The sequence below is a fragment of the Oligoflexus sp. genome (genome assembly GCF_035638955.1).
Classification (GTDB): domain Bacteria; phylum Bdellovibrionota_B; class Oligoflexia; order Oligoflexales; family Oligoflexaceae; genus Oligoflexus.
Map to the genome: position 1 here is coordinate 1 of NZ_DASQYZ010000098.1, position 99845 is coordinate 99845.

Sequence of the window (99845 nt, forward strand, 5' to 3'; positions counted from 1 at the left end):
CCCTTGTTTTACGCGGTGTAAGACGCCTAAAACTGCGACACTGTAGAATCTTCAAAAGACACCGGGCCTGACACAGCTTGAGAAGTGTCCTGGTGCCGGCACAACGCTAGTATGTTTGCATGATGCCTGGGAAAAGGGACAGCGTTCCGACAAAGGACACCCTTCGTTGGGCCGCAGTTTCGAAGCCTCCTGGAAGTCCGGAATAAGTTTCAAAGTCGGCTCGCGGTAAAGTTTAGGTAAGGATTGCAGAAGATACTGCGTATAGGGATGCCGGGGCCGATTCAGGACCTCTTCGGCTGGACCGCATTCCATCCACTGGCCTGCGTACATGACAGCCACACGATCCGCCAGGGTCCGAACCGTGGTGATATCGTGGGATATGAAGAGAACCGCAAATCCGAGCTCCTGGCGCAGGTTTTGGATCAACTGGAGCACTCGGGCCTGGGTCATGCGATCCAATGCCGTCACAGGCTCATCACAGACCAGGACTTTGGGCTTCAGGATAAGCGCCCGCAACAGGCAGATTCTCTGTTTTTGGCCGCCCGACAGCTGATGAGGAAAGCGTTCCAAAATGGAAGCCGGCAGCTGCATTTTCGGTAGCCAGGTCTGCAATTCCTGAAGCGCGGCGTGCCTGTCGAGACCACATACTGTCCGTAAAACTTCCAGCAGAGCGGCACCCACGCGAAGGCGCGGATGCAGAGCGGCACTGGAATCCTGGAACATCATCTGAATCCAGCGCGCCCGCTGCCTTCGACTCATCGCTTCAGGTTTTTGTCCTTCATAGACAACGGTCCCGGAATCAGGCTTAAGCAGTCCGGTGAGCAGACGAGCTAACGTTGATTTGCCACAGCCTGATTCACCGAGCACGCCCAGAACCTCACCGGCATGGAGCTGTAAGGAGAGACCCTTGACAGCAGGATGCCTGGCAAAACTTTTGGAAAGATCTTGAGCTTCAAGAAGCAGCATGCGATTCCTCAGTTGGAGACAGCATGGCAAGCCACGCCATGCTCACCAGTTTTGACAAACGGCGGCATTGTCTGCTGACATAGAGGGCGAACCTGAGGGCAAGAAGCCGCATAAGGACAACCTTGAAATTCTGTTGCTTCATGATAAGGAGGGACCACAACATGCGGTTTATGCCCCGCTCGTGGCAGGGCCCCCATCATCGCCTGTGTGTAAGGATGCAAGGGACGCTGCATAAGAAGAGCGACCGGAGCCAGTTCCATTAACTGCCCCTTATAAAGAACGGCGATCCGTTCACACAGTTCCGCGACCAAAGCCAGATCATGCGAAATAAAGAGAAGACCCATGCGATGGTCTTGCTGCAGGGATCGCACCTGGGACACCCATCGAGCCTGCAAAGTTACATCCAGCGAGGTGGTCGGCTCATCCGCTATCAGCAGATCGGGCTCCAGGAGCAAGGCCATGGCTAACAGCAAACGCTGGCGCATGCCTCCCGATAATTCATGAGGATAGGCATGCAGAACCGATTCCGTGTCGGGCAGGCCTGCTCGTTCCAAACAGAGCCTTATACGCGGTGGTGAGACACGCTGGTGATGGAAGCGAAACACTTCCTCCATTTGAACCCGCACGCGCTTCACTGGATTCAATGCTGCCAGGGCATCCTGAACAATCACAGCCATGCGTGAACCACGCAGGTCATTCATGGCGCGCGGACGCAGGGCCTTGAGATCCTGACCTTGGAATCGCACGTCGCCACTGCGGAGGACCACGTCCGGTTCGGGCAGAAGATTCATGGCCGCCAAAGCTGTTAGACTTTTTCCACTGCCGGATTCCCCAACCAATCCCAGGCTTTGGCCACGCTCCAGGCGCAGAGTCAGGTTCTGAACCAAGGGTTCAAACCCACCGGGCCGCGAACGGGCAATGTGCAGGTGGTTCAGCTCCAAAAGTGGAACATCCGGCATGTGACTTGACCTCCAGGACTCGGTCCATTATAGCTGATTCGCGGAGGGATTGTATGAACCACTTTCTGGCCTTGGGACGACAGCCGGTCCTGGAGATTCTGTATCAGGATAAAGCGCTGCTGGCGGTCAATAAACCTGCCGGTCAGTTGTTTCACGGTTATACGAAAGGTCTGCCGGCGCCGCTGGTCGATCAAATCAAGAGTGAGATCCAGCCTTATGTGGGCGTCGTGCATCGCCTCGATCGACCCGTTTCAGGTGTGGCGCTGTTTGCCCGCAACTCAAAAGTCGCGGGACGTTTGGGAGAACAATTTCAACAGCGCAGTCTGGATAAGATTTATCTCACGCTGGTGGAAGGGGAACCGGACGCCGATCACGCTGTGCTCGAAGATATCCTGGAAGCTCCGCCCTCCACCGATCGACCATCCAAAGGTCCTCAGGCCTGTCTTCTCTCGTATGTTAAATTGAAAACCCATGAGGGATGGAGCCTGCTTGCCATTAAATTGGGCACCGGACGGCGACATCAGATCCGCATGCAGCTGAGCCGTCGCGGATGGCCTATTGTGGGAGACAGGGACTATGGAGCGCAGCGTATGCTGGCTGGCACGGAAGCGTTGGATGCACGGTTTTCTCCGCTGGCCTTACATGCGGCACGTTTGAAATTGCAGCATCCCATGACGCAGGCGGAACTCATCATTCAAGCTCCCCTGCCCTGGTATTGGCCTCGGGAATTATTCCTGGAAGCTCCGGACATACCCGATAGCCCAGCGTGATTCCTCTTCATCATAGAGCACGTAATCATCGAGACCAGGCTGCAGCAGAATCCCACCATAACTGTACGATGTGGTCACCGTATCCTCGGGTGTGATCGACCAGCTCATGGATACAGACAGCGAGTAAGCCTGATCCGGTTGCACGTTGATCGGGGGATCGCCGGGACCTTCATAGGTAATCGTGTGGTATTTGATTTCTGAATAATTGGCCCCATAGGACAGCGTCCAATCCGGTAAAAAGGTCCAGTTTCCACTATGCCCGAGCCCGCCGCTATATTCGGGCAGTGGCTGCCCACCCGATCCATCCTGGGGCTTGGTTGAATCATAACGGCTCCAGGTATAACGAATAAAGGCGCTGAAGGCGAAATTGAACGTTTCGGTGAAGGGATAAGCGGCCGTCCAACGGGCTTCCGGCTTGCTATACACTTCATTGAGCTGTGAACTTTCCGAAATCGGCAGCGTTGCCATCAGGCGCAACGTCCAGCCCACTTTCGGAATCAGGCTGCGTGGATACACGTTGAAGGAAAGCACCGTATCGGAAATTTCAAATTCCCGAGTCTGGCTATCCACGTAGAGATTTTTTTCCAATCCCTGTGACGCCGAGAGCGAGTACATTTTCGTTAAGGGATACGTAAACGACCCCCCGAACGACATCACGGGATCCCCTTGCACAAAGGGAATCGCGAGGTCACTCGACACGGAGGCGTTCCAGGCCCAAGCCCTGTCATTGGTTATGGTAAGTAATATCAGAAGCCCAAGCTTCCGATATTTTTTCCCAGCGATCAGCGACACTCAGGTAACCTGCCTTCCGTAAGAAGCGAATAGTTACGATAGCTATTCAATATGCCGTTCAGATCCGCAGGATTTGATAAATAGAGACCGGCCGAATAAGGGTTCTTGATCAGGCCAGCCACATAGAAGTCGCCGTTGAACCGCATCACCACAACCTGTGGCTCATCCACAAAGTATGCATCGGCACTGGCATTGTAGGTCGGCGTCAGCAGAGCCAGCCGCACGTCCGTCCCTGGCGCTGCGCCGAGGGGATTCGTGCTCAGATCGACGTTAAACGCCGCCGCGAAAGTCGAGCGCTTGAAGCAGGCCACGCGGGTCAGCTCAATCGCGCCACGGTTACCTGTGAAATCGAAATTGCTGGCCGCGTTCATGGCAAAATAAGCCCGGCTCATATCGCTGAAACCAAGATACATCTGCCCGGAATTCACGAACGAGTCCGACAGCATCGTTTCAATGAAGCCGCCAATCAAAAGTTCATCCCGCAGTGGCAGAAATGAAACGGGAACGCCCGCGTTGTTGGGATCCAGCGGGAATGCATCGTTACCCATAAAGAAGCGAGCGGCAAAGATCTTATCCGCACCGATCCCAAGGCGCATCAGCGAACCTGAGAAGTTGTCATACTGATCGCGGAAGCTTCGATCGAGATCACCCTGTTTGATCACTGCGTTATAGAAAGCTGCAGCCAATTTCACCGACTGCCTCAAATCGAGCTGAATGGCATCCGTAAAGGCCTGAGGCAATAAAGGGTTCAGGTTTTCAATGCCGGCAAGGTTGGTGGCCACCTGAGGCAACGTGAAGGTCAGCTGATAAAGATTCACAAAGCGTTTGACGTCGAGCATCATCGTGAATACGGAACCATAGTAAGACGACGTGTTCCAGTAAGCCCTACCATACCGGAAGTTCCGTAGGTAATAGGCTTCATCATAATTATTGATCATACTCACAAGAACTTCAGACGGTGAAGTTCCAATATCAAACTGGTTACACAAAGGGTTTTGGAAAACATGTTCATCCGAACAATAAAGATGTGGGACTGCACCAGCATCCTTCGGCAGGTCTTTCAAACCATTGGAATAGGCATAAACCAGCGCCGCCTTATCATAGGCTTCCCAGTCCTGGACCAGACCCAGCTCATCCTTCAGATTGAGATAGTCCATGACGGACGAGGTCACCAGCGTTTTGGCGTCCGTCGCGGTACTGCGTTCAATTCCGGCATCTACGGTGCCATAGAAGTTGTGACGAAGGCTCAGGTTATGGCCGAACTCGTGAATCGCAACCCGATACAGAATGTCGTTAATGGCTTTTTCCGTGTCCACAAGTTTCAGGACCGGACCTAGACCGGCAAACATTTCATCATTCATGTTCCATACGGTCGAGAAGGCCTGGGCGCGCGGTCCCGTCATCCGAAGTTCCTGCGCCTTCATCTTCGCCGTAATAGCCTGCTCAGTCTTGGTTACCATGTTTTCCAGATCCGGATAACTCTGGAGGCGGAAGCTCTGCAGTTTTTCCAGATTCTTGCGGGCACCGAGGATGTCCTGGCTGGTGCCATGACTCGCAAACGGGCTGCCTGGATTTCCATAGGTAAACTCAGGCAGGAGGAAACGGTAGAGCGTCGCGTAACGCGTATCGCTCAGATAAGCGGACGACGACGTCCAGTTTACGGATTCCTGGCCCAGAGATTTTTTCATTTCGCGGTAAAGGGGTGAAACAGCGGGCCGCGAGGCCTCATGCTCCTCATAGTCCTTCAGGCGCTGAATATAATACTTCATATCGCTGATCCATACCACGCTCGTCGAGGAGATAATTTCACCTGTCAAAGGATGAGCACTGGAAGGACCATAGCCGAACGGGGCCTGAAAGTCAGCCTCTTCGACGAAGTGAACGAAGCTGTAGCGAATGTCACCCAATTTCTGGGTGCCGTCACTTTCTTTAATTTCAAAGCGAAGCTTTAGCTTGTTCTTTTCAAAGAGTTCATTGGTACGGGCAATCACACCGATCTTGGGATCACTATAAATCCACTTGTATTTCTCTGGGAAGGATTGGGTGAAATAAATTGTATGGGTCTTGCTGTCGTCCCAGCGGTTCATGACAAACGTGTTTTTGGGACGACCCAAATCATCCATACCCTGCACGACGGTCTGAAAGTAACCGTATTTCTTCATGAGGGGATCGTTTTCACCGGTGTAGACATAGGGCTTGTAAGTACTATCCTTCTCCTGCATGAACGAATATTTATAGTACATCGTATGCGTGAAATCAGTACGGAAATACTGAGGATAGGTGATACACATGGGGTTCACCTGATAATCCACGGCGACCACAAAATTGATGGCACCCACTTCGATTTCCTGCGAATCGTCAACCAGACGCGAGGTACGCTTGGACCAGCAGGTATCGTCTATTTCAAAGGGGAAGCTGCCCGATTCGGCAATTGTGGCACTTTCCCAATTGATCTTGAAAAAACGCTTTTCATCAAACGGAATCAAATCGTTTTCAGTTTCCACGTTGCTGACGCGACCACCGCTGACTTTCTGCGTATAGTCACTGTGCTGGATTGTCCACTGATTGATCACGCGATCCGTCGCGTTCGGACCTTTGAAAGGATCGGTTAAATTTAAGTACTGCAGGTAATCCTTGGTGAACTTGAAATAGCCCAAGGTGGTCTCGGACTGCATGCCGACGAAACCAAAGGCGCTGTTCGAGCCGTTGTTTACGACCGTGACTTTTCCGAGCCAGGGTTTGCCCGTTTCAAAGTCGACCTTGGCCCAACGATTGCCTTCGGTGTCCACTTTGCGTTCCACCGGACGTTTCCGGGCGCATGACGAATAAACAGATGATGCTGCCGCCAGACAAAGCAGCAGATGATTGAGCCTTAGCATTGCCCCTCCCTTGAATACTTTCATGGTGCATCAACCAGGTACTGGATCCAGGTCTTGGCATCGTTATTAACGAACAGCAGAGCGTTCCTGCCGAACTGCATTTGAATGAAACCACCATCCACAACAGTAAGTACACATGTCGGGGTAGCCTGGGCCAGGCAATCATAATTAGGATCAGCGACCGTATGCAGACCTCGGTAAATCAACTTGATCAGGTCTGCGTTAGTTGCAGCATAAGAATTGAAAGAATCATTGATTTTTCGGTTGCCGATGGTAGCGCCAAAATTAAGCGCACCCTGATAAGTGCCTACCGCCTCCATACTCAGAGGGGTATTGCCACCGCCCCACAACACCCCTACACTCGTCTGATCATAGAACAGATAGCCAAGGTCATTCGAAGCTGTAGGAGGACCGTACTTGGCCTCGAAATTCGCCCGCTTCGTGAAAAAGGTCATTCCTGCAATCGATATTCCATAGACTATAGGGTCAGTCGCTCTAGGGTAAAACACTTGAGCCTGTGAGAAATACATGAAAGAGAGCGGCAATCCTTCGGATTTTGCCAACCTAATCCCACCCCGCTTGAAATCCAGGATATAGGCGTCAGCGGATTCCCTATACTGGCAGGTAAGGGCTTTTTCGCAATCATAGTTGGAGGGTTGATTCTCGAATGTGGCGCCAACGTTCAGCATAAAAGTCTTCACTTCAGCGGCATTAGAGATGACATTGGCCATCTTCTGCCCAATTGTGACTGTTCCGTAGGGAGCAGGCAGACTGATGGTACCAGCATACCCTTCTTCAATACCCACCAGGAAAGGCACTGGATCTGCGCCGTCATCCCAGACGATGAGAATATGCTCGGCAAACCGTTCGACCCCGCCCAAATCCTGAGCAAAAACAAGGGTATTATAAGCTTCGCTTTTCTTGGTAAACATGTTTATGTTTGCCACGCTTTTGCCAAACACGATCGGCTGAATGATATTAGCATTGCGGCGTTTTTCAGCGACTTCTGGATCAAGGGACTGGCCTTTTCCCTCAACCTCACCACCTGCAGGCCGAGTGGGCCTCACTGTGATGACGGGCACAGCATCGTCGCTCAGCACAGCGGGGCTGTATTCGCCCGTGTGCTTATTCTCCGCTTTGCGCGAACACGACGATATTATCGGAACGAGGGCGATAGACAACCCCAGCATAACCGCGCGCCGAATCATAAGGCCTCCTTTTCAGGCCGTATCGGCAAATACGCCAATATCCTTGAGTTTTTTTCTATTAAAGGACACGTGCCCGGATAACCGGATGTCTTTAAACAAAAATACCCCCGGCCTGAGCCGAGGGTATCCTGTCGATATCTCAAACTTATGACTTAGATTTCCGTCTCGGTCAGACTATATTTACATGATATGAATCCTGACGACCCGTTTGCTGTTCCCCCACGTGCATTGACCTGCATGCAGAACTTTCGGCCACCATCAGAGTACGCGCCGGAGCAAGCCGTTTCACCAAGCTGAAACGATGTTTTCTTTTCGAAATCCGGCCCAGCAAGGAAGACTTTGTTCTCGCCGCTCACCGAAACGCAGGTTGGCCCCCTCGAGCAGGACTTCCTTCCATTGATGATATCAGTCGGAGCTGTGTGGCAGCTTTCTGCGATAGTGACTGGCGATCGCCTAAGGGCAGCCAGGGTCTTGCTGATCAAGCGATACTCCAGAGAATTCGCAACAGCCTGATCGACACTTCCCTGCTTCAGAAAGTAATTGATGCCGCCAAGGACCTTTGCTCCGAACGCAGGCGTAACCAGGGCCTTCTCGGTTGCTGACAGAGCGTCAACCTGGGTGCGGAACGCGCTGTTGAGCCTATAGAAATTTTTCATCAACAGAACATCATCAGGACTATATGCAGTTGCTTCACTCACTGGCGCCAGTGTATTCGTCGCACAAGCCTCAATACAGGTAAGATTCTTGTCAAATGCCGCATTTCTCCTACAAATATCGGGTGTAATCCTGTTAAGCCTGGCTTGAAGTTCCGCGTTGAGAGCTGGCTCAGGATAAAACCACACTGGCTGCAGGGCAGCATCGACTCCCGTCGGGATACAAACCGAATTTGCGACTCTTCCATACATCATGATCGATGCAGGATCGAATTTGTGAGAAATCAATGCATCATTATTGACAAATTGGTCTTCGTCCCAAGGATAGACATGATCGAGCTTGATAGCAGTCGGATCCTGCAAAGCTGATTTCTGCTCATGGGCTGCGCCAAGGACATGGTACAGCTCATGCCGTAATTCTCCCAGGACTGGTAAACAACCCACATCTGGAGCGCGATTCAAGAGAAGCAATTTCGCACCCTTCCCTAAGCCAAAACTGGCACAGGTGAAATAGCCTAACTTGGCAATTTTCTGCGCGTCGGTTGCTCCGGTCATATCATCTTTGGTCACATGCCTTATGGGAATTGTATTATCAAGAGAGCCCGGATCCAGAGGAACGAAAGTATTTTCAATGAAGACAATTCCAGTGCGATCAAAAATCTCCTTCATCATGTTTTTAAGGATGTTTGTCTCACTTGTATCAAGACCAGACAGCGTATACGGTACAACTCCCCTACTCCAGCGCAGCCCGTCCTTTACTGTGACGAGATTGTAGCCGCTCTCAGTTCCGGTTCCGTTTCCGTTCTTCAAAGCCATGGACTTGTTCTTGGCCAACTCATAGGCTCGATTGCCAAAAATCGGATCGCCCATAATATGGGTGTCTGCCATATCAATATAGTCGTTGTAATTCAACGCCGGCGGGGGATTATTGGGAACATAGGGCAGTCCAATGGTGTTGATAGCCCTATGGACGACGCCATCGATAGTCACGTCAGCCCAGACGTTGCGGCACGAATAGCATTCTTTCACATCATTGTAGGAGAGCACCGGCCCTGTGGTGTTCCTGAACCCGATGAATGTGCTCGTGAACCAGTTCCAGCTGACCGCTGTGATGACTTTATTAGGCAGATTCAGAACCCTGGCTCGAACCCCTTTCGATTCGGCATCATGCTCAAGAACCACATAAGGCTCGGTGATCTGCGGGAGGACCACAGGCTGCACGCCTTCAGTGATGAGATTGTCGACGCCTATCTTAAAAGTGGTCGTCGTGCCAACTGAAGTTGCGATGACAATGCTGGTCGTCTTCGAAATATCAAAGCCATTAGCAGCTAGTTCGTTCAGGTTCAATTCAACCGGAATGGCTTTGGTCGTTAGCGCAAAGGACTTGCGGATGGATTCTTTGCCCGTAAAATAATCCACCAAGGAAACCATAGCGGTCACGTTGGAGGACGACCACATTTCAAAGCGAAGATAAGAATAGGCGGACAGATTGGTTTGTGTGTTCGAACCAAAGCTGTAGGCTGCGGCGCCCCAATAGTTCCTATTGTTGATGGTGTATTCAATGAATTTGTTGGTCCCAGCCAGACCTTCCTTGACAGTGGACGCTGCTGTGTCCCATCCAATCCCCTCGACAAAAGGATAGGTAGTGCCGTCGTACCAAACCTTGCGCGGGGAGTTTTGGGCGACAACATCGATGGTCATATCCCGCGTGACTGTCGAGATTCCATCGGTAGCTGAGAATCTGACTGAGTAGATTCCAACGTCTTTGGAGGCAGGTGTCCATCTTAACGTTCGCGTGGGCGCATCAAAGATTGCACCCACTGGCAAGCCTGCGGCTGTGATGGCCAGGTTTGAGAAATCTTCATCAGAGGCGAAGATGTTCCCTACAGTTTCTCGCCCAGGCTGAGCATAGATCTTGGACGGCGCCCAGACGAATGGCTGGTCGTTGACTGATGCGATGTTAACGGTGACCACGACCCGGTACAGTCTTGTCAGATCTGCAGGATCCGTATACTCAAACTGAAACGTGTCTTTTCCAAAGAAATTGCGGGTGGGGAAATAAGCATAATCGTTTGTTGAGCCATATTCCCAGCCCAACCCGCGGAACAGCAACGCACCATGCTCGGGTTTCTTTCGCATTGTCATGGAACTTGCGAGATTTGGCGTGCCACCTATCGTAAGCGGAGTTATCCGCCAAGGCAGAGGCGAAATTGCGGACGAGTCTTCAGAAATATTAAAGGTCACTTCCCGAATCTGCAAAGTTTGAACGAGAGCCATTGACGTGGCTCCAGACCAAAAAAAACCGACAAAAAATACGAATAGCCCTGCCATTACGCGGAAGTTTGCAATCATTCCATTTCCCTTGGTGAATTTTGAAACGTATCGGAGAAGAGCAGTACCTTCTTGACGTTAGGCGATCGAGAATGACCGATCCAAGCGCTTTGTAGGCAGAAGACTGGGCAATGCTTAAAGAAATCGTAGTTTAAGTTTTCTTTACGACCCTTTAATTTGCCCTATTTCTACTCAGTCGATACAGAGGTTTTAACCTCGGGAAGGATCAATCCGGAAAACGTCCTGCAGCCTTTTCTGCCATCAAACCGTCACGCACGTGCGTGGCCTGCGAGGTCGCGATGTCACTGAAGGTCTGGGCGGCAAGCTCTGGAAAACCGTTATGCCGTACGGCAAGGCGGATAATCGTGATAAGCGTGCTGCCGCCGTCCTCGTTACCGATGGTGATGGTGGTCGTGTTGTAGTATTTGAAATCAGGGTTGTCGGCATCGAGCAAATGTTCGGCACCGATGCCAATATCAGGATTGCCGCCTTCAACCTGGTAGCTGTTGAGGGCCGTCTTGCGGTCATTGGAAAAAGCTGTTTGCGCTGGCGTCTGCACGTTGGAGTGATAGGCGAGATGCCATTTTCCAAACTGAAGGTCACCCCCCAGGGTGGACGTCAGATCGTCCGTCACGGAACCTTCGAGCTGCACGTAGGGGAACACACTGGTCGCGACCATATAAGATGGAATGCTGGCGCTCCGCACCCATTTGGGAGCGATCGGGACACGATAGACGGTGACGGAAGTGCCACGTGTAAAACCATCAGCGTCATGCTCCAGTTCGAGTTGAATGGAACGTGGGGACTCGCCGATTCTGCCAGCATAACGATCGATCTGGTCAAACGTGCTGCTGGGTTTTTTGTTATCACAGAGAACTTTCAACTCCTCCGAAAAATCCGCCTTCAGTGGCAGTTTATAGACATGCAGACAAAAGATCGATTGAAGGTCACGGCGAATGGCCGTCGGCTCGGTTGTGATGTCACCAATATCCTGCCAGGTCTGAATCGGGGCCGATGCAAAGGACCGAGGCCCCTCATCCTGGACTACAGAATCTCTGCGTTTCGTACAAGCCGTGCCAGCCAGTAGGCACGCTGCAAGGGCGAAAGTGTATTGCATGGGTTGACTCCTTATTCCTTGAGGCCGTTGTACATGCCATCCGCTGCGTTCTGGGCGATCTCCTGAATGGATTTGGTCGCCGTCGCCGGGAACCCTTGGTTGCTCAAGACAAAATGCAAAAGGGTGATCACGACCGTTCCGCCTTTGCCATCGTTGTAACCCGATCCATCATTGAATGACACATTGAGCATGACCGATCGGCTATAGTTCGGATTGTCGTTCGCTGGAAGATGCTCGACGCCAAAGCCCATCTCCTCGTTGCCGGACTGCACCTGGTAAAGGTTATATTGGGTCTGCCGTTGGCTGGTCAGCCTTAAACCCTGGGTCCCTTTGATGACAAGATCATAATTCATATCCGCCGACCATAAATGCAGCCCCGAATCCAAGGGATCCTCCAGGCGTCGGGCGGCGTTGGCTTTCAGATCGATCACGTCACTGGAATAATTTTGCGCCACATAATCATAGATTGGCCTCGCTTTGACCTCAAAAGGCCGGATGGGGACATGAAAGCTCCAGGCGATAAAGAACTCAGAGCGGTCGCCGTCAGGATCGTGCTGAGCCTGCAGAAGTTTGAGCTGATAGCCGCCCGGGGTCTGACTCAGGGCGTCGCCCCGAAAATCAAGAAATTCTTTGGTGGGCTTGCCGTCAGCGCAAAAGAAACGAAGCTCTTCAGTCACATCAGAACGCAGCTTTATCTTTTCCACGTTTTCGCAGTAGAGTTTCGGATAGTCGATGACCGCAGGGGTATCGACAGCCGGTTTTTCACCTTCCGCCTCGGCTGCCGACTCTTCAGTGTCAGTCTTACTGTCGGATGATTTTTTACAGTGGCTGACAACGAGTGCCAGCATAACAACGAGCAAGCGCGATATGTTCATGTTCGTTCGCCTCGTGCGCCTGGTTAACATCATGGAGCCGCTTTGCTGACTAAATACTGCTGCAACATTTTAGCAACAGAGCCGTTCAAAGCTGTCAAGGTAACGTTCAGACGGGCTGGATCAATCCGATTCTTGATCACAAGGTTGGTGACAAAGACCATATAGGATTGGCCATGCTCGGCCTTGATTCCGACCGTCAGTCCCTGTGCCTTGTGATAGAATTCATTGGCGTCAGCATCCAAAAGATGTTCCGTCGAGACGGCAATATCACGGTTGTTCTCGATCAGCAGATAGGTGTTGAATTCCGTGCGGCGGGTATCATGGATACTCGCCCCGTTAGCCAGCTTCAGATCATAGTTCAGAACAATCTGTTCCACACTGGCTTTACCTGGAAAGGATTGACGGGATTCGACTTTGATCACGAGCTCCGAGTTACTGTCCTTGATACCCGCCGCAAAAATATCATGGGGCTTCAGATCAGCAAACAGAGAAGGATTTTCCAGAGGGGCTTTGATAGCGAACATCAAAGCCAGCTCTGTGACAAAGTTATCGGCGGTCGACAATTTCAAAACCTTAACCAGCGGCGTCCCCGTTCCCACATAGGCCTGAGTGATGGCTTCCTTGAATGCCGGAGTTGTGGCCGACCCGTTACAAATAAGTTTGAACTCTTCACTGAAGTCGGCTTTCTTTGCCGCAGCAGCTACCTTGGGACCTTCTTCGCAAAGGACCTGCTCGATGTTGCGATCGTCGATATTGACCGCGATCACAGGCGCGGTATCCGGAGTGGTCGCTGCCGCGGGTTTGCTATCGATGGCTGGGCCTTCAAACTTCCCGCCTTTGGGTGTGCAGGCTGCACTGATGATCAGACTGATGGCCCACAAGAAATGTCCTACCTTGCTTGACATATGCTGTTCCTCTTCCTTCAGGTTACTTGCTTTGGACGGTATAAAGAGCTTTTAAATCAGCGATGATAAAGGCTGAAAAAGCTTCCACAACACGCTCATGTTGCTCGCGGCTATTCATGACAAAATTCAGGACCGTGATGCTGATCGAACCATTAGGATTCGCTGGATCCCGCATAACCCCACGCAGGACCACGGCTTTCTTGAACTGTTCTGAAGGGGCGCGGAGCGTCCGGACAGCGGCAAAGAAATCAAAATTATTGGGATGCATGCGATAAAGCTTCAGGTCGTGCGTGGAGATATCGTCGAATTCCACCGCTGCGTTGACGATCGTGCGTTGCTCAACACTGAAAGCCGTGTCCGCGTCGCCCAGGTTCGGGACGGGAGCTGCAAACTTCGGGCGGATCGTCAGCGGATCCACCGAATAAGCTGCCGGCACATGCTTTTCTTCGCCGAGCAGCGTCGGGACCGGCGGCTTCGGAATTTTCATGGCATAAGCCACTGTAATCTGGGTCGTCTGCGTGGCTGGAGTTTCCTGAATCAGGACGTTCTGGATCACAGGCTCGCCCACGCCTGCAAAGGCATTGCTGAGCAAGGTTGTGAGGAGCGGCGATGGAATCTGGTTGGGACAAATGAGATTCGCCTCATCCAGAAAGCTCTGTTTGGTGATCGTCATGACGTTTTTAAAGCCAAGACAAAAATTTTCCGGTGTCAAGGCCATCACATTCTTTGGTGGGAGGATGCCATGCACACTCCCCGCCTGGGCTTGCACCGTGACCGGTAAAGCCAATAAAAGCATCCGAACCCAACGCGTTCTCATGTCTTACCCCTGCATAAAAGATGACAGTTTGATTCAGCAACAGCCATGCCGCCGTTGGCCTTAGTGATTTCGTCGTGTTGGGCCAGGACCCATTGGTCAGTCGAAACCGGGAAGCCTGTTTATGCACTGGATTTAAAAGAGAGATTTGACATGTGACATAGGGGAATCGGGAGATCGGCGAAGATGGATTTGGGGGCTGCGAAGCCTGGTCCAGGAAACGACGTGAGACCCTGAGGTCGAGCCTAAGCTCCATTTTCAACCAGGGATGGATGGACCAGGATCAAGGCCGTCGTTTCTGGAACCAGGCTATCTTCGAATTTTGAGACTCACTGTCCCGGAAGTGAAACCGGGCCCAAGCGTTCAGTTCACAGTCGTGTGAAACACACCATCGGCAGTCACGGCTATACCGAAGTCGGCTGTGGGAAAGAAAATCTGATTGGCAGCAAGCTTGTCCTTGCGCACAAAAGTATGGCCGCCATCGTTGGTGAAATAAACCCACTCCCCGGATTTGATCCAGCCACGATTCTTATCGAAAAACTGCATCTCATTGAATCGGCCCGCACCACCCCTGATGCCGTCCATGGACACTGTTTCCCAGCTAAGACCGCCGTTGCGTGTGCGCTGGATACCATCGCCACCGGAAGCAAAAAGCGTCAAGCGATCTGCTGCCACTATCCACAGTGCGCCCTTGTCGGGCACGTCTTTGACGAGTTGGAAGTTCACGCCGCCATCAATAGTTTTCCATAGAGCCCGAGTCGAATTCGTGGTCCAACCGATCACGTAGCCCTCGTTGAGCGAGACTCGGGTAAAGTCGCTGATATTCACCATGTTGGGAAATTCTGCTGATTTTAGCCAGGTTTTGCCGCCATCGGCCGTACGGTAAAGTTCCTTCTGTCCGAGAACCCAACCATTCTTTGCATCCTGGAAGCGGATCTTCCGATAGAATTCACTCTGATCGAGAAATTGCTCAGTCCAGGTTTTGCCGCCATCCACCGTGCTGACGATACCACCTACTCCTGTGGCCCAACCCTGTTTTTCATTCAAGAACCACATAAATTCCATGACGTTGCGGTTTCCGTACTGGCATTCCCAGGTTTTGCCGCCGTCTGTCGTTCCATAGATGGCATGAGTCGGTGGCTCGTCGCCCGGACAGGATTCGCCCTTGTCGGCAAGCCCGTATGTCTGTCCAACTTTCCAGCCGTGAGTTTTGCTCACAAAAGTGGCCTCTTCGTCAGGCAAGGCGATATCGGCCACCTTCTTCCAATTTCTTGCTACGCGTGCACACTGACCATCGCTCTGCAGAATTTGATCCGCCGCGCAGGTCGACAAAGCAAGTTTGCGAGTGCTCTCCATGGACGTGCCCTTCGCAGCGGTCACGGTCACTTCACAGGATTCGCCTTCGAAGGTTTGCGGAACCATACCCGACATGGTGAGAGCGCCTGAAACGGGTGTGGATGAAAGCCATTGGCACGAGCCACTGTAGGTATCAAGCAAAGGCGCATCGCTGCCATCAAGCCCATAGGCTTCATAGACCAAGGTCTGCAGCATTGAGCCCGGCTCCACCCGCAAGGTTCCGCTCGGTCCAGACTGCCAGGCAACTTTGCCATCAACAGGCGCCCCTTTCATGCAACTGATATCCTGCGCGTCGTCGACGTTAAAGGGCATGTTAGGCCCCACCAGTCTGGAGTCCAGAGGCAATGCTTTCTTGATGTCGAAACCCATCGCAGCTGTCAGAGCGTAACAGCCGACCATATAAAGTTTGGTGCTGCCTGTGGTGGCTGAGAAAAAATATTTTGTCTCGCCACCGATTTCAACTTGATAGAAGGTTTTTCCACCAGGTTGACAGGTGAGCTTCGGTTGATCTGCGATGTTCAGATCCTGAATTTCCTTGCTGTCCAGCGGCGATGCCGGGAAGAAATTGAGAAAATCCATGGGATAGCCACTGGCCTGGACCAGTTTGAGGAGTCCTCCAGGGTTGCCTTCGCAGCTCAGTTCATAGCCTTTACCGTTGCTGACCAGGACATAGCGAAGCGTACCGGCGTCCAGGACTTTTTGGATGCGGACGTTGTTATCGTTCGGTTTGGCGTTTTGCTGGAGTTTGCTGATGCTATCCGTCCCGCTGCAACCGGCGAGGGTGAGGAGGAGGAAAGCGTTAAATAAATGACTTCGGCGATTCATGTTTTTCCCTTTTCGAGAGTTGGTGCAGGTTGGATACTGGAGGAAATTTTGGGATTGGTCAGCAGATTCTGAGGGACATGAGGAGACATGAGGTGGGACGGAGAAGGCAGGAGCCGAAGCTCCTGCCTGGAATTAGCTAGACATTGGATTTGAAGAGGATTTTCCTTGCTGATTCCAGACTCAATTGGTCTCGACGTATTTTAAGTTCTCGAACCAGGAAAGTTAGGCCAAATATCCACATCCCGTCGTTCTCCTTAAGTGCCTTTAATGCAACTGTCTCCAAAGTGGGGATCAGTTCATTCGACGGCACCGTAGAAAGAAGTTCTGTAATATCAGAAAAACCAGGCCAATTCACATCCATATACCACTCCAGAATCCGTGGGAGCACTGGCAATATCCGTGGGTATCCCGTGCTCTTAAGTATCTGTGCTTCGTTCTTCCAACAGGACTTGTCTCCAGCAAGACATAAGAGACTCAGGTCCCATTGATCCAGATTCAACAGTATCGCTTTTCTGGCTTCTTCTTGCAGAGGCTTTGGTCTTTCCCATGAGAGGTCCGCGATGATCGCCGCAAATTTGGGGTCCACCTCACTCACCTCCCCCGTTTGTATAGTGTTGAGTCACCAATCTAATCCTCGCGGTGAACTGATGAGGACGAGCTTCAATGCTATTGCTGAAATAAGATTGGGACCATTTTTTCATTTCAGACATGGTTGCCCCTTGGGGTCTCACGCTCACATGATGATCGCCATCAAAGGTGGCCGAAAAGCCCGCTGCCTCAAGATCGACGTCCGTCGTTTCATGATACTGAGTGCCATACGCCGGCGGCGTTGTCGTAAAGGAAAGTGCCGGATTGTCTTTACCTTTGTAATCGACAGGTCTCAGCGTCAAGGCCTTGTTCTCATTTTTCCCCCAGCGGTAAACTGTTCTGGGCTCTCTTTGCTGCTTATGCTCTGCAGCTTTAGCTGAAACACTTTGAATCGGGCCGGCTTTGCCGCTTGCTTTTGTGGCCCATGAGGATGAAGTTGAAGTTGAAGTGCTGGTCTTGCCACTCAACGCGTTCGTCATATCAGCTGTGCTTTTCGCCGACAAACCATTCGGATCGATAAAATTCACCGGATTGTTCAAGGCATAAATCGACAGATTGCATTCCAAAGCTCGCGCGACACAGAGTTCGGGGTCTGCGAGATACTTGGGATCCGGGCTGATGAACCGCCCGAGCCGTGGGTCGTAGTAGCGGAAGCCCATGTAGATGAGCTCATCTTCAGCATCGGTATAGTGCCCGGTATAGCGATACGGAACCTTCAACTGACGCGTGGCTACACCATCACGAGCAGGTTTCACTTCGCTTCCATATGGGCTGTAGGCCGTTTCCTCAACCAATTCACCCGTCTGATTCACCACTGCTTGTGTGGAGCCCTGATGGTCGGTCAGGTAATAAAGCCTTTGTCCCGATGTTTCATCCAGGCTGGAAATGCGTGTGGCACCGAGGAAAGTATGCGACTCGCGCCCAATCGGTGTTTCTGTCAGCGACTTCGTTGGGAACAGGTAGTCCTTGCTCGAGCCATCACTTTTGGTAACCACGGACTTGTAGGATCGAGTCCCCATATGGTCGTAACCGAAATAGAGCCTATAGTCCGAAGTCTCAACCAGAATCAGCTGACCCAGGCCATCGAACTCAAGACGCGATAGGCCCGGACCTTTCTTCAGCTGCTTGAAACCATCGTATTCATAAACCGGTAGCTCAACATGTTCGACGCTGGAGCGATCGAGATCCCACATGTGCAGGTCGCGCACCTCTTCGAATGAGCCGCTGATTTCGTAGTCATAGGCTCGCTTGCCAGCTGCGGTTTCCGCCGAAATAAGCTCATTTCGACCGTTGTAGGAGTAACTGGCCTTGCGATTGTGAGCGCCCTTGTCCGCCCGCAGATCCGTGATTTCCAGGATCTGGTTGTTGCCATCGTGAACCAGTTCGATATTCTGCAAGGATTTTGTATCGGTGGCACTGATCAGCGACGTTTCATAGTGATCCGGCAGCAGCGTTTTCGGATCATAGGCATAGCGGTTCTGCAATTTACCTTGCGTCAGTCCAAGGTAATCAAATCCTTCCAGCTGAGCTTTTTCGTTGAAGCGAATATTGCCGACAATGGTTTGAGCCTGGGCCTGACCCTTTGCCTGAACCGTAAGCGCCTCCAGCTGAGCGGCAGGATCATACTCAAATTCCGTTACGATACCGGACGGATTTCTATGCTGGAATGGAGTGCCATCGACATAATAGGCCGTGTCTTCGATATAAGTTTTGTCGCCCAACTTGATTTCCCGTGAGACCACCTTGCCTTGGACGTCGTAGCGGAATCGTTCGGCTCGATCAAAGAGCTTGTTGCCGGTATCGAAGGTCGTTGTTTCGACCAAAAGACCGAGCAGTCCGCCCGCCTGATTCTTGAAATGAACGGACCAGTTATCACCTGCCGGATCTTTATCATAGGTATTGGCAATTCGAACTTCGCCATCAACCGTCTGTTGGGTCATTCGACCTTGATAATCATAGGTCCAGCGTACGAGATGCTGTTTCGAACCATCCGACGCAAGTCTTAGAAGGGCCGTTTGCTGACCTCGTTCATCATAAAGAGAATAAAGCTTACCAATACCAGGCACATCCTGGCTTTCGAGCTGACCAATGGAATTGTATGTCGCCAGGCGCTCCTGGGCGTCACCACTGCGCTTGATCCCACTGAGTTGCCCCAGATCATCACGACGGAAGAAAACCTCCCGATCGGAACCTTCCGCATAGCTGGTGATCTGAGCAAACACGCCCATCGAGTTTTCCACGGCATACTCGACGCTGCGAATTTCTTTGCCACGCTGCTGGAACAGGATCTCAGTTTCCGTACCCCAGGGGTGATAAGTTGTAGTCAGGGTTTTACCTTGGGGTGTGACGACGCTTTTCACACGGCCCAAATAATCGTATGACCGCGTTTCACGGTTCTCATGCGACGATTCCAGAACCCGGAGTTCGGTATTCATGTACTGAGCAACCGTGCGACCTTCGACTTCGGGCAAAGTGAACGGAGTCCAGATGGCGATCGGTCTTCCCTTCCTATCGTAATCCTGTAGCAACTTCACCCGAATCGCCGCGCGCTTATCGATCTGGACATCCTGAAGTTGTGCCAGGATCTGGCCGTCGGCGCGATAGATCGCGAGCTCGGACAGGCCACCGCTATTGGAGTCCTTCACTTTCCTCACTTCATGCAGGACCATCAAAGGATTCTTGCCCAGCGCTTCGCGGTAACTATAGGTATCCAGGGACCCGTCGCTCTCGATGGACTTGATCCGACCGAGATCATCATAGGTATGAACTTTCACGAGGCCGCGAGGATTCGTCTCCGTATGCAGTAAACCGTCTTTGTAGGTATAAGCAGTTTCCAGATCACTGCCGGCATCACTGGCCTTCGGCACGACCTGTCGCTCGATATAATTGCCACTCGCATCATAATGGGTATTCTGAACGACGCCTAAACCATCGGCAACCTGGGTCACACTCCCATATTTGTCGTATTCGATGCTGGAGAGCCGTTTACGCTTCTGAATCCGCTCAGCTTCGAGCGCCCCAAAATCTCCAGTATGGCGGCTGTAGACCCATTCGGTCTTCTCCTTCAAGAGGCCGGCGGCATTGTAAAGGTAATTCTCGTCGGTGAGTATCGCTTTATTCCTGATCACCTTGCGGCTATCGGGAAGATCCAGGATACCTTTCTCAACTAAATCATCGCGTGACGTGTTATAGGTGACGCGCGTTTCCGTTTTGTATTCGGGCAAATCACCGCCTTTGGCATCGGCGATGCCGCCTTCAATCGAAACCGAAACAGCTGGAAAATTGTAGGTGTCAAATTCACCATACTCAGTCGAGTTTTCCTGGCGAACACCGCCGGGTACGCTGAGCTCTTCGTCAAAATGCGAAGTCGCTTCCCTGACGAGCCTAAGAAAGAAAAGCTGGCCTTCACGCGGAATGCTCTTCCAGATCCACTGCGAAGACCGGACGATGGGACCGTCCGGCAGGGATTGGTCGGCAGCATAGTTGATAAGAGAATGAATACGAGGATCGTCGCCTTTGAAGCCGCGGGTATCTTCGCCTTGCTTTTCAAAGAAAACATTGTTCGAAGTCCTCTTCAACACTTCCAGCGAGGGCTTACCCGCCAAACGCCGCCCGGCTTCTTCAGCTGCGGACGTATGGTAGCTGGTGAGCGTATACGAAGACGAGCCGCCGAAGGTCTCGCCATAGAGCAGGACACCGACCTGCTTGAAACCCAAAAATTCGCGATCCTCGGCCGAAAACTGCGGCTGATGATAGAAAAACTCCTGAACTTCCGTTTGCTTGCTGTCCTTGCCTGGAACCTGAATCGAACGAATCAGCTGCTTGAGCACGTAGACGGGAAAATGCAAAGGACTGACCGGCTGCTGTAGGCGACTGTCCCGAAGCCGCTCGGCGCTGGCAGTTGTATAGCGCATATCAAAGCGCAGACCGTTGTCATGCTCGACAGCCGTAAGAAGGTTGGAGCGAATCAGGTGGAAGGGTTGTTCCTCGGTGTCATCGACTCCCGACGTCACTTCCCGGTTGAAATCGATGGCCTGGACGCGCTGATCACCGGAGGCACCGTTGTTGAAGATCAGGATTTCGTCCTGCCCGTCACCATCGATATCCGCCGTACGGCTGCGAACTTTGGCGCCGCTGCCGATCTGAATTTCCTGGGTGAGTTTAATCTTCGCGGCGACTGGGGTAATCACGAGGCCGCCCTGACCAAACCAGACCATGAGTTCGAAACTTGATTTGCCAATCGTGGCAACATCGACCAGACCATCACCGTTGGCATCCACCAGCCAGAACTTGTCTTTGTAGTCACCGACGTCCAGACCGGAAAGTTTGATCCAGGCTCCACCGGCGCCACAGGTGCTGTCCACCTCATCGGTACCGAAGAGCACATCCGAGGATTTCACCTGATTGAGCCGACCCATATTCAGATAAACACAGAGACCAGGTTGATTGTCCAGAATCGAGGGTTTGAGATAAGTAATGTCCGATAAACCATCACTGTTGAAATCAGCTATGCGGAAGTTGCTATCGGAAAGACCTACATTCTGCTCGGGGAATGGAAAACGCAGGGTAGCGGCAACGAAGGACAGTTCCCAGCGATTGTTCACGATCCTGCTGCGGTTCACATAGACCTTCCAGACGGTCCGGCCGGAAACCTTGGTCGTGGTCAGGACATCGCTCTTGCCATCGCCGTTCAAATCGACGAACTGGGCATTGCCGCCATCAAAGACGTCGGCATACAGGCTATCATCGGCAGTCGTCTTGAAGGAACCGGAGTAGGTGAAACCCCCCGCTGCCTGGCCGAGGAAGACCACGCCGCGCTTGTTTTCCCACTGCAAGAGGTCAACATAGGTGTCACCGTTCAGGTCAGCAAAGTGAAATGCTTTTGAACTCAGATTGGGCTCGACGGTTCGACCATCGGGGAGTTTGATCAGCCAGTCCTGGGCTTCACCGAAACTCTCGCGGCCACCTTTGCCCAGAAAATATTCCGATTGGCCATTGCTCTTGACGTGGATCGCATCCACCATTCCATCGTGATTGATATCAGCGAGCTCGTAACCATCGGCGGTGAAGTCGACCTTGGAGATCAGACTGGCCAAGGAAGACACGGTGCGACGCTTGGGTCGATGAGCCGGGTCCCAGGCCGAATAGCTGAATTTCAAGCGCGAATGATGCGGCGCCGCAGGGTTGTATTTTTCCTGCTTGCCGTAGCGGTAGATCAACTGCAGCTCATCCTGGACCGACAAACTCTCGCTTGCGGCGGCAGCTTTCAGTTCTTCCTTCGCCGTGTCGATGCAATCTTCGTGCGTTCTGATCGCGCGCTTTCCTGTACTGGCATTGCGATCGCTCAAATAGACAAAGCACCATTGCTCGCGCGGTCGGCCGTCGAATGCGGCCACCATCTTGGTGTAGATCCGCGAGTTCTTTTGCGGGAAAGCGAGGTTGTAGTGCTGGAGGGTATTGTTGGTCGCCATCAACTCAAAACTATAGTGGCTTTTGCCTCCAGCGAAATACACATCGCTGAGATAGGAGCGTCCATCGACGTTTTTATAAGCGTAGTGGATGGCTTCGCCGGTCTTCGACACTTCGAAGACCAGGGGAAATTTGGTGACCGTGGTGATCTGATTGATTTCAAAACCTTCGGCAATCTTCAGATCACTGGAATAGAGCTGCCGCGTGCCGTTCGGATAAAGAACTTCGAACCCGCTTGCCATCCCGGCTTCGCCATCATTCGGCAAGCCGACGCCGGCGATCGGGTAGGCGAAGGGGATCTCATAGGACTTCTTATGATAGGTCACGATCAGGTCCTGCTCGTGGGCGCGGACCTTGAAATTGATTTTATTCGAGCCGCTGCTGATAAACACCAGCTTCTCGCCTTCAAACAGCAGGGGATTTTTAGGATTGTCATTATCCAGAAGACCGTTGAAGGGCAGGCCCACCTCTGTGGAAACCACAATGCTCGGGACCTGGATCGACCAGCCGATGCCGAACCCCTGACCCTGATTCCGGCCTTGCTGATCGTAGCTGATGCTCAAGGACGGCGCGTGACCAGCGCGACCCGGCAAACTGGGCAAGGGCACCGAAAACTGGTTCACCCCCTTGTTACCCGAGGTCCCTACTTGAGACGTCTCACCGGAAAAACTCGTGGAGATCCCAGGCGATTTGATAAGGCCCGCCCTGGACCCTGATTTGTCCTGGGCTTGCCCCAGGCTCCCACCCAGCAGCCCTAAGACTGCCAGACTATTAAAGAATTGCCGAAAGGATGAATTCATAAAAAGCTATACCTCTCCATGTGCGGGCTGGGCTCAAATCAAACATTGTTTCAGGGTCACATCTAGCAAGCCCGGCGAGAAAGGGACAGGTCGCACGGGGGACATGGAGGGACATGTCCCCACATGTCTCCCTCAGGTGCTTTGCTTCCGCGCTCACTTCCTCTACACATACCTCAACACAGCGAAGGAGGGACTCGTGTGCACGCAACCATAAAGTTTTGGCTTGGAATCTCTGTACTTTTTCTGCTGGGCTGCCCCAGACTGCTGGCTTTCGAAAATTATTGCAGCGATACGGATCTGAAATCCTGCAGTGATCTGAAACAGGATCGTTGCTTACAAAAGTATTATGCCTGCGGTCAGTACAATTTGATCATCCAGCACTTCGCGACGGAAGACGACGCCGTCACCGGTTCGCCTTTGTATTTCAAAGGCGTTTCCTATTACGGCCTCTATACCCGGAACCGCTCCCCCGCTCTGAAATGCCGCTTTGCCAATGCAGCCAAGCGTGAACTTTTCAGCTACATCGATGAAAACCAAAATGGCAAACTTTCGCAGACCTTTGAGGTCGATCGCCTCTACCAGGCGACGAAAATCTACAACGAACTCAAGAAACTCTCCACCTGCCTCGAACAAACATGGACCGAAAAAGAGCTCCGACTCTTCGCTCGCTCCTATACGGAAGAACGTCTGAAATCGCTCTTTCTGCCAGGCTCCGATAACGGCGCCCTTACCAGCGCTATCAAGGATCTGCGCTCGGCTCTCTATATAACTCTGAGCAGCTTCATCGCCGCCGGCGCCAAAGCAGAAGCTGATCTTGGAATCAGGGAAGTCAGCATGACTTTCTCCAGGAACCGCATCGAGGAAGTCGCCACAACTCTGCAGGAATTCTTCGGTTCCGTGCAAAAGGTGAAATCCGCGGATGGCACAACCCTGTATGTGTTTAGTCCAACTATCGCGGCTCCAGCCTATCTCAGGGCGCTGAGCAACAACGAAAGGTGGGCGGAGAAGCTCCTCAAGCTTGAAAACAGTATGAAAAGCGTGATGAATACCGTGACCCCCGAAATCTACGAAGAAAGACGGCAGGACGCGGTTGGTGCCGCTAAAGAGCAGATGATCGCCTCCAGTCACGTCCTGAACTTCAATACCGATCTCAAAGCCCATGAAAAAATGGGGGCAGTGATCAGTCGCATGAAGCAAAGCCCAGGCACTGGGAATTTTGAACTCACATTCAATGAAATAAAAAGGGATTGGCAGGATTCGCCGCAAGGCCGACTGAAATGCGGTTTCAGTGATCAAACCCAAGCCCCCTGGTTCTGCCCCAAAAAGGCAAGCACCTTCAGCGCAATGCCACCAGAAAGGACATTCTAATGCTCTCCTTCCGTCGCGCCAAACTCCTCGCGTTCTCCTGGGTTCTGGCCACTGCAGCGCAGGCCGAGACCGAGGAACTGCGCTATACCTTCAAGGATCTGCAGATCTTTTGGACCAATACCTTGGCCAACCAGGAACAGGAAGCCTGGCGGGCTTACAACGAAATTCTCGTTCCTCCTTCGGCTTCTGGCGGTGCTGGCGCCGAAGACGATCCCTTCAACGAAACGATATTCGCGGAAGAGACTGCAACAGGCAAGCAGCAATCTTTCCCTGTGGAGCCTCTGCCATCGGCCTATGCCGGCCTCTTCGTGAGTCGCGAGATCGCGCTCCACATGTTCCTGCAAAAAGCCCTGCAATCGCAGTTTTTCAAGGTCACCAGGCCCGGTGAAAACGCCCTTGCCGAAATAGGCAGGATTGCAGTTGAGAAAAACACGCTGCAAAACTACAAGCATCAGGCTGAAAGTGAACTCTACCTCCTCAACGTCCTGCGTTACAGGGAGGCGTCATCCCTGGCTCAAAAATGCCGGCGCCTGAACGAGGCCAATCGCTACTATTCCTTTGCCGCCCAGGACGCCCTGTATCTTAAATCCGTGGGATCGCTCAATGCAGGAGATATTCTGGGTTCGATCTACAATCGCTATTTCAACGAATTCACCAAGGCTTCGGTCTGCAATGTCAAACCGCTTTCCACCGTCGCCAGCCAGCGCAGCCGGATTGAAAAGAAGCTCAACGACAGTATACTGTCCGCCTTGGCAGAAACGGACAAGGATCTCATTCAACCCATCGCCAAAGTGCAGGCCGAAACCTTTGGCGAGCTCGAAAAAGATTTGAAAGCCATCGATCCCAAAACCAAAGAAATATTCGAGTTTCATAGCCTTGTCAAAGGCAGCCAGGCCGCTATTGAAATCGTAGCTGATGATGGTTTTAAACTCGAAAGTCTATTCACTAGCGCGAACACCCTCGATTTTGACAAACTCAAGGCTGCACCCACGCCTGGCGTGAATCCAGAAGCCGTACAGAAGGTCAACGACGCCCAGAAGGTTCTCCTCGATGATTTGAAAACTTTCTTTCAAAATCTCAGCCTCCTGCCCGCTGACGTATCCATGACCAGTGAACTATCGGCCTGCACCCCGCTCCTGGGACTATACAACCGGATCTTCCCGGATACGACCTGGGACCTTGATGAGCAGAAGAATCACGTCACCCCGCTTTTGAACAAATTGAAGCTGTGTATGGAGAGCATCGACGCCAGGATCACCACCTTGGACGCCGATGATGATTCCAACCAGTACTTTAAAGCCTTTACCGGCCATCTTACGTCCCTGAACAAAATCGTCATTAGCGTAGGGAGCTGATCCATGAAACCCCGAAATCAACTGCGGCTTGGGATGGCCCTCCTCAGCGCCGCGGCGCTCTGGATACTTCCCGCGAGCAGCGCCAAAGCCCAGACCTGCAATGAACAGAGCCTCGTGACCACGGTCACCCCAAGGGTCACGAAATTTATTCAGGATCTTAAGATCGCCAAATCACGTGGCGATGCCGAGACCATGCTGAAATCTTTCCACGAGAACTACGAACTCTTCCTGAAACCGCTCCTGGAACAGTGTCCGAAGCCTATGCGGGTCAAGATATGTTCCTATGAGTGCCAGAAGCAAATCGCCGAGTACTATTACTTCCAGGCTGCCGATGTCCCTTACTACCTGAACACGACACGCCCGGATCTGCAGGCACCGGAACGTCTGCTCGAATTCGCCACCCAGGGCATCGATTTCATTAAGAATAATCGGGCAGCCAGTAAGGACGAGGCTCCCGGGGATTTCCGGGACTACCTTCTGAAAGGTGGTTTCCTCAATCTTCTTCTAACGCGCCTCTACATGACGGCCGGCGATATCCTTTATCAACAGACTTCGGAGCCCAGGCTGCAAAGGTTGCAGTACCTGACAGCCGAGGCCACGGGGAGGGAGCTGGAAAAAGATTATCTGAAAGACGCCCAAGCCTTCTACAACAAGGCCAACTGGGAACTCCAATCCGCAGCCCTGGAGATTCCTCAGAGTGATGCTTTCTTCAGCTCTCTGGCCGTGGATTCGCTGAGTCTGCAAAACGAATTGGGTCAACGCCTCAACTCCATCAAGAAAGGCTACCTCTTCCTTGATATCGACCCCGAAGAGTTTACCCAGGTACCCTTTGCCGAATTGCGCCTCAAGCTCGATGACGTCATGGGCCGCCTCCTGATGGCCGAGCAGAATATAGAAAGCCTCCGCAGCCGCTGGGTTGATGCCAAAGCGGGCAACGATGTCGAGAAGATCAATGAAGACCTTCGCAAGCGGGACGTCTCGGTAGCCCAAAGTGCCTACCGGATTGCGCAGCTGGAAGGCTTGGCCTCGAAGATGTCTGACGAGATATCGAGCAAACTCAATTCGGTGGAAGCCAGCAAGGATAGCCTCGCCTACGAACAAAACAAATTCGAATTCCAGTTTCAGCTCAAGCTGAAGATGGAAGAACTGGACAATCGCGCGGTTGTGATCGAAAAGCAGAATGAAATCGAGATGCTTCAGATTGATCAAACTAAAACTGAAAGAAAACTCAACGACTTGCGCTGGTTCATGGACTGGCAGATAGCGGTCACCAACCTCAAAATCCAGGTCAGCCAGCTGGAATCCGAAATCGCCAATCTCGACAGTCAGATCAAAGTCAACGATAACAGGAAAAACCAAGCCGAAAATCGCAAAGGCATCAATGATCTGAGCATCAACTCCTCGCATAAAACCAAGGAGGATTCCCTTAATCAGGAAACGGCCCTGCGCCGTGAGAAGGTCGAGATCGCTGAGCAGCAGCTGATCGGGCTCGAATCGCAAATCTGTTCCACGCATGTCCGTCTGAGCTTTCTGGGCATGACGCCACCCGCCTATCGATTCAAGAAATACGATTGCCAGATTCCGCAATTTACCATCAGCGAAACCCAGTACAACGAGCAGATGTGCGGGGCCAAGGGCCTGCGCGAACAGATGAGCACGCAGGAAATAAAAACCGTCGCCAATGCGCTTTGCCAAATCGGTATCGATACCATTCCCGCGGAATTTCAGAAGGATCCGGAAGTTGCGAGCATGATTGTAGGCTGTCCTGGCAAACTCAATGGACAAACATCGAAGGATTTCGCCAATGCCATCCTGACGAAAGAATTGAATCTGGCGAATGCGGAAATCCATGCCGCCACCGAAGCCCGAAACCGGATGATTGCGACGATCAAGGAAATCCAAAAAATCATCAATATCTCCAATGGCACCCGGGGTGGCTTGGAATTGGCCCTGAGTGGATTGGAAGCTGCCGCTGTCGGCTTGACGATGATACCGGAAACCACCGTTTGCATCTGCGGACTCGGTTCGGGAACCAGCACGCGATTCCCTGCCCCCAAGGAAGGGGCTTTGATCGCCGTCGATGCCTTGCGTGGAAAACTGGATCGCTTCGTCAACTGGGCCCAGTTCCAGGCTGAAAACCAAAAAGAGATCCTGAACCTGAACAACCAACTGAAAGAATATGAAAACAGCCTCGAAACCGTTCGATTCTCCACCGAGGTTCGCAAGTATCACAGCCTCCAGGCTATCGCCGAAATCACCGGGCAGAGCCTGAACACGCGCAATCAGGTGCTGGAAAGAATGCTGCAAAAAGGGATGACCGTCCTCGATTGCAGAAAGCAGGTTGAATCCACCAAAGAAAACGTCGCGAGCGTCACAGCTGAGCATAGCCGTCTGGTGGCGGAAGTGGCTGCTCTCGGTTATCGCAACGAAAATCTGGATCTGTCGATCGCCTCAGAACTGTTGAAGCGCCAGAGGGAGGACAATACGATCGGGATCCTGGAACTCGAGAACAAGAACCTGCAATTGGATATCGCCTCCATCGAAACGGAAACCGAGACACTCAGAAAGGTCAAGACTCATGCCAACTCCCGCAAAACTCTGCTGACCAACCTGCAATCTGATGTCAACGACATGGAAAAAAAGGGCATGGAGCTGTCGACGGCTGTCACCGAACTCGAGAACATGCGCAAGGATAAGGTCGTCGCCCTGTCCAACACTGAGATTGATCAGGTTAAGAAAGTCATTCAAAACAATCAAAGCTTTACCCAAAACATGGTTCAATTCGCCGACCGGGCTTATAAGCTGGAAGTCTTGGACCTGGATCTGCGCAATGAACTTCTGGCCTTCAAATCGAAGATTGCCGGTGACGTGGCTTCTGAGCGCGGCAAAATCATCGATTCCTTGAATGCCCAGGAAAAAGTCCTCAGCAGCGGAGCCCGCGAAAAGGTCTTCCTCGCCAGCGAAGAGAATATGGCTGAATTCGAGAAGGGCGTACCGGCTTTCGTGCAAGAAAAGCGCGATCGCCTGAAAGAGGCCAACCGTCTCCTGATACTTCTGCGCAACCAGGTGAATAACCTCGCCGCCCTCAAAGGTGAAAACCCACTTTCCCTGAGTCACACTGATCCCGTGATCACGGTCAAGAACCATACCGATGCCGTGAAGATCAAAAGCCTTCTGGAATTGCCCCTCTGGGACAACAAACAGCAGATCATTACCAAGACCGCCCGCATCACCGTGCCCTTCGACAGCGCCTTCGCCCGGCAATTGGCGAGCCAGCAGCGGGCCAGCTTCGAAATTTCGCCTTTCTCTCGCGGGCAAATGGATGGTCTGGGCTACTATTCGATGTGGTCGACGGACTTCGACGGGGATGCTCATGGTCTGTCGCAGAACCTGTTGCTTATCGACATGAACATGGTGGTGAAGGTCTCGAACTGCCCGGATGCGGAATCCAAGCGCTTTGTCATCAAGCACAGCGGCCAGGGCGTGGTTTTCAAAGAAGCCTCGGAAACCGATGCGACCATGCTGCCTCAGCTGGTGATCAGCGCTTCTCGCAAATACGCTCCCTCGTACTATACGCCATCCGACCTCACAGTCGATAACATCCGCGCGTTCTGGACGAAGACCTTCTTCATTAATAATTTCCTGAAAGGCGATCCCCCGCCGAACTTCAGCGGCATGGGTTCGATCCCGCCCCTGCTGGGCCTACCCTTGATCGGTCAGTACGAGATCACTCTCGACAATCCAAACGAGGGCTGTTCGTACCAAAATGCTGGATTCACCCTGTACTTCACGTATGCCGTGCAGCACCGCGATTAATGCTATGAAAAGGAATGCCCCCATGATCCTTCGAAATCATCTGAAAATGCCGACGAGGCTTTTCCTGCTCCTCTTTCTAGGTATCAAGCCGGCGCTGGGAGCGGTTCAGCCTGGAGAATTGCTGCTCGACGCCAGCTTTGTGACAAAGTCGGGAAGCTCCTGCACGCCCACTGATCCCGATCTTGACGAACGGGACAAGGTCCTGCGCGAACTCTCCTGCGAATATCACAATATGAGTGATGCCTTCCCGGGAACCACCGAGAACCTGGCGAAGCTCGATCACTGGACCGAGACTGCACGCCGTCTGCAGCAGACCGGCGTTCAGCCCTCCGCCCAGTCCTTGCTGGAGCTCATGGAAGGCCTCTGGCAATGCCAGAAGGCAGGTTCTCTGAGCAGTCAGGTTAAAACCTCACCGGAAATTCGGGATACTTTCTGCGATGCCAGGGAACAAAGCCTGGTTTCCCTTTCCAATATCAACTGGCAACAGGCGCGCTTTCGTTATGCCGATGATCTTGATCATGACAGCAGCCATTTCATTGACAAGGTCGCTGGCTGCTATGAAGGGACCGGACCGCTGAATGCGCAATGGAATAGCATCTGCCAGGTGCTAACCCCTGTCGCCGACGGCCTGGTCGACACGTATACCGTCCAGGAATTCGGAATCGCAAAAAACAAATACTTCGGCACCGAAGGTCCCATCCTCCGCATGTTCCTCGAGAAAAAAGCGATAGCGGACAAGATCGTGGAACGTCTTTCCCCAAGGCTCCCCGCTCTCCAAAGGCAATCCGATGCGATCACAACAGACCTGAATAGTCTCAGAGACCCCTTCTATCGGTTTGTGAAAAATCCTGACAGCCCAACCTCGTCTCTGGATGATATGGTCAGCAACTATAAGAACACCTATACGCGCACAGCGGCTCTGGTCAAACGCTATCAGACCTGGATCAAAGGACAACTCGTGGAAGTGAAAGCCGACGGCACGACGATCGACCACTCCCTCGACCTGGTCGGACTTCCTCCACGACTTTCTTATGAGGTGCGACTTGAAAATGCTGCTATCGATTTTAACAAGCCTACGGATGGACCCGTTTCTCTCAATCAAGTGAAATCCATCCTGCTCAATTTGAAACAAAAGCAGCAAAACCGAAACACTTCGGCGAAGAAACTTTGCGCCGTCTATTACTGCTCTCTGGCAGCCGGCCTCGGGACTCAAACCCCCTATCGCAAGGCCTGCCAAACGCCTCATCTGACGACAGCTGCGCCCAATCCTTTGTGCAGCAATGTTGGCAAGCCGCTCGAACTGAAGAATGCGGACGGCTCCATCCGGGCCACCATGACTCCGGATGCCTACTGCAAGGATGTGGGTTTCACAGCAGACAATTATCGAAAAATCGGCTTAAAAAGCTCGGATGCAGCGGCTTGCCTAAAAGACGCGGGAGTATGATCCATGAAACTGATAATGAAAAGAAGCATCACCGGCCTGTTCCTTACTTTACTCGCCCTGGGTTGTGACAGTTCCTCGCCACAATTCAGTGCCGTGAAGGAAATCAAAGTTCCTTCAGCGAAAGACGGCACTGATTTCATCGATCTGGTCGGCAGGTTCACTCACGAAACGAAAACCGTCTATCTCCTGCGCATCGGCCACCAGCTGCGTGAAGTCGAGCACTGTGATGGGGTCAACGATCTTTGGGAATGGATCGACCGTCAGCCCCATCCTCTCGATGAGGTCTCGACCCAGAATTATCTGATCGATCATCCCGAACTCGAGGCAAGACCAGCACTCAGCTGCAACGGGCTCGACAAGTCCAAACAAGGCGAACTCAGCGCCGAAATCAACGAAGATCTCTATCGCGATCAACAAGGCTACTATTTCAGTACCGGCAAATCCGGCGAATTCTTCAAGTTGCCGATCAGTCAGGCCGGTTGCGCCTTCACCTTCGTCACCAAACTCTTCAATTTCGAAGAGCGGTTACGATTCGCGCAGTGGGGAGCACCGGAAACCAGTGGTTTCGTCGAGCTCACCTGCCAGGATACCAGCAGTCCTTATCAGATCCTGCTCTATCCACCGGCGATAGCCACCGAGGACAACACCGAGGAAGAAATAGCCGACGACACCGCCGAGTCGGATGGCTACCCTGGCTTCCAAAACCTCATCGTGCTTACCTATAAAGGCTTGAATGCGAAAGGACAAAGCGAGAAGACCTACCTGCCTATCCACCGATGGAATGGACTGCCTTTGCAGCGTGCAAAAGCAAAGGAAATCGTCGAAGCGCTGAAAAGCAAATTCCCAGTGAGTGAAGTCGAGCAGGTAGGCGGAAACGCTCTGTTTCCGACTCTGGAGAATCTGCCCTTCTTTGATGTCTGCCTCGAAAATTGTGCGCCCGATCGCAAGCCAAAGCATGAGATTCTGCGGAATACCAATGCCCTCGAATTCGTCGCGGCTGCTCCCAATAAAGTTGTCCTGACTACAGATGGCCGAGGCGAGCGTCGTCAGGTCTGGTCACCTGCGGCCGACATCAAATCAATATTTGATGATTGCGCCGGTGATCTTTATCCCTTTTTTGGCCTGGCAACCAGCGAAGACCCTCTCTTTGACAGTCTGAGAAAACAGCTCCTCAAGTCAACACCGGCCTCAACCCAGCCCGTGTTCCGTTGTCCGGCTCGGACTGAGGTGAAGACTTGTAAGGCCGTACTCGACAAGGCGCTGTATACCGTGGCGGGACCCAATGGATTCAATGAGCTCCTCAAATCCAAGGCGAACTGCAGCAAAGGCCAGAATCTGGAAGTCCTGCTGGATAGCAATGTCGTCATCCAGGGTCGTGAATCCATCCGCCTCTCGCTCTTCGACGGCAAACTCAAGTCCATTCGATTCCGTCCGCTGGTGGATAAGGATCATCGCACCCTCACCTTTCAGTACTTCTGTGATCAGGCCGATGCCTGCCCCGCTTCTCTGGCGAACAATGAACTGCCGGTTTTCACGGTCGCCAAAGGCCTCGATGTCACTTTCGAGCGCCTGAACCTGAAGGCCACATCCAACACCACCAAACCTGAATGGATGATGGGCATACCCAAACTCAATGCGTTCCATGTGACAGGCGATGCCCAGCTCCGCTTGAGCGATGTCGCTCTCGTTCATCCTGGTGACAGTAACTCGCTGGCCTGGAATCGCGGGGTTATCCTAAGACCCAGTTTGGGCATCGACGGCAATCCTGCTGTCGAAGCACCGGGCCGGTTGCATTGCCTCAAGTGTGGCATGAAGGTCAAAGACATAGGAATCGATGGCCTGAGAGCCCAGGTGATCATCATGCCATCGGCTGAACTGAAGCCTGAGCTCGCGACCATACAGGCTGGTTCCAACGCCCTCTATCTCACCGGACGATCGGAAGCCCTGGTTCAACAAGCCGTCCTGATGGGACCGAATGTCGTGACCTTGGGCTCCGAATCGAAAGCGTTCGTGCACAAGGCTGAACTCAAGCTCAAGCGGGAAAATCCTGCCAATCCGAGCTATGCTTTCCGTTTTCTCGGCAATGGCCGCAGTGCGACTCTGGGATTGGAGATCTGGGACAGCAAAGTAAGCGGCCTGCCGGGCGAGCAGCTGGGCCCTTTTCAATTCGCCAGGTTTGAATCGAATCCGAAGTTCTGGATGATCGATCTCAACCGCATGGCTTTTTCCAGGATATCCCCAGATGATCTGGCGCCTGAAGAGCTGGTGTCGGACGCCGACGTCTGGCAATTCCTCAAGTGCGAAGGAGCGGGCATCCTGAACTACAAAGCCCAGAATCGCTGCTCCGTCGTACGTTGAAGTCCCCCCATGTCCCGCAGGCGAACTCGCCATATCAAGGGGCTTTCGCCTAAGATGGCCCTGGGATCGTCCCAAAAAGGTTGAGAACGATGGATCATAATCAGACGCAGAATAGGAGTCACACGATGAAGAAAATAATCGGAGCCTTGGGCCTTACCATGCTCCTGCTGGGCTGCGATAGCGCCCCTGAAACCTCCGAAACGATGGTGGCCCAGCCGAAGGATGAAGAACACTCCAGGCTTGTTCTGCTCAGAGACGAATCCGGTCAGACCAAGGATTTGATATTCGTCAATCGGGAGCGGGGCTTCCGCCTGAAATGCGGTGACGCCGGTAAAATTACGACGCGCGTCGAAAACATGGCCAGGCAATTGGGATTTGCCGGATTGCAAGTTGCCGATACGATTTTTCTGGGCTCCTCGGAAGCGGACAAACTCAATATAATCCTGGAATTGGATTGCGATAGAACCGATCTGAAGCTCTGGAAAATTCTGCGGAAAAATCCCGACACCCAGCTGTTGACCGAGTATTTTTACCTGGATTTCAATACGGGTGATAACACCTTCTATCAGATCGGCTGCCAAGGCTTGCTGGAGGCTCTTGGACTACGTCCCGAGCAGGCCATAATCTTCCCTGAAGGCGGTCTGAACCTGAACAAGACCAACGACGCCACCGATATCAGCTGTAATACTGGCGAATCGGTAAAGGTGGCAAGGGAGCCCTTCGTTGAAGATTGCATGAACTCCCAGCCAGCCACGACGGGTCCCCTGTTCGCCAAACTGGCAAAAACGCAGCCGCCGAGCTTCGAAAAGACCGACATAAGCTGCCGTCAGCTATGGAGCAAGCTGGAACTGAAGACTGCCCTGGATCTTTCCTTCCAGGAAAATGAAGTCAAACTGCAAGACATTCAACCGCTGCGCCATTTGAAGAGTCTCCTGCGTGTCTCTTTCAAAGATCAGGCGATTCGTGACTTCAGCCCTCTTGCTGACTTGACTCAACTCGTACGGCTCGATCTGAGTGGCAACCCCATTACGCATATCAATTTTCTGAGCAAACTGGGTCAGCTCAACTCTTTGACTATTAACCAAGCGGCTATCGATAGTCTGGCTGTACTGCATGATAAAACCTTTCTGCAAACTCTGGATATCAAAGGTACTCAAATCCAGGATCTTTCACCTCTTGAACAACTGCCTCATATTTCGGGATTCACCTATGATGCTGCCATGATCGATCCGCTAACGTGCCCGCAAGAGGCGCTCAGCGCTCCCGTCAAGGATCTGTGCCGGTCCATCTATAAGCAGCCGGGGATCACGCTCGACACCACTTCAGACCTGCGTCAACGTCTCAGCGAAATGAGTCAATTCAAAAGCTTGAATTTTAAGCTTGAACCTGCCGCAGGAACACCCGTCACTGGTGAATTCCTGGAAATAGATGACACCTGTGATATCTTCTCCTTGGCCCAGAACGGCCGTCTGTCCATGCTGTCCACCCCGGTCCCTCTCCCCGAGAATCTCTGTACCGTAACAGTCCAGTTCCGTACCAGCCGCGGCCTCTATTCCAACATCTTGATCGTAAGAGCTTTGAGCATTCCCAAGCTGAGCTTTTTTCCAACCGACGCAGAAAAGAAAATCAATCTACCCAACAATTATTTTCCCGCCAGCGCTATCGTCAAATTGGTGGTGGATGAACATTCTTGCTCTGGGGTTCTGCTGGATCCTCGTCATGCAGCGTTTCCGCTGTCCTGCCTTTTCAACAGCAAGGGCGAACTTCGCGGCGGTGACATTGAAGTTCCGCTTTCGAGCAGTCGGATACGCACCCGCTGGACTCAAATGGTCAATAACGGCGCTAACGGCGTGGCCGTCGTCCGCTTTGCCAATCCCTTGCTGGTTGACTCCTTGCGCGGTCTGGAGCCAAAGGTAGTCGCGGACGAGGATCTGCTGGAGATGACAAATCTCTTCTCCTTCGGCACCTATAACAGCAGCGAATTCAAATTCGCCGAGAACAGACCTTCGATCCAGAGGGGCTGCTCCATTTATAAGACGCCAGGAATCGGCCTGACCCATGATTGTGCCGCCTCGATACCCAATGCCAATGGCGGCCCTGTTTTTGCCGAATGGGGGGGACGGACGCACTTCGTCGGCCTGGATTTGGGTTCGGACAAAACCGGTGACGCCAATTATCAGAGACTGGCAAGTGCTGAGGAGATTATCCAACTCTACAACGATTTGAAGAAACAGGGATCTCCCGCCGGCAGCCACTACAATATTTGCAATAAGACTCCGAACGCTATCTGGCTGAGCCTTGGTGAAAAGCGGGAGAACCGCTGGGAAACACGATCCTATTACCTCATGCAGCCTGACTCTTGTCGTAGGGAGATTCTCAGTGCCGATAGTGGCGAGGTCGCCATCCACGGTTGGCATTATGAGTCCAACAGCTACTACGGTGAAGGTTACGCTCTTTGCACTTCCCTTGGTTCGTACCCGGATGCCGAGGGCATGATCTGTCCAGATAAAAAACGCCGACCTTACAGTTCTCTAAAGGTGCAGAAGGATCAGTATAATACTTTTGTCTTCAGTGGTGCAGGCCGCCCCGCCTGGACCAGCCCGCCGCTGGTCTACGGCCGCTCCTATGCCTTGCAGAATGCTTACTCGAATTGGTCGGGCGGATATCTCGCACGGAACGTGGGCATGGTTTGGACTTCGAAGGATGTGGGAACCCGTTGGAAATTGGTGTCTTTAGCAGGCAAACAGGCCGGTGAAGAAGTGAAAGCCAACGATCCCGTCGCCCTGGTCGACCCGGACCTCGACTCTATGGTGATAGGACGGTCCGGGGAGTTCATAGGTTGGGATGAAGTCAATTACATGGGAAAGTTCGATCAACGCCTTTATGAATGGAAAATCGTTCCGACCGACGCGACCGACAGCACGCTGAGAGATGGTCGGAGCCTTCACTTCAAAAATATGCTCAACGCGGCTGCACCGCATTACCTGGATACCCGCGCACACTGCAGTACCCACCTTTGCGTGTTCACCAGCACGTCTCCCGACCGGGATTCCGGCAGCGGAACCTGGAGATTGGTGGAATGAAAGTCCAATGATCGGTGAAACGCCCGTCCGCGGCATAGACTCTGCAAGAGAGGAATGAGAATCAACTTTGATTCGTCCAACCCCTGAGTATGATCGAGGTTGGACCTCTCAGCACCCTGATCCACCAAAAGAAGATCTCCAAAAAAACACCTAACAAAACAGGCGATCCCAGGCAGAAGGCCCGTTTCCCGGCCGCCGATGCCTCCCTGCTACATTTTATCAAGCAGTATTCTCATGCAGAAACAGCAAGTTATGGATCAGGGGACTTCCACCTCTTCCTGGCCTGACACTTTTTTGAAGAGCCCCCATCTGAGCTAACTGACGAAGATCGTATGCTCGCCCCCGATGGCCTTCGGTTTGCAATAGCTTTCCTATGCAAGCATTCAAGTGACGCAACAGGGAGGCCCGAACATGGCTAGCAAGTGGTCTTTGGATTTATTGAATAAGGCCTGCACGGCGGTTGAGGAGGAAAAATCCCGTGCTATGACCGCTCATGATCCAAAACTCGTCCTGGAGGAGTTTCTGCAAAAAGTTATGGATGAACCTCGTGACGAGGATCCCGTCCATGATGCTTACCGGGTTTACTACGGTATCGCCTGCATTGCGATGCTGGCCGATTCACCTGCTTCATCGCATGCTCTGGTCCCTAAACTGGAACGCATCATCAAAGGTCTTTTGCTCCGCAACAAGGTCAAGCCCCGCAAGAGTCAGCTGGGTCATGTCTATCGTCAGGTCGCAGAAATTCTGGGCTACTATTATTGCCAGAAAGGTGACCTCGATACAGCCATCTGGGAAGTTTCCATCGGTCATACGCTGGCGCAAGGCAGCAGCCAGAAGCCAGGCGAAATCAGTCAGTTCACTTACGCGCATCTGGCTTTGAACAATGGTTCAGCCATGCTTTCCTGTTCGCTCTTTCGCCAGATGAAGGAAGGTACCAACAGCAAATTTTGGTATCAGGTCGCTCTGGTGGGTGAAATCAAGTCCCTCCGGTTGGCCAGCCAGAGGGCGCCTATCCCGGCCTTGCTTGAGGAACTCAATGCTCAGCCGATTCATCCACGCGTGAAAGAACATGTGGAATGGGAAAATTTCATAAATGAAGTGCCGCCTGATCCGGATGCCTGGATTCGAGTCCAGGACGAGGACACCATGCGTCCTTCCCTGGCTGTGCGGCTTGCGCTTTGGCTTTATGCCCAGGCGAATCCTACCGCCCATCTCGATACGATTAAAAAACTGCGCAAGCATCGCAGCTTTTTCAAAAAGCTGGTGCTTGATCAAAAAACCAAAATAGCAATCCGCGCCTGGGAAGTGATCGACTCGCTGTATGATATTTCGATTCCATTTGAAGTGCGTCTGCGTCACGCCAGCAGCGTGATGGAAATGATTGGCAACATGTATATCGACGCGCGCTGCATGACACTGGTCGCCTTGCATCGCTGGGTGATGCGCAACAGCCAAAATCATCTGAGTGTTATGGTCGAAGAGGAGTATCGATCCATAAGTCTGCGCCTGAGCCAGGGCATGCATTCGGATGTGTTGAATCTGTTGGAAAACCCCTCCAAGGGACGCCGCATGATGCAGGATATGTTTCCCGTGGCCTATACGGTCGACGCCCCGACGCCTTCAGTATCCCGGTCGGTCGGACTTCAGGCGGAACTCGCGCTGACGGATGAAGCGATCGAGCGTGTTCCGCAGATAAGTCTGAGCTGGGGAGCCTGATCCTTAGTAACTCACGCCCAAGGGACGGTTGCTTTCCAGGAGTAACCGCGTCTGCCTCAGGGCCGGGTCCTTGCTATTCTGTGGCACAAGCTGCAGACTGTTCAGATTCTTAAAGGCATAGATCACGAAACTGCCAGGCCGAACGTCGAGATATTTCACCCGCGACTGATAAAGATCAAAAATGGCCAGCTTCACGGGCTTGGTCGAACCACCTTGATTGATCGCGGTGATTTTCAAGATCTGCTTCCGATCCGTAGCGGACACCTGAACTTTGATGTTCAAAGGCACAATCGTGGAAGCCGGATGCGGCAGGACCACGGATGCGCCCTTGGGCAGCTGCATGATATCAAAATGTTCAGCCTGCTCAGGCGTCACAGGTCCCGCATCATCACCGCTTACAAGATTGTCGTCCTGGGCCCAAACCATGGACGCCCCACCCAGGCTGAAAAGAACGATCAGCTGTTTCATCACCCCATCCATGTATGAATTGCTCTCTCTCCATTTTAAAGGCAGTTGCCGCCCCTGTAAAACTGGCAAACCCTGCCCGGAACGCTTTAGCCCGTTATTCCCGTGGCTTGAGACGGGAAATCAAAATCACTTTGGCATTTCTACCCAAAGGCTGGTGCTTCAGGCCAGCCAAGGGTTTGGCCAAGCCATGAACAACACTGCGCTCTTTTCTCAGGGTCCACAGAGTCCTAAAAGAATTTTGGCGAAGGCCGAAGCCTTGGTTGAGACTTCACAACAGTGGACATGAATGAACGTGTTAATCACAGTAAAAAAGCTTGAAATAGCCGATTTTTCTGGCCTTGGTCAGACGATGAAGCTGTTGAATATTGCCGATGGGCTTCGGGGTTTCCTCTCGATGACTCATCCAGAATTTTCCCCGGTTGGGCTGCGATTTTCGCAACCTATCACTTTTTTGCAGTCGGTGATCCCACCAGCTGCATACGTTCGGCTGAACCCTAGCACGTTTAGAGAACTTTCTGTGCAACGGCCAGCATTCCGTTCGTCAAAACCGGAGTCCCATCGGCAATTCCGTCCTCCTGCAATTGGCGTCTGAGGCAGCTATAATTTTAGCAAAGCCTCTTTATTATATTGGGTCGAGCTGAACATGAACCTCGAGAAGATTCTTAAAGTTGCTGTCCGCGGTGGAGCCAGCGATATCATCCTGAAGCCCGGGGTGATGCCTCGTTTCCGCTTTCAGGGTGAAATATTGAATCTTGCCGATGGAGAAATCATCACACCCCAGATGATGATGGCCTGGATCGGGACCCTGGTTCCGCAGCATATGAAGCACCGCCTGCAGCAACTCGAAGACCTCGACTTTGCGTATGCCAGCCCTTTGGGCAATCGCTTCCGTGTCAACCTTTTCCGCCAAAAACAAAGCTACGCGATGATCCTCCGGGTCATCAATAATCATATTCGGACCATGGAAGAACTGCAGCTACCCCAGGTCATGCATACCTTTGCCGAAGAACGCCGCGGTCTGGTCCTGGTGACCGGCGCCACGGGGAGCGGTAAATCCACGACCCTGGCTTCCATCATTGAAAAAATCAATACCGCGCGGGCCTCGCATATCCTGACCATCGAGGACCCGATCGAATTTGTCTTTACCGAAAAGCGCTCGACCATCAATCAAAGGGAAATCGGCGTGGACGCCGAAAGCTTCGCCTCGGCGCTACGCAGTGCCCTGCGGCAGAATCCTGATGTGATCCTGGTGGGCGAGTTACGCGATAAGGAAACGACGGAAACCGCACTGATGGCGGCCGAAACCGGTCACCTGGTTCTTTCCACGCTCCATACCATGGACGCTACCGAAAGCATCACGAGGCTCCTTTCCTATTTTCCACCGCATCAGCATCCATCTTTGAAAATAATGCTTTCACAGACCCTGAAAGCCATCGTGTCCCAGCGCCTTGTCCCCCGCAAGGATAACAAGGGCATGGTCCCGGCCATTGAAATCCTGATCGCCAATGAGCTGGTCAAGGAAAACATCCAAAAAGGCGAGGATTTTAACCTCCTGAAGGATGCCATCCGCAACAGCCGCAATACCTACGGAATGCAAAGCTTCGACCATTCCCTCCTTACGCTGTTCAAGACCGGCGTGATCACCCAGGAAGAAGCTTTGGAGCATGCCTCCAATCGCAAGGACTTGGAACTGGCCCTGCAAGGTTTCGAAAGTTGATTCCTGCTCCCATCTCTTCTATCCTAAATAAATAAATTTGAGGATCACACATGGCGAGATCATATCTCCTGGCCGCACTTTGTCTTTTTTGGAACAGTGGCTGCGCGGTGCTCTATAAAGTCCAGCTGAGCGATATGGAAAGCTCCGCGCGAGGTCGCCCCGTCAGCATCAAGGTCAGCGAAAACACTGTGGACTTTGGTGAAGTGGCCTCGATTGCCAAGGGTCTCGGCCGTTCCGCAGGCTCACGCGGCATGCAGAATGTGGGGAAAGCAGCGGAAGCCTATCAAACCCTGTTCCAGTTCGGACCTCGCACCGGCGCCCCGGTTTATAACGAATTCTATGCCCGGGAAATCCCCGAGCGCTTGGCCGCGGAATGCAAAAATGGATACCTGACCAACGTCATGTCGATTCGTGAATCGCGCGAATATCCCGTGGTCAAAGGCCAGATTGTTCGCATTGATGCCCTCTGTATGCAACCCCAGGGAAAGTGAGATCACATGAAACGCCTGCTCCTCCTCTGTGCCTTGATCAGCTTGAGCTTAAGCGGCTGCACCTATACGATGGCCGTATCCCAGACCAATATTCCGGCCCAGCGCAGCAAGGTTGTGGAGGCCAGTGTTTCCAAATTCATGATCCTGGGTCTTAACTTTGATAATGACTACGCTTTACAGCTGAGCACACAATTGAAAGAACGCTGCCCCCAGGGTGATGTCCGTGGGGTCACCACGCACGACACGGTCACGCTGTATTTTTTAGCCTTCTTTTGGTCGCGCGACATCAAAGCTCAGGGTTATTGCCAGCCGCATCGAGCGACAGCGTCCCTGGAACCCGAATGGGGCGACGTTGCCTCGTCACAGGAGTGAAAATTGATGAAGTTCCTTATTCCCGCTCTGCTTGGCTCGACCCTTTTCCAGGGCTGCATGTCAGTGTCTTCGATTTCAATCAGTCAGATCCCAGCGGCAGCGGCCCGCAAACACAAGGTCATCAGCTCGGCTTCGAACCTTGTCCTGATAGCCATTCCTTTCGGAAATTCCTTTGTCGATCGGGCTCGCGAGGATTTGGAGCGTCAATGTCCGGATGGGTCGATTGAAGGCATTCAAAGCAAGCACCAGAATACGGACTATTTCCTGGGTCTGGCTGTCACCCAGGAAGTGGTCATGCAAGGATACTGTCTCAGCCGCCGAAAAAAAGGATAAATTCCCATGAAAATAGTTTTGACGTTCTGCATGGTGCTCCTCTCAGGATGCGCTCATTCCATTCATCAGGTTTACGTGAGTGCTCAGGACTCGCAGTCGGCGGGTCAGGGGCAGTGGGTGACAGCGGATGCCAGCGACTTTGTTATTCTGGGATTTCAGACGAACACGGGTTATGTGGAAGCGGCCTATCGGGAATTGGAAAACAAATGTTCCGGACGTCTGGCCCAGGTCACGACCGAGCATTTGACCAGTTTCAAGCTGCTTTCGTATGATCAAAAAGTGGTGCTGAAGGGGCTCTGTTTGAAGTCTTAGGACTGGCCGACCGCCAGAGCCAATGCAATATTGAGCGCCGCAACGGACACAGGCTCCACCGGCAATTTTCCTGTTTGCTTCCGCTTCATTTCAACCTATATCACCCCTGAGGCGCTTGTCTGAACAGCGCACGGTCAAGGGGTGATATATGCCGCAAAAAATCTACAACCTCTTATTTCTATTGATTCTGCTATCCTGCGGCGACTCCAGTCGTGAGTCGGATGCCGAGGAAACGGCTGACAGCTACTTCTGCCCTACCCCATTTCTCTTCAATCCTGGCAGCAAACTATGCGAATCCGACACAGAGGCCCTGGGTCCTTTCCCGGGCGCCATGACATCCAAATGCATCGAACTTGGAGGGGGTGAGAGTTGCCAAACGGCGCGTTGGACCCTTTCCATCGCTCGCACGGCCCGAGGCAACAGTGGCTGTCCTCCGGGCACGACCCTGCACAATAATCTTTGCAAGGAGGGTCCGCATGCTTATGGACCGTTCACCCCCATGCATGTCAGCGCTTGCCGCGCGCGCGGGGGAGGCCTCACCTGTGACAGCATGCGCTGGGATTTTGATTTCGCGCTGCAAACCCGGCCGCCTGATGCTTTTACTTTTCCATTCGGTGGGCCGGCACTCGCCAGCTACACCGAGCCGCCTCGAAGTTTTGGATCCTGTCGTGATAACTGCACGAGGCGTCACGCGGCCGCCGATCTCTATGCAACAACTGGCACTTTGGTGCACGCTGTCGGTGATGGTGAAATCATCGATTTCTACGAGTTTTATCTCGGCACCTATGCATTGGTCATCGATCACGGGGATTTTATTGTTCGCTATGGAGAGGTCACCCAGAACCTGGCGCCCGGCATTCGTGTAGGAGTCCGGGTTCAACGCGGACAAGGCATAGCCTACGTGGGCCGTTTGATTGGATTGGATCAGGATATGCTGCATTTCGAGCGTTTCGCGGGTTGGGCTCAAGGGCCTTTGACCGTTTATGACGACTCGCCTTATCAAAGACGCCAGGATTTGGTGGATCCAACAGCTGATTTGATTGCTTGGAAATATCCGCGATGAAAAAACTGGCCTGCATTCTCCTGCTCTTCATGGTCGCAATCTTGTTTTGGCTAAGGCCCAAGGTTTCTGAACCGGGTGAAGTGAAACTTCTGGCTCCCGAGGTTCCGCCTGAATCCATGGCCTCGGATGCAAGGGCAACTCAACGTGCGGCCCCTGGGCCCGTTGTCGCGCACTCTTCATCGGTGGATATCGTGTGGCTGGAACTCCTGCTCGAAGAGCACCCCACCCCTCAAAAGATAGAAGCCTTGGCTCACGAGCAACGCCTATCCGTCGCGCAAACGATCCAAGGCCACCCGAAGTCAGGCCAGCGTTTGGAGATGCGATGGGGGTCTTCTCCGGCTACAACCGCGGTTTTTGATATTCTGGGCCAGGATAAGTATGCCCTGAGCGCCGTCCGTAGCCTGTATCCAGCCGACACCTCGTGGGAGAATTTGAAAGCCGGACTCAAAGACAAGATCAAGCGCCCCATTCAGCATGAAGATGACAAAAGCCTGATCTTTGCCAGCAACGCTCAGGGCCTCACGGTCTGGCTGGCCCGAAACGAGGACGGCACGTTCAAGGTTGCTGCGGAGTTTGGGGCTCATACCCATGAATCACCGCGGTAGCCTTCGGAAATTATGCGTGGGCCGGCAGCTTTCGTTTCTGAGAGGCGCTATACTAGAGTTTTGCCTTGCCAGGAGGTGCTGTGAAGCCAGAATCCAAGCCTTACAGAAAATGGCTCCTTGGTCTGCTCGCATGGTTTCAGGTCCTGGTGTTCGTCCAACCAGCTTCCGCAGATACGGCGAATCCGGCCTGCTTCTCCTGTCAAATTGAAATCAAATCGCTGGTGCGTCCGACCAACCTGCAAGGGCTTTGGCTCTTTACCCGCGATGATGCCCCGACCAATGCAAAACCCGGATTGGATACCAGCGAATGGGTGACAGTACCTACACCGGGCCCTGGAACGCAGCCTATCGCGACGGGAAAAACTTTACTGTCGGCTGGTATCGAGGAGAATTCCACTTCGCCCCGTCGCTGATCGGCAAGGAAGCTGTTTTCTTCGTGGATGCCTACATGTCACGCCTTCAGGTTTTTCAGGATGGAACCCGGATTTTTCATCGGCATGGACGTGACTCCTTTCAGAAATATTTTTCCATCCAGCCGGTTCCGGTCCGTTTCAAGATCACGCAGCCGCATCACGTGATCAGCTTCCGCATCGAGACTATGCTGATGACCGGAGTCTACCAATCGCCGTTTCAACTCCGCGCTTACAAGGCCTATGATCCGGTCATTAATTTCTTTGAAATTTTTTGCGGCGAGATGCGCTATATCTTTGCTTACATCTTTTTCTGGACCGGGCTGTTTTTTCTTTTGCTGTATTTTTACACCCGTTATTCCCTTTATTTGATTTCGGGATTGACGGGTCTTGGAGTCTTCCCGTTTTATGCCCTGCCTAACGATATCAACTTTAAATTCTTTCAACCCGAAGTCCTGATGCTGCTCCACTATCCAGGTATAGGATTCATGGCTTTAGGCTTCTTTTGGTTTGCACGATTTTTTTATAAGACCAGCTTAAAGGTTTCAATCTTCTATTCGGTGGTCATTGGCCTTTATGCCTGCGCATTTATTTACCTGGCCTTTGACATGCACCTGGCATTCTTTCAGGTGGCGAGAAAGTCACTTTTCCTCATTGCCTACTGGATCTGGTCGCACGGGACCATCCTCTGCTTCAAAGCGTATCGTACGGACAAACGCATAGGTCTCGGCGTGGTAGGTTTTACCTTGCTCTGGTTTTCTTCAGGACATGACCTCCTGCTGGCGCTCGGCTACATTAAATCGTTCAGTTTGATCTTTATTGGAACGTTTACGGCGACCAGCTCCGTGATGCTGATTACCTCCCGCATCTTCGCTCAGGTCTTTCAACACAATCGTCGTCTGGTGCGGGATCTGGCTCGGATCAACGAAAACCTTGAAGCCACTGTTTCCCACCGGACGCGCGACCTGCAGGAGAAAACCCGGGAGATTTCGTCGATTCTTGATAGTCTGCCGCAGGGCGTTATCGAGGCTGACGCTGAGCTGAAGATCGTACGGAATTTTTCCCGAGCCTCGTCCATCCTGGCCGAACCCAATTTGGAAGGCGCCCCCATCCTGGATGTCCTCTGCCGCGGGAGCGACCTCAGTCTGGACGCGTTCGAGATGGCCAAGTCCGTCCTCTTCATGGCGGCTGGTGAAGACGCGCTCCATTTTGAAGTGAATCAGGGCAATCTTCCTCGGGAAATTCTAAGAACCTGCGGGACCGTGGTGAAGTCGCTGGCTCTCGCTTGGACCACGATTAATGACGAAAACAAAAGGGTCGTGTGCATCCTGGTTACGATAACCGATATTTCAGAAAAGAAAGCCATCGAAAGAGAATTCTCGTTACTCCGCGTTAAAAATCAGGTCATCGACTCGCTGATCCAAAATAGCGACTCCCGTATTTTGCATGTCGTTCAGGAATCCCTGCATAGAATTCGCGAGTCCTGGTCGGGCGAGGAATTGAATCGAGCGCAACAGGAGCAGCTGTATCGGGCTCTTCATACGCTCAAGGGCAATGCACGAATGTATGGCTTGATTGATATTTCCAATCAATGCCATACCGCGGAATCATCCCTGCAAAAATTCAAGAACGATCCGAGGGCGATTCATTTCGAATCGCTGCGCATCGACCTCCAGAGCCTTATGGATTCGCTTCATGCCCTTGAAACTTTTATCCAGGACATTTCGCAGAATTTTACTCCGAGTCAGGCCCGCGATGCGGTGTCCTTCAATCGACCGCTCTATGAATTCATCCAGAGCGAGATGCGATCCAGAACGGATCCTAATGACCTCAGACACCTTTTCAAACAGATGCATTACCAGCCTGCGATGAGCTATTTTATGGATCTTGAACAACGCTTTGCGCCCCTGGCTGTGGCTTTAAACAAGCCGCCCCTGCGTTTTGTCATCAGAATCACCAAGGGGCTCTATCTGGATCCTGAGCTGGCTCAATCCCTATTCGACATGCTGGGTCACCTGATTCGGAATAGTGTGGATCGCGGCTTTGAATCCGCCGAGGAAAGGAGTCGGCTGCATAAATCGCCATCCGGACAGATCCTGATCCAACTCGAACCGGCAGGCCAGACGCTGGCTTTTCTCTATGCTGATGATGGAGCAGGTCTGGATCTGAACACGATTCGGAGCAAAGCCGCTCAGAAAGGCCTTTGTGCTCCTGATGAAAACGATAGGGAAAGAATCCTCGCCTGTCTTTTCATGCCCAATTTTTCGACTCGCCATCACGTGACATCCACGTCAGGCCGAGGGGTAGGCCTGGATGTGGTGCGGCATGAACTTGAAAAATGGCAGGGACAGTTGCAATGGATGAATCTTGAAGGAAGTGCTGGCAGCCAAAGCCGGATTCCGTTCCAAATATCGCTGTATTTTCCGGCCTCCCGGGCCGTGGTTGTGCCTGAATCTCCAGCAGCTTCCCTGGCGCCACCTCAGGCGTCCTAGCCACGCCCGCCGCTGTGTTTCAATCAGGGTTCACGGATTCGAGGCGGGTCGTTCCGCTTTCAGCTTCATCAGCATCGGAAAATGATCGGACACACCTCGCATGTTGCCCTTGCTATCAAGGATGAATCGCAAGGGGACACCGGTCATCTTCTTTTGAAAATAGTTTTCGTTGACGACCTTGATGGACTCGGGATCCATTTTCCATGCATAGCGGCCCGGTGCCGTCCCATTTTTCAAAACGGTGATGGCATCAAGGAACGACCATTCTTTTTCATGTTCCAGGTAATAGGAACCCTGACAGGATTGACAACCTACCAGATGGGACACAAACCAATCCTTGGCCAGAAGGTCCTGATAAAGGGCCTTTTCTTCTCTTCGGTTGATATTAAAGTCACCAGCAGCGACCACCACCTGGGATTGGACAGCCGTGCGTTTCGCAGCCTCATTGAGAACCGCCAGCGCTTCCAGTCGATGGGCCGTGGGATGAAAACCCGCAGGAAAGTGAACCGCGAATGCGCTGAGTCGATCACCGCCGGGAAGCTTGAAATCAGCCTGTAAAATACTGCGACTGGTGCGTTCCAAAGTAGAAGCCGGATCATCCACCTTGGATAGCTTAACAGGATGCAACGTCGGCTCGCCATCGAGAGGCATGCGGCTCAAAAATGCCGCATCAATGCCACGCTCATCCGGACCTTCGAGGAGCACTGCGGGCAGATACTGGGCATCTTTTAAATAGTCCTGGCGCAGGCGTTCGAGGATTTTGATATTCTCAACCTCGACCAGAAACAGAATATCCGGCCCCTTGCCATTGTTCTGGCTCAGGATGACCTTGGCGACCCGCTGCAGTTTTTCCCGAAGCAGATCCTCGTTCCAGTCTCTGGAAATGCATTCTTTGTAATATTTTTCCTTGATGCTGGATTCCTTACAGGCCTGCTTCACCTGATCTGTCTTCAGGCTCAAAGGCAGAAAGGTCCAGTCGTTCTTGCCGTCGTCATGGACGGTATCAAACAGATTTTCAACATTATAGGACATGATGGTAATCGGTTCGGGGAGAGCGCCGGCCACAGGTTCGGCCGAGCCGCCCGTGACACAGGCTTGCAGAAGGGGGAGTAATCCGCTCAACGCCAGCGAGATAGATCCATGGCTACGAGTGCGCATGAGGCTCCTTTCAGCCCAGGGTCCTGAAAATGAGCCTCCATCATAGCAGAAAACCGTATGGCGCAAGCCTTCGATTTACGCTGTCTAAGCACGTGATTGCTGGAGTTTGGCCTGTTCTTTGCTGAAATAGGCTTTCCAACGCGTCTCCATATCGGGTCCGAACAGGATCCTGGCAGCTTTTTTCAATCCAGCACTCTGCTCCAAAACCTCGTATCGGACGACCAGGCTGAGGCGGGTGCGGCGACGCAGAAAATCCTCCAGGTCCACAATCAGTTCATGATCCGCCATGTGGGCGACTTCAGCCATAAGCACAGGGGCATCCGCCACCACGGGCTCGGCCAGCGAGGGGTCAGCCTTGATGCGTTCGGCAATACCCAAGGCATCATCCCCATAAAGACGCCAGAGCCGGTCACTGGATCGACCCTCGCCCATCCATTCCCGATCGGTCCAATGGAGCGTCGACAGCAGTTGGCGGTACTGCTGCTCAATCGCAGGGTCCCCTTCTCCATACCAGATGGTCCGCTGCGCTTCAGGCAGGCCCAGACCACGAACTTCGTCCACCAATTCGCGACCGATATTCAAGCAGTCGGTGAGTTTGCCACCGAAAATGCTGATATGCGCATCCTGGCGGCTGCATTCCAAAATATGTTTGCGGGAAAGGTTGATCCATTCCTCTTGATCGAAATCACCAGCATTGCCGCGAATCACCAGGGGTCTGACACCGCACCGTTCGGCAATCACATCAGCCATGGTCAGAGGCTTGGGCAGTTTCAACCGCTTGTTGATATTCTCGAGAATAAACTGGCGATCGGCATCGGTCACCTGCGCCGGCAGCTCGGTGACCCGCGTATCGGTCGTTCCAATGCAGGAGCATGAGCCCATCGGGATCACGAAGAAGAGCCGACCGTCATCGGCAAAGAAAGTGAGAACTCTTTCGCTCTTATTCAGACGCGGCACGATCAGATGCACGCCCTTCGAGAAAATATGCTGATGCACCGTGCCGATGCCACAGGCTTGATTGAATCGATCGGCAAAGGGTCCTCCGGCGTTGATCAGCACGCGGGCTCGAACCGGAAAAATTTCGCTGGTCCCCGCGTCCATGCATTCGATCGACCAGAGCCCATCAGCCTCGCGGCGGCCGGCTTTGGCTTCGATATAATTCAGGACCGCGGCACCGGCCCGCAGACCACGCCGAATAAAATGAAAGACAAAACGGGCATCATTGTCTTTGAGAAAGCAGTCGGAATACTCAAGACCGCCCTGGCTTTTCTCCGTCGACACCAGGGGTTCATCGCGTTCGATGGTGGCGCGTGACAGCAGCCGAGGTGGTCTCGTTTTAAAGCGGCCCATAAACCAATAGAGCAGGCTGCCCAAAAACACCAGAATACGCGGTTTGCGAAAGCCACGCTCCAGGTTGGTGAAAAACCGCAGCTCCTGGACCTCATGCGGGTAGCGACGCATAAGTTCATTGCGAGACCGGCATAGGTCCCAGACCAGGGAAAATTCGTAGCCTTCCAGATATTTGATGCCGCCCCAAACCAGGTTGGACGATTCCTGGGACGTGCTGGAGGCAAAGTCTTTTTTCTCGATCAGGGCGACCTTGTAGCCCGCCGCGCTGAGAGCCGCAACCGCCACCGCTCCATTGATACCGCCACCGATAATCGCCACATCGAATGTCTCTGTTTTGAGTCGCTGGCGTATGGCTTGTCTTTGACTCTCACCCTTCATAAGCAGGTCCAACCTCCGCGGTATTCAGCCTTGGGCATTCGTTAAAGTCGATTGCAAAGTAACGCGTTACCAGCACCTTGCAAAGGCCTTTCCACGAGGAAAAGCCCGACAGCAGACCAGGATGTTCGCTGACCGCAACAGGCTCTTCTTTAGTGTAACGTATGTGAGCTGATCCCGTCAGGACGGCCCCACAATTGACGGCCCCGCCAAACTACGTCACAATTTTAGTAGATCATGGGCATACGGATGTGAAATGACCGATAAACCGGAAAAACCGAGTCGTAACTATTTTCGCCTGGAATATCCCAAGGACGCCCGCCCCTATATCGCCATCGGCAAGGGCAAGTTCCCGGTGATCAATTTAAGCGAAAAAGGTGTGAAGTTCTTTTTCGACGCCAAGCGTTCCACGTTTGTTTTGGATGCCGAAGCTGACTTCGAGGCGATCATTGTTTTTCAAGACAGTGGTCGCACCCAGGTCACCGGAAAAATCCTTCGCATCGATGGCGACGCCGTGGTCCTCGAACTTTCCGAAGGTGTCCCGCTCCAGAGAATCATGACGGAACAGCGAATTCTACTCAACAAATTCGGGAATCTGAAACGCCCGTTCGAAGACTAGGAAACACCATGGCTGTTCCCCCCAAACGCTTTGCAAGCTTGTCCCAGTTCTGGCTGCCCTCACTGCTGTTTGTGCTCAGTGTGGTATCGATCCTATTCACCCTGCGGAATGATGATATTCCGGTGATTGGCCCGACCACGGAGCGGCCGCTGCTCGATACCTCAGACCTCGATTCCCATCGGCATGAAATCGAACAGGCTTTGCAGGGTTCGAGTTCCTGGCAAATATGGTGCGAAAAGCAACAGGACGCTGTGGCTTCGGTTCGCGTGGCCCATTTCGATCAGAATCCTGAGGATGCGCGCTGGACGGATTTAAGGCGTCATATGCCGCAACGCGAGCAGGACGCCTTGCTGCGTTGCCAAAACGCGGTTCGCACGGTCGGCGGTCCTATGCATGCCTGCCTGTTTTTGACAGCCAACGATAAGAAGAAATCTCCGGGTCTGCATTTGGTTGAGCTGACGTTGGAATTGCGGGCTCAGGGTCGGAAGAAAGTTTATAGCTGTGCTGAGGCTTTGAAATCGGATCAACCGGTGGAGCTGGCGGCCTGGTATACGTATTCGTGGACTTCCAATGCGAACAAAAAACCCCTGCGTTTTGAGCGTTTAACAGGGGGAACACGAATATTCCCCCCTCTTGCGCAAAATGCTGAGCGGTCGACTGCAAGCAGTCAACCTTAAGAATCCGAACTTATTCGAAGCTGCTTGAGGTCAGGAAAGGCTTGAACCAGCAGGTGGGACGGGTTCCCAGGGTCATGCCTTCGGACTGGTTACAGGTATATTGAACCGCATCCTGCTCACCTTCCTTGCCATTGCGCTTGCTGCCCAGATCTTTAGCTGGAATGATGCGCGCATCCCAATCCTTGCCGCAAAGTGCGCCTGCTGCATAAGTGTCCAGACGGCACTGGCCAGCTGGGTGAGCATTGTTGGTGGATTTAACAGCCGACTTGTCAGGGGTCGACCACGAGGCTTTGGTTCCGCCCAAAGACGACAGGAGATCCGCCAAGGATTTTCCACCCGCCATCATACGATAGCAAAGGTTACGATCATTTGAAGAAGTCCAGGCTTTGTCACACATCGCCTTGGGAATCGCATCGACTTCAGCCGCGAAGCGAGCGTTTACTTCGTCCTGGCCACTCCACAGGAGGCGACCGCAGGCGAGGGTAGCGAAATAATCAGACTGGCCTTCGTTGGCTGCCCAGGCGGAACTGAACGGATAGCCGCCCAGGTGATGACCGATTTCATGGCAAAGAACCAAGGCAAAACCATCGCGGGTGACTTCGGGACGACGGGCGAGACCGCCGTACATATTTACCTGCCACGTGGTGCCCAGCTGCATGGCACTGGCGTTGACAGTCGAATCACTCCAAAGGCGGTTTACCTTCAGTTTGGCACCGAAGCCCTGGAAAACCTGGTTATAAGTCGCTTCGGCCTCGTCGATGGCGTCATTAAATTCGTCCTGGGTAATTCCAGAAGCGCGGAGCAGACCATCTTCCTTCCAGAGATCGTTCTCCGGCAAAAAGTCAGCCCTGGCTACCGAAGCCGTAAGGACAAGTCCAGCAAAAGCCGTTGAAGTGATTCGTGCAAGCATCTTCTTACCTTTGTTTTTTCTAAGGTTATTTATTGTTTATAGAATAATTGGTCGGCTGGCCAACACAATTTCGGAAAACTAAAGTTTTTGACTTACGAAAATTGACTGAATTGTTTTAGGTGCATCAATGGTTACAAGCAGCCAGGGCGCGTTTGCTGGCTACCCTATTGGGAGGATTTACTTGAGACATGGTTTTATGCTGAGGTGACGGAGTTTTAAGCACCAACGCCCGAATGACTCATCAAACGCGAGTACTTCGACGAGCAGGAGGCGCAGGTTTTTTGGAAGCCTTGTTAAACAGGTCCTGAAGGACTGTCGCCTTTTCCGCCGTCAAAAGAGGCAGACCCGCCGCATCTTCCACAGCAATGCCAAGTTGAACGCAGCTGCACGCGAAAGCCAGCCAGTCGAGATCCTTGGCGGCCCGAGCCCGTGGTTCCATATAGACCACCTTTTGAATCTGCCCACTCCTGAGCAGAGCCAGAGCTCCAGCGAGCTCGTCACGATCAATGCCCTCGGCCTGTAAAAAATCGGGCGTCCAGCGTATTTTGTCGGCGCTGAGATTCTGATTTTTTTGCCAGGTGCGCAGTGTGGTCCAAAGCGCAGGATCCGATATTTTTTCTCCTGGCAGATAGCAAAGAGTTTGGGCCATGTCCTATCCTTCTTCCAAATTCTTACGTGTTGAAAGTCTCTCCTGTCCGGGCTTTTGGATCAAGAGCGTCTGAAAGGCCCCGGTAAGGATGCAAAAAGCGCAGCTTTCTTCGGGAATAATTGCACTATTCAGGCGCTTTTAGGTTTTTGTGAACCTCAGCCGATAGAGAATAAGGTCCAGACACAAAGGAATATTTTATGCGCACCACCATGAATATCTTGGGGCTATGCTTTATTTCCTTATGTTGGTCCAACTGCAAGGAAGGTCCAAAGTTTGATGACCCGCGCAAATCTGCCCAGGCCAAAGACATCAAACCTGCTGATGATAAGGGCGACAGCGAAGATGCTGAAGCCGCGCAGCAGGCGCTGGAGCCTGTTCCTATCGGTGGTGCGTACCTGACCTGTCGCTACGAAGTTGTCGAAAGCAGCGGTGAAGTCTGGTGTCGCCTGGAAGAAAATGAGCAGCCTGTGCTCGTGAACAGTAAACCCACTTTGGAAAACTGGGTCTTCACCCAGAACAATGTTCCTTACGATGCAACACCCAAGTCCTTGGATCCATCCACAGGTTGGCAATGGGCGATTTCGATACCGCAGAATACCAGCGTCGAAGTTTCGCTCGATATTTTCCTGAATGGTTTGCGTTACCATTACAACAGCACCATCTCATCCGTGCCACCCGAGGATGCGGATGATAGCCTCACTCCACCTGTGGCCCTACAGGATAAGCGTTATGCTTACGGCAATGGAGCCAGTTTCGTGGTCGATAATAATCCGTTTTCGCTTGCGGCGCCGCAAAGCTGTTTACCACCAGAAGGTGCCGAAACAAAACCAGATCCCACTTTACCCGATCTCCGTTTCTTTCTGAAAGCCATGAGCTTCACCTTCCCTTTCAAGGTTGTGAAGGACACGGTTTTGACTGTCATAGTCGATGAAATCTGTGGCCAGATGCAGCCGATTCATTATGCCGAGCTTCGTGGCATCGGCGTGGATATTCGCGCCCAGATTCCGATCGGAGCCAAAAAAATCACCTTGATTAAAAGTGCAAATCTGCCTGCTGGTGATTATGAAGTGAAGGTTCATTTCATCCCCCGTTCCTTTGCTGACCTGCAAAAACAGGAAAGTTTTGCGTTCGGCAAGATGGCTCTGGAATCCAGCAGCGAGCTGGTTCCTGGCCGGGCTTACGCCAATGACAGGAAGCCAGAGTAAAATAATAAAAGCGGCCCCTCTGACGAAGAGCCGCTCGAAAGCACAGTAAGCTCAAACTCAATCCTTGGCGCCGGCAGCCTTGGGTTCAGGTTTGCTGTCGTCAGCTTTACCCTTGCGGGCTTTGGCGGCATCAACCTTACCAACTTCCGGCTCTTTTTTCGGTTCCTGCAGATTGGGGAAATTGAGCTTCTTCTTCACTTCATACTCGATCGTGTTCATCAGCTCAGGATTTCCTTCCAGGAACTCCTTGGCCTTTTCACGACCCTGACCCAGACGCTGCTCCTTATACGAGAACCACGCACCGGTTTTGGTGATGATTTCGTGGTTGGAAGCCAGATCGATCAGATCACCGATACGCGAGATCCCCGTGCCGAAGAGCACATCGAACTCGGCTTCTCTGAAGGGTGCAGCGACCTTGTTTTTCACGACTTTCACGCGCACCCGGTTGCCGATCACTTCCTCGCCTTGCTTGATGGAAGCCAGGCGACGGATATCCAGACGAACCGACGAATAGAACTTCAGCGCATTCCCACCGGTGGTGGTTTCTGGGCTGCCGAACATCACACCGATCTTCATACGAATCTGGTTGATAAAGACCACAGTACAGTTCGAACGCGAGACGGAAGCGGTCAGTTTCCGCAGAGCCTGCGACATCAGACGGGCTTGCAGACCCACATGCATATCGCCCATTTCGCCTTCAATTTCGGCCTTGGGTGTCAGCGCTGCCACGGAGTCAATGATCACGATGTTAACCGCTTCACTGCGGACCAGCATGTCGACGATTTCCAAAGCCTGCTCACCGGTGTCAGGCTGTGAAACCAGAAGCTCTTCCAGATTCACACCGATTTTTTTTGCATAGGAGGTATCAAGAGCATGCTCAGCATCCACAAAGGCCGCAATGCCACCGGCTTTTTGCACTTCAGCTGCGACGTGCAGAGTCAGTGTGGTTTTACCGCTGGATTCTGGTCCAAAGATCTCGATCACACGTCCCTTGGGCAAACCACCCACTCCGAGAGCTGCATCCAGAGACAAGGAACCGGTCGAAATCGATTCAATGCGACTGGCATCCTGCTCCGCCTGGCCCAAACGCATAATGGCACCTTTGCCGAATTGCTTCTCAATAGAGCTAAGGGCAGTTTCGATTGCCTTGGTACGTTCGGCGCCACTTTCAAAAACCATGACTTCTCCTCTCGATAGTGTCGATCCGCTCCAGAGCCATGAGGGTTCCCCCTGCAACGGCCATGGGCATCAAAATAAAATGTACGAAGGGTATCACCAGCCACAGGCCCAAGCCTAAAATGGCAAAATAATCCTGTCGAGCTTCCTTCAACCTTTGTCTCAAACTCCAGCCTCGCCTGGCCATCGGATAATCATAGAAGTCCCATCCGACCAAACTGGCTGTCACAAAAATCCCCAGCAGATTCAAACCTGGCACCATAAAAACCAGAAGAGAGATTGCCATGATGAGCAGCACTTTCTTCAGCTCTTCCGGTATGGACTTGAGCGACTGCCAGAAAGAAACTTCACTCACCCGCCCCCGCTTCTCCCGTTCCACCGCACAGGACAGCTGCTCATAAAGCGGCGCGGCTATCACATTCGCTGTCAAAAGACCAAACAGCAGGGATAATCCCAGGGCCGCCAGATACAGAAGACCCTTACATATGTAATACAGCACAACCCAAAGCCAACCTTCACCCGGTTCAAAGAGCAAAGACCGCATAATCCCGGTTTGGTATTCCCAAAAAAGCAGCAGACTCCCTGCCATCAATCCCAATCCTATCAGACTTGGGAGAAACAAAAGAAGAAACCAAAACGGATGGTGACGTAGCCATTTAATCCCTAACCAATAAAGACGACTGCCGCGAGCCAATTCGCGGATGGGTTTGATCATGCGAAACGTACTTTCCTGCCGCAGAAGCGGCATCTTCAGCTACGGGAACCGGAAGCCGATACACAGTCTAAGCATTCTCACGGGAAAACTGAAGAGACATCCCATGCGCGGTTCCCTAGCTGAAGACCTATCGCAACAACCATACAATGATATGGCCGTACACCCTTTTAAACGCTTTTACCCCCGACTTCCAAGAGAAATTTTATACTTTCTCACAAAGTCCTGGAGCGTAGGCGTTGCACTGGTTCTACTGCTCTCAAACCCTCACGCGCACGCCGCGGATTCGCCCCAAGGATGGCGCTCTGTCGCACTCATGCCCTGGCAGCTGATCGGCCTTGATGCGGAATTCACGCTCCGTCATCGGGATCAGATGCAAAAGATGCATAGGGCATTGCAGGAGGCCTGGATACAAAATGCACAGCCATTGGATCAGGCCGCTCAACAGACCCGGGTCGCTCTTTCTCTGAATGAGCAGCGACTCGCCCATAGCATCCTGGTCGGCGCCACACGCGCGTCCCTGACCGAACCTCATCATCTGCAGCCTATCATTTGTCCCGTGGGAGATAGCCTTCTGTTTGCCATCGAGCTGATCAGCACGAGTCGCGCGCAGCTTGTGGCCGCCCAGCAGATTCTGGTGCCGCGCAAGCCCTGGGAGCAATGGCACAAGCCTGGCCCAGCTCCTGCTGTTCCTGAGGGTCCATGGCAGGAGGCCATGCAAAATTTATTGAAGGACGCCGGCATCAGTCGGGAATCAGCCCGCGACAATCCCTTTAAATTAAGATTGGGACTTTTGCGCGGCAGCCACGACGGCCGCAAGGCCTCGCATCTTTGCTTGAACATGCTCACCGCGCATGCCCTGGCTCCATCGTTCACCGTTTTGCCTTTGGTAGGTGAGCTTGAGACCTTTCACCTGCGTCGGGTCTGGGATATTCAGGACCCCATGCTGCGGGCCACCAGGGAATTGGTTTTGGATTGGGGCATGAGGCCTCAAGGGCCAGAATTTAAAGCAGATGCGCGCTGGAGCGAGGCCGTGCTGGGTTCATCCATTGATTCCCATCTGCTCGTTCGGACCACGATCGATATCTCGAAAGAAAAATTACAGCTGCCCAATGATCTGATTCAGGTCCTGCAGAAGGAAGCGCAGAGCATCAAAGCCGATGACGGCCCTCAGGTTGCTAAAATCTACGGCGCGTGGGCTTATCTCGATCGCGGTCGGGCCTGGGGTTTGGAGATGAATGATCGACTCTATCTGGATGATGGCCAACGCCTGGTCAAAGGTCATGTGGTGGGATTTTATGGAAGCGGTCTTGGTTTAACATCCCCACGTGGCTTTCCCATCCATGAGGGCGCTATTCTATTTATTCGCACAGGCCAGAAAAAAGTTCGCCTGGGTGATACCTTTGGTTTTGATCCGACCCGCTACCCCACACCCTGGCCCCCGGTTCGTCAGCCTTCACAAGCCAGCACGCCGTGATTCGAGTGATGAAAAAAATTCCAGATGCTCACGCACGCACTGCAAACGGTCCGCAAGGGAAAGTGATGCAGGACCGGGCTGAATCTTGATTCCCCAAAAAGGAATCGACGCGGCGGCAGCAAAGGCCTTCTGCACCTCTGCGCGGGTCAAAAGTGAAGCATGGGGCAACCACGCGCCGTGTCCCACGCCCTGCAAGGGTGCGTGGTTGTCGAGCCAGTTGCCATAAATGGGATCCTGGACCGTCACAGATGATAGGAAAAGGGCCCGCAGGACGCCTGCATCCCGGGCCTGCACAAGGTGTTCAAGGGCGCCTTCCGCTCGTCTCGTTTCCAAAACGGAGCGCCCCCAGTTGATCGTCATGCCCAGACTGAATTCCTGAACAATGGAAATTTCCGCATCGATATCGAGAAAACCTTTGGCCGGTGTATGTCCCGATTGAAATGCATCACAGTGCTCTACCCAAAGTTCCACCCCACCCCAATCCAGACGCACGACCTCGTCCAGGGATCGCCGAAAGGAATCCGCCTGGGCCTGGGCCGTCGGCGCACTATGAATCTGGACCGCACGCACGGCTGAACGACCACAGTGATCATTCAGCCGGCGTATTCGATTTCTCAACTCATCCATCAACTGCAGAGCCGCGGCCCGCCCAGCAGGATCCGCTGAGGCCAGGCCAAACAGTGGCTGCTGTTCGAGACTCTGCATCACGTAAGGGAGCGGGGTCAGGATATAATCCAGATCCTTGGGGAGAAGGTGCAGATGCCGCCAGGGATCATCGTGTTTTTCGGCGCGATGCAGGGGCAATTCCAAACCGCCGATGCGCGGCAGATTTCTGATCTTTTCATAAAAACCCTGCGCATCGCGTTCAGAAAAGGCACTCAGACTGGACGTCAGCGCATAGGCACCGACCCACCAAGACCGCTCCCGTGACATCACTTGGCGCTCCCTTTTTTGCTTTTCGGCTGACACTGGACGGCCGTATCAGCAAAATTCAACTTTTTTTCACAGGCGAAACGCTTGGCCAACTTTCTAGCTTCACAAGGATTGCTGCCTTCAAAGCTTTCACCACTGAACTGACAGGTGGTCGGCAGATATTCACGCGTACAGAACATATCGTCCGAGCAATCAGGTGCCGCTGTTTTCGCGTCTGCTGTCGCCGTCAAGGGCGCCGAGGTTTCCTGCAACGACGCGGGGACGATTTGATCCTTGGGCTGGCTGGAACAGGACAGAGTCAGAACCGCGAGAAACAGGGTGCTTGACACAAACCGCATGAATCTTCTCCTCATGATTTATAAGCTGGGCTGCTGTTAACAATGCAAAAAGGGCTCCATCAGGAGCCCTCTTTGCTTCATGCATCTTTCAGACTGAGGGACTCCCTCACAAGCCGTCTGCTCACAGTCTTTGTGTGATGCGCGCGTAGTAAGCGCGACCCACATAGGAGTACAGAGAGGAACTGGCGATATCTTCCGAACGCAGGGAGTTGCCATCCACTTTGCCACCGATGGTGTCAAAGATGTTGTTCACGCCCAATTGGAAAGTACCGTTCCAAGGCAGGTCAATACCGTAGACGAAATCGTATTCGGTATAAACGCCGGCTTTGCTTTCACGACTGTCATCATCAGCCGTTTCAGGATCCTGGCTCTGGGGCGCGATGGTCCGCGAGGCCAGAGTAAAGTCCTGAATCTTGGTCGAAACAGTCGCCTTGTTATTCCAACGCCAGGCTGGAACTCCGAAATAACCGACCTGATCACGGATCGGCTTGTCCTGAACTTCCTGCACTTTGTAGGACAGCATGCGGAAGTACTGGCTATCGAGACCAAGGCGCAGACCACCCGCTGTGGTGCTGTAGTTCAGTTTGGTGTCCACCGCGCGAACTTCAAGTTTACCGAGGTTCCGAATAGGCAGACCGACTTTGGTGATCACACCGTCAGTGTCCACTTCCACAGGGTTTTCTTTGATCGTTCCACCCGCTGTTGCAGTGGGATTGGCTTCATACCAGGCATCCACGATTTCCTGGATTTGATCGGTCGCGAAGGTTTTCTTCAGATTCACCCAATAATAATCAGAAACCAGACTCAGACCTGGAACCGGATCCAAAATGATACCGGCGATGTAGTTCAAACCTACTTCCGGTTTCAATTCCTTGTTACCGGGCTGATCGACATACACCTGACGCGAGGGGTTGGTGATTTCGCAGGTACGGCCCGCTGCATTTTCGCGTGCACACCACTTCTCATCCGTGACCGAGTAGTAGCCGCCGCCACCGATCTGGTGCAAGGCACTCAATTGAGGTGCTGTAAAGCTGCTGGCAGCCCGACCGCGCACGCCCAGGAACGAGGTCAGGGACGCCTTAGCGCCCAGACCAAAGTTTGCGGTGCTATCGAAGTCACTGTAATGATCGAAGCGCAAAGCGCCTTCAACGTTCACGTCCTTCACAACAGGAGCCACAAATTCTGCATAGACCGACGAGATCGTCCGGTCGCCTTCACCGCGATCCGCAAAGGTCCCAGCGTAAAGCGGACGGTTGGTGCTATCAAACTGAGTATCGAGTTCATCAGGATTAAGTTTGAACGATTCTGCAGCGAACGCGCCGCCGAGACCTAGAGCGAATTTACCGCCTGGCAGATCCATCATGTCCTTGCTGAAGAACACATCGGCACTGCTGCTCTTGTTGTCCAGCTGGCTCTTGAGATCTGTGAAGGTATTCATGAGCAGGCTTTCGTCACGATTCGGGTCCAACGGAATATACGCAGGATCTGCGCCGTCGGAAGTAGGATCCGGGTTGACGAAAATGCTACTCATCTCTTCCCGGTTGAAGATCTTCTTGCCTTCGCGAATGCTTTCGCTGGCGGCAAACGACAACCCTGCCGAAGCCTTCCACTCACCCACATCGCCATCCAAATACGTCGCTGCTGTCAGCGTATTGAAGGTGTTGATGTAGATTCGCTCAGGGAAGTTAGGCATCGGTGCGTAAACGTAGAAGAAATCACCGGCTGTTCCGGCTGGAACCACACCCAGTTCCTGAGCGCGTGCAGGCGACAATAGAATAGGAGCATTACTGATAGGATCGACGGCGTAAGGCAGGAATCGACCATCGTTCGCTTCGTTCTTGCTGCTGGCGTAACTCAAAAGACCGGAAATCGTCCAATCGGAAGGCAGCGTGTACGTTGCGGTTGCCGCGGCGTACCAATCGTTTTTCTCAGGAATCAACTCAACAAAAGCTTCCTTGCGCTGACCCGTACAGTAAACGTTATTGGGTTCCGTAGGAACCGTCGCGATCTGCCGCTCAGGAGGACAGTTCGGACTCGGCGACCAATCACCAAAATCAGCACCGGCAGCGGTGATCGTGATCGGCTGGTAGGACCAGGTTCCGACCGGCTGACGGCTCACGGTATTGGCACGCTCAGGAGACGAAAACTCAAGATCACGATTGCGCTTTTCGATCCGATTTCTCTTCCGGTAACCAGCTGAGAGGATCGCAGTGCCATCAGCGCCGAGTTGAACGCCTTGAGCGATACTCATCTCGAGCTCATCGCCACCTTCATGCTGAGTAAAGGATTTGAAGAACGACGCTTCTGTTCCCTGAAATTCCTTGCGTGTGATGATGTTGACCACACCACCGACGGCATCCGCACCATAAATAGCCGACGCGCCACCCGAAAGAATGTCAATGCGATCGATGATCGCGACCGGGATATTATCGATGTTAACGGCATCCACACCACCGATGGTCGGCATGCGCTTGCCGTTCAACAGCACTAGAGTGCGCGAGCTGCCAAGACCCAGAAGGTCGAGCGTCGCGGCACCGGCCGAAACATATTCGCTCGATCCCGAGAAATTACCGGTGGGACTGGACGAAGCCGATTTACGGAAAAGGTCGCCAAGGCTGACCACACCGCTCTGCTGGATTTCTTTTTTATCGATCACCTGCACCGGAGCACTGGTTTCGACATCGATACGACGGATACGAGAACCCGTAACTTCAATGCGTTCCGTTTTCTTTTTGGCTTCGGGGTCCGTAACGGCTGCTTCCGTTGGCCGGGTTTCCGGCGTCTGCGCCTTCGCCTGGGTCGCGCCAAGCTCCAAGAGAACTATAGCCATGGGCACTATGCGTTGTTTCATAAACTGCCGAGTCTCCTGCAAATATTTGAACCAATAAACACCGCTTCCACTGACGGAGGTGATGCTTGTTTTCGATTCCATCAACTACGCTGCGTCCTAAACCAAGTGGCTCGTGCACCCTATTCCAACAATATCCTCAAATGGCATATTTTACGCGCGCAGGGGCAATGATTAGAGAATAAAGCCAGATTATGGAAAGAACGTCCACGTTTTTTTTATTCAATCTCATGTATGACAAGGTAAACCGGGGAACCGGATAAGAAATCGGAAGGGGCCTCCTGCCGTCAGGAGGCCGCGTGTCGCTTAGTTCGGCGAGGTTTCAGCGTTCGAACCAGACAAAGGATTTTTCATCAAATCAATGGTGTCGTGCTCTTCGCGAGAGTGTTCATAGGGCTTGCCAGTCAGCAGAGCTTTAGCGAAACCAGCCACTTCTACCCAGGTGCTCGCGGGCGCGTCCCAATACTCGGCCTTCTCAATGTAAACCTTGAGCAGAGCTAAATGTGGGTCATCTACGCCATCTGGAAACCAGCTCTTGTAAATCGGCTTCCACAATTTACGTTTTTTTTCTTCATCGTGAACAACTTCACCGAGCCCGCTGACTGAAACGAACTGATTCGCAGCTGCCTTGCTATAGCTCACGTTAACGCGTGGATCGTCCGATAATTCCTGCGCTTTGGCCTGATGATCACTGGTAAAAAACCATAAAACACCATCTTCGTCGGTCTCTTGGGTCATCATAGGCCGGCTGCGCAGAAAATCTTCACCCGACACAGTCGTCAGCATCGCAACTTCCACATCCCTGATCAACTTTTGCAGATGCTCCCAGGCTTTGTTCCGGGCTTCCTTGACATTACTATCCATTGTCGGTCCTTCCACAGAATTAAGAAAGAGTGGTCATCACTCGATCCAAAACACCAATATGTTGACGCTGACGAGTCAGCAGATCCGAGGTGATCAAATTGCGACACGAATAAGGCACCGTTTCATCCGAGGCTACATCCTGATACTCTTTCAGGCCATGCTCTTCGCCTTCTTTTAAGGCTTTCAACGCGACCGTATCACCCAGCATGCTGGCGGTTCCTTCGACCGTTCGAGCCCAGATGCCCCAGGCGCCCGAATCCTGGTCAGGTATCCCACCACAGAGCGCCACCTGCTGACGCAGAATATCCGCAGCCGAACGATGATCCTCTGCGAGACGACGCAAGGTATCCGTGGCTGATGTATCTTTAACGCGTTGCAAAGCCTGTTCGTAAGTTTCAATGGCCGACAGTTCACCACGAAGCAATCGATTCAACTGCTCAACGGATTGTTCATTCTGCATGATTCACCTCCAACTCATGTCATTGTGAAACATTCCGTTTCAGGAATGCCGGAATCTTTGATTGCAAAGAACGAGCCCAATCCGATAAAGGTACAAGGATGAAGACAAGGCAGTGAATGAATTTCAGGACAGTCACGAGTCAACGCGTCGACTTTTGTCTTTTTGAGAAAGTATGGGGCCTTGTCCTGAGCGCCTGAGCGTATGAAATTTCATTCATGTGCCTTCTGGAAACCTTCTCCTCGACTTGAGCTCACTTTGCTTTTATTGGCAAATCATGTCAGCCTGGGGACGTAATGAGGGGGACGCTCCCCCTATCATTACCCATGCTTTCTTGAACTTTATAAAGTATAAGGTTAAAAACCATGCAGCAGCAGAACCCGCTTGGCGAAATCGTCCGCCAGCACGAAGCCGATATCCTTGCCGATTGGATCAAGGAACAGCTTGAACGTGATCGTTCCCCCAATACTCGAATCAGCCTGGTTCGTGAAGCCGAGGTACGGGAACTCTGCAAAAACTTTTTGCAGCACTTTATCCAGGGCTTGCAAAGCGGCCAGACGCATAACCTTCAGGGCCCGGAATGGAGCGAGCTTCGCAACCTTCTCAGTGTCTTCTCCAGGGATCGCGCTCTGCAAGGTTACACACCCACTGAAACGGCCAGTTTCATCTATCTCCTGAAAAAACCACTCTTTGCACGCATTGGACAAACTCTGGCCAAAAACAGTGACAGTCTTTATCAAGCCATTTGGACTACAAATGACCTGCTGGATGGCCTCGGCCTGCAGGTCATGGAAGCCTTCCAAAAGGGTCGCGAGGAAGTGATCAGCCGTCAGCAGCAGGAGATGATGGAGCTATCCACGCCGGTGGTGAAGCTCTGGGATGGGATTCTGGCTTTACCCGTGATTGGGACCCTGGATAGTGCGCGATCGCAAGCGGTCATGGAGTCCCTGCTCCAAACCATCATGGAAACCGGATCGAAAATTGCAATCATCGATATCACAGGAGTCCCAACAGTCGACACTTTGGTCGCGCAGCACCTGATGAAAACTGTGGCAGCGGCCCGGTTGATGGGTGCTGATTGCATTATCAGCGGCATCAGACCACAGATCGCGCAAACCATTGTGCACCTCGCGATTGACTTGGGAGGCATCTCAACAAAAGCGACTTTGGCCGATGCATTCAGGCTCGCGATGCAAAGAGCAGGCATGAATATCGTATCGCAGCCAGCCCGAGCGTAGAGAGGATTCGTTATCATGGAACAGATACCCATATTAAAAATGGGCAGTATCCTTCTGGTTTCCATTCAGGTTGATATGCATGACCGCCTGGCTATGCAGCTCCAGAATGATCTCACTGAAAAGATCGTCTCCAGCAGCGCTCGCGGTGTTTTGATCGATATCTCGTCGCTTGGCATGGTGGACTCATTCATTGGTCAAATGCTAAGCAATATTGCCGGCATGTCGCGTATCCTGGATGCTGAAACAGTGGTCGTTGGCATGCAACCGGCCGTCGCCATCACACTGGTTGAACTGGGTCTCACTTTGAAAGGCGTGCGAACAGCACTGAATGTCGAACAGGGTATGGACTACTTAAAGTCCTTTGCCAGTTCACAGCCAGAGAATTTTATCGATGAATACTCCTAACCGATGCGTACTGGATATTCGCACAGAAACGGACGTAGTGGTTGTGAGACAGAAGGTCAGGGCTGTGGCCGTGGATTTGAAATTCAGTTTGGTGGAACAAACGAAAATGATCACAGCCGCGAGCGAACTGGCCCGTAATGTTTTGAATTATGGTGGCGGCGGCTCCGTCGCTGTTGAAGTCCTCATCCATGGAACCAGGAATGGGCTGCGCCTGACTTTCGAAGATCAAGGGCCGGGGATTCCCGACATTGCAACGGCATTGAAAGATGGCTTCACCACGGGCGGTGGTCTCGGGATGGGACTTGGGGGAGCCAAGCGACTTGTCAACGAATTTGAAATCTCATCGCGTGTCGGTGAAGGTACGCGCGTAGTGATTACGCGCTGGAAGTAGGACGTCATGGAGGCAAGTTGGAATATAGCTATCACCGAACCGTCACAGGTTGGAGAGGCTCGACGGAACGCAACAGCTCTGGCATCCAGTCTTTTATTCAATGAGACAGAGACCGGCAAGGTCGCCTTGGTGGTGACCGAGATCGGCAATAATATTCTTCGCCACGCCGAGAGCGGCGAGCTCTTGATACGCTCTGTTCATGATGCGAACGGAACAGGTGTGGAAATCCTGGGTGTGGATCATGGCGCTGGTATGAGTAACATCAATCGATGCATGGAGGATGGCTACTCGACAACCGGCACAGCCGGCATTGGGCTGGGTGGCATCCGCCGGCTGTCGGGCACGTTTTCTGTGGACTCCACCCCAGGCAAAGGCACTGTTGTCCTCTCCCGCATCTACCGCACCCATCCCAAACACCCTTCCCTTCGCACAGCAAGCTTTGACTGGGGCGTGGTGATGGTACCGCACCCCCACGAACGCGTTTCGGGTGATGGCTACTTTGTTCTGGAAGCCCCAGGTGTTTGCACGGCCATGATCGTCGATGGTTTGGGTCACGGTCTCCCGGCTGCGGAAGCGGCTCAAAAAGCCTGTCATATGATGCAGGAATTCGGGCATCAACCCTTGGATGACTTGCTTCAGAACATTCATTTAGGCCTGCGCGGAGGACCTGGAGCGGCAATCGGCATAGCCCGCATCCTGGTCGACCAGCAGCAGCTCCGATTTATAGGCATTGGCAATATTGCAGGCTGTCTGGTGCACCGGGATGGGACTTCGAAAAGCGTCATGTCTTACCCAGGAATCATAGGTCATGAAATTCGTAAACCCAAAGAGATGACGTATTCATGGACAGAGAATACCACTTTGGTTATGCATTCAGATGGTCTTCAGAGCCAGTGGAACGCTCATGCCTATTTACAGGCCATGGCGTCGGAATCCTCGCTTTTGGCTGCAACGCTGTATCGGGACTTCAACCGGGGACGCGATGACGTCACGGTTCTTACGATCAAATGGCGGCCCATGAGGAGTTTTGCCACATGACAAACTTTGCAGAAGAGCTTCCCAGCTGGTCTATATTTACCATGGATGTCTGCTATGAACAGGATGTCGTCCAGGCCCGGCAAAGGGCTCGCCAGATCGGAATGCATCTCCATTATGAGCACCAGGAACTGACCCGTATTGCAACAGCTGTCTCGGAGCTGGTTCGTTTCGCTTACAAAAATGGCTTCACTCAAGCCACCTTTGCCCTGGTTGAAAAAAAATTTCGGATTTCCGTGTGGGGGCTGATTCCTGATCAGGGCGGCGCGAATGCAGCCTGGAGCGACCAAAATCTTTGCAATGACGCCCGAAGTCTTGGCTTGATTGGGGCACGTAAGCTCATGGACGAATTCACGGTCACCACAGGGAACCGTGGCATCGAATTGTCCTTGACCAAGATGCTGCCTCTCACGTTTCCTGTCATCACGCAAAAAACTCTGGATGACCTTCGTCGTAAATTCGAAGGTGATCGTCTGCAGGATCCCTACGATGAAGTTAAACAGCAGAACCGCGAGTTGATGTTCGCGTTGAATGCGTTGAAGAACCAGCAAATGGAGTTGGAAAAGCTGAACAGGGAGTTGGCCGAGACCAACCAGGGCGTACTGGCTCTCTACGCCGAGTTGGAAGATAAGGCCCTCTCTTTGCAAAAAGCCAGTGAAGCGAAGACCTTGTTCTTTTCGAACATGACTCACGAATTTCGCACACCGCTGAATTCGGCGACCTCGCTCATAAGAATTTTACTGGATCGGCAGGACGGTGACCTCACAGACGAGCAGGAGCGGCAGATTGTCTATATTCAGACGGCGATTGCAGACCTTTCCCATATGGTCAATGACCTTTTGGATACGGCCAAGCTGGAATCAGGAAAGGTGAAGGTGCGGCTCACAACGTTCCACGTGAACGAACTCTTTACGGCTCTACGCGGCATGTTCAGGCCGCTGGCTGGCGATCGGCCCAACGTCACTTTGACTTTCGATGACGCATCTTCATTACCTCACATGGTTTCGGATGAATCCAAGGTCGCTCAGATCCTGCGTAATTTTATAAGCAACGCCTTGAAAAATACCGAATCGGGAGAAGTTCGTGTGTCCGCGCACCTGGCTGATGATCGAAATATGACTCTATCGGTCAAGGATACGGGTGTAGGGATCCCGGAGGAGGATCACAATCGCATCTTTGAAGAATTCGTGCAACTTGACGCCGTGCACTCATCTGTCCACCATGGGACAGGGCTGGGTTTACCCCTAGCGAAAAGGCTGGCGACGCTGCTGAGCGGGCGCATTGAGATGGAGAGTTCAGTCGGACGTGGTTCCACGTTCTCCCTGATTTTACCCTTCCAGTTGCATAGCGAAGCACCACCGAAACGCCGGCGTGAGACTGCCGCCCCAAACGATTCCATACTTTCCAGAGAAGGCATGCTGGATGCATTCTCCCCTGAATTGTTGTCAAAAAACCCTATTGGATTAAGAGGAAGGCATGACTCAACCTCAGCTCAAGACTGAGACTGGGTTGTCCATGCGAGGAGACGAATGAACATGCACCCCAAATCCGCCGGTACCATTCTTCATATAGATGATAAAGAAGCCAATCGTTACGTGATCAGGCGGGTTCTGGAGCGCGAAGGCTACCAAGTCCTGGAGGCTGCAACCGGTGAAACAGGCCTCCAGATGACCCGAGCAGAAAGCCCCGACCTCGTGATTCTTGACGTCAAACTGCCCCGCATGAATGGTTTTGAAGTTTGCCAGCACATCAAGACGGATCCCTCGCTGCGCTTTACTCCCGTGCTTCACCTTTCGTCCTATTATAATAAGGCTGAGGACAAGGCGCATGGACTCCAGGAAGGAGCCGATGCCTATCTGGTCAGCCCGATCGAACCGATTGAGCTGGTGGCAACGGTACGCGCCCTCTTGCGAGTCAAAAAAGCTGAACAGGCTTTAGCGGAAAGTATGCGCAAGGAGCAGGCGGCTCGTCGTGATGCCGAGAAACTTTATGAAGAAGCCAAACAAGCCAACAAAATTAAAGATGAATTTCTGGCTACGCTGTCGCACGAATTGCGGACTCCGTTGGCTGCCATCCTGGGGCACGCCCAGCTTTTGCTGGCCGGCACCAGCCTGACTGATGAATATCGCAACTCGCTCGAGGTCATCTGCCGCAATGCCAAAGCGCAGTCGGAGCTCATTGATGACCTGCTCGATATTTCACGTATCACCAGTGGCAAACTTCTGGTCGAACGCCTTGAAGTGGACCTCAAAAGTGTGATCAATGCTGCCGTCCAGGTTGTGGAATTGGCAGCATCGGTCAAACAGATTCAAATCGTGACGGAATTTGCCAAGGACAAAATCGTGGTTTCAGGGGATCGCGCCCGGCTTCAGCAGGTATTTTGGAATCTGCTGTCCAATGCCGTAAAATTCACCGCTCGCGGTGGAACTGTGAAGGTCCGGCTCGGCATACAAGGCCCTAACGTTGAAATTGACATCACGGACAGCGGCATGGGCATCGCGACGGACTTTTTGCCCCATGTTTTTGAACGTTTTCGTCAGGAAAATGCCACGACCACCAAAACCCACGGGGGACTTGGACTCGGTCTGGCGATCTGCAAGCACCTCGTGGAACTCCATGGCGGCGTGATCGATGTGCAGAGTGAGGGTCTAGGGCTAGGCGCTACGTTTACCGTGCGAATGCCTGTGACTTTGGTCCAGCCCGAGTTTCAGACACCGACCCCGGTGCCGCACTTTAGCGAGGATATATTGGCCCAGGTACAAAACTTTCGGCGCCTGGATGCCTCCAAACCGCTGTCCAATTATAACATTGTCGTCATTGATGATTCCGAGGATACCTGCACGTTGACGGCCAAGATTCTGGAGCGGGTGGGAGCTCGTATTGAGAAATTTTCGTCTGTAAAATCCGCCATCAGTTATCTGAAGCAGACTAAAAATTGGCCGAACCTTTGTATCTGTGACATTGCCATGCCCGAAGAGGATGGCTATAGCTTCATTCGCAAACTGCGTAAGCTCGATATCAACGGAGAAACATTACCGGCCATTGCGCTGACGGCCTATGCGCGCCTTGAAGACAGCATCGCTGCGCGCCAGAATGGATTTGATGCGCATCTCGCCAAACCCGTGATGCCATCGAAATTGGTGGCGACGATCTTGAATTTGACGCAATAGCCCTGACAGAAAAGTCGCCTGCCCATGCCAGCAAAACGCAAATAGCAAAGTCGCCTGGGCCATTATGGGCACCAGGCGACTTATGAATCAGACCTGCCAGGGGCAGCTGATGATCATTACTCGGTCAGACCTGCAAATCGGCAGCTGACTTCCTCTTCTTGAAAGTTCAAGCCATTCAAGCACGCGTACTGACGCACGTTAACCAAAGCTTCACAACGGTTGTTGCCTTTGATTTCCAGGCCATTCACGGTGCAGATCGTAGGACGATATTCGCGTGTGCAGAATGCCTGCTGATCGCAGCTATTCGCAGCGTTTGATGCCTGTTCGGTAAACGAGGACAGAGGACGAAGCGCGCCAAATTCGTCAACGTTGCGAATGAACACAGTTTCCGTCAGATTCGCATCACCGCGAACTGTGGTTGTCACTTCAGCATAAACGGGCTGAAAGATTTCGATGCAGATCAGATTCGCGCGCTGGCGGCCTTCAACATAAGCCACCACATGCTTGTTACCACCGGCCGCATTTTCGATCCGCAGTTTGCCCTTCAAACCCTGAGCGAAGCAGGAGTTTGAACCCAACATCACCTGACCGCGCACGATATAAGCGCGAGCATCAGGATTGATACCACCGTTGGTAGGCTCAACGGCAACATTCTGCAAAACCACTTCCTCTTTCACATGACGGTAAGCGGGAGCAGCTGCAACAACGGTTGCAAATGTAGAAACTGTAAGGCCGGCGAGAATATTTTTGAAACTAAGCATGATGTTTTCTCCTTGTAAGTTACGAATCAGGTGTAACTCTTCAAACTGGAAAAATAAAGCGAAAGCTAAATCTTTTTGTTCATCATGTTGCAATTTATCCCATAAATAAATTTCAAGGTGATCGGCTGCATAGCCAGCCAACCCCTTGAGGCTCAACCACTGCACAATTTCCCCAGCTTCACCTGGTCGACTGGACAGTTAAGATTTTGGCCCCTCCAGTCACTGGCCAGCAGACCAAAAAATATCCAAATCATCAGGACAGTCGTTGGGTTGTGACGTTTGGAATTTCCCACATACATAAGGCCGGTGAACCTTTCCATGTTCAGTGATGGCAAGTTCTTCCGATACGGAGAGAAGACAATCTACGTCGTGGGAACAATGAATCGACCCAAGAAAATTTCGATCTTTTTGAACGGACTTTCGTGGCCCATCTTCCACGGACTGGCCAGCGCGTTCCTGTTGATGACGCTTGCCGTGCAGGTTTCTTCGCTCGGCTCTTATATAGACACCCGCATCATCGCGCCCATTTTCTTCAACATCCGTGAATATCTGGGACAAACACCGCCCATTCATCCCAAGCTCAAAGTGATTGCTCTCGACGACAGCACGTTTTCTTATTTGGGTGGCCCTCGCTTGAACTTCGCGCAGCTGGCCTCTCTCCTGGACAACGTCGGTCGGCGGCGGCCAAAAGCCATATTGATTGATAGTCTGCTGTCCGATCAACCTGCAGCCATTCTGGAAAATTTACCGGAATCCACCAAACGTTTGCCGGTTTTCACCGGCAGTTTCCCCAGCCAGTTCCCACTGCGCTTCCGCCAGCCCACTGATCTCTCGCAGCCGCCCTATCGCGCGCAAACATATTTGGAACCGGGCCTGACGCTGGCGGATCTGTCTTATAGTTTGGATTTGAGAAAGTCCTGGATCCCTTACGGGAACTCATCCGGTTACGAGGATCTGGTGCGGGCGACCGGCCACATCACCTACAATCGAGATGGTACGATTTCGCCTTTTTATCAGATCGATGATCACACCTTGCTGCCGCATTTAAGTCTTTACTCGGCGGACTCCATTCAACTGGGCAAGGACGACCTGACGCTCAACGGGCACTCCGTGCCGCTTACCCGACGCGGCGGCTTGCTGATCAATCATCGCCCACCGGGTGACTTCTACAAACGTTCCATCTCACTGCGCCCCATGCTGCAAAGGGCCGAGCAGGGAGCCGAGGAAACCCAGATCAATCCTGACGATATCGTGCTCGTGCTCCTGGCATTTGCCACGGGTAACACGGACTTTCATGAAGGCGGACCCTTTGGTGAAATTCCTGGGGGCCTCATCATTGCGTCCATGATCAGTGATGTGCTGGATGGCCAATGGATCAACCGCTGGGAATCGGACATCGCGTTGATTCTGACCTTTGGCATCGCCGGTATCGTCCTCGGCATCAACGCTCGCGTCCGCTACTACTGGGTCTATCTCGTTTCCGCCTGGACGATCATGAGCACGGCAGCCCTTCTGCTCTTCAGCTTCGGTCACATCTGGATGCCCTGGCTGATGCCTCTGATCGCGTTTACCGGAACCAGCCTCATCCACTTCGCACACGTGCGGATCCAGGATGAAATGAAGATGATGCTGATTGAAAAGAACTATTACGCAGAGAAAGCCTTGAGGCTCGAAGAAATGCATAAGAAGGCGGAGCTGGAAAGCAATCTGGCCCTGGGTCGCGCGGTGCAGAAGCTGCTGCTGCCCCGTGCCCTTCACGGAACGTTCTACGGATTCCAGTACAACATGCAGTATAAGCCGGTGGCCGGCATGTCCGGTGATTGGCTTTATGTCTGGGATTATTCTCTAGGCGAGCGACGCATTTTCATAGGTGATGTGATGGGCACGGGTCCATCAGCGGCCATCCCGGTCGCTGCCCTGATCGGGATTCTCAAGGACTGCGAGGAGCAAAAACTCGGGGTCGAGGAAAGCTTCGCCCGCCTCAACCGCCGCTTGATCGAACTCTTTGATCAGCATGTGGTCTGCAGTTTAAGCGCCGTGGTCCTGTATCGTGATGGACGTATTGAACTGTTTAATGCGGGTGGTCCGGGTTGCTTCCTTTTCGGGGGCAAACAGGCGGATTATTTTGTGATGCGGAGCAGTCCGATCGGCCTCAATCCTCAGATTGAACTGGCTCGCTGTGACGTGCAGCTTCAGGATCATCAGACGCTCTTTACATTCACTGATGGTTTTATGCACGAAACCAAGGATCTCAAGCGCCTCGTTCGGCATCTGCGGCAGGAAAAGGTGGATCGTCCTCCCTTGGATCAGATCGAATCCTGGCTGCATAGCACACTCCAGAGCCCGTCCCGTCCCGACGATCAAAGTTTGATCTGCATCCAAAGAACCAACAAAGCCAGAAATCCACGCGTCGCGTAAACGCTTAGGACCCGCTTTCCGGCAAACTCAGCACGCGATTGAGAACCCGGCGTCGGGCCGCCTTGACCTGCGATTGTTTATAACGGTCATGACTGGCCTCGCCCATGGAATTCTGAGCCGCCGAGGACTCATCCATGACCTGCAGCTCAAAGGGAAAGAACCCTTCCAGATGCTCATCCTGGGGCTCCGTCGCGGCCATCTGCAGAATCTCCGCACAGACCTGATGCGCCTGCTCGCTGATGGACTTATCCTTCAGATAACGCCGCAATTTCTCCTGCCAGCGCATGGCGGGATTGGGATAACGGATCAACTGGCGACAGGTCAGCTGCACAGCCCGGTAGCCTTTGGCTGTATGAGGATTGGCCGCACTGTTGACGACGGCCAAAGGTTTGGTCAGACCCTGCAGGATATTGCTGAATTCCTGCGGTTTGATGCGACCGTCTTCCAGCATCTCACGCAGCATATCCACGTTGTGTTTAAAACTTTCCACATCGATCAGCGAATTGCGTGCACGCGAAGGGTTGCAGTTGGGAAAGGTGACGATGTGAAAATCCCGCAGAAACTTCACGACGACCATCACATCCGCAAGGCGCTTGGTGATGACCCGAATTCCGAGAAGATCATAGATGGTTTCCGCGACATTGGCTTTTTTATGCAGAAGCTTGAGAATGATGGACTCACGCGACTTGCGGAGTTTCCATTCAATGCGATCCAGGATCACACTCGTCTGCCGATCCCCAAAGCGTAATTTGCCGTCCTGATCACGAAAGACAAATTTCAGAAAACGATTCATCACCTGGGTACGGGCAGCTTCGATATCCGCATACTTCGTCACACCATCGATATGAGCGATCGTATGCATCACGCGTAAAACCGCACAGGCCCAGGCCTGCGTGGTGGCAACTTCCGGACGTAGATCCGAAGCCGCCAGGATAATATCGCGTGCATCATGCGTATACAAAAGATGAGAGGGGGGCTGTTTGCCTCGGCTCCATTCGAACGGCATCAGGTATTGCTCGATGAAATTCCAGGCTTCGCAGATCACCATATGAATTTTCTGCGCATCTCCCGGCACATCGGGATCATAGCCATAGTAACGCAAAAATTCCGTAGCATCCTGCCAGCTGCGGACTTTGAGCTCCTGAAGGTCAATCGAAGATTTCCCGCCAATCAGGACATCCATTATGCCCCAGTTGAACGACCAAACCTTCAGCAGATCATCAGCATTGATTTCCAAGCGCGGCCACCGTTTCTTACCAATCGTGCTATAATGAAGGCCAGAGACTATACCCTGGAGGGCTTCCCGCCATGATAGCACGAGTTTTCTTTATCATGACGCTTCTTCTGCTAGGCGTCAACGTAAAGGCAGCGGACGCCAAGGAAGCAGCCCATGGCGCCGGGCCTGAAGGTGACACCAAGGATAGCAAAAATGGTGCCCAAACCCGAGCCGATCATTATGTCCATCGCTGGGTACCCTTTCCTGCCTTTAAAGCCACCAATCTGGATCGTCGTGAAACGGTCGCCATCTCACCCTCCGAAGGTCGCGCGACCGTGCTCGTATTCCTTGCTTCGTGGTGTGTCCCATGTCAGCAGCAAATCCGGGAATTCAAACGCATCGAAGACAAGTATCGCGATCACTTCACGGACTTCGTTTATATTTTCGCGCACGATACGGAAACCGATGCCCGCGGCTTTAGCAATGTTTATAAGATTGGGAATAATGCGATGATGGCTTCCGCCAATGTGCTGGAAGCGTTCCATCAGCCTGAGCTGCCATCATTCTATGTTGCGGATCGTTATAAGTGGCTGGTCCTGCGGCGTATCAATACGCAAAAGCAGGATCTGGATGAGTTGGACAAATTTCTCAGCCTGCACACGGCGCTTTAAGGTCGGTGAATCTCACTGACCCTTGCCCGTTTCCAGGTTCGAAGTGGATTTGATCATCTCGGGATGCCAACGCAAACGCAAGTTAATCAGATCATATTCGTGCTCCTGCTTGGCGCCACCAATGGCGATACCGGCAGGAATACGCCGCTCACCGTCGATCGCGGCGGCATCAAAATCGATATCAGTTTTATTGGCTTTGGTCCGCGCTTCCTGGGTCAGGATCTTGCGGCGACCGCCAGAATCCTTGCCCGCGGGGGCCTTGGCGTTCTGAGCCAGAAGACTGCCTGAGACGATAAAACTCAGTACAATCAGGGTGCAACCTTGCAATTTCATAACAGCACCTCCATATCCAACCTTGCCCTATCGGTCATTATTGGAAAAAACTTGAGCTTTTGATCAGCTCCCACTCATCCATAGTATAAAACTTTTCGCCCGGACCAGGGGCTCGAAATTGCCTGGTCCCTGCGCTCTATAATAGCAGTAGCGCCAGATCCCCGTTTGCGCAAGGGAGGTTCCACATGCCGGTGCTTGGCTGGATGTTTGTATTATTTTTCCTTTATAATCCGTTGGTTGCACAACCCCTCGCCCCGGCCGTCCAACCGGTGATGCGAACCGAGGGCGGCATGAACCATCTCAGCCTGAGCCCCAATAAAAAGCTTTTGGCTTTTACCAATGATCAGGGTCAATCGCTCCGGATCATGGACCTTGCCACGCAGGAAGTTATCGAAGTTACGCCGCATAGGACGGGACCAGGTTTCTTCTGGAGTCCGGATGGGGTTCGCCTGTTTTACCGGGAATTGATCCGCGAACGCGAGGGCATCATCAGTGAGCTGGCCGCCTATGACACGGTTCTGAATCAAAAAGCCGTGTTTGATACGCTGCGGGGCTCGACCGGCTTTCCGATCCTGAATCCTTATGACAACAGCCTTTTCATGATGCATGAAAAAGGTATTTTACAAAAACGTCTCGAGTTTCCTGGCGAACGTCCGGCTCAATGGCAAAAGACCAAACGCACCACGGTGGGGAACTGGGTTGTCAGTCAGTCCGGAGTGCTCTGGCTGGGCGAGCTCGGGCTTGAACTGAAAAAGATGAAGGACGATAACTCCGGTATCAATTCCTTTGCGCTCTCGCCCGACGGCCGACGCATGGCCTGGGCGACCAAAGCCGGACGGATTTTTGCAGCCCATGATGGCGGCGACACCACCTTCATCGGTGATGGGCAGGATCCCAGCTGGCATCCTTTCCGCACGCTGCTCGTCTATGCCGCGGCCAAGAAAGTCGGAGCTCAGGTCTATGACTATGATCTGCGCCTTCATAATTTAGCTGGCGCCAGCCGTGCGCTGACCAAAACTCCGGACCTTAAGGAACGCTGGCCGATCTGGTTGGATGCCACGACTTTGCTCTATACGGGTGGCAAGACAACCGATCTCTTCCGCCTGGAATTTCCCGAAGTTCCCAGCGTGGCTCGCACATCAAAGGCTGCGGATCGACTATGAACTGGGCTATGGTCTTGATGGCCAGCCAATTGAGTTTCCCTGCAGGCTCGACGTTGGAACAGCGTCAGGGCCTTCTCAAAAAGTATTTTGCGCCCCAGCCTGGTGAAATGCTGCACGTGACCCCACGGGCCGTTGTGGTGGAGCGGCGCGATCCGCTGTTGGTCAAAGGGGAATTGTGGATCAATCCCCCCAAGGGCAGCTGCCTCACGGTGCGCCGCGATTACGAGCAGCGCGACCGCACCTACTGTAAAAAAACGCCCATCACTTGGGATATTTTTGATCTCGATGCCTCAGGCCGACTGCACTTTAGCGTTTTGCTCGATGGGGAACCCGACCCCACGCTCTTAAGCTGGCCCACTCCGTATCGCGTGGCCAACTACGTACCGCTGGGTGCCATGGAATCGGGCGAGAATTATAATATTCCGATTCATAAGTGTGTGGCTTCCGATGATGGCACGATGCGGAAAATTATCCTGCACACCATGGACAACCGCCGCTGGTTTATTTTTCTGCCTGAATTCGATTTTCCGCTCAAGGTTTCTGAGCCACTTCCCAATTTGAACGTGAAATCCGATGTGAAGAAGGAAGATAAGCCAGCCGCCCCCGGGGAAGAAAAAAAACCAGCCAAGTCGGTTCTGGCTCAATTGCTGTCCGGTGACTATAAGAAGGCCCAGAAGCAGGGGTTTATTTTTCGCGTCAATCGCCGCAATGCCTATGAAATGTCGAGTTCGGGTTTCAGTGAAACTGGCTCCCCACAAGGTATGCAGGGAAAATGCCGATACAGCTTTTCCGGAGCGCCTGGAGATGCGGGGAGTGGGGTCATCGAATGTTACGATACGGATACATTCGACACGATCTATACTCATGTCACATGTTTTTCTGAGTTGAAACCAAAACTTAAGCCGGTGAAGTAAAACATGAACAGGAACGCGACTCTCAAAACAATCGTCACCACAGCCCTGAAATGGGGTCTGGGAGGCTGTCTCGTGGCTGGTCCAGCCTTTGGGCAGGGTTTTAATCCCGGAACGACCTACGACAACGCGCCCTGGGTTTCCGCCCGTGCCGCGGGCATGTCCGAGGCCGTGGACCCGATCGCCAATGGTATGGAAGCGGCTTATTATAATCCCGCGGCCATCGGTGGCCTCAATTACAAAAAAGAACGACCCACGGTATCGCAGCTTTACTTTCCCTATCTTGGTGTGGCTTATAATCGATCCTCACAGTCCTTGAACAAAGCTCTGCAGAGCGGCGGTGATCTGAACGACAGTTCGGTCGCCAATGAATTGCTGCAGGCCTATGATGGTGAGCATCCTTACGCCCGTGTTTCCCTGCTGCCCGCGATCACGGTGGCACGCATGTTTTTTGCGATGACCTATGACGTGCGGGCCATGTCCACACCCAATAGCAGTGACAATGATCTTTTGGATGTGAACTATCGGGAGCAATCGGGTCCGGTCCTTGGCACCAGCATCGCCTCGAGCAAGCGCAATTTTTATCTGGGCATCAGCGCCCAGTATTTAACCCGAAAAGTGATTCAAGGCTCCTTTCCCCTGGCCACCGTGAATGATGTGGATACCCGCCGTAAGGCTTTCCGTGATAGCCAGGAAAAATATCAGGGCGTGCCGGTTCATGTGGGGGCCCTTTGGACGGGAACTTATGGCTGGCGTCCTGCCTTAAGCCTGGTGGCCCGCAATATTTCCGGCACGCGCCTTCAAAGTCAAAGCGAGGGCACGCCGTCCCATCGTTTGAAGGAGGATCTGACCCTGGGCTTTGGACTTTCGCCCAATCTTGGCAAATGGGGTATGCTGAATGTCGTGCTCGAAGGCAATCAGCTTACACAAAAATCCATTCCTTCCAAAGACAAGCTGCGTTTTGGTACGGAACTGACGTTCGGCAATGCCTTCGGCGCCGATTCCGGTTTCAGTCTGCGCACCGGCTACAGCTTTGCAGGAACGTCGTTCGGCATGGGCGTTAACGTTGGTATGTTTGGCTTACAGGCGGCCAGCTTCGCAGAAGACATTGGAGCGGACGCGGATCGCGTGATAGAACGAAGAAGCGTTATCAACTTGGGCATCAACATCGCGGATTATTGAACGTGTTAAAGATTCACAATCTCGAATTTCGTTATCAGTTTCGACGCATTCTGCAGGGGGTTTCCTTTGCGGCAGAAGCGGGCGAAATCGTGCACATCATTGGTCCGAATGGAGCCGGTAAAACCACCCTTATGACCATTCTTGCCGGTCTGCGCCGTGAGCATGCGGGCCGCATTGAATATGAGAGCAAGCCGGGTCAGGTGGCTGACGATCGGCGGGATTTTATCGAGTATCTGCCGGCCGAGGCCAATGCGCTTTATGGCAAAATGGATGCGATGACCAACCTCCGATTTTGGCAAAGCCTGCGCGGCCTCAAAAGCACCGATGAAGCACTGGTCAACGAACTGGAGCTATGGGATCTGGATCATCCTTTGATTCGCCAGAACTTTCCGGTCGAACGCTATTCCACCGGCATGAAGCGGCGCCTGGCTTTGGCGCGCGTCAAGCTTTCCGAGACCCCATGCTGGCTTTTGGACGAACCGCTCTACGGCCTTGACACCAAAGGCATTCAGACTTTTCAGGCCATGCTGCAAGGCCATCTGCAAAAGGGCGGTCAGGCCTGGATCGTCAGTCACGACACCGCGCCCCTGTCGATTTTCAAACTCCGGACTCTGGATCTGGGAGGCAAAAAATCATGAAACGCCATATGCTGCAATTTCGAGCACTCCTCTCCCAGAGCATCCAGGCCGAATGGGCTAGCGCTGAGCGTTGGCTGTCGCCCCTGCTGTTTGCCTTGACTATGCTCCTGCTCTTTTCCTTCGCATTTGGTCGCGTGGAACCGGCTTTCATTCCCCAGCTCTTTGTTGCCGCCACATTCCTTACCGCGTTCTTTGCGCTGCAGATCGCCTTTTCGCGCGTGCTGGAGCCGGATATGCAGGACCGCGTGTTTGATCAGCTCCGCAGTTATCCCATCGCGCCGACCGCATGGTTCCTCAGCAAATATCTGCTGGTGCTGATGATTGGGCTCATGATCCTTTTGCCTACACTGGTTTTGGCCGACGTTTTCATCAATGAGACCACGATCAGTTTTCTGAGTCTGCCGCTCTTCGTCATTGCAACCTCATCACTGATTGCTCTGGGTGCCTTGGGCGTCCTGCTGTCCACGATGATGCTCAGGTCCAATGCGCGGCAGATCCTTTATCCTTTGCTGTATTTTCCGCTGACGACTCCCGTTCTCCTGGCCGCGGTTGAATCCAGCAAGGCCCTTCTGATCGAGCATCACAGCCTTGGCCATTTGCTCAGCTCGTGGCTGGGACTGCTTGTAATTTCTGGTATAATGTATTTTACTCTCAGCTTGCTGCTTTTCGGGGAATTGGTGAAACCTGAATAAGTTTTTTTTTCGAGGAATGCATCATGTCAAATGCTGTTCAACAGGATCGACGCTCCTTGCTTTTTGGCGCGGGTGCCGCAGTTTTACTGCTCATGGCCTGGATTTGGGCGCTGCGCTTTGCGCCTTCGGAACAGCATCAGGGTGAAGTGTACCGTATCGTTTACCTGCATGTTCCGGCCGCTTTCACCGCATTTCTTTCGGCCGGCTTTTTGATGGTGTTCAGTCTGATGACCCTGATCAAACGCAATGCCAATGCCGCTCTGTGGGCCAAGGCCACCGCTGAGATCGGGCTTCTTTATACCGTTATCACTCTGGCCACCGGTTCCATCTGGGGTCGTCCCACCTGGGGCGTTTGGTGGGAATGGGATGCGCGCCTGACCACGACCTTGATCCTGGCTCTGCTCTACGCCGGTTATTTGATTTTTCACAGCAGCATGAACCCCGGCCCACAGCGCGATCGTATCGCGGCTGCTCTGGGTGTGATCATTGCTCTGGATGTGCCCATCATCTATCAAAGCGTCAACTGGTGGCGCACACTGCATCAACCCCAGAGTATCGTGCGGGCGGGTGGCTCGACCATGGCCCCGGAAATGCTCGTGGTCCTTCTGTTTGGATTTCTTGCCGGCCTACTCATGGCCAGCTGGCTTTTGTATCTGCGCTTCGGCAATCTGCGTCTGCAGCAGCGGCTGGAACAGTATACCTACGATGCTCAGACGAAGGGGGAATAAGCATGTTTACCGGAGCTACGGATCCCGTTCCTTATATCGCAGCCGCGTATGGTGTTGCCTTCCTCTGCCTCGGCATTTATGGATTTGTCCAGGTTCGTCTGCGGCAGCGCTTGAGACAACTCGAACAAGCTGCTCAGCATCAGAATAAAAGGAGAGTATGATGAAAAAAGGATTGCCTTTAAAATGGATCCTCGGTGGTGGTGTTATTCTGGTGGGTGCTTTGGCGGTCAGTAACCTGAAGTTCAGTGATAACGTGGTCTATTTCTATACGCCGCAGGAAGCGTTTGCCAAGGCCGCCGAAATCGATGACAAGACGATCAAGGTCGGCGGCATGGTCAAAACCGGAACGGTCGACTGGAAGCCGGAAGATCTGGCCTTGAATTTCATCATGACCGACATGCAGGGTATCGATATCGCGGTTTCCCATAAAGGAACGCCGCCGGACATGTTCAAGGAAAATGCCGGCGTGGTGGTCGAGGGACGAATTGATGCCGAAGGCAAAAAAATGGTTTCCCAAAGGCTCATGGTCAAGCATTCTGAAGAATACAAAACGCCTGATGCCCAGCATTCGGTGGATAAAGAGCTGCTGGAAAAATCAATGTTCAAGAATTGAGGCTGAAGGAGTCCCCCTGTGACTGAACAACGAGTTGTCGTTCCTGGTCCTAACCGCAAGCATCTGATTGCGGTCCTGGCTTTCCTGGTGGTTTCGGCCGGTATCATCGCCTTTTTTTATCGGGGGCTCTCGCATCCAGCGGATAAAAACATCCCTTCGGCCTTTTTGGGTAAGACTGCCCTGCCCTTCCAGGTTGCCTGGCTCCAGGGCCAGGAGCATCTGGGTTCCGCGCCGAATGCTCAAGGTTTTTCCCTGGCTGACTTCAAAGGTCGCCCGCTGATTCTCAACTTCTGGGCCAGCTGGTGCTATAGCTGCCGCGAGGAAGCCCGCGATTTTGAAGCCTTCTGGCAGCGCTACAAGGACAAAGGCATCGTCGTGGTCGGCATCGCGATCCAGGACAGCCCCGAAGCCGCGCGGCAGTTTGCCAAGGCTTATGGCAAGTCCTATATCCTGGGCCTTGATACGGAAGATGGCAAAGCCGCCATCGACTACGGTGTCACCGGCGTGCCGGAAACCTTTATCATCGACCGCAACGGTGTGGTGCTGCATAAGGAGGCGGGACCGATGACCGCCGAGAAGCTGGCCACCTTCGCAGACAGGCTGCTCCAGCCTTGATCAGCAACAAAAAAGGGCACTCCAAGGTGCCCTTTTTTATTTGTGCGCTAAACCAATCGAATCAGTCGAGCCAGCCTACTTTATCCGAGATAAAACCTACTGTATAAGCCACGATAAGAAAGGGCGAGACCAGGCCCATAAAGATAAAGATCGGGGCGATCTCCAGAAAGTCTTTAAAAGATTCTATATGGAAGTCTTCTGCGGTAAACATCGTTAGCTGGCTCCTTGGATTAGCCTTTTGGGCAGACCGAATCAAAAATCAAGGCCTTGAGTATAGGGTGTAGCGTTTGAACTTGAAAGGAAAGAATTCGATGTATCAAGCTGGCCGATGGCGTTCCCTCCTGTCTGTTCTGTTCCTTATCACGTGGGCGGTGCTTCCGTGGTCGTCCTGCGTCACTCCATCAGGCAGCAGCGCGCGGCAAGGCCTTATCTGGGAAGCCCAACGCGGCCCACAGATCATCACCCTGGTTGGTACAATGCATGTTGGCGTAAGTCCCGATGAGATACCTAAAGGTCTCTGGACCCGCCTGGCCGCCGCGGACACGGTGGTGACGGAGGTGGACCTCGTCGGGATGAATGGGCCTTTGATTCGTCAGTATCTGCTCCTGCCGGACAAAGACAACCTGCAAACCCTGCTGGGTCCGGCCGACTGGCTGCGATTCAAGGGCACGATGCAGGAAGCCTTTCCGCATATCCCCGAATCCCAATTGCATCGCATGTCACCGCTGGCGGCCTGCAGTAACCTGATGCTGGCGGAAGCGCAGCTAGCCCAAAAAGCCAGCGCGGCTCCCGGCGCATCCACCCCGGATGTTCGCCAACAGGTTTCGATGGATCAATTCATCATTGAAAAAGCCCGTGAACAAAATAAAACGTTGAAAACCTTTGAATCGATCGAGGAGCAGTTCCGTTTTCTTGATAAAGTCTTCACCCTGCAGCAGCTGCGCGAGATGCTGGATGAAAGCGCCGAAAACCGGCAGTATTATATTGAACTTAATAAATCCTTCAAGGAAGGCGATTCAACCACGATCGATAGCCTCGTCGCCATGATGCCTGAAAATCTGCGCATCACCCTTCTGGATCAACGCAATGAAAACTGGGGCCGGAAAATGCCGGACGTCTTGGGACCGAAACAAACGTTTATTGCCGTCGGCGCCGCGCATCTGGGTGGCAAAAAAGGTCTTTTGAATATTCTGGAAGCGCAGGGCTTTCAAATGCGACCTCTCAAACTCTAGGGGGCTGGCATGAGCCGTGATGCTTTGGCTTTTTTCAAGGATCTGAAAGCCCTTTTGGATCTGGAAACGACGGCCGAAAAAGAGCGCTTTTTGCAGCTCCTCGATCAGCAGTCACCCCAGCAACGTGAAGGCAATGGCACATGCCTGACAGCCCTGACTGTGGATGATGAATTTCCTGGTTTGGGCGGACGCTTTATTGTGGTGCTGCGGAAAGCCAGTCGAGCGGCCTTGCCCTGGACCAAACTGGATGCCGGTGATCCCGTGATTCTGTCCGGCAAACCGGAGGGCGAGCTTTGGAATGGTCGCGCGGTGGTTGTCGAACGTCAGTCGCATGCGATTCACGTTGCGTTCGAAAAGCCCACGCCTGATCTGGAAGATGCGGGACCTCTGCAGCTGGATCTTTCGTTTGATGAGAGCACGAGGCGCAAGGAACGGCACGCGTTGGAGGCCGTCATGCAGGCCAAGGGCAATCGTCTGGCCGAACTGCGTGATATATTCCTGGGTCTCAAGGCCCCTTCGCTGCAAACCTGGGACGAGGAACTCAGGATCCAAACCCCCTTGAATGCGACTCAGATCACAGCGGTGCAGAAAGCTCTGGAGGCCAAGGACGTGGCGATCATTCACGGGCCTCCCGGCACGGGAAAAACCACCACACTGGTCGAGATCATTCGGCATTCCATTCAACCGGGTGGCAAAATTCTCGTGACGGCCTCCAGCAATCTGGGTGTCGATAATCTTCTGGAAAAGTTGATTGCAACCGGTATTAAAGCCGTGCGACTGGGTCACCCGGCGCGCGTGATGGAATCCTTGCGACCGCATTCGTTGGATTACAAGGCTGAAAAGCATGAAGATGCGCGTCTGGCTCGCAAGATGATGAAGGACGCTGCGGTGCTTTTTCAACAGGCGCGACGCTATACCCGCGCGGCCCCAGCCAAAGGTTCCAAGCAGGCGCTTTGGAGTGAAGCCAAAGCGCTGATGGCCGATGCGCGGAAACTCGAAGCCCGCGCGGTGGAACGGGTCATCGACGAGGCGGATGTGATCTGCGCCACCACCACAGGGCTGGATCCTTTTGTGCTGGGTTCCCGCCGGTTTTCGCTGGTTGTCCTGGATGAAGCAGGCCAGTGCACCGAACCCAATGCATGGATTCCCTTGCAACGTGCCGAAAAGCTCATCTGCGGCGGCGATCATTGCCAGCTGCCGCCCACGGTCCTTTCCGTCGATGCCGCGCGTCAGGGGCTCAGTGTGAGCCTGATGGAACGTCTGGTCCAGGTTCACGGGAATCTGATCACGACCCGACTGGATGTTCAGTATCGTATGAACACAGCGATCATGAATTTTTCGTCCCAGGAATTTTATGAAGGGGCTCTCGTGGCAGCCGATGCGGTGAAAGATCGGACGCTGGTGGATGAAACACCCCTGCTCTGGATTGATACCGCAGGAGCCGGTTTTGAAGAAGAGGCGGAACAGGAAAGCGGCAGTCGCTTCAATCCCAAGGAAGCCGCGGTGATTCTGTATCGCATAGAACAATTATTTCAAAAAGGTGTAGCTCCGCAGCAGCTGGCTGTGATTACACCCTATGCGGCCCAGGCGCGTTATCTGCGCATGCAACTCGCCGACAGTGGCATTGAAGTGGATACGATCGATGGATTTCAAGGTCGGGAAAAAGATGCTGTTTTGATTTCCCTGGTGCGTTCCAATGAAGACCAGGAAGTTGGCTTTCTCAAGGAAACGCGGCGTTTGAATGTGGCTCTGACCCGCGCCCGACGGCATATGACCGTGGTTGGGGATAGCGCCACACTCAGCGTGAGTCCGTTCCTGCAAAGGCTCATGCAATACTTTGAAAATGAGCAGGCCTATCACAGCATCTGGGAAGTGGCCCCGGATCTGATCACCTGATCATTGCAGTTTTACGGACATGATCATCCCGGGCAAGTGCACTTCTGCTGCGGGGTTATTCTGCACCCGCTGGCCGGGTTTCAAACCGGGCACAGGTCCACTTTGAGCCAGCGCCGTGGCCCCATCCGTCTGACAGGAACCCAACAGCACCGGACAACCATTTTTCACCGCGGCTTCCGGTGCATCAATTTCAAGGCCAACCGACGGTTCCAAGGTCTGCAGATCTGTGACCGCTGTCTTGCCGACATTCAAATTCTTCAATTTGCCGAATTTGCTGGCGCCCGTGACATCCTTAAATCCAGGGATATTGGCTACGGACAGCATGCGAAGGTCGGGCATATCACCGAGGCTCTCCAGGCTGGTCAACCGATTGCCGTTCAGGATGAGACGCTTCAGCTTCGGATGGCTGAAGTTATTCATATTGGTGATCATATTCTGGGTCAAATTGAGTTCGACCAGTTCCGGCAAAACTTCCAGAGGCTTCGGATCAAGAATCAGGTTCTCGGTCAAATCCAGAACATCGAGATTGATGAGATCAGCCAAAGGCTTGACATCAATCATTCCGAAATTGCGAAGGGCCAGATTATTGAGACTGCGAATCGCTGTGATCGGGCGGATGTCAGACGTTCCCGTTCCACCTGTGCCTGTGAGTTCCAATTTACGCTTCAGACGCAGCTTACTGTTCAGATCAGCACATTCACCTGCAGTTTTCGGAGCGGCTATCGCCTGCGATACACTTAAAGCCTCGATAGCGGCCGCGTAGACTTTGCCGCTTTCCTGGAAGACATAATTAATACAGTATTCTTCCACGGTCGCCGGTTTGGTGATGAGGTCATATTCACAGACGGCGGCAGCTGGCATCCCGCAAACCTTATTGGCCGCAGGGTTACCGGCAGCTAAAACAGTCGTGAGTTTCTTCAAGTCAGCCACGCGGGTAAAATCCTGAATCTGATTACCCGTCAAATCCAGCACTTTGAGATTGACCAGCGAGGACACAAAAGCCGAAGATCGCAATTTCGATCCGGTGATTTTCAGCGTCGTCAAGGACGCGGGCAAACCAGTCAAGATATCCGCATTGCTGAGATCCGCGTTACTGATAATCAGCGTGTCCAGAGCCGGAGCTTTAGGAATAAAGATCGGCTGACCGTTGCCAACCAGGGTCAACGTTCTTAAATCTGTAAGGCGGGAGGCATCCACACCGCGGAGCGTTTCCGTTCCAACCTGATCCAATTCCAAAGTCTGCATGCGGCTCAAATTTGCAATACTATCGAGCCTGGGCAAAGCTGGTTTGGTGTTGAGACCAGCGGCACCATTGCCAGTGATTTTTAAGCTGTTCATATTGGTAAGCGAGCCCAGGGGTGAAAAATCGGTAATGGCCATGCCTTCAATCTCGAGTCGGGTCACGCCGGTGAATGCGGCCAAAGGCTCAAGACTGGTTAAAGGCTCCTTGCCTTCCGGCTTCATGACGATTTCCCCGATGGTGGGGATACGTCGCGCCGCGTCCTGAGGCTTCAGATAATAATCCACATAGCTGAGTCTCACGGCATCATTGCGCTGGCCTTCGGCACTCAAAAGTTTTTGCTGAAGATAGGATACCGTTCCAAACGCGGGATCCTGATACTGCGAAAATGCCAGCCACCCAACCCAGTTTTGAGGATTGGTCGGTTTGCTGGTGGCCTGTGTGTTTTCCCAAGCCGGGTTGCTGCTACGAGCTAAATTTCCTGCGCTTGGGGCGGGGAATTTCAAACCCAAAGTCCGATCCATCCAACCCAGATAATCGCCAGGAAACGTAAAGGATGCGAGGCCATTTTCGCAAACCAGGGCATCGTTTTTTGCAGCCGAGAGTTCACTCAGACCGCGACGCACGGAGCCATTGGCAATACCAGCCAGAAAATACTGACCATTGACCTGCACAAAAGCGGGACCGCCGGCATCACCAAAGCACACCGAACCTTGATCCTGCTTCGCCTGGACGAGGAGTGTACTCAACAGGTGATTCTGATCATAAAAGGAATCCACAGAACTTTTGGCTTCCAGCAGCACACCTTTGCAACGGGTGGCATCGAGACACTGACTGTTCTGCCGTCCATAGCCTGCGAACAGGACTTCGGTGGCGGGCTGAAGACCCGCAGGACTTCGCAGGATTTCAGCAGGAGCATAGCCTATCGCAGGATCAATCGGTAGGGCGAGCTGAACCATGGAAAGATTGAAACTGGGATAATCACGGGCACCCGCCGCTGAAAAATGCGAAATCTTTTGCACGGGCGCCATCTGAGGCTTTTTCAGGTTGGGATGATCAAGGTAGATAGCCCACTTCACACCCGCGGCAGTAGCGGATTCGAGACACTGGGTGGCCGTTAGGATCGCATCCGCGGTAATCAGCACACCCGTACAAAACACCTGATCCTTGGATCCATCGGCCTTCAGCGAAACCAGCCCCACCGTGCTGCTACGCACAGGACTGTCATCGGCCACCGATCGACCATTCACTACTTTAATATGGGAAGACGATCGTACCGGTTTACAGGCCCAACCAGCCAGCAGACCGAGTCCGAATAAGATCACCAACACAGGTCGCTTGAAGGTATTTCGCATGGCCATCTCCCAATTCAGGGCGTGGTATTCGCTTGAAAATTCGCCACCAGACCGTCGGTAAAACAGCCGTCGATCACCGGCATGCCCAAATAGGTTCCTGTTTTACCGGGAAAACCTTCGGCCATCAGTCCATCGGATTTGCTCAGGTTCAGCGGCGTTTTGTTGACATCCGGCTCCCAGAGAGCCAGCTTCAAAGGCTGATCGGCGGCGGCTTTGGTTTCAACCGCAAACAGGAAGGCCGCACCTTCCGACTTGATATTGCGCCCATCCGTGGAGGGGCAGCTGGATTCCTTGGGTTTGAAGCGTACCTGCTGCGTGCCCGCATACTGGGCCACTGTGTAACGGCGATATTCGCGCTCAAACTGCTTCTTTTCCGCATTCAAGCAGATCAGATTCAATTCCGCCGAGGCCGGTTCCGCGAAGGTGTAAAAAGCAGTGCAGCGCTGATCCTGGAACAAGGAACTGGCCCAGTTGCCGACCAGCATGGAGGGACTTCCATCCTTCCAATCGGCAGACGCGACAGGGGCAGCTGGCGTCTCAGGGCGCAAAATTTCGGTGACGCCGGGCTGGGCGGTAGGCACAGGATCCTGACCGGCATCGATTTTACTTCGCTTATGACAAGCCGCCGGAAGCAGCAGGATGAGGCTGAGCAGGATACGGTTCTGGTTGCGCATCGGAGTCGTCCTCGGTAGTAGGGCTACACCTAGCGTAATGGTCTTGTCGAATCGGATAAAGCAAGACTTGTACCGGTGACCCAAGCGAGGTCTGGCGCAGATTTATTGACTTTTTTTCCTAAAAACTTGCCTTGGTCGTAACCATTGTCAAAGAATTCAACACAAAACCAGGGCCCGACCGGGGCTAGACAAAGGTTTCGACCTGCCGGCGAATCACCAGAATCAGGTCCTGCTTCAAGACCTCTTCCAGACTCTTTTTGATGCGGCGTATGAAAGCGTCCCCCTCCGATCCTCGATCACTCAGGATGCGCCAGATCACAATTTCATCACGTAGAGTCATACCACCGACCTTCCACCAGCCTTCGTTGGCATGATGGGCATCAGTCATCCCACCGAAGAATTCGACGATCTGGCGTTTGATATTCTGCGTAACGTTTTCTGCATACCGATGGCCCGAAGACTCGACCAGCGGCACAAAAATATCATATTCCAGAGCCGCCTGCGACTTCTCGTGCTTGTCCTTTGTCATAATTCGCCTTGGATGAACGGGCGGATACAAAGGTCAAAGGCTGACAGACGGAACAATAATAGCTCACCCTTTGACTCTTGCCGGTCTCCTCTTTCACCAAGGGCCGACCACAGTCCGCGCATTTTTGTTTCCGAAATATCTTCCAATGTTTCTTGAGCTCACCCGCTTTTTTCCAGCGATAGAAACGCAGGGAATAATCCCGCACCTCCTGCACGAGCTTACGACGCATGGCAGAACCCAGTGATGAAATGGGTGTATCAGGATGCAGCTTCAGGTTGAATAGAACTTCATTCTTGATGATGTTACCCAGACCGGCAAAAATATCCTGATCCATGAGCACATCGCAAACCGGACGGCTGCCTTGGGCCATGACCTTTTCATCAACACGTTTACCATCCCAATCATTGGACATGAGATCGACTGTCCAATCATAGGCTCTGATTTCCGCCTCACTCACCGCCCGAATCGCACAGGCGTGAAAATTAACGGTGCCCCCGGCAAATTTGAGTTGCAGTTTGGGGGCTCGGCCTTCCTTTTCCTTATCGATCAGATAACTGCCAAACAGAAGAAAATGGATACGCAAAGTGCAGTCATCAAAAAAGAGCAGTGCATGCTTGCCCCATGATTTGGCGGCGCGCAGGGTTTGATCGACCAGCGCCTCAGCCTGGGGATAGACCCCCGAAGCCTGCACAACTTTTTTACCCAGAAAAGGAGCCAAATCTTCCATCAATATAACTAACGATGGACCTTCCATGGCTACTCCTGAAATGACGGATCAGACGACTGCCCGTAGATGGGGGCAGCAAACCCTCCATCCAGGCTTGCAAGAATCCCACCAGTCCTCAGCTCATCCATCGTCGTAAGGGATGACGCACCATGTTTACCCTGCCTGCTTTGGATGAGTCCGCACTTGTAGAGCTTCCAACGGTCACATGTTCGACAAATCGTTTTGATGAACGTGCTAAAAGCCTCCGGTCATACCGCCTGCTTCCAAGGTCTGATCTTTTATTGCAACAAGAATTAAAACCCGTCCTTGTTTGGAAGGACTTCCACTGCTTGCCATAATAGCTCCAACTTCATCAGTGAACAGAACGGAGAGGTCCCTTACCTTTGGATTCTCGACGTCGAGTTGGTGAGCTGATGTCGTTCTTCTCAATGTTAAGTTCGCAAGGATCTGCATAAGCTATCATGTATAAGCGGAAAACCTTTAGCCCTCTTCCACGAATTTTCAAACTATTGTCACCACAAAGTGTCTTTCGGAAAGCTCATGGAGCAACCACTCTTCCAAAAGGCTCAAGCCATTTTCAAAAATCGAGCGTTTGAATGCCTTTTATCTTGTATAAGGGAGTTTCATTACACTTCCAAAGCTCATCATTTTAATCGCAAACGACTTAAGCATTGAGCCTATTGAGACGCCCGTCTTAACAAAACGCCCTCGACGCCATCGCATCACCTCAAGTCACCGGGCCTGGACATTTCCATCGTGCCCAAGAAATTATTGAAGGACACAGGATCAAGAAAACCGCAGAAGATGGTGAAAAAACAAATTTTCTTTACCTTTCGACAGCACCGCATGTAAGTTCGATAGTCGATCGTTCAAAATAACGGAGGAATCGCCTATGAATCTGGGGTCGGCGTGTCTAAAAAGGTCTCACATCCACTTCATGGGAATCCGCCTCTCCTGCTTTCGAATACTCGTGGCTGCCGCAATCCTTTGCTGCAACTCTTTCCCTATGCTGGCGTCAAGCGCTGGTGGCTGGAGTGGCAATGGCGGCGAACCTATACGGATGGCCAATAACGTATGGTTTATAAATCAGGAGCAAATTCCTTATTGTATTCTAGCTGCTGATTCCTATCCCATGCCGGCAGCTGAGTTGAGCCGTCTTGTACGATCTGCTTTTGATAAATGGATCAGCTTTTTCACTGATTATGGGATCGATGGTTTGGGGAGGAGCTTTTTCCCGGCGCAGCCTTTTGTGCCTCATGACTCAAAATTGCGCATGACTTTGAAGTTTTTTGAAGTTCCTTGTGCATCAGCAGATACGCCATTCGCCAAGGAAAAACTCCGCTTTCAATTTGGTTTGACTCATCCGCTCATTGAGGCCTACCGCACATTCAATCCCGAGGAACCGCTGGGTTTGGCCATGAAAAAATCGGCAGACGGCAGAGGCCTCATGAATCATGGGTACATATGGATTGACCGCTTCACGGCTGATCCTCTTCGGATTGAGCATGTTCTTTTACATGAAATTGGCCATGTACTCGGCATGCCGCATAATTCCGTTTATGTGATGGACGAAGATGTTGCGACCCATCTATCGGAAGGTTCCCAGGCTGCACTAGGCATGATTCAGACTCTCTCCTGGCCCTATAGGTTGCAGACAAATGCTCGAATTGGACTATCACTGGAGGCGTATAATCGTACAAATATTCCGACTCAAGGCCGTAGTTGCCAGGAAAACCCCTTGCTAACCGCACTCATCCGAGATCTTGATCTACCGGCTCGGCCGTGCTACGACGTTGGACTCCGCACAACTCAAATGAGTTCCGAGGCCATTCAGATTCAGCTGGAATTCACATCTGAGGATCGCGTGACAATATATCAGGGATCATTCCAACCCCTTCCGGTTCATGAGCTGACTCCAAAGGGTCCAAAATTTTTTACCATTCTGCCTGGCGAAAAAAAGTGGCGGGCGCAGGTTTTCGATCCCATTCCCGTATCTGAGGCCTGGCAAGGCAATATAGTGGGCTACGGTCGACCCTTGGCAGCCCAGCTCACCATGGCCAAGGGCATCATTCTTCATCTGCATGTGCCAACCCTAAACAAATGGATTACATTGCGTTCAAGATCCTGATCTCACGTCAAACCAGAGAATCAGTCAGACCTGTCAGCTGACTGATTTTTAATCACATCAAAAACTCAAAAATAACTTGAGACAAAATCGCCTCGAACCTGCACTACTGCAAAACGAAGTTCACGCACATAACATGGTCGCTCACATTGAGCATCGAGGCAGCATGAACCAGAATAAGCCGTCGGGAGGCGACTTTCACAGGTTTTACCTGAACCAGGTCAAAGCCCTTCGCGGCTACTTCAGGCGCTTGGGAGTCTCACGCCCCGAACAGCTGGATGACCTCGTTCAAGATACCTTCCTTGAATCCTATCGATGCTGGGATAACCTACGGTGCGCTAAAGCTGCCAGGTCCTGGCTCTTTACGATCGGCCGGCGGCAGTTGGCCCGGATGATCAAAAAAGGCCGGGACCTGGTTCTGGATTCTTCGGATGATGAAATCTTAACTCAGGCGGGCTACACTCCGGCTCAACCCGAACACGAACTTCATGCGCAAAGGGTATGTAAAATCATTTTACGCCGTTTGACACAAACTGAATCGAACACCAAGAGGCAGGCCCTGACAGCCTACTTTTTAGAAGAAAAAAGTTTCCGTGAGATCGAACTGGATATGAAAATCAAGCTATCCACATTGACAACGTGGTGCAGCCGCTTCCGTCATGAGTGCTTGATATCCATTGAGAAGGACCAGGCACAATCAAAACCCGAGCCGGGTCGCCTTAAGCATTTACTGAAGAAAGGGGCGAAGCTGTGAAAATGTTAAAAGATTTGGCCCTATCTTTCCTGTGGAGAAAAAAAGTAAGGCACTGCCTCCAGCAGTTGGAGGGCGCTCCGGCTCTAGCTCTTACAAGTGATGAAGACGCGCTCTGGTCCAGGATTTCGCTCCAGATCGAAGGTTCAAGCCTAAACGAGCCGCAAAGAGCGCTTCGTTTCCGCAAGAGCAGGGCGCTTTCTCTCGGTTTGGCTTGCATCAGCATTCTCATCGCAGCTGTCCCGTTTATGCAGGAGGAGTCAACCTTTTCCAATAAATCTTCACCGGAAGAGGCTCATCCTCTCCCGCCCTCGACTTTGACATTCGCCATTGTCAAGAAAGACGGCGTTTTGGTCCGCGGAAGCAATCTTGCGAAGCTGCATCAAGGCGAAGCGCTCATATTCCATGTAGAAACGCCCGGGCTGCACCGTCACTCAAAGTTTCGGCTGGAGGTCGTCGCTTATAAACCGCAAGGCACCCATGAAAAAATCGTCGAATCCTATGAGATCGTGTCCCGGGCCGAGCCACTCAAGGGAGCGGCAGGATTTATCGTTTATAAACCTGAGACGGTCGGGACATACAGATTCGACGGCAAGAGGACTCTCGGTGCATTCTCTGACAAAATTCCTGGCTTTACCGTGGAACTGGTGGATTGAAAAGTTTGGGAGGCCCAGGACCATGTTCGTGAGATTAATCATTTTTCTCATTTTTGGAGCCCTTCCCGTCGAGGCCAGCACCTATCAGCAGCCTCTATCAGAGCAGGCTGCCATGAAAGTTCTTGCGCCCCGACGGCTCTTTCTATTTGTGGGCGTTGATCAATTTGCCGATCCCGGGTTTCCTGCGTTGGAATTTCCGTCAAAAGACGTTGAGAATTTTCTCCAGTTTGTGCGCGCCAACAATTGGAGCGACCAGGATTCTGAAATAGTGCTTGTTGGCAAAGAGGCGAACCTGACCAACGTTATGCTGGCATTGGATGCCATCGAACGGCAAAATCTGTCGGAAGAGGATTTGGTTCTTATCTATTTTTCTACACATGGTACTTTGAATTTTTCACCAACACGGCAGTTGGAACGGTATGCGGTTCTTTATGATACCAAGTTTAAACATACCAGGGATAAAGGCCTGGCGATTGAATATCTGGAAAATCGTCTTGGCCGCTTTCGTTCCCAGAAAAAAGCTCTTATCCTGGCTTTATGCCACTCAGGAAGTGGTAAATCAGTGCTACCCCTGTCCATTGATGCAGAACTCAAATCTCTGAAGGGGACTTACTTTTCGAAACCGTTACATGAGGCATCTGCCGCTATGATGGTGCTGTCAGCCAGCTCATGGGGCGAACCCGCCCGGGAAGACAAAAACCTCAAGAACGATGTCTATACTCATTTCCTTTTGGAAGGCTTGATCCATAACGACACCAATGAGGACGGCGCGGTTTCCCTGTTTGAGGCTCATGAGTACGCCCGGTCCAAAACCTATGATTTTACCCGAGGAGCCCAAACCCCGGCAGCTTTGGTCAACCTGAAGGGTATGGACCCCCTCATCTTAAAAGGGAAGGTTCAGGCGCGTGGATTTCCTTTGGTCTTCGCTGATTCCGAGGTCTGGCGGAATTTGACACTCAAAATCAACGGCCGAGTCAAGGGGACACTGTGGGAGCCGAAGCAGGCGGAATTCGGCAATGTCCGTGTGGCCCTGGTGGATCCAGAGCATCCAGAACAGCCTTTACTGGATCATTATGTTTATTTGAAGCCCCATAATTCCTACCCCGTTTCAACCTTGCTGGCCCATAGAACGTCGATACGTATCCAAAGCATCATCAGTCAGATTCCCGTTGACTTCGGATTCGATGGAGTTGCGGCTCGTAGCGCACGAAGCGTGGGCATTGGCGTCAGTATCCAGGAAATCCTGTCCACGCCCTTGGTCGCTAATTTTGAGTATCTTCGCATGAACCGGCGTCTGAAAAAGACTATAGACTATGATCGGACGGATGTGGTTCTGACCTCGGAACACTTAAAGCTGGGCCTAGGGTACATTAAATTTTTAACGCCAAGCCTGGCTTTGGAGGCCAACTTTGCTTTGGAAACGTTAAATATTCAAAGACAAATCAGCAATCCTAGCTATACCCAACGCGCCCAGGACATGAGTCTAACTTTTCCATCCTTCGGCATCGATGTGCGCTATCTTAATATTGCCGGGCCCCTATTTGCAGGGCTAGGTACCGTATTTTATCCGTGGCGTGATTCGATCATCCGCATTGCCGATAGCCGGCAACCGCTCTTACCTGTCACAGGTCGATTGGTTCTGGGCATGACACTCTGAGAAGAAAGGTTTAACGATGGATCAATCAGGGCGCATAGCTTGTCTTGCCATGTTTATCATGTGCCTCACTTCATGCCATCGAGGTGGCTTTCAAGATAATCGTGACTATTTTCAAAGCGTTTATGGCTTGAATGTCCAGCCATTGCATCTATTGGGCAGCTCATTTATCGGCCGCGTTGTCGATGCCCAGGGTAACACCCTTCCCTACAGCAAGATCTACTTAAAGGGCAGCCCCCTCTATACGACGTCCAATCAAAAAGGAGGCTTCTATTTGACTGGACTCAAGGAAGGCCCCAATACTGTTTTTATTGTGAGCCCCAATGGTCTGGGACGAACGCTTCATGTCAATTTAAACGAAAATCTGTGGACAGAAGACAATCATATTGTCTTGGAAAAGTTGATACGGATGAGCGGCCGAGTTTCATCAGGGGCAGCATCCGTGAGCGAAGCCCGACTGATCGTCGAAGGCAGTCCGTTCAGTACGCTTTCGAACGACGAAGGCCAGTATATTTTGGAGCTGCCGGTCGGCCTCTATGACTTCAAGGCCCAGCACTTGCTCTATAATCCTTTCTCCATGACAGGCTTTGACGTAAAAGCCGACCGGGTGCAGGACATCAACCTTGAACCTCTGAGTTTTCCAAAAGTGGATCTGACTTTGGATCAATCAGAAAATTTTGTTCTGCGTGGCCTGACAACCCGCATCAACATACACAAGAACCCAAGCGTACGCTATATGAGGGTGGTGAGCGCCTCCCGACGCGTAAGTGAAATGAACTCTGTTTCATCCCGCTGGGAGGATGTCAAAGACCATTTGGTCCTACAGCATAAGAATCCTGGATTTAGTTTTTTGCATCTGCAATTCATGGATCAATTTGGGAAGATGACAGATCCTATTTTCATTTCCTATTACAACACTCTCTATGATCATTCCTGGAGACTCATTTCGGGCCACATCACGGATACCCTTCACATCGGAAAAAATGAAAAGGTTGCATTCCTAGGCCAGATCTTCCGAAAGATCGCCTCCAGTGACAATAGTCCAGGAGCGCCTCCTAACGAGCCTGTCGAAGGATCTGCGCTGGGCACGACCAATGGCATGACCTTCGAATCCGTGAAAATAGACGCCCCGGTTGAAATTGAGCCGGGCTCGATCATCCAGGGATCCGCACAATTCAATAGGGGGTTAAAACTACGAGGGTCTTTAGACCACCCAATCCACTGGATTCTTCGCACGGAAACAGGAGACGAGGCGACCGTTTGGGTACGAGGCAGCGATGTGCAGCTTCACCACGCGCGACTGCAAGGTGGCCATATGGTATTTGACGGAAATTACACCAATCTTTCAAAAGCCGGCCACTGGCACTTTGAAAATCTGCAGTTCGAAGACACTTTTTTGGAATTCCAAAAACCCCTTCATCAGGAATCATCCATCTGGGACGTGAGATTCTGCACGTTCATCAGGAGCGGCGTTAGCTTCTCAAACGGCGACGGGGGCGCGACAGCTGAACCCGGCGCGCCGTCTGAATCAACGCCGTTTTTTTTGCCCCCAGTGCCTCATACCATGAGTATTTCGGTCCTTTCATCAGTTTTTAATCAATCCAATTTTCAAAATACTTTGAATAGCGATTCTGCACTCAACCAGGCTGTTGATCTAACATTGGAACACAATAATTTCTTTGGCAGTCTGCCGAACGAAACCTACCTGTCTCTGACCGAAATGAATTCCGGCAGCGAGCCTCAGATTCAGCTCAAGATTGAAGGCAACTATTTTGAAAACAGGACCCAGATCATTGATAATTTTGAGATCTGGACGACCCATTTGGGACGGATCCTGGACGAACCCATGGCCTCATCGGGTGCGACATTTCCTTGATTCACTGGGATAGCATGGAATTATTTTTTGAACCGAGCGCGAACGTCACGAAGCACTTTTTGATTTTCGCTGGACGACGTCAGAGTCAGACCCGTGACTCACCAGGGTATAGACTTCGATGGGTTTTTCTATGCCCTTAAGCTCATAAAGTCCCATGGACCGCGTCTCATCATGGGGCAGATAGGCCCGTACAGCTGCAGAGAGCACAATTTGATTGGCCTTGGCAAACTTTTCCAGGCGAGCGGCAATATTAACAGTATTTCCGATTGCGGTATAATCCGACCTCTTCTTGCTTCCGAAATTGCCGACGATCGCCATACCTGTGTGGATCCCGATATGCATCTCAAATGAGCCAAGACCATTCCGTTCCCATTCGCGATTGAGCTCCGTCAGGGCCCTCATCATCGCTTTCGCGGTGGCCACCACCTGCTGGGCCTGCTCCTCTCCAGACATGTCGGCTGGTGCACCAAAAACCACCATGATGGAGTCACCGATAAATTTATCTATGGTTCCTCTGTGTTCAAACACAATGTCGGTCATGGTCGAAAGAAATTGATTCAGAACGATAGAAATCTTTTCAATGCCCAGCTGTTCGGTTGCCTTGGTAAACTGACAAATGTCCGCAAAAAGCACCGTGATATGCTTCTCAGCCGGATCTGTGTCCAGCTTCATGTTACCCAGCAGAATTTCCTTCACCAGGACGGGAGGCAGATACCGGTCCAGAACCTGGGTTGTTATGTAAGTGTTCAGGTCAGTCAATCGGCGCTTTTGACGGTAGATGACCCATAAGCCGATGACAGCCGAAAGAATGATGCACGCACTCAGCACGATCGTATTCGTCTGGTAGTTCATTGTTCGCAAGTGCTCAGCGTTTTTGCGTTCAAGCATAGTATTTTTTTGTTCTTCGACCTGCGCACCAAGTTCCGCCAGCCTGCTATTGAGCTCCTGATCTCGGGCAAGGTCGCTGCTTACTTTGAGACGCCGGGCAAACTCCGCCATAGTATCAAATGCGACATTGAAGTTTTTGAGACCGGCCAGTGCCATGGCCTTGCTTTCCATGATCCGCATATGATCGTGCGTATAATCCGGGGGGAAAATGGTTTCAGCTCTCTGCAGGTGCTCGAGCGCGTTTTCGAAACGCCCTAGGGTGATTTCCACCTTGGCTTTTTTCGTAAGAGTATCGGCAATCCAGATCAAATTCCGGCTTCGCTCGAATATTTCCAAAGCGATGTCTGCCTCTTCGATGGCCCTCCGCCAGTTCTTTTGGCTAGTGAAATAGGTGATGTACTGGTTACGAAGCACGGCCTCCTGAGTGGTCAGCTGCAAACTTTTAGCCAGACCCAGGGCCTCATCAAACAACGGCTTTGCCTTGGCGATTTGATCCGCATCCTGCTTATTCATGGTATACGCGATAAAATTATAGAGGCTGTTCAAGAGAGCCGCTCTTAAATTCTTCGTCCTTGCCAGCGAAAAAATGGTGTTATTAAGACTGTGGAGCCTTTTGTCATCATGAAGATAGCCGCAGACAACGACAGCCGAAGAATAGGCGTTGTACAAGTGGAAGTCTCGGGCAGCCGCATCCTTTTCAACGTCATGGAGAGCCTCCCGGACCAAACTCATGGCAAACACGGCTTCATTTCTATAGAGCTGAGCAAAGGCGTATTCAGCTTTGACGATGGCCTCAAGGCGAGGTTTATTGAAGGTCTTAACGGTCTTGAGGAGGGTTTCGAATTCTTCCTTGGTGGGCACATTGTCGGCCTTGGATTGGTGCATAAGAATGGCAAGCTTGATTCCTACCCATTGCTGGTGCAGGTTGCGGTTTCCAGCCAGAATTTCGGCTTCCATCAAGATAGGAATGAGCTTGTCGAGCTCCCCCTTGAATACTTGCGATGCGGCCCAGGCGGCATTCACCCATGAATCAGTTCTTCCAGCTTTGTTGTCTCCTTCGAGTAAATCCTGCAGCCTGGGTTTTAGCGCTTCAGGGTTATCAAGTATCCCTAGTTCAAGCTCCTCCAGCGATAGCTCTGACCCACCCATGCCGACCCTCGGCACGAAGGCTAAAATCAAGATTAAAAATATTTTGGCAGAAAGGTGCAAGTCAGTATCCCTTGGCGAACAGATTTCCCTGTCACTCATCCATTATGATCTTCGGAATAAAATCCTGGAGTTTGAGCGCCTCGCGGACACGCCAGGGCACAACAAGGGGCAATCACTTCGACATTTATTCAATGAGGTAAGAGACCTACGTAAAAACCCGCATGAAGATCCTATGCGGATAACGAAGAAGGCATCGAGCAAACTTTTTTGGCTGTGATCCTCAATCCATGGCCCTAAACATCCGAAAGCATAGGTGATCTACTATTATCACAAGAAGGCTGAGCGGTGAGCGGACTTTTTAAACCCGGACAAAAGCTTCGCAATGGAGAGATCGAAATCATCGATCAACTTGGCTATGGCAGCACAAGTGAAGTCTACCGCGTATCCATGTTAATGAATGCACAAAGCCAAATCATGGTACTTAAATGCTTTAACTCGCGGAGTCTGGAAAGATCCGGTTTTGAGGCCATCGAGATGGTCCATCGCGAAAGCGCTGTCGTTAGCAAAATTCAACATTCGGGGATCGTCCATATCCATCTGATTGATCTGGAATCGAGCACCCCATTTATCATAGAAGAGTATCTGCCAGGTGGCGATCTCAAAGACATGATCAGCGAGCGGAAGCGTTCGCTGGCACAGCAGAAGATGGTGTTCACGCCGGCGGAAATAGCACACATCGGCATGCAGATTAGCACAGCACTGATGATCCTTCACCAAAACAACGTTTATCACGGTGATCTAAAGCCTCATAATCTTTGCTTTCGCCAAAAAGATGCGTTGGAGGTCGTCATTGTCGACTTTGGCCATGCTGGCTTTCTGGAAGGAAATCTGCTCGATCGCAATGAAAATTTAGCGACACTCGCCTATCTTCCTCCTGAAAGAACTGGCTTTGTCAACCTCGCTGGCAATGCAAGCAGCGATCTATATTCTCTGGGGATCACCCTTTACGAGTGCGCTATAGGGGTCACACCTTTTTCCGGTCTTCACGGTACAGACCTTATCAATCGACTTCTTTATGAAGTGCCAAAGCCTCTGCACGAAGTCTTCCCAGACTTTCCACTGCCTCTGAGTGATATCATAAGCAAACTCCTGCGCAAGGACCCGCGTGATCGCTATCACTCAGCATTCGGGTTGGCGGCCGACCTTGAACGTTGCTGTGGAGCGCTCAAGGCAGATAGAGAGCTAGTGCCCTTTGCCCTTGGCACCAAGGATAAGCTTCGCGAGCTCAACTATCGCATTCCAATGGTTGGACGGCAGAAGGAAGTGGACGAACTCTATCGGCTGTTCGAACAAGCACAAGCCGGGGGATCATCACTAGTTTTAATAGGCGCCCCCTCAGGGTTCGGAAAATCGCGTTTAGCATTTGAAGCTCTGAATAAGGCCCAGCAGCACAAGGCCCTGGTCAGCTATGTGAAATTCTCGGAGTATGAGCGTAATTTACCGCTTGGTGCTGTATCCATTCTTCTGACCGAGCACTGCCACTACCTTAAGACTCTTTCATCCGATGAATTAGCAGCCTGGGGACACAAAATATCTGATCGCATAGGGGACCGGCTCCACTTGATCGTGGAACGCTATCCATTCTATGCGGCTTTTTTCCCTCGTCCTCGTCCCCGTCCCCTTGCCATCGGAACGAGCCAGCCAGGTTTTCAGGTCTTCAATGAAACACTGGGTGAGTTCCTGGGTTTGCTTTCTGCCAAGGGTGAATGCCAGTTTTTGTTCATTGATGACCTTCAATGGGCTGACTGGCAAAGTCTTCAGGTCCTCGGTATTTTAGGCGAGATGATCTTCAGCGATCGCGCTCCCGGAATTATGCTCATGGGCACCTTCCGGTCCAATGAAATAGACGCCGACCACCCTCTTATTTCCACCTTCCTAGACCACGCCCAGCAGTTCACGTTGCTCGAGCTAGGCCCTTTGGAACAGCCCGACTCCAACCTTCTGGTCGAAATGCTTCTGGACGAAAAGAGCGATGAAGTATCTCATCTGCAGGATACCTGCTATCGCTTTTCCTTAGGCAACCCCTTCTATGTGTATGAGTATTTAAAGTCCGCGATCCATACCGGCATCTTTGCTTTGAATGAGCAAACACAGACCTGGCATTTTAACCCTGAGCGGATCCATATAGCCGATCTTTCAAGTGGGGTGGCTGGTCTTGTCGTCGAGCGCATCCGCACCCTTAATGAGATCCAACAGGCTTTAATAAGCATCACCAGCTTGGCTGGACAAGCGATGAAACGCACGGCTCTGCAGCAACTAGGTACCTAAGCAAAAGTCTTTGATCACTTTTTCTTTACGAACTCACGAAGCCAGAAATTGTCTGCCAGGACTCCGGCTTTTTTAAGCCGCTCACGTGGCGATAACGAACGCAAATGTGCACAGGCGATCTTTATGG

80 protein-coding genes are annotated in these 99845 nt (G+C 52.4%); 46 read left to right on the forward strand and 34 right to left on the reverse strand.

All coding sequences use genetic code 11. The features are described from left to right. Positions 1-51: 51 nt before the first annotated feature. Positions 52-966, reverse strand: coding sequence for an oligopeptide/dipeptide ABC transporter ATP-binding protein (locus VE954_RS09170; RefSeq protein ID WP_324951908.1), 915 nt, complete (start codon positions 964-966; stop codon positions 52-54). An 8-nt stretch (positions 967-974) separates the two neighbouring features. Continuing rightward, on the reverse strand, positions 975-1925 hold the full coding sequence (locus VE954_RS09175) for an ABC transporter ATP-binding protein (RefSeq protein ID WP_324951910.1): 951 nt from the start codon (positions 1923-1925) through the stop codon (positions 975-977). A gap of 53 nt (positions 1926-1978) precedes the next feature. Here VE954_RS09175 and VE954_RS09180 point away from each other — a divergent pair, with 53 nt between their 5' ends. Then, entirely contained in the window at positions 1979-2695 is a 717-nt protein-coding gene (locus tag VE954_RS09180; RefSeq protein WP_324951912.1) for an RluA family pseudouridine synthase, read from the forward strand. Here VE954_RS09180 and VE954_RS09185 read toward each other — a convergent pair. The 11 genes from VE954_RS09185 to VE954_RS09235 all read right to left on the reverse strand — a co-directional run bounded on the left by VE954_RS09185 (position 2654) and on the right by VE954_RS09235 (position 23307). Continuing rightward, a complete protein-coding gene (locus VE954_RS09185) occupies positions 2654-3394 on the reverse strand; it encodes a hypothetical protein (RefSeq protein WP_324951914.1) in 741 nt (246 codons plus the stop codon). The two genes, VE954_RS09180 and VE954_RS09185, sit on opposite strands and share 42 nt — an antisense overlap. Before the next feature lie 83 nt (positions 3395-3477). Further along, complete coding sequence (locus tag VE954_RS09190) at positions 3478-6366, reverse strand: zinc-dependent metalloprotease (RefSeq protein ID WP_324951916.1); 2889 nt, start codon at positions 6364-6366, stop codon at positions 3478-3480. A 20-nt stretch (positions 6367-6386) separates the two neighbouring features. Beyond that, positions 6387-7574, reverse strand: a complete 1188-nt coding sequence (locus tag VE954_RS09195; protein WP_324951918.1) for a hypothetical protein — start codon at positions 7572-7574, stop codon at positions 6387-6389. Between the two features lie 152 nt (positions 7575-7726). Beyond that, positions 7727-10504, reverse strand: a complete 2778-nt coding sequence (locus VE954_RS09200; protein ID WP_324951920.1) for a putative Ig domain-containing protein — start codon at positions 10502-10504, stop codon at positions 7727-7729. A gap of 280 nt (positions 10505-10784) precedes the next feature. Beyond that, on the reverse strand, positions 10785-11675 hold the full coding sequence (locus VE954_RS09205; protein ID WP_324951922.1) for a hypothetical protein: 891 nt from the start codon (positions 11673-11675) through the stop codon (positions 10785-10787). Between the two features lie 11 nt (positions 11676-11686). Continuing rightward, the gene (locus VE954_RS09210) at positions 11687-12550 is read right to left on the reverse strand and encodes a hypothetical protein (protein ID WP_324951924.1); all 864 of its coding nucleotides are present in this window, start codon (positions 12548-12550) and stop codon (positions 11687-11689) included. Positions 12551-12579: 29 nt separating this feature from the next. Further along, positions 12580-13455 (reverse strand): hypothetical protein, encoded by an 876-nt coding sequence (locus VE954_RS09215; RefSeq protein ID WP_324951926.1) that lies wholly within the window; start codon positions 13453-13455, stop codon positions 12580-12582. Between the two features lie 22 nt (positions 13456-13477). Continuing rightward, complete coding sequence (locus VE954_RS09220) at positions 13478-14272, reverse strand: hypothetical protein (RefSeq protein ID WP_324951928.1); 795 nt, start codon at positions 14270-14272, stop codon at positions 13478-13480. Positions 14273-14632: 360 nt separating this feature from the next. Continuing rightward, a complete protein-coding gene (locus tag VE954_RS09225; RefSeq protein ID WP_324951930.1) occupies positions 14633-16450 on the reverse strand; it encodes a YCF48-related protein in 1818 nt (605 codons plus the stop codon). A gap of 136 nt (positions 16451-16586) precedes the next feature. Further along, complete coding sequence (locus VE954_RS09230) at positions 16587-17036, reverse strand: DUF5071 domain-containing protein (protein WP_324951932.1); 450 nt, start codon at positions 17034-17036, stop codon at positions 16587-16589. 1 nt (position 17037) lies between these two features. Next, positions 17038-23307 (reverse strand): RHS repeat-associated core domain-containing protein, encoded by a 6270-nt coding sequence (locus VE954_RS09235; protein ID WP_324951934.1) that lies wholly within the window; start codon positions 23305-23307, stop codon positions 17038-17040. 198 nt (positions 23308-23505) lie between these two features. On the opposite strand from VE954_RS09235, the gene VE954_RS09240 reads away from it, so the two are divergent. The 7 genes from VE954_RS09240 to VE954_RS09270 all read left to right on the forward strand — a co-directional run bounded on the left by VE954_RS09240 (position 23506) and on the right by VE954_RS09270 (position 38447). Beyond that, positions 23506-24675, forward strand: coding sequence for a hypothetical protein (locus VE954_RS09240; protein WP_324951936.1), 1170 nt, complete (start codon positions 23506-23508; stop codon positions 24673-24675). Next, entirely contained in the window at positions 24675-26030 is a 1356-nt protein-coding gene (locus VE954_RS09245; protein WP_324951938.1) for a hypothetical protein, read from the forward strand. Before VE954_RS09240 ends, VE954_RS09245 begins: the two co-directional genes overlap by 1 nt. A 3-nt stretch (positions 26031-26033) precedes the next feature. Next, on the forward strand, positions 26034-29846 hold the full coding sequence (locus tag VE954_RS09250; RefSeq protein ID WP_324951940.1) for a hypothetical protein: 3813 nt from the start codon (positions 26034-26036) through the stop codon (positions 29844-29846). 22 nt (positions 29847-29868) lie between these two features. Further along, the gene (locus VE954_RS09255) at positions 29869-31290 is read left to right on the forward strand and encodes a hypothetical protein (protein WP_324951942.1); all 1422 of its coding nucleotides are present in this window, start codon (positions 29869-29871) and stop codon (positions 31288-31290) included. 3 nt (positions 31291-31293) lie between these two features. After that, a complete protein-coding gene (locus VE954_RS09260) occupies positions 31294-33648 on the forward strand; it encodes a hypothetical protein (RefSeq protein ID WP_324951944.1) in 2355 nt (784 codons plus the stop codon). Positions 33649-33773: 125 nt separating this feature from the next. After that, positions 33774-36731: a DUF1036 domain-containing protein gene (locus tag VE954_RS09265; protein ID WP_324951946.1), complete on the forward strand. Its 2958-nt coding sequence runs from the start codon at positions 33774-33776 to the stop codon at positions 36729-36731. A 411-nt stretch (positions 36732-37142) separates the two neighbouring features. After that, complete coding sequence (locus VE954_RS09270; protein WP_324951948.1) at positions 37143-38447, forward strand: hypothetical protein; 1305 nt, start codon at positions 37143-37145, stop codon at positions 38445-38447. A 3-nt stretch (positions 38448-38450) separates the two neighbouring features. On the opposite strand, the gene VE954_RS09275 is transcribed toward VE954_RS09270, so the two are convergent. Then, positions 38451-38915 carry a hypothetical protein gene (locus tag VE954_RS09275; RefSeq protein WP_324951950.1) on the reverse strand — a complete coding sequence of 155 codons (465 nt, stop codon included), beginning with the start codon at positions 38913-38915 and terminating at the stop codon, positions 38451-38453. A 643-nt stretch (positions 38916-39558) separates the two neighbouring features. Here VE954_RS09275 and VE954_RS09280 point away from each other — a divergent pair. The 9 genes from VE954_RS09280 to VE954_RS09320 all read left to right on the forward strand — a co-directional run bounded on the left by VE954_RS09280 (position 39559) and on the right by VE954_RS09320 (position 46710). Continuing rightward, positions 39559-40632 (forward strand): PilT/PilU family type 4a pilus ATPase, encoded by a 1074-nt coding sequence (locus tag VE954_RS09280; protein ID WP_324951951.1) that lies wholly within the window; start codon positions 39559-39561, stop codon positions 40630-40632. A gap of 50 nt (positions 40633-40682) precedes the next feature. Beyond that, positions 40683-41123, forward strand: a complete 441-nt coding sequence (locus VE954_RS09285) for a hypothetical protein (protein WP_324951953.1) — start codon at positions 40683-40685, stop codon at positions 41121-41123. Positions 41124-41129: 6 nt separating this feature from the next. Beyond that, entirely contained in the window at positions 41130-41495 is a 366-nt protein-coding gene (locus VE954_RS09290; RefSeq protein ID WP_324951955.1) for a hypothetical protein, read from the forward strand. A gap of 6 nt (positions 41496-41501) precedes the next feature. Beyond that, positions 41502-41828: a hypothetical protein gene (locus VE954_RS09295; protein WP_324951957.1), complete on the forward strand. Its 327-nt coding sequence runs from the start codon at positions 41502-41504 to the stop codon at positions 41826-41828. A gap of 6 nt (positions 41829-41834) precedes the next feature. Further along, a complete protein-coding gene (locus VE954_RS09300) occupies positions 41835-42140 on the forward strand; it encodes a hypothetical protein (RefSeq protein ID WP_324951959.1) in 306 nt (101 codons plus the stop codon). Positions 42141-42288: 148 nt separating this feature from the next. Then, positions 42289-43203, forward strand: a complete 915-nt coding sequence (locus tag VE954_RS09305) for a M23 family metallopeptidase (protein ID WP_324951961.1) — start codon at positions 42289-42291, stop codon at positions 43201-43203. After that, positions 43200-43808, forward strand: coding sequence for a hypothetical protein (locus VE954_RS09310; protein WP_324951963.1), 609 nt, complete (start codon positions 43200-43202; stop codon positions 43806-43808). The genes VE954_RS09305 and VE954_RS09310 overlap by 4 nt, the downstream gene beginning before the upstream one ends. Before the next feature lie 80 nt (positions 43809-43888). Continuing rightward, positions 43889-44221, forward strand: coding sequence for a hypothetical protein (locus tag VE954_RS09315; protein WP_324951965.1), 333 nt, complete (start codon positions 43889-43891; stop codon positions 44219-44221). Beyond that, positions 44116-46710, forward strand: a complete 2595-nt coding sequence (locus VE954_RS09320) for an Hpt domain-containing protein (protein WP_324951967.1) — start codon at positions 44116-44118, stop codon at positions 46708-46710. The genes VE954_RS09315 and VE954_RS09320 overlap by 106 nt, the downstream gene beginning before the upstream one ends. 30 nt (positions 46711-46740) lie before the next feature. On the opposite strand, the gene VE954_RS09325 is transcribed toward VE954_RS09320, so the two are convergent. After that, on the reverse strand, positions 46741-47868 hold the full coding sequence (locus VE954_RS09325) for an endonuclease/exonuclease/phosphatase family protein (protein ID WP_324951969.1): 1128 nt from the start codon (positions 47866-47868) through the stop codon (positions 46741-46743). A gap of 84 nt (positions 47869-47952) precedes the next feature. Continuing rightward, entirely contained in the window at positions 47953-49596 is a 1644-nt protein-coding gene (locus VE954_RS09330) for a glycerol-3-phosphate dehydrogenase/oxidase (RefSeq protein WP_324951971.1), read from the reverse strand. 253 nt (positions 49597-49849) lie between these two features. Here VE954_RS09330 and VE954_RS09335 point away from each other — a divergent pair, with 253 nt between their 5' ends. Together VE954_RS09335 and VE954_RS09340 are read left to right on the forward strand one after the other, a co-directional pair. Continuing rightward, complete coding sequence (locus VE954_RS09335) at positions 49850-50212, forward strand: PilZ domain-containing protein (RefSeq protein ID WP_324951973.1); 363 nt, start codon at positions 49850-49852, stop codon at positions 50210-50212. An 8-nt stretch (positions 50213-50220) separates the two neighbouring features. Beyond that, positions 50221-50889, forward strand: a complete 669-nt coding sequence (locus VE954_RS09340) for a hypothetical protein (protein ID WP_324951975.1) — start codon at positions 50221-50223, stop codon at positions 50887-50889. Positions 50890-50899: 10 nt separating this feature from the next. On the opposite strand, the gene VE954_RS09345 is transcribed toward VE954_RS09340, so the two are convergent. Both VE954_RS09345 and VE954_RS09350 read right to left on the reverse strand, forming a co-directional pair. Further along, the gene (locus VE954_RS09345) at positions 50900-51799 is read right to left on the reverse strand and encodes a hypothetical protein (protein ID WP_324951977.1); all 900 of its coding nucleotides are present in this window, start codon (positions 51797-51799) and stop codon (positions 50900-50902) included. A 241-nt stretch (positions 51800-52040) separates the two neighbouring features. Beyond that, complete coding sequence (locus VE954_RS09350) at positions 52041-52448, reverse strand: hypothetical protein (RefSeq protein WP_324951979.1); 408 nt, start codon at positions 52446-52448, stop codon at positions 52041-52043. A 197-nt stretch (positions 52449-52645) separates the two neighbouring features. Between VE954_RS09350 and VE954_RS09355 the strand changes: the two genes are divergently transcribed. Then, positions 52646-53653 (forward strand): hypothetical protein, encoded by a 1008-nt coding sequence (locus tag VE954_RS09355; protein WP_324951981.1) that lies wholly within the window; start codon positions 52646-52648, stop codon positions 53651-53653. Positions 53654-53710: 57 nt separating this feature from the next. Here the strand turns inward: VE954_RS09355 and recA are convergent, their stop codons facing one another. Beyond that, complete coding sequence (recA, locus tag VE954_RS09360; RefSeq protein WP_324951982.1) at positions 53711-54832, reverse strand: recombinase RecA; 1122 nt, start codon at positions 54830-54832, stop codon at positions 53711-53713. Beyond that, positions 54822-55544, reverse strand: a complete 723-nt coding sequence (locus tag VE954_RS09365; RefSeq protein WP_324951984.1) for an EI24 domain-containing protein — start codon at positions 55542-55544, stop codon at positions 54822-54824. Before VE954_RS09365 ends, recA begins: the two co-directional genes overlap by 11 nt. 103 nt (positions 55545-55647) lie before the next feature. Between VE954_RS09365 and VE954_RS09370 the strand changes: the two genes are divergently transcribed. After that, on the forward strand, positions 55648-57018 hold the full coding sequence (locus tag VE954_RS09370; protein WP_324951986.1) for a hypothetical protein: 1371 nt from the start codon (positions 55648-55650) through the stop codon (positions 57016-57018). Here the strand turns inward: VE954_RS09370 and VE954_RS09375 are convergent. From VE954_RS09375 to VE954_RS09395, 5 genes are all read right to left on the reverse strand, one after another. Then, positions 56998-57951 (reverse strand): DUF4862 family protein, encoded by a 954-nt coding sequence (locus tag VE954_RS09375; protein WP_324951988.1) that lies wholly within the window; start codon positions 57949-57951, stop codon positions 56998-57000. The genes VE954_RS09370 and VE954_RS09375 overlap by 21 nt on opposite strands. Next, positions 57951-58289 carry a hypothetical protein gene (locus tag VE954_RS09380; RefSeq protein ID WP_324951990.1) on the reverse strand — a complete coding sequence of 113 codons (339 nt, stop codon included), beginning with the start codon at positions 58287-58289 and terminating at the stop codon, positions 57951-57953. Before VE954_RS09380 ends, VE954_RS09375 begins: the two co-directional genes overlap by 1 nt. 121 nt (positions 58290-58410) lie before the next feature. Then, the gene (locus tag VE954_RS09385) at positions 58411-61140 is read right to left on the reverse strand and encodes a TonB-dependent receptor plug domain-containing protein (RefSeq protein ID WP_324951992.1); all 2730 of its coding nucleotides are present in this window, start codon (positions 61138-61140) and stop codon (positions 58411-58413) included. A gap of 303 nt (positions 61141-61443) precedes the next feature. Then, positions 61444-62001, reverse strand: coding sequence for a pyridoxamine 5'-phosphate oxidase family protein (locus VE954_RS09390; protein ID WP_324951994.1), 558 nt, complete (start codon positions 61999-62001; stop codon positions 61444-61446). Positions 62002-62020: 19 nt separating this feature from the next. Beyond that, positions 62021-62461: a DUF2383 domain-containing protein gene (locus VE954_RS09395; RefSeq protein WP_324951996.1), complete on the reverse strand. Its 441-nt coding sequence runs from the start codon at positions 62459-62461 to the stop codon at positions 62021-62023. A 362-nt stretch (positions 62462-62823) separates the two neighbouring features. On the opposite strand from VE954_RS09395, the gene VE954_RS09400 reads away from it, so the two are divergent. Genes VE954_RS09400 through VE954_RS09425 form a run of 6 tightly spaced genes read left to right on the forward strand, consistent with a single transcriptional unit; the run spans position 62824 to position 68697 of the window. Beyond that, on the forward strand, positions 62824-63696 hold the full coding sequence (locus tag VE954_RS09400) for an STAS domain-containing protein (protein ID WP_324951998.1): 873 nt from the start codon (positions 62824-62826) through the stop codon (positions 63694-63696). A 15-nt stretch (positions 63697-63711) separates the two neighbouring features. Continuing rightward, positions 63712-64101, forward strand: coding sequence for an STAS domain-containing protein (locus VE954_RS09405; protein WP_324952000.1), 390 nt, complete (start codon positions 63712-63714; stop codon positions 64099-64101). Beyond that, the gene (locus tag VE954_RS09410; RefSeq protein ID WP_324952002.1) at positions 64088-64492 is read left to right on the forward strand and encodes an anti-sigma regulatory factor; all 405 of its coding nucleotides are present in this window, start codon (positions 64088-64090) and stop codon (positions 64490-64492) included. The genes VE954_RS09405 and VE954_RS09410 overlap by 14 nt, the downstream gene beginning before the upstream one ends. 6 nt (positions 64493-64498) lie before the next feature. Then, positions 64499-65530, forward strand: coding sequence for an ATP-binding SpoIIE family protein phosphatase (locus tag VE954_RS09415; RefSeq protein ID WP_324952004.1), 1032 nt, complete (start codon positions 64499-64501; stop codon positions 65528-65530). Next, positions 65527-67029, forward strand: coding sequence for a sensor histidine kinase (locus tag VE954_RS09420; RefSeq protein WP_324952005.1), 1503 nt, complete (start codon positions 65527-65529; stop codon positions 67027-67029). The genes VE954_RS09415 and VE954_RS09420 overlap by 4 nt, the downstream gene beginning before the upstream one ends. 33 nt (positions 67030-67062) lie before the next feature. Further along, a complete protein-coding gene (locus tag VE954_RS09425; RefSeq protein WP_324952007.1) occupies positions 67063-68697 on the forward strand; it encodes a response regulator in 1635 nt (544 codons plus the stop codon). A gap of 116 nt (positions 68698-68813) precedes the next feature. On the opposite strand, the gene VE954_RS09430 is transcribed toward VE954_RS09425, so the two are convergent. Further along, entirely contained in the window at positions 68814-69458 is a 645-nt protein-coding gene (locus VE954_RS09430; protein ID WP_324952009.1) for a hypothetical protein, read from the reverse strand. 279 nt (positions 69459-69737) lie between these two features. On the opposite strand from VE954_RS09430, the gene VE954_RS09435 reads away from it, so the two are divergent. Beyond that, on the forward strand, positions 69738-71876 hold the full coding sequence (locus VE954_RS09435) for a SpoIIE family protein phosphatase (RefSeq protein ID WP_324952011.1): 2139 nt from the start codon (positions 69738-69740) through the stop codon (positions 71874-71876). A 4-nt stretch (positions 71877-71880) separates the two neighbouring features. On the opposite strand, the gene VE954_RS09440 is transcribed toward VE954_RS09435, so the two are convergent. Beyond that, positions 71881-73113: a TIGR04552 family protein gene (locus tag VE954_RS09440; RefSeq protein WP_324952012.1), complete on the reverse strand. Its 1233-nt coding sequence runs from the start codon at positions 73111-73113 to the stop codon at positions 71881-71883. A gap of 71 nt (positions 73114-73184) precedes the next feature. Here VE954_RS09440 and VE954_RS09445 point away from each other — a divergent pair, with 71 nt between their 5' ends. Then, on the forward strand, positions 73185-73763 hold the full coding sequence (locus VE954_RS09445) for a TlpA family protein disulfide reductase (RefSeq protein ID WP_324952014.1): 579 nt from the start codon (positions 73185-73187) through the stop codon (positions 73761-73763). Between the two features lie 12 nt (positions 73764-73775). Here the strand turns inward: VE954_RS09445 and VE954_RS09450 are convergent, their stop codons facing one another. Beyond that, positions 73776-74096 carry a hypothetical protein gene (locus VE954_RS09450; RefSeq protein ID WP_324952016.1) on the reverse strand — a complete coding sequence of 107 codons (321 nt, stop codon included), beginning with the start codon at positions 74094-74096 and terminating at the stop codon, positions 73776-73778. A 185-nt stretch (positions 74097-74281) separates the two neighbouring features. On the opposite strand from VE954_RS09450, the gene VE954_RS09455 reads away from it, so the two are divergent. The 9 genes from VE954_RS09455 to VE954_RS09495 are packed head-to-tail and all read left to right on the forward strand — an operon-like array spanning position 74282 to position 80638. After that, entirely contained in the window at positions 74282-75259 is a 978-nt protein-coding gene (locus VE954_RS09455; RefSeq protein WP_324952018.1) for a hypothetical protein, read from the forward strand. Then, on the forward strand, positions 75256-76173 hold the full coding sequence (locus VE954_RS09460; protein ID WP_324952020.1) for a hypothetical protein: 918 nt from the start codon (positions 75256-75258) through the stop codon (positions 76171-76173). Before VE954_RS09455 ends, VE954_RS09460 begins: the two co-directional genes overlap by 4 nt. 3 nt (positions 76174-76176) lie before the next feature. Continuing rightward, positions 76177-77352, forward strand: coding sequence for a hypothetical protein (locus VE954_RS09465; RefSeq protein WP_324952022.1), 1176 nt, complete (start codon positions 76177-76179; stop codon positions 77350-77352). A 2-nt stretch (positions 77353-77354) separates the two neighbouring features. Continuing rightward, positions 77355-77990, forward strand: a complete 636-nt coding sequence (ccmA, locus tag VE954_RS09470; protein ID WP_324952024.1) for a heme ABC exporter ATP-binding protein CcmA — start codon at positions 77355-77357, stop codon at positions 77988-77990. Continuing rightward, on the forward strand, positions 77987-78682 hold the full coding sequence (locus tag VE954_RS09475; protein WP_324952026.1) for a heme exporter protein CcmB: 696 nt from the start codon (positions 77987-77989) through the stop codon (positions 78680-78682). Before ccmA ends, VE954_RS09475 begins: the two co-directional genes overlap by 4 nt. Positions 78683-78705: 23 nt before the next feature. Further along, positions 78706-79410, forward strand: a complete 705-nt coding sequence (ccsA, locus tag VE954_RS09480; RefSeq protein ID WP_324952029.1) for a cytochrome c biogenesis protein CcsA — start codon at positions 78706-78708, stop codon at positions 79408-79410. A 2-nt stretch (positions 79411-79412) separates the two neighbouring features. Continuing rightward, the gene (locus VE954_RS09485) at positions 79413-79571 is read left to right on the forward strand and encodes a hypothetical protein (protein WP_324952031.1); all 159 of its coding nucleotides are present in this window, start codon (positions 79413-79415) and stop codon (positions 79569-79571) included. After that, positions 79568-80023, forward strand: a complete 456-nt coding sequence (locus VE954_RS09490; RefSeq protein ID WP_324952033.1) for a cytochrome c maturation protein CcmE — start codon at positions 79568-79570, stop codon at positions 80021-80023. The genes VE954_RS09485 and VE954_RS09490 overlap by 4 nt, the downstream gene beginning before the upstream one ends. Positions 80024-80041: 18 nt before the next feature. Continuing rightward, positions 80042-80638, forward strand: coding sequence for a TlpA disulfide reductase family protein (locus VE954_RS09495; RefSeq protein WP_324952035.1), 597 nt, complete (start codon positions 80042-80044; stop codon positions 80636-80638). A gap of 61 nt (positions 80639-80699) precedes the next feature. Here VE954_RS09495 and VE954_RS09500 read toward each other — a convergent pair whose 3' ends face one another. After that, the gene (locus VE954_RS09500) at positions 80700-80849 is read right to left on the reverse strand and encodes a hypothetical protein (RefSeq protein ID WP_324952037.1); all 150 of its coding nucleotides are present in this window, start codon (positions 80847-80849) and stop codon (positions 80700-80702) included. Between the two features lie 100 nt (positions 80850-80949). Here VE954_RS09500 and VE954_RS09505 point away from each other — a divergent pair, with 100 nt between their 5' ends. Beyond that, positions 80950-81870 (forward strand): TraB/GumN family protein, encoded by a 921-nt coding sequence (locus tag VE954_RS09505; protein WP_324952039.1) that lies wholly within the window; start codon positions 80950-80952, stop codon positions 81868-81870. Positions 81871-81879: 9 nt separating this feature from the next. Next, positions 81880-83766 (forward strand): AAA domain-containing protein, encoded by a 1887-nt coding sequence (locus VE954_RS09510; RefSeq protein ID WP_324952041.1) that lies wholly within the window; start codon positions 81880-81882, stop codon positions 83764-83766. Here VE954_RS09510 and VE954_RS09515 read toward each other — a convergent pair whose 3' ends face one another. The 4 genes from VE954_RS09515 to VE954_RS09530 all read right to left on the reverse strand — a co-directional run bounded on the left by VE954_RS09515 (position 83767) and on the right by VE954_RS09530 (position 88318). Further along, complete coding sequence (locus VE954_RS09515; protein ID WP_324952043.1) at positions 83767-86361, reverse strand: trypsin-like serine protease; 2595 nt, start codon at positions 86359-86361, stop codon at positions 83767-83769. A gap of 14 nt (positions 86362-86375) precedes the next feature. Beyond that, positions 86376-87035, reverse strand: a complete 660-nt coding sequence (locus VE954_RS09520) for a hypothetical protein (RefSeq protein WP_324952045.1) — start codon at positions 87033-87035, stop codon at positions 86376-86378. Between the two features lie 184 nt (positions 87036-87219). Next, on the reverse strand, positions 87220-87564 hold the full coding sequence (locus tag VE954_RS09525; protein ID WP_324952047.1) for a hypothetical protein: 345 nt from the start codon (positions 87562-87564) through the stop codon (positions 87220-87222). Then, entirely contained in the window at positions 87518-88318 is an 801-nt protein-coding gene (locus VE954_RS09530) for a hypothetical protein (protein WP_324952049.1), read from the reverse strand. Before VE954_RS09530 ends, VE954_RS09525 begins: the two co-directional genes overlap by 47 nt. 979 nt (positions 88319-89297) lie before the next feature. On the opposite strand from VE954_RS09530, the gene VE954_RS09535 reads away from it, so the two are divergent. The 5 genes from VE954_RS09535 to VE954_RS09555 all read left to right on the forward strand — a co-directional run bounded on the left by VE954_RS09535 (position 89298) and on the right by VE954_RS09555 (position 95353). Further along, positions 89298-90419 carry a hypothetical protein gene (locus VE954_RS09535; RefSeq protein WP_324952050.1) on the forward strand — a complete coding sequence of 374 codons (1122 nt, stop codon included), beginning with the start codon at positions 89298-89300 and terminating at the stop codon, positions 90417-90419. 163 nt (positions 90420-90582) lie between these two features. Next, a complete protein-coding gene (locus VE954_RS09540; RefSeq protein WP_324952052.1) occupies positions 90583-91170 on the forward strand; it encodes an RNA polymerase sigma factor in 588 nt (195 codons plus the stop codon). Beyond that, positions 91167-91823, forward strand: a complete 657-nt coding sequence (locus tag VE954_RS09545) for a hypothetical protein (RefSeq protein ID WP_324952054.1) — start codon at positions 91167-91169, stop codon at positions 91821-91823. The genes VE954_RS09540 and VE954_RS09545 overlap by 4 nt, the downstream gene beginning before the upstream one ends. Before the next feature lie 22 nt (positions 91824-91845). Then, entirely contained in the window at positions 91846-93480 is a 1635-nt protein-coding gene (locus VE954_RS09550) for a caspase family protein (protein ID WP_324952056.1), read from the forward strand. 16 nt (positions 93481-93496) lie between these two features. After that, the gene (locus VE954_RS09555) at positions 93497-95353 is read left to right on the forward strand and encodes a hypothetical protein (protein ID WP_324952058.1); all 1857 of its coding nucleotides are present in this window, start codon (positions 93497-93499) and stop codon (positions 95351-95353) included. A gap of 45 nt (positions 95354-95398) precedes the next feature. On the opposite strand, the gene VE954_RS09560 is transcribed toward VE954_RS09555, so the two are convergent. Next, complete coding sequence (locus VE954_RS09560; protein ID WP_324952060.1) at positions 95399-97390, reverse strand: adenylate/guanylate cyclase domain-containing protein; 1992 nt, start codon at positions 97388-97390, stop codon at positions 95399-95401. Between the two features lie 345 nt (positions 97391-97735). Between VE954_RS09560 and VE954_RS09565 the strand changes: the two genes are divergently transcribed. Then, entirely contained in the window at positions 97736-99718 is a 1983-nt protein-coding gene (locus tag VE954_RS09565) for a protein kinase domain-containing protein (protein WP_324952062.1), read from the forward strand. Positions 99719-99845: the final 127 nt, after the last annotated feature.

Bases quoted from the DNA above. Each gene is read 5' to 3' on its own strand.
- VE954_RS09170 (WP_324951908.1), bottom strand. From the start codon at position 966: ATGCTGCTTCTTGAAGCTCAAGATCTTTCCAAAAGTTTTGCCAGGCAT.
- VE954_RS09175 (WP_324951910.1), bottom strand. From the start codon at position 1,925: ATGCCGGATGTTCCACTTTTGGAGCTGAACCACCTGCACATTGCCCGT.
- VE954_RS09180 (WP_324951912.1), top strand. From the start codon at position 1,979: ATGAACCACTTTCTGGCCTTGGGACGACAGCCGGTCCTGGAGATTCTG.
- VE954_RS09190 (WP_324951916.1), bottom strand. From the start codon at position 6,366: ATGCTAAGGCTCAATCATCTGCTGCTTTGTCTGGCGGCAGCATCATCT.
- VE954_RS09195 (WP_324951918.1), bottom strand. From the start codon at position 7,574: ATGATTCGGCGCGCGGTTATGCTGGGGTTGTCTATCGCCCTCGTTCCG.
- VE954_RS09200 (WP_324951920.1), bottom strand. From the start codon at position 10,504: ATGGCTCTCGTTCAAACTTTGCAGATTCGGGAAGTGACCTTTAATATT.
- VE954_RS09205 (WP_324951922.1), bottom strand. From the start codon at position 11,675: ATGCAATACACTTTCGCCCTTGCAGCGTGCCTACTGGCTGGCACGGCT.
- VE954_RS09210 (WP_324951924.1), bottom strand. From the start codon at position 12,550: ATGAACATATCGCGCTTGCTCGTTGTTATGCTGGCACTCGTTGTCAGC.
- VE954_RS09215 (WP_324951926.1), bottom strand. From the start codon at position 13,455: ATGTCAAGCAAGGTAGGACATTTCTTGTGGGCCATCAGTCTGATCATC.
- VE954_RS09220 (WP_324951928.1), bottom strand. From the start codon at position 14,272: ATGAGAACGCGTTGGGTTCGGATGCTTTTATTGGCTTTACCGGTCACG.
- VE954_RS09225 (WP_324951930.1), bottom strand. From the start codon at position 16,450: ATGAATCGCCGAAGTCATTTATTTAACGCTTTCCTCCTCCTCACCCTC.
- VE954_RS09235 (WP_324951934.1), bottom strand. From the start codon at position 23,307: ATGAATTCATCCTTTCGGCAATTCTTTAATAGTCTGGCAGTCTTAGGG.
- VE954_RS09245 (WP_324951938.1), top strand. From the start codon at position 24,675: ATGCTCTCCTTCCGTCGCGCCAAACTCCTCGCGTTCTCCTGGGTTCTG.
- VE954_RS09250 (WP_324951940.1), top strand. From the start codon at position 26,034: ATGAAACCCCGAAATCAACTGCGGCTTGGGATGGCCCTCCTCAGCGCC.
- VE954_RS09255 (WP_324951942.1), top strand. From the start codon at position 29,869: ATGATCCTTCGAAATCATCTGAAAATGCCGACGAGGCTTTTCCTGCTC.
- VE954_RS09260 (WP_324951944.1), top strand. From the start codon at position 31,294: ATGAAACTGATAATGAAAAGAAGCATCACCGGCCTGTTCCTTACTTTA.
- VE954_RS09265 (WP_324951946.1), top strand. From the start codon at position 33,774: ATGAAGAAAATAATCGGAGCCTTGGGCCTTACCATGCTCCTGCTGGGC.
- VE954_RS09270 (WP_324951948.1), top strand. From the start codon at position 37,143: ATGGCTAGCAAGTGGTCTTTGGATTTATTGAATAAGGCCTGCACGGCG.
- VE954_RS09275 (WP_324951950.1), bottom strand. From the start codon at position 38,915: ATGAAACAGCTGATCGTTCTTTTCAGCCTGGGTGGGGCGTCCATGGTT.
- VE954_RS09280 (WP_324951951.1), top strand. From the start codon at position 39,559: ATGAACCTCGAGAAGATTCTTAAAGTTGCTGTCCGCGGTGGAGCCAGC.
- VE954_RS09285 (WP_324951953.1), top strand. From the start codon at position 40,683: ATGGCGAGATCATATCTCCTGGCCGCACTTTGTCTTTTTTGGAACAGT.
- VE954_RS09290 (WP_324951955.1), top strand. From the start codon at position 41,130: ATGAAACGCCTGCTCCTCCTCTGTGCCTTGATCAGCTTGAGCTTAAGC.
- VE954_RS09295 (WP_324951957.1), top strand. From the start codon at position 41,502: ATGAAGTTCCTTATTCCCGCTCTGCTTGGCTCGACCCTTTTCCAGGGC.
- VE954_RS09300 (WP_324951959.1), top strand. From the start codon at position 41,835: ATGAAAATAGTTTTGACGTTCTGCATGGTGCTCCTCTCAGGATGCGCT.
- VE954_RS09305 (WP_324951961.1), top strand. From the start codon at position 42,289: ATGCCGCAAAAAATCTACAACCTCTTATTTCTATTGATTCTGCTATCC.
- VE954_RS09310 (WP_324951963.1), top strand. From the start codon at position 43,200: ATGAAAAAACTGGCCTGCATTCTCCTGCTCTTCATGGTCGCAATCTTG.
- VE954_RS09320 (WP_324951967.1), top strand. From the start codon at position 44,116: ATGGGTGACAGTACCTACACCGGGCCCTGGAACGCAGCCTATCGCGAC.
- VE954_RS09325 (WP_324951969.1), bottom strand. From the start codon at position 47,868: ATGCGCACTCGTAGCCATGGATCTATCTCGCTGGCGTTGAGCGGATTA.
- VE954_RS09330 (WP_324951971.1), bottom strand. From the start codon at position 49,596: ATGAAGGGTGAGAGTCAAAGACAAGCCATACGCCAGCGACTCAAAACA.
- VE954_RS09335 (WP_324951973.1), top strand. From the start codon at position 49,850: ATGACCGATAAACCGGAAAAACCGAGTCGTAACTATTTTCGCCTGGAA.
- VE954_RS09340 (WP_324951975.1), top strand. From the start codon at position 50,221: ATGGCTGTTCCCCCCAAACGCTTTGCAAGCTTGTCCCAGTTCTGGCTG.
- VE954_RS09345 (WP_324951977.1), bottom strand. From the start codon at position 51,799: ATGCTTGCACGAATCACTTCAACGGCTTTTGCTGGACTTGTCCTTACG.
- VE954_RS09350 (WP_324951979.1), bottom strand. From the start codon at position 52,448: ATGGCCCAAACTCTTTGCTATCTGCCAGGAGAAAAAATATCGGATCCT.
- VE954_RS09355 (WP_324951981.1), top strand. From the start codon at position 52,646: ATGCGCACCACCATGAATATCTTGGGGCTATGCTTTATTTCCTTATGT.
- recA (WP_324951982.1), bottom strand. From the start codon at position 54,832: ATGGTTTTTGAAAGTGGCGCCGAACGTACCAAGGCAATCGAAACTGCC.
- VE954_RS09365 (WP_324951984.1), bottom strand. From the start codon at position 55,544: ATGATCAAACCCATCCGCGAATTGGCTCGCGGCAGTCGTCTTTATTGG.
- VE954_RS09370 (WP_324951986.1), top strand. From the start codon at position 55,648: ATGCGCGGTTCCCTAGCTGAAGACCTATCGCAACAACCATACAATGAT.
- VE954_RS09375 (WP_324951988.1), bottom strand. From the start codon at position 57,951: ATGTCACGGGAGCGGTCTTGGTGGGTCGGTGCCTATGCGCTGACGTCC.
- VE954_RS09380 (WP_324951990.1), bottom strand. From the start codon at position 58,289: ATGCGGTTTGTGTCAAGCACCCTGTTTCTCGCGGTTCTGACTCTGTCC.
- VE954_RS09385 (WP_324951992.1), bottom strand. From the start codon at position 61,140: ATGAAACAACGCATAGTGCCCATGGCTATAGTTCTCTTGGAGCTTGGC.
- VE954_RS09390 (WP_324951994.1), bottom strand. From the start codon at position 62,001: ATGGATAGTAATGTCAAGGAAGCCCGGAACAAAGCCTGGGAGCATCTG.
- VE954_RS09395 (WP_324951996.1), bottom strand. From the start codon at position 62,461: ATGCAGAATGAACAATCCGTTGAGCAGTTGAATCGATTGCTTCGTGGT.
- VE954_RS09400 (WP_324951998.1), top strand. From the start codon at position 62,824: ATGCAGCAGCAGAACCCGCTTGGCGAAATCGTCCGCCAGCACGAAGCC.
- VE954_RS09405 (WP_324952000.1), top strand. From the start codon at position 63,712: ATGGAACAGATACCCATATTAAAAATGGGCAGTATCCTTCTGGTTTCC.
- VE954_RS09410 (WP_324952002.1), top strand. From the start codon at position 64,088: ATGAATACTCCTAACCGATGCGTACTGGATATTCGCACAGAAACGGAC.
- VE954_RS09415 (WP_324952004.1), top strand. From the start codon at position 64,499: ATGGAGGCAAGTTGGAATATAGCTATCACCGAACCGTCACAGGTTGGA.
- VE954_RS09420 (WP_324952005.1), top strand. From the start codon at position 65,527: ATGACAAACTTTGCAGAAGAGCTTCCCAGCTGGTCTATATTTACCATG.
- VE954_RS09425 (WP_324952007.1), top strand. From the start codon at position 67,063: ATGCACCCCAAATCCGCCGGTACCATTCTTCATATAGATGATAAAGAA.
- VE954_RS09430 (WP_324952009.1), bottom strand. From the start codon at position 69,458: ATGCTTAGTTTCAAAAATATTCTCGCCGGCCTTACAGTTTCTACATTT.
- VE954_RS09445 (WP_324952014.1), top strand. From the start codon at position 73,185: ATGATAGCACGAGTTTTCTTTATCATGACGCTTCTTCTGCTAGGCGTC.
- VE954_RS09450 (WP_324952016.1), bottom strand. From the start codon at position 74,096: ATGAAATTGCAAGGTTGCACCCTGATTGTACTGAGTTTTATCGTCTCA.
- VE954_RS09455 (WP_324952018.1), top strand. From the start codon at position 74,282: ATGCCGGTGCTTGGCTGGATGTTTGTATTATTTTTCCTTTATAATCCG.
- VE954_RS09460 (WP_324952020.1), top strand. From the start codon at position 75,256: ATGAACTGGGCTATGGTCTTGATGGCCAGCCAATTGAGTTTCCCTGCA.
- VE954_RS09465 (WP_324952022.1), top strand. From the start codon at position 76,177: ATGAACAGGAACGCGACTCTCAAAACAATCGTCACCACAGCCCTGAAA.
- VE954_RS09475 (WP_324952026.1), top strand. From the start codon at position 77,987: ATGAAACGCCATATGCTGCAATTTCGAGCACTCCTCTCCCAGAGCATC.
- ccsA (WP_324952029.1), top strand. From the start codon at position 78,706: ATGTCAAATGCTGTTCAACAGGATCGACGCTCCTTGCTTTTTGGCGCG.
- VE954_RS09485 (WP_324952031.1), top strand. From the start codon at position 79,413: ATGTTTACCGGAGCTACGGATCCCGTTCCTTATATCGCAGCCGCGTAT.
- VE954_RS09490 (WP_324952033.1), top strand. From the start codon at position 79,568: ATGATGAAAAAAGGATTGCCTTTAAAATGGATCCTCGGTGGTGGTGTT.
- VE954_RS09500 (WP_324952037.1), bottom strand. From the start codon at position 80,849: ATGTTTACCGCAGAAGACTTCCATATAGAATCTTTTAAAGACTTTCTG.
- VE954_RS09505 (WP_324952039.1), top strand. From the start codon at position 80,950: ATGTATCAAGCTGGCCGATGGCGTTCCCTCCTGTCTGTTCTGTTCCTT.
- VE954_RS09510 (WP_324952041.1), top strand. From the start codon at position 81,880: ATGAGCCGTGATGCTTTGGCTTTTTTCAAGGATCTGAAAGCCCTTTTG.
- VE954_RS09515 (WP_324952043.1), bottom strand. From the start codon at position 86,361: ATGCGAAATACCTTCAAGCGACCTGTGTTGGTGATCTTATTCGGACTC.
- VE954_RS09520 (WP_324952045.1), bottom strand. From the start codon at position 87,035: ATGCGCAACCAGAACCGTATCCTGCTCAGCCTCATCCTGCTGCTTCCG.
- VE954_RS09525 (WP_324952047.1), bottom strand. From the start codon at position 87,564: ATGACAAAGGACAAGCACGAGAAGTCGCAGGCGGCTCTGGAATATGAT.
- VE954_RS09530 (WP_324952049.1), bottom strand. From the start codon at position 88,318: ATGGAAGGTCCATCGTTAGTTATATTGATGGAAGATTTGGCTCCTTTT.
- VE954_RS09535 (WP_324952050.1), top strand. From the start codon at position 89,298: ATGCTGGCGTCAAGCGCTGGTGGCTGGAGTGGCAATGGCGGCGAACCT.
- VE954_RS09540 (WP_324952052.1), top strand. From the start codon at position 90,583: ATGAACCAGAATAAGCCGTCGGGAGGCGACTTTCACAGGTTTTACCTG.
- VE954_RS09550 (WP_324952056.1), top strand. From the start codon at position 91,846: ATGTTCGTGAGATTAATCATTTTTCTCATTTTTGGAGCCCTTCCCGTC.
- VE954_RS09555 (WP_324952058.1), top strand. From the start codon at position 93,497: ATGGATCAATCAGGGCGCATAGCTTGTCTTGCCATGTTTATCATGTGC.
- VE954_RS09560 (WP_324952060.1), bottom strand. From the start codon at position 97,390: ATGGGTGGGTCAGAGCTATCGCTGGAGGAGCTTGAACTAGGGATACTT.